Annotated in this window: 117 protein-coding genes and 5 riboswitches (2 of these 122 running past the window's edge); of the genes, 82 read left to right on the top strand and 35 right to left on the bottom strand. The window is 40.6% G+C overall.

Annotation, left to right across the window (positions count from 1 at the left end):
* Both V6B33_RS08025 and gndA read left to right on the top strand, forming a co-directional pair.
* Nucleotides 1-42, top strand: partial view of a thiolase family protein gene (locus V6B33_RS08025; protein ID WP_334217234.1) — the 3' end only. It extends 1,113 nt beyond the left edge of the window; 42 of the gene's 1,155 nt are visible here — the last part of the coding sequence; the start codon falls outside the window, past its left edge; the stop codon is at nucleotides 40-42.
* 332 nt (nucleotides 43-374) lie between these two features.
* Complete coding sequence (gndA, locus tag V6B33_RS08030; RefSeq protein ID WP_334217235.1) at nucleotides 375-1,787, top strand: NADP-dependent phosphogluconate dehydrogenase; 1,413 nt, start codon at nucleotides 375-377, stop codon at nucleotides 1,785-1,787.
* A gap of 64 nt (nucleotides 1,788-1,851) precedes the next feature.
* On the opposite strand, the gene V6B33_RS08035 is transcribed toward gndA, so the two are convergent.
* The gene (locus V6B33_RS08035) at nucleotides 1,852-2,028 is read right to left on the bottom strand and encodes a hypothetical protein (RefSeq protein ID WP_334217236.1); all 177 of its coding nucleotides are present in this window, start codon (nucleotides 2,026-2,028) and stop codon (nucleotides 1,852-1,854) included.
* A gap of 120 nt (nucleotides 2,029-2,148) precedes the next feature.
* Entirely contained in the window at nucleotides 2,149-2,913 is a 765-nt protein-coding gene (locus V6B33_RS08040; RefSeq protein ID WP_334217237.1) for a SurA N-terminal domain-containing protein, read from the bottom strand.
* 558 nt (nucleotides 2,914-3,471) lie between these two features.
* Nucleotides 3,472-3,654: riboswitch (cobalamin riboswitch) on the top strand.
* Nucleotides 3,655-3,841: 187 nt separating this feature from the next.
* Here V6B33_RS08040 and V6B33_RS08045 point away from each other — a divergent pair.
* The 3 genes from V6B33_RS08045 to V6B33_RS08055 all read left to right on the top strand — a co-directional run bounded on the left by V6B33_RS08045 (nucleotide 3,842) and on the right by V6B33_RS08055 (nucleotide 7,584).
* Nucleotides 3,842-6,085 (top strand): ribonucleoside-diphosphate reductase subunit alpha, encoded by a 2,244-nt coding sequence (locus tag V6B33_RS08045; RefSeq protein ID WP_334217238.1) that lies wholly within the window; start codon nucleotides 3,842-3,844, stop codon nucleotides 6,083-6,085.
* Between the two features lie 17 nt (nucleotides 6,086-6,102).
* A complete protein-coding gene (locus V6B33_RS08050) occupies nucleotides 6,103-7,140 on the top strand; it encodes a ribonucleotide-diphosphate reductase subunit beta (protein WP_334217239.1) in 1,038 nt (345 codons plus the stop codon).
* Between the two features lie 117 nt (nucleotides 7,141-7,257).
* A complete protein-coding gene (locus V6B33_RS08055; protein WP_334217240.1) occupies nucleotides 7,258-7,584 on the top strand; it encodes a DUF3243 domain-containing protein in 327 nt (108 codons plus the stop codon).
* A gap of 114 nt (nucleotides 7,585-7,698) precedes the next feature.
* On the opposite strand, the gene V6B33_RS08060 is transcribed toward V6B33_RS08055, so the two are convergent.
* Both V6B33_RS08060 and kynA read right to left on the bottom strand, forming a co-directional pair.
* Nucleotides 7,699-8,157 (bottom strand): SACOL1771 family peroxiredoxin, encoded by a 459-nt coding sequence (locus tag V6B33_RS08060; RefSeq protein WP_334217241.1) that lies wholly within the window; start codon nucleotides 8,155-8,157, stop codon nucleotides 7,699-7,701.
* A 134-nt stretch (nucleotides 8,158-8,291) separates the two neighbouring features.
* The gene (kynA, locus tag V6B33_RS08065; protein ID WP_442915490.1) at nucleotides 8,292-9,140 is read right to left on the bottom strand and encodes a tryptophan 2,3-dioxygenase; all 849 of its coding nucleotides are present in this window, start codon (nucleotides 9,138-9,140) and stop codon (nucleotides 8,292-8,294) included.
* A 181-nt stretch (nucleotides 9,141-9,321) separates the two neighbouring features.
* On the opposite strand from kynA, the gene V6B33_RS08070 reads away from it, so the two are divergent.
* The gene (locus V6B33_RS08070; RefSeq protein WP_334217242.1) at nucleotides 9,322-10,128 is read left to right on the top strand and encodes a YihY/virulence factor BrkB family protein; all 807 of its coding nucleotides are present in this window, start codon (nucleotides 9,322-9,324) and stop codon (nucleotides 10,126-10,128) included.
* Nucleotides 10,129-10,224: 96 nt separating this feature from the next.
* Here the strand turns inward: V6B33_RS08070 and V6B33_RS08075 are convergent, their stop codons facing one another.
* Nucleotides 10,225-11,619 carry a peptide MFS transporter gene (locus V6B33_RS08075; RefSeq protein WP_334217243.1) on the bottom strand — a complete coding sequence of 465 codons (1,395 nt, stop codon included), beginning with the start codon at nucleotides 11,617-11,619 and terminating at the stop codon, nucleotides 10,225-10,227.
* Between the two features lie 169 nt (nucleotides 11,620-11,788).
* Between V6B33_RS08075 and V6B33_RS08080 the strand changes: the two genes are divergently transcribed.
* The gene (locus V6B33_RS08080) at nucleotides 11,789-12,844 is read left to right on the top strand and encodes a M42 family metallopeptidase (protein WP_334217244.1); all 1,056 of its coding nucleotides are present in this window, start codon (nucleotides 11,789-11,791) and stop codon (nucleotides 12,842-12,844) included.
* Between the two features lie 200 nt (nucleotides 12,845-13,044).
* Nucleotides 13,045-14,520 carry a UDP-N-acetylmuramoyl-L-alanyl-D-glutamate--2,6-diaminopimelate ligase gene (locus V6B33_RS08085; protein ID WP_334217245.1) on the top strand — a complete coding sequence of 492 codons (1,476 nt, stop codon included), beginning with the start codon at nucleotides 13,045-13,047 and terminating at the stop codon, nucleotides 14,518-14,520.
* 62 nt (nucleotides 14,521-14,582) lie between these two features.
* On the opposite strand, the gene V6B33_RS08090 is transcribed toward V6B33_RS08085, so the two are convergent.
* The gene (locus V6B33_RS08090; RefSeq protein ID WP_334217246.1) at nucleotides 14,583-15,800 is read right to left on the bottom strand and encodes a NupC/NupG family nucleoside CNT transporter; all 1,218 of its coding nucleotides are present in this window, start codon (nucleotides 15,798-15,800) and stop codon (nucleotides 14,583-14,585) included.
* A 182-nt stretch (nucleotides 15,801-15,982) separates the two neighbouring features.
* On the opposite strand from V6B33_RS08090, the gene V6B33_RS08095 reads away from it, so the two are divergent.
* From V6B33_RS08095 to nhaC, 3 genes are all read left to right on the top strand, one after another.
* Nucleotides 15,983-16,216 (top strand): YueH family protein, encoded by a 234-nt coding sequence (locus V6B33_RS08095; RefSeq protein WP_334217247.1) that lies wholly within the window; start codon nucleotides 15,983-15,985, stop codon nucleotides 16,214-16,216.
* 66 nt (nucleotides 16,217-16,282) lie between these two features.
* The gene (locus V6B33_RS08100; protein ID WP_334217248.1) at nucleotides 16,283-17,851 is read left to right on the top strand and encodes a peptide chain release factor 3; all 1,569 of its coding nucleotides are present in this window, start codon (nucleotides 16,283-16,285) and stop codon (nucleotides 17,849-17,851) included.
* Between the two features lie 533 nt (nucleotides 17,852-18,384).
* On the top strand, nucleotides 18,385-19,788 hold the full coding sequence (gene nhaC, locus V6B33_RS08105) for a Na+/H+ antiporter NhaC (RefSeq protein ID WP_334217249.1): 1,404 nt from the start codon (nucleotides 18,385-18,387) through the stop codon (nucleotides 19,786-19,788).
* 84 nt (nucleotides 19,789-19,872) lie between these two features.
* On the opposite strand, the gene V6B33_RS08110 is transcribed toward nhaC, so the two are convergent.
* A complete protein-coding gene (locus V6B33_RS08110; protein ID WP_334217250.1) occupies nucleotides 19,873-20,661 on the bottom strand; it encodes a hypothetical protein in 789 nt (262 codons plus the stop codon).
* A 257-nt stretch (nucleotides 20,662-20,918) separates the two neighbouring features.
* Here V6B33_RS08110 and V6B33_RS08115 point away from each other — a divergent pair, with 257 nt between their 5' ends.
* From V6B33_RS08115 to V6B33_RS08140, 6 genes are all read left to right on the top strand, one after another.
* Nucleotides 20,919-24,005 (top strand): efflux RND transporter permease subunit, encoded by a 3,087-nt coding sequence (locus tag V6B33_RS08115; protein ID WP_334217251.1) that lies wholly within the window; start codon nucleotides 20,919-20,921, stop codon nucleotides 24,003-24,005.
* Nucleotides 24,006-24,274: 269 nt separating this feature from the next.
* A complete protein-coding gene (locus V6B33_RS08120; protein WP_334217252.1) occupies nucleotides 24,275-24,736 on the top strand; it encodes a hypothetical protein in 462 nt (153 codons plus the stop codon).
* 60 nt (nucleotides 24,737-24,796) lie between these two features.
* Nucleotides 24,797-24,948: riboswitch (yybP-ykoY riboswitch) on the top strand.
* A 45-nt stretch (nucleotides 24,949-24,993) separates the two neighbouring features.
* Nucleotides 24,994-25,776 (top strand): TerC family protein, encoded by a 783-nt coding sequence (locus tag V6B33_RS08125; RefSeq protein ID WP_334217253.1) that lies wholly within the window; start codon nucleotides 24,994-24,996, stop codon nucleotides 25,774-25,776.
* Between the two features lie 201 nt (nucleotides 25,777-25,977).
* Nucleotides 25,978-27,252, top strand: a complete 1,275-nt coding sequence (locus V6B33_RS08130; protein WP_334217254.1) for a DUF5667 domain-containing protein — start codon at nucleotides 25,978-25,980, stop codon at nucleotides 27,250-27,252.
* Between the two features lie 231 nt (nucleotides 27,253-27,483).
* A complete protein-coding gene (gene sigI, locus V6B33_RS08135; protein WP_334217255.1) occupies nucleotides 27,484-28,239 on the top strand; it encodes an RNA polymerase sigma factor SigI in 756 nt (251 codons plus the stop codon).
* Nucleotides 28,240-28,283: 44 nt separating this feature from the next.
* The gene (locus V6B33_RS08140) at nucleotides 28,284-29,339 is read left to right on the top strand and encodes an anti-sigma-I factor RsgI family protein (protein ID WP_442915506.1); all 1,056 of its coding nucleotides are present in this window, start codon (nucleotides 28,284-28,286) and stop codon (nucleotides 29,337-29,339) included.
* A gap of 132 nt (nucleotides 29,340-29,471) precedes the next feature.
* On the opposite strand, the gene V6B33_RS08145 is transcribed toward V6B33_RS08140, so the two are convergent.
* Nucleotides 29,472-29,672, bottom strand: coding sequence for an alpha/beta-type small acid-soluble spore protein (locus V6B33_RS08145; RefSeq protein WP_334217257.1), 201 nt, complete (start codon nucleotides 29,670-29,672; stop codon nucleotides 29,472-29,474).
* 254 nt (nucleotides 29,673-29,926) lie between these two features.
* Here V6B33_RS08145 and V6B33_RS08150 point away from each other — a divergent pair, with 254 nt between their 5' ends.
* A complete protein-coding gene (locus V6B33_RS08150; protein WP_334217258.1) occupies nucleotides 29,927-31,279 on the top strand; it encodes a TrkH family potassium uptake protein in 1,353 nt (450 codons plus the stop codon).
* An 83-nt stretch (nucleotides 31,280-31,362) separates the two neighbouring features.
* Here V6B33_RS08150 and V6B33_RS08155 read toward each other — a convergent pair whose 3' ends face one another.
* Nucleotides 31,363-31,887, bottom strand: a complete 525-nt coding sequence (locus V6B33_RS08155; protein ID WP_334217259.1) for a CBO0543 family protein — start codon at nucleotides 31,885-31,887, stop codon at nucleotides 31,363-31,365.
* 139 nt (nucleotides 31,888-32,026) lie between these two features.
* Between V6B33_RS08155 and V6B33_RS08160 the strand changes: the two genes are divergently transcribed.
* Both V6B33_RS08160 and V6B33_RS08165 read left to right on the top strand, forming a co-directional pair.
* Nucleotides 32,027-32,188: a hypothetical protein gene (locus tag V6B33_RS08160; RefSeq protein WP_334217260.1), complete on the top strand. Its 162-nt coding sequence runs from the start codon at nucleotides 32,027-32,029 to the stop codon at nucleotides 32,186-32,188.
* Nucleotides 32,188-32,316, top strand: a complete 129-nt coding sequence (locus V6B33_RS08165; protein WP_334217261.1) for a hypothetical protein — start codon at nucleotides 32,188-32,190, stop codon at nucleotides 32,314-32,316. Before V6B33_RS08160 ends, V6B33_RS08165 begins: the two co-directional genes overlap by 1 nt.
* Nucleotides 32,317-32,340: 24 nt before the next feature.
* Here the strand turns inward: V6B33_RS08165 and V6B33_RS08170 are convergent, their stop codons facing one another.
* Nucleotides 32,341-34,074: a B12-binding domain-containing radical SAM protein gene (locus V6B33_RS08170; RefSeq protein WP_334217262.1), complete on the bottom strand. Its 1,734-nt coding sequence runs from the start codon at nucleotides 34,072-34,074 to the stop codon at nucleotides 32,341-32,343.
* Between the two features lie 290 nt (nucleotides 34,075-34,364).
* Nucleotides 34,365-35,396 carry an acyltransferase family protein gene (locus V6B33_RS08175; RefSeq protein ID WP_334217263.1) on the bottom strand — a complete coding sequence of 344 codons (1,032 nt, stop codon included), beginning with the start codon at nucleotides 35,394-35,396 and terminating at the stop codon, nucleotides 34,365-34,367.
* A gap of 172 nt (nucleotides 35,397-35,568) precedes the next feature.
* Here V6B33_RS08175 and V6B33_RS08180 point away from each other — a divergent pair, with 172 nt between their 5' ends.
* The 3 genes from V6B33_RS08180 to V6B33_RS08190 all read left to right on the top strand — a co-directional run bounded on the left by V6B33_RS08180 (nucleotide 35,569) and on the right by V6B33_RS08190 (nucleotide 38,600).
* Nucleotides 35,569-37,722: a PAS domain S-box protein gene (locus tag V6B33_RS08180; protein ID WP_334217264.1), complete on the top strand. Its 2,154-nt coding sequence runs from the start codon at nucleotides 35,569-35,571 to the stop codon at nucleotides 37,720-37,722.
* A 33-nt stretch (nucleotides 37,723-37,755) separates the two neighbouring features.
* Nucleotides 37,756-38,199 (top strand): methylated-DNA--[protein]-cysteine S-methyltransferase, encoded by a 444-nt coding sequence (locus V6B33_RS08185; protein ID WP_442915508.1) that lies wholly within the window; start codon nucleotides 37,756-37,758, stop codon nucleotides 38,197-38,199.
* Nucleotides 38,200-38,291: 92 nt separating this feature from the next.
* A complete protein-coding gene (locus tag V6B33_RS08190; protein ID WP_334217266.1) occupies nucleotides 38,292-38,600 on the top strand; it encodes a DUF2087 domain-containing protein in 309 nt (102 codons plus the stop codon).
* A 41-nt stretch (nucleotides 38,601-38,641) separates the two neighbouring features.
* On the opposite strand, the gene mtnA is transcribed toward V6B33_RS08190, so the two are convergent.
* The 3 genes from mtnA to V6B33_RS08205 form a co-directional block, all read right to left on the bottom strand.
* The gene (mtnA, locus tag V6B33_RS08195; protein ID WP_334217267.1) at nucleotides 38,642-39,694 is read right to left on the bottom strand and encodes an S-methyl-5-thioribose-1-phosphate isomerase; all 1,053 of its coding nucleotides are present in this window, start codon (nucleotides 39,692-39,694) and stop codon (nucleotides 38,642-38,644) included.
* A gap of 10 nt (nucleotides 39,695-39,704) precedes the next feature.
* Nucleotides 39,705-40,892 carry an S-methyl-5-thioribose kinase gene (mtnK, locus tag V6B33_RS08200; protein ID WP_334217268.1) on the bottom strand — a complete coding sequence of 396 codons (1,188 nt, stop codon included), beginning with the start codon at nucleotides 40,890-40,892 and terminating at the stop codon, nucleotides 39,705-39,707.
* 108 nt (nucleotides 40,893-41,000) lie between these two features.
* Nucleotides 41,001-41,152, bottom strand: a riboswitch (SAM riboswitch).
* Nucleotides 41,153-41,246: 94 nt separating this feature from the next.
* Nucleotides 41,247-42,029, bottom strand: a complete 783-nt coding sequence (locus tag V6B33_RS08205) for a carbon-nitrogen family hydrolase (RefSeq protein ID WP_334217269.1) — start codon at nucleotides 42,027-42,029, stop codon at nucleotides 41,247-41,249.
* Between the two features lie 119 nt (nucleotides 42,030-42,148).
* Between V6B33_RS08205 and V6B33_RS08210 the strand changes: the two genes are divergently transcribed.
* From V6B33_RS08210 to V6B33_RS08255, 10 genes are all read left to right on the top strand, one after another.
* A complete protein-coding gene (locus V6B33_RS08210; protein ID WP_334217704.1) occupies nucleotides 42,149-43,327 on the top strand; it encodes a pyridoxal phosphate-dependent aminotransferase in 1,179 nt (392 codons plus the stop codon).
* 60 nt (nucleotides 43,328-43,387) lie between these two features.
* Nucleotides 43,388-43,494: riboswitch (SAM riboswitch) on the top strand.
* An 87-nt stretch (nucleotides 43,495-43,581) separates the two neighbouring features.
* Nucleotides 43,582-44,796: a 2,3-diketo-5-methylthiopentyl-1-phosphate enolase gene (locus V6B33_RS08215; RefSeq protein WP_334217270.1), complete on the top strand. Its 1,215-nt coding sequence runs from the start codon at nucleotides 43,582-43,584 to the stop codon at nucleotides 44,794-44,796.
* Between the two features lie 93 nt (nucleotides 44,797-44,889).
* Nucleotides 44,890-45,519 (top strand): methylthioribulose 1-phosphate dehydratase, encoded by a 630-nt coding sequence (locus tag V6B33_RS08220; RefSeq protein ID WP_334217271.1) that lies wholly within the window; start codon nucleotides 44,890-44,892, stop codon nucleotides 45,517-45,519.
* Nucleotides 45,520-45,536: 17 nt separating this feature from the next.
* Nucleotides 45,537-46,049, top strand: a complete 513-nt coding sequence (locus tag V6B33_RS08225) for a 1,2-dihydroxy-3-keto-5-methylthiopentene dioxygenase (RefSeq protein WP_334217272.1) — start codon at nucleotides 45,537-45,539, stop codon at nucleotides 46,047-46,049.
* A gap of 197 nt (nucleotides 46,050-46,246) precedes the next feature.
* Nucleotides 46,247-46,768, top strand: a complete 522-nt coding sequence (locus tag V6B33_RS08230; RefSeq protein ID WP_334217273.1) for a GNAT family N-acetyltransferase — start codon at nucleotides 46,247-46,249, stop codon at nucleotides 46,766-46,768.
* Nucleotides 46,769-47,012: 244 nt separating this feature from the next.
* The gene (locus V6B33_RS08235) at nucleotides 47,013-47,258 is read left to right on the top strand and encodes an aspartyl-phosphate phosphatase Spo0E family protein (protein ID WP_334217274.1); all 246 of its coding nucleotides are present in this window, start codon (nucleotides 47,013-47,015) and stop codon (nucleotides 47,256-47,258) included.
* 226 nt (nucleotides 47,259-47,484) lie between these two features.
* A complete protein-coding gene (locus V6B33_RS08240; RefSeq protein ID WP_334217275.1) occupies nucleotides 47,485-47,943 on the top strand; it encodes a MarR family winged helix-turn-helix transcriptional regulator in 459 nt (152 codons plus the stop codon).
* 130 nt (nucleotides 47,944-48,073) lie between these two features.
* Nucleotides 48,074-49,768, top strand: coding sequence for a M3 family oligoendopeptidase (locus V6B33_RS08245; protein ID WP_334217276.1), 1,695 nt, complete (start codon nucleotides 48,074-48,076; stop codon nucleotides 49,766-49,768).
* A gap of 120 nt (nucleotides 49,769-49,888) precedes the next feature.
* The gene (locus tag V6B33_RS08250) at nucleotides 49,889-50,938 is read left to right on the top strand and encodes a YkvI family membrane protein (RefSeq protein ID WP_334217277.1); all 1,050 of its coding nucleotides are present in this window, start codon (nucleotides 49,889-49,891) and stop codon (nucleotides 50,936-50,938) included.
* 91 nt (nucleotides 50,939-51,029) lie between these two features.
* The gene (locus V6B33_RS08255; RefSeq protein WP_442915491.1) at nucleotides 51,030-51,149 is read left to right on the top strand and encodes a DUF6254 family protein; all 120 of its coding nucleotides are present in this window, start codon (nucleotides 51,030-51,032) and stop codon (nucleotides 51,147-51,149) included.
* Between the two features lie 38 nt (nucleotides 51,150-51,187).
* On the opposite strand, the gene V6B33_RS08260 is transcribed toward V6B33_RS08255, so the two are convergent.
* Complete coding sequence (locus V6B33_RS08260; protein WP_334217278.1) at nucleotides 51,188-52,585, bottom strand: DUF2254 domain-containing protein; 1,398 nt, start codon at nucleotides 52,583-52,585, stop codon at nucleotides 51,188-51,190.
* A 178-nt stretch (nucleotides 52,586-52,763) separates the two neighbouring features.
* Entirely contained in the window at nucleotides 52,764-52,943 is a 180-nt protein-coding gene (locus tag V6B33_RS08265; protein ID WP_334217279.1) for a YkvS family protein, read from the bottom strand.
* A 168-nt stretch (nucleotides 52,944-53,111) separates the two neighbouring features.
* On the opposite strand from V6B33_RS08265, the gene V6B33_RS08270 reads away from it, so the two are divergent.
* The 10 genes from V6B33_RS08270 (at nucleotide 53,112) to ptsP (ending at nucleotide 62,035) form a co-directional block, all read left to right on the top strand.
* A complete protein-coding gene (locus tag V6B33_RS08270) occupies nucleotides 53,112-53,306 on the top strand; it encodes a hypothetical protein (protein WP_334217280.1) in 195 nt (64 codons plus the stop codon).
* 65 nt (nucleotides 53,307-53,371) lie between these two features.
* On the top strand, nucleotides 53,372-54,109 hold the full coding sequence (locus tag V6B33_RS08275) for an SDR family NAD(P)-dependent oxidoreductase (protein ID WP_334217281.1): 738 nt from the start codon (nucleotides 53,372-53,374) through the stop codon (nucleotides 54,107-54,109).
* Between the two features lie 310 nt (nucleotides 54,110-54,419).
* Entirely contained in the window at nucleotides 54,420-55,352 is a 933-nt protein-coding gene (locus V6B33_RS08280) for an AAA family ATPase (protein ID WP_334217282.1), read from the top strand.
* Between the two features lie 5 nt (nucleotides 55,353-55,357).
* A complete protein-coding gene (locus V6B33_RS08285; protein ID WP_334217283.1) occupies nucleotides 55,358-56,551 on the top strand; it encodes a DUF58 domain-containing protein in 1,194 nt (397 codons plus the stop codon).
* A complete protein-coding gene (locus V6B33_RS08290; RefSeq protein WP_334217284.1) occupies nucleotides 56,521-57,828 on the top strand; it encodes a hypothetical protein in 1,308 nt (435 codons plus the stop codon). Before V6B33_RS08285 ends, V6B33_RS08290 begins: the two co-directional genes overlap by 31 nt.
* 79 nt (nucleotides 57,829-57,907) lie before the next feature.
* Nucleotides 57,908-58,525: an ABC transporter ATP-binding protein gene (locus V6B33_RS08295; RefSeq protein WP_334217285.1), complete on the top strand. Its 618-nt coding sequence runs from the start codon at nucleotides 57,908-57,910 to the stop codon at nucleotides 58,523-58,525.
* A 13-nt stretch (nucleotides 58,526-58,538) separates the two neighbouring features.
* Complete coding sequence (locus V6B33_RS08300) at nucleotides 58,539-59,321, top strand: ABC transporter permease (RefSeq protein ID WP_334217286.1); 783 nt, start codon at nucleotides 58,539-58,541, stop codon at nucleotides 59,319-59,321.
* Nucleotides 59,322-59,448: 127 nt separating this feature from the next.
* Nucleotides 59,449-59,709 carry a hypothetical protein gene (locus V6B33_RS08305; RefSeq protein ID WP_334217287.1) on the top strand — a complete coding sequence of 87 codons (261 nt, stop codon included), beginning with the start codon at nucleotides 59,449-59,451 and terminating at the stop codon, nucleotides 59,707-59,709.
* 338 nt (nucleotides 59,710-60,047) lie between these two features.
* A complete protein-coding gene (locus V6B33_RS08310) occupies nucleotides 60,048-60,314 on the top strand; it encodes a phosphocarrier protein HPr (protein WP_032089054.1) in 267 nt (88 codons plus the stop codon).
* Entirely contained in the window at nucleotides 60,314-62,035 is a 1,722-nt protein-coding gene (gene ptsP, locus V6B33_RS08315; RefSeq protein ID WP_334217288.1) for a phosphoenolpyruvate--protein phosphotransferase, read from the top strand. Before V6B33_RS08310 ends, ptsP begins: the two co-directional genes overlap by 1 nt.
* Before the next feature lie 130 nt (nucleotides 62,036-62,165).
* Here ptsP and V6B33_RS08320 read toward each other — a convergent pair whose 3' ends face one another.
* Complete coding sequence (locus tag V6B33_RS08320) at nucleotides 62,166-62,837, bottom strand: GNAT family N-acetyltransferase (protein WP_334217289.1); 672 nt, start codon at nucleotides 62,835-62,837, stop codon at nucleotides 62,166-62,168.
* Between the two features lie 399 nt (nucleotides 62,838-63,236).
* Between V6B33_RS08320 and V6B33_RS08325 the strand changes: the two genes are divergently transcribed.
* Complete coding sequence (locus tag V6B33_RS08325; protein WP_334217290.1) at nucleotides 63,237-63,413, top strand: hypothetical protein; 177 nt, start codon at nucleotides 63,237-63,239, stop codon at nucleotides 63,411-63,413.
* 37 nt (nucleotides 63,414-63,450) lie between these two features.
* On the opposite strand, the gene V6B33_RS08330 is transcribed toward V6B33_RS08325, so the two are convergent.
* Nucleotides 63,451-64,608 (bottom strand): aminotransferase A, encoded by a 1,158-nt coding sequence (locus tag V6B33_RS08330; protein ID WP_334217291.1) that lies wholly within the window; start codon nucleotides 64,606-64,608, stop codon nucleotides 63,451-63,453.
* 134 nt (nucleotides 64,609-64,742) lie between these two features.
* Between V6B33_RS08330 and corA the strand changes: the two genes are divergently transcribed.
* From corA to queE, 4 genes are all read left to right on the top strand, one after another.
* Entirely contained in the window at nucleotides 64,743-65,738 is a 996-nt protein-coding gene (gene corA, locus V6B33_RS08335) for a magnesium/cobalt transporter CorA (RefSeq protein ID WP_334217292.1), read from the top strand.
* Nucleotides 65,739-65,841: 103 nt separating this feature from the next.
* Nucleotides 65,842-65,886, top strand: a riboswitch (PreQ1 riboswitch).
* A gap of 169 nt (nucleotides 65,887-66,055) precedes the next feature.
* Nucleotides 66,056-66,718, top strand: a complete 663-nt coding sequence (queC, locus tag V6B33_RS08340) for a 7-cyano-7-deazaguanine synthase QueC (RefSeq protein WP_334217293.1) — start codon at nucleotides 66,056-66,058, stop codon at nucleotides 66,716-66,718.
* Complete coding sequence (gene queD / locus V6B33_RS08345) at nucleotides 66,718-67,155, top strand: 6-carboxytetrahydropterin synthase QueD (protein ID WP_334217294.1); 438 nt, start codon at nucleotides 66,718-66,720, stop codon at nucleotides 67,153-67,155. The genes queC and queD overlap by 1 nt, the downstream gene beginning before the upstream one ends.
* Nucleotides 67,149-67,874, top strand: coding sequence for a 7-carboxy-7-deazaguanine synthase QueE (gene queE, locus V6B33_RS08350; protein ID WP_334217706.1), 726 nt, complete (start codon nucleotides 67,149-67,151; stop codon nucleotides 67,872-67,874). Before queD ends, queE begins: the two co-directional genes overlap by 7 nt.
* Nucleotides 67,875-67,938: 64 nt before the next feature.
* Here the strand turns inward: queE and V6B33_RS08355 are convergent, their stop codons facing one another.
* Entirely contained in the window at nucleotides 67,939-68,139 is a 201-nt protein-coding gene (locus V6B33_RS08355; protein ID WP_334217295.1) for a hypothetical protein, read from the bottom strand.
* A gap of 162 nt (nucleotides 68,140-68,301) precedes the next feature.
* On the opposite strand from V6B33_RS08355, the gene V6B33_RS08360 reads away from it, so the two are divergent.
* On the top strand, nucleotides 68,302-69,204 hold the full coding sequence (locus V6B33_RS08360) for a chemotaxis protein (RefSeq protein ID WP_334217296.1): 903 nt from the start codon (nucleotides 68,302-68,304) through the stop codon (nucleotides 69,202-69,204).
* A 93-nt stretch (nucleotides 69,205-69,297) separates the two neighbouring features.
* Here the strand turns inward: V6B33_RS08360 and V6B33_RS08365 are convergent, their stop codons facing one another.
* Nucleotides 69,298-69,762, bottom strand: coding sequence for a YkyB family protein (locus V6B33_RS08365; protein ID WP_334217297.1), 465 nt, complete (start codon nucleotides 69,760-69,762; stop codon nucleotides 69,298-69,300).
* A gap of 271 nt (nucleotides 69,763-70,033) precedes the next feature.
* Nucleotides 70,034-70,276, bottom strand: a complete 243-nt coding sequence (locus V6B33_RS08370; protein WP_442915509.1) for a hypothetical protein — start codon at nucleotides 70,274-70,276, stop codon at nucleotides 70,034-70,036.
* A 265-nt stretch (nucleotides 70,277-70,541) separates the two neighbouring features.
* Here V6B33_RS08370 and V6B33_RS08375 point away from each other — a divergent pair, with 265 nt between their 5' ends.
* The 6 genes from V6B33_RS08375 (at nucleotide 70,542) to V6B33_RS08400 (ending at nucleotide 76,447) form a co-directional block, all read left to right on the top strand.
* Entirely contained in the window at nucleotides 70,542-72,617 is a 2,076-nt protein-coding gene (locus V6B33_RS08375; RefSeq protein ID WP_334217299.1) for a sensor domain-containing protein, read from the top strand.
* Nucleotides 72,618-72,752: 135 nt separating this feature from the next.
* Complete coding sequence (locus tag V6B33_RS08380; RefSeq protein WP_334217300.1) at nucleotides 72,753-72,968, top strand: hypothetical protein; 216 nt, start codon at nucleotides 72,753-72,755, stop codon at nucleotides 72,966-72,968.
* Between the two features lie 128 nt (nucleotides 72,969-73,096).
* Complete coding sequence (gene fadH / locus V6B33_RS08385; RefSeq protein WP_334217301.1) at nucleotides 73,097-73,864, top strand: 2,4-dienoyl-CoA reductase; 768 nt, start codon at nucleotides 73,097-73,099, stop codon at nucleotides 73,862-73,864.
* A gap of 218 nt (nucleotides 73,865-74,082) precedes the next feature.
* Nucleotides 74,083-75,306: an EAL domain-containing protein gene (locus V6B33_RS08390; RefSeq protein ID WP_334217302.1), complete on the top strand. Its 1,224-nt coding sequence runs from the start codon at nucleotides 74,083-74,085 to the stop codon at nucleotides 75,304-75,306.
* A gap of 183 nt (nucleotides 75,307-75,489) precedes the next feature.
* Complete coding sequence (locus tag V6B33_RS08395; protein ID WP_334217303.1) at nucleotides 75,490-75,729, top strand: hypothetical protein; 240 nt, start codon at nucleotides 75,490-75,492, stop codon at nucleotides 75,727-75,729.
* Between the two features lie 211 nt (nucleotides 75,730-75,940).
* On the top strand, nucleotides 75,941-76,447 hold the full coding sequence (locus tag V6B33_RS08400) for a DUF3993 domain-containing protein (RefSeq protein WP_334217304.1): 507 nt from the start codon (nucleotides 75,941-75,943) through the stop codon (nucleotides 76,445-76,447).
* 52 nt (nucleotides 76,448-76,499) lie between these two features.
* On the opposite strand, the gene V6B33_RS08405 is transcribed toward V6B33_RS08400, so the two are convergent.
* Both V6B33_RS08405 and V6B33_RS08410 read right to left on the bottom strand, forming a co-directional pair.
* Nucleotides 76,500-76,733 (bottom strand): glutaredoxin family protein, encoded by a 234-nt coding sequence (locus V6B33_RS08405; RefSeq protein WP_334217305.1) that lies wholly within the window; start codon nucleotides 76,731-76,733, stop codon nucleotides 76,500-76,502.
* Nucleotides 76,730-77,686, bottom strand: coding sequence for an MBL fold metallo-hydrolase (locus tag V6B33_RS08410; RefSeq protein WP_334217306.1), 957 nt, complete (start codon nucleotides 77,684-77,686; stop codon nucleotides 76,730-76,732). The genes V6B33_RS08405 and V6B33_RS08410 overlap by 4 nt, the downstream gene beginning before the upstream one ends.
* A gap of 154 nt (nucleotides 77,687-77,840) precedes the next feature.
* Here V6B33_RS08410 and V6B33_RS08415 point away from each other — a divergent pair, with 154 nt between their 5' ends.
* Together V6B33_RS08415 and cbpB are read left to right on the top strand one after the other, a co-directional pair.
* Nucleotides 77,841-78,086 (top strand): YkuJ family protein, encoded by a 246-nt coding sequence (locus tag V6B33_RS08415; protein WP_334217307.1) that lies wholly within the window; start codon nucleotides 77,841-77,843, stop codon nucleotides 78,084-78,086.
* A gap of 232 nt (nucleotides 78,087-78,318) precedes the next feature.
* Nucleotides 78,319-78,756 (top strand): cyclic-di-AMP-binding protein CbpB, encoded by a 438-nt coding sequence (cbpB, locus tag V6B33_RS08420; RefSeq protein WP_334217308.1) that lies wholly within the window; start codon nucleotides 78,319-78,321, stop codon nucleotides 78,754-78,756.
* A 105-nt stretch (nucleotides 78,757-78,861) separates the two neighbouring features.
* Here cbpB and V6B33_RS08425 read toward each other — a convergent pair whose 3' ends face one another.
* Entirely contained in the window at nucleotides 78,862-79,587 is a 726-nt protein-coding gene (locus V6B33_RS08425; RefSeq protein ID WP_334217309.1) for a sulfite exporter TauE/SafE family protein, read from the bottom strand.
* Nucleotides 79,588-79,698: 111 nt separating this feature from the next.
* Between V6B33_RS08425 and V6B33_RS08430 the strand changes: the two genes are divergently transcribed.
* The 3 genes from V6B33_RS08430 (at nucleotide 79,699) to V6B33_RS08440 (ending at nucleotide 82,600) form a co-directional block, all read left to right on the top strand.
* Nucleotides 79,699-80,580, top strand: a complete 882-nt coding sequence (locus V6B33_RS08430) for a LysR family transcriptional regulator (protein ID WP_334217310.1) — start codon at nucleotides 79,699-79,701, stop codon at nucleotides 80,578-80,580.
* Between the two features lie 91 nt (nucleotides 80,581-80,671).
* A complete protein-coding gene (dapD, locus tag V6B33_RS08435) occupies nucleotides 80,672-81,382 on the top strand; it encodes a 2,3,4,5-tetrahydropyridine-2,6-dicarboxylate N-acetyltransferase (RefSeq protein WP_334217311.1) in 711 nt (236 codons plus the stop codon).
* A 99-nt stretch (nucleotides 81,383-81,481) separates the two neighbouring features.
* Nucleotides 81,482-82,600, top strand: a complete 1,119-nt coding sequence (locus V6B33_RS08440) for an N-acetyldiaminopimelate deacetylase (RefSeq protein WP_334217312.1) — start codon at nucleotides 81,482-81,484, stop codon at nucleotides 82,598-82,600.
* A 70-nt stretch (nucleotides 82,601-82,670) separates the two neighbouring features.
* Here V6B33_RS08440 and V6B33_RS08445 read toward each other — a convergent pair whose 3' ends face one another.
* The gene (locus V6B33_RS08445; protein WP_334217313.1) at nucleotides 82,671-83,540 is read right to left on the bottom strand and encodes a mechanosensitive ion channel family protein; all 870 of its coding nucleotides are present in this window, start codon (nucleotides 83,538-83,540) and stop codon (nucleotides 82,671-82,673) included.
* 359 nt (nucleotides 83,541-83,899) lie between these two features.
* On the opposite strand from V6B33_RS08445, the gene V6B33_RS08450 reads away from it, so the two are divergent.
* The 7 genes from V6B33_RS08450 to V6B33_RS08480 all read left to right on the top strand — a co-directional run bounded on the left by V6B33_RS08450 (nucleotide 83,900) and on the right by V6B33_RS08480 (nucleotide 92,239).
* Entirely contained in the window at nucleotides 83,900-84,442 is a 543-nt protein-coding gene (locus V6B33_RS08450; protein WP_334217314.1) for a peroxiredoxin, read from the top strand.
* A 108-nt stretch (nucleotides 84,443-84,550) separates the two neighbouring features.
* Nucleotides 84,551-85,006 (top strand): TlpA family protein disulfide reductase, encoded by a 456-nt coding sequence (locus tag V6B33_RS08455; protein ID WP_334217315.1) that lies wholly within the window; start codon nucleotides 84,551-84,553, stop codon nucleotides 85,004-85,006.
* Between the two features lie 200 nt (nucleotides 85,007-85,206).
* On the top strand, nucleotides 85,207-86,961 hold the full coding sequence (locus tag V6B33_RS08460; protein ID WP_334217316.1) for an ABC transporter ATP-binding protein: 1,755 nt from the start codon (nucleotides 85,207-85,209) through the stop codon (nucleotides 86,959-86,961).
* Between the two features lie 9 nt (nucleotides 86,962-86,970).
* Nucleotides 86,971-88,794: an ABC transporter ATP-binding protein gene (locus V6B33_RS08465; RefSeq protein ID WP_334217317.1), complete on the top strand. Its 1,824-nt coding sequence runs from the start codon at nucleotides 86,971-86,973 to the stop codon at nucleotides 88,792-88,794.
* A gap of 197 nt (nucleotides 88,795-88,991) precedes the next feature.
* Nucleotides 88,992-90,329 (top strand): cytochrome ubiquinol oxidase subunit I, encoded by a 1,338-nt coding sequence (locus V6B33_RS08470; RefSeq protein ID WP_334217318.1) that lies wholly within the window; start codon nucleotides 88,992-88,994, stop codon nucleotides 90,327-90,329.
* 77 nt (nucleotides 90,330-90,406) lie between these two features.
* A complete protein-coding gene (locus tag V6B33_RS08475; RefSeq protein ID WP_334217319.1) occupies nucleotides 90,407-91,420 on the top strand; it encodes a cytochrome d ubiquinol oxidase subunit II in 1,014 nt (337 codons plus the stop codon).
* A gap of 156 nt (nucleotides 91,421-91,576) precedes the next feature.
* The gene (locus V6B33_RS08480; protein ID WP_334217320.1) at nucleotides 91,577-92,239 is read left to right on the top strand and encodes a potassium channel family protein; all 663 of its coding nucleotides are present in this window, start codon (nucleotides 91,577-91,579) and stop codon (nucleotides 92,237-92,239) included.
* 50 nt (nucleotides 92,240-92,289) lie between these two features.
* Here V6B33_RS08480 and rnjA read toward each other — a convergent pair whose 3' ends face one another.
* The gene (rnjA, locus tag V6B33_RS08485) at nucleotides 92,290-93,957 is read right to left on the bottom strand and encodes a ribonuclease J1 (RefSeq protein WP_334217321.1); all 1,668 of its coding nucleotides are present in this window, start codon (nucleotides 93,955-93,957) and stop codon (nucleotides 92,290-92,292) included.
* 4 nt (nucleotides 93,958-93,961) lie between these two features.
* Complete coding sequence (locus V6B33_RS08490; protein WP_334217322.1) at nucleotides 93,962-94,168, bottom strand: DNA-dependent RNA polymerase subunit epsilon; 207 nt, start codon at nucleotides 94,166-94,168, stop codon at nucleotides 93,962-93,964.
* A 679-nt stretch (nucleotides 94,169-94,847) separates the two neighbouring features.
* On the opposite strand from V6B33_RS08490, the gene V6B33_RS08495 reads away from it, so the two are divergent.
* Entirely contained in the window at nucleotides 94,848-95,618 is a 771-nt protein-coding gene (locus tag V6B33_RS08495; protein ID WP_334217323.1) for a Cof-type HAD-IIB family hydrolase, read from the top strand.
* 79 nt (nucleotides 95,619-95,697) lie between these two features.
* Here the strand turns inward: V6B33_RS08495 and def are convergent, their stop codons facing one another.
* A complete protein-coding gene (gene def, locus V6B33_RS08500; protein WP_334217324.1) occupies nucleotides 95,698-96,252 on the bottom strand; it encodes a peptide deformylase in 555 nt (184 codons plus the stop codon).
* Nucleotides 96,253-96,558: 306 nt separating this feature from the next.
* On the opposite strand from def, the gene V6B33_RS08505 reads away from it, so the two are divergent.
* The 5 genes from V6B33_RS08505 (at nucleotide 96,559) to lpdA (ending at nucleotide 103,289) form a co-directional block, all read left to right on the top strand.
* Nucleotides 96,559-97,218: a YkyA family protein gene (locus V6B33_RS08505; RefSeq protein ID WP_334217325.1), complete on the top strand. Its 660-nt coding sequence runs from the start codon at nucleotides 96,559-96,561 to the stop codon at nucleotides 97,216-97,218.
* A 1,079-nt stretch (nucleotides 97,219-98,297) separates the two neighbouring features.
* The gene (gene pdhA / locus V6B33_RS08510; protein WP_334217326.1) at nucleotides 98,298-99,413 is read left to right on the top strand and encodes a pyruvate dehydrogenase (acetyl-transferring) E1 component subunit alpha; all 1,116 of its coding nucleotides are present in this window, start codon (nucleotides 98,298-98,300) and stop codon (nucleotides 99,411-99,413) included.
* Between the two features lie 3 nt (nucleotides 99,414-99,416).
* A complete protein-coding gene (locus V6B33_RS08515; protein ID WP_334217327.1) occupies nucleotides 99,417-100,394 on the top strand; it encodes an alpha-ketoacid dehydrogenase subunit beta in 978 nt (325 codons plus the stop codon).
* Nucleotides 100,395-100,516: 122 nt separating this feature from the next.
* Nucleotides 100,517-101,875 (top strand): dihydrolipoamide acetyltransferase family protein, encoded by a 1,359-nt coding sequence (locus V6B33_RS08520; protein WP_334217328.1) that lies wholly within the window; start codon nucleotides 100,517-100,519, stop codon nucleotides 101,873-101,875.
* Nucleotides 101,876-101,879: 4 nt separating this feature from the next.
* Nucleotides 101,880-103,289, top strand: coding sequence for a dihydrolipoyl dehydrogenase (gene lpdA, locus V6B33_RS08525; RefSeq protein ID WP_334217329.1), 1,410 nt, complete (start codon nucleotides 101,880-101,882; stop codon nucleotides 103,287-103,289).
* Between the two features lie 121 nt (nucleotides 103,290-103,410).
* Here lpdA and V6B33_RS08530 read toward each other — a convergent pair whose 3' ends face one another.
* The gene (locus V6B33_RS08530) at nucleotides 103,411-103,794 is read right to left on the bottom strand and encodes a hypothetical protein (RefSeq protein WP_334217330.1); all 384 of its coding nucleotides are present in this window, start codon (nucleotides 103,792-103,794) and stop codon (nucleotides 103,411-103,413) included.
* A 534-nt stretch (nucleotides 103,795-104,328) separates the two neighbouring features.
* Here V6B33_RS08530 and V6B33_RS08535 point away from each other — a divergent pair.
* Both V6B33_RS08535 and V6B33_RS08540 read left to right on the top strand, forming a co-directional pair.
* Nucleotides 104,329-105,156, top strand: coding sequence for a polysaccharide deacetylase family protein (locus V6B33_RS08535; RefSeq protein ID WP_334217331.1), 828 nt, complete (start codon nucleotides 104,329-104,331; stop codon nucleotides 105,154-105,156).
* A gap of 226 nt (nucleotides 105,157-105,382) precedes the next feature.
* A complete protein-coding gene (locus tag V6B33_RS08540) occupies nucleotides 105,383-105,502 on the top strand; it encodes a GapA-binding peptide SR1P (protein WP_074439988.1) in 120 nt (39 codons plus the stop codon).
* Nucleotides 105,503-105,644: 142 nt separating this feature from the next.
* Here V6B33_RS08540 and V6B33_RS08545 read toward each other — a convergent pair whose 3' ends face one another.
* Complete coding sequence (locus V6B33_RS08545) at nucleotides 105,645-107,114, bottom strand: aminotransferase class I/II-fold pyridoxal phosphate-dependent enzyme (RefSeq protein ID WP_334217332.1); 1,470 nt, start codon at nucleotides 107,112-107,114, stop codon at nucleotides 105,645-105,647.
* Between the two features lie 210 nt (nucleotides 107,115-107,324).
* Between V6B33_RS08545 and V6B33_RS08550 the strand changes: the two genes are divergently transcribed.
* Together V6B33_RS08550 and V6B33_RS08555 are read left to right on the top strand one after the other, a co-directional pair.
* Nucleotides 107,325-108,281, top strand: coding sequence for an NAD(P)H-dependent flavin oxidoreductase (locus V6B33_RS08550; RefSeq protein WP_334217333.1), 957 nt, complete (start codon nucleotides 107,325-107,327; stop codon nucleotides 108,279-108,281).
* Nucleotides 108,282-108,300: 19 nt separating this feature from the next.
* Entirely contained in the window at nucleotides 108,301-108,573 is a 273-nt protein-coding gene (locus V6B33_RS08555) for a UPF0223 family protein (protein ID WP_334217334.1), read from the top strand.
* A gap of 45 nt (nucleotides 108,574-108,618) precedes the next feature.
* On the opposite strand, the gene V6B33_RS08560 is transcribed toward V6B33_RS08555, so the two are convergent.
* Nucleotides 108,619-109,239 (bottom strand): YktB family protein, encoded by a 621-nt coding sequence (locus tag V6B33_RS08560; RefSeq protein ID WP_334217335.1) that lies wholly within the window; start codon nucleotides 109,237-109,239, stop codon nucleotides 108,619-108,621.
* A 181-nt stretch (nucleotides 109,240-109,420) separates the two neighbouring features.
* On the opposite strand from V6B33_RS08560, the gene V6B33_RS08565 reads away from it, so the two are divergent.
* Together V6B33_RS08565 and V6B33_RS08570 are read left to right on the top strand one after the other, a co-directional pair.
* Nucleotides 109,421-109,615, top strand: coding sequence for a hypothetical protein (locus V6B33_RS08565; protein ID WP_334217336.1), 195 nt, complete (start codon nucleotides 109,421-109,423; stop codon nucleotides 109,613-109,615).
* A 252-nt stretch (nucleotides 109,616-109,867) separates the two neighbouring features.
* Nucleotides 109,868-110,659, top strand: a complete 792-nt coding sequence (locus V6B33_RS08570; protein WP_334217337.1) for an inositol monophosphatase family protein — start codon at nucleotides 109,868-109,870, stop codon at nucleotides 110,657-110,659.
* A 98-nt stretch (nucleotides 110,660-110,757) separates the two neighbouring features.
* Here the strand turns inward: V6B33_RS08570 and V6B33_RS08575 are convergent, their stop codons facing one another.
* Entirely contained in the window at nucleotides 110,758-110,943 is a 186-nt protein-coding gene (locus tag V6B33_RS08575) for a YlaF family protein (RefSeq protein WP_334217338.1), read from the bottom strand.
* A 357-nt stretch (nucleotides 110,944-111,300) separates the two neighbouring features.
* Here V6B33_RS08575 and typA point away from each other — a divergent pair, with 357 nt between their 5' ends.
* Together typA and V6B33_RS08585 are read left to right on the top strand one after the other, a co-directional pair.
* Complete coding sequence (gene typA, locus V6B33_RS08580) at nucleotides 111,301-113,139, top strand: translational GTPase TypA (RefSeq protein ID WP_334217339.1); 1,839 nt, start codon at nucleotides 111,301-111,303, stop codon at nucleotides 113,137-113,139.
* Between the two features lie 23 nt (nucleotides 113,140-113,162).
* Entirely contained in the window at nucleotides 113,163-113,471 is a 309-nt protein-coding gene (locus tag V6B33_RS08585) for a YlaH-like family protein (RefSeq protein ID WP_334217340.1), read from the top strand.
* A gap of 52 nt (nucleotides 113,472-113,523) precedes the next feature.
* Here V6B33_RS08585 and V6B33_RS08590 read toward each other — a convergent pair whose 3' ends face one another.
* Together V6B33_RS08590 and V6B33_RS08595 are read right to left on the bottom strand one after the other, a co-directional pair.
* Nucleotides 113,524-113,970, bottom strand: a complete 447-nt coding sequence (locus tag V6B33_RS08590; protein WP_334217341.1) for a hypothetical protein — start codon at nucleotides 113,968-113,970, stop codon at nucleotides 113,524-113,526.
* Nucleotides 113,960-114,160, bottom strand: coding sequence for a YlaI family protein (locus tag V6B33_RS08595; RefSeq protein WP_334217342.1), 201 nt, complete (start codon nucleotides 114,158-114,160; stop codon nucleotides 113,960-113,962). Before V6B33_RS08595 ends, V6B33_RS08590 begins: the two co-directional genes overlap by 11 nt.
* 249 nt (nucleotides 114,161-114,409) lie before the next feature.
* Between V6B33_RS08595 and V6B33_RS08600 the strand changes: the two genes are divergently transcribed.
* Nucleotides 114,410-114,865: a pyridoxamine 5'-phosphate oxidase family protein gene (locus tag V6B33_RS08600; RefSeq protein ID WP_334217343.1), complete on the top strand. Its 456-nt coding sequence runs from the start codon at nucleotides 114,410-114,412 to the stop codon at nucleotides 114,863-114,865.
* 36 nt (nucleotides 114,866-114,901) lie between these two features.
* On the opposite strand, the gene V6B33_RS08605 is transcribed toward V6B33_RS08600, so the two are convergent.
* Nucleotides 114,902-115,343, bottom strand: the 3' portion of a protein-coding gene (locus V6B33_RS08605) for a YhcN/YlaJ family sporulation lipoprotein (RefSeq protein WP_334217344.1). The gene runs 161 nt beyond the window's last position; only the last 442 of its 603 coding nucleotides appear in the window; its start codon lies beyond the right edge, outside the window — the gene reads right to left on this strand; it ends in the stop codon at nucleotides 114,902-114,904.

A 115,343-nucleotide genomic window follows, 5' to 3' on the forward strand; every position in this document is an offset into this window, starting at 1 on the left:
GGAATGGCAAATGCCACTATCATTGAACGGCTGGGATCATAGGTTTTATAGAATATTAAGCAGAAATAAAGAAGAAAGCACGATAACAATGTACCAATTAACAGATATAAAACAGGGGCGGGCCGGCTTTCCGGGCCGCTCTTCCTTATGCAGACTTGGCGTTGATTACTTTGAATGGGATAATATTCACTAGGAAAGAATGAATACTATCGACTAATTGAAAGAATGTTAATGAAATTTTGCTTTTGATAATCAAAAACAAATGAATAACCCCTTGAAAAAAAGTTTTTTTGTGAAAGTTCTGCAAGAAAAATTATTTCGTATTATAATGAATACGGTGAAAATTGTTTATAAGCAAGGAAAGGAAGGATCGTATGTCTAAACAACAAATTGGCGTTGTCGGTGTAGGGGTGATGGGTAAAAGCCTGGCTCTGAATTTCGAGAGCAGAGGATACTCTGTCGCAATTTATGATGTCACTGATGAAAAGGTAAATGAAATCCTAAGGGAACACAGTGAAAAACAGCTTATCGGAACAAGTAATATAGAATCATTTATAGAAGCTTTAGAAAAACCAAGAAAAATTATGATGATGGTACCTGCAGGTGAAATCACTGATAAAGCTATTGATTCCCTGCTGCCTCACTTAGATAAAGGGGATATCCTTATTGACGGTGGTAACGCCTTTTTTGAAGACACAATCAGGCGCAATAAAGCATTGGAGGAAAAAGGGATCAATTTCATCGGGGCTGGTGTTTCCGGGGGAGAAGAAGGAGCACTATACGGACCCGCCATCATGCCTAGTGGACAAAAGGAAGCCTATGATCTGGTCGAACCATTCCTGACAGCCATTTCAGCCAAGGTTAACGGGGATGCATGCAGTACATATATCGGACCTGATGGTTCCGGGCATTATGTAAAGATGGTCCATAATGGAATTGAATACAGTGATATGCAGCTGATCTGTGAAGCATATTATTTAATGAAGAATGTACTCGGTTTAGAGGCAGAAGAACTGCATGAAATCTTCAATGAGTGGAATGAAGGGGAGCTTGACAGCTATTTAATCGAAATTACTGCTGATATTTTCACCAAGGTCGATGAAGAAACAGGTAAACCGCTGGTGGAAGTTATCCTTGATACGGCTGGTCAAAAAGGCACCGGTAAATGGACCAGCATCTCTGCATTAGAGCTTGGCGTGCCATTGTCGATCATCACTGAATCTGTTTTTGCCAGATTTATTTCTGCTATGAAAGAAGAAAGGGTGAAGGCAAGCAAAATCCTGAGAGGACCTAAGAACGTTGAATTCAACGAGAATAAAGAAGAGTTTATCGAAATGATTCGTAAAGCCCTATATCTCAGTAAAATCTGTTCCTATGCTCAAGGGTTTGCTCAATTACAATCATCATCCAGAGAATATAACTGGAATCTTAAGCCGGGTGAAATCTCTATGATTTTCAGGGGGGGATGTATAATCCGCGCTGGCTTCCTCCAGGAAATCAAGACAGCTTATGATCGAAATCCTGAATTGACGAATTTACTTCTTGATCCCTACTTTAAAGATATAGTGGAGAATTATCAGGATGAAGCAAGGGAAGTAGTTGCAACAGCAATCAAATTGGGAATACCGGTTCCGGGGCTGGCGAGTGCACTAGCTTATTACGACAGCTACCGTTCGGAATCGCTTCCAGCAAACCTCCTTCAAGCTCAGCGGGATTATTTTGGAGCTCACACGTATCAGAGGAAGGACAAGGAAGGAATATTCCATACAGATTGGTTAAATAAATAAACTCACAATAGGAAACCCCGGATCACTTATTCGTGTCCGGGGTTTTTTAAAGAATGGAAACAGGTTATTCATCACTGGAAGAATCATCCTTGGTATGATGCTTCTTCTTTTCTTCACGCAGTTCTTTTTTTAAGTCTTCCAATGGAATCGGGTCCACGTTTTGTTCGCTTTCATGTTTATCCAGTATTCCTTCATGGTCATTATCAAGCTGTTCCGGATGATCGTTTGAACGTTTATTCATGCAGGACACTCCTTTGCTTATGAAGTAATGGTATGATGGACTTTACCCCTTTTCCTAAAGGACAAACATTAGGTACAAAAAAACAAGTCCCGACACTGGGACTTGTTCTAAAAAGTTGATTTATATTTTAATATCTACTTTAGCATTTTTCTTTAATTCTTCAACGTGCTGTACAAGTTTTTCTTGTTTCTTTTGCTGTTCCAATTGGGTCTTAATTTGAGGTTTGACCTCTTCATACTTCGGAGCTTTTTGATCTTTACCCTGCTGGCTGGCAAATTGATCATAGAACTTCTTCATTTCGTCTTCCGTGACTTCGTCCACTTTTATTTCTTTTTCTACATAATTTGTATATTTAACGTTCTCAGCGATTTGAGTTTTTAATTCGTCCATGGAGAAACCTGCATCTTTCATTGCCTTCTCAAACTCTTCATCGGTCTTATATTGCTTCTTCACTTCTTCAAGCTGTTTGTTGATCTCTTCGTCTGTGGCTTTGTATCCTTTCTCGTCTGCTTGCTGCATGAGAAGGGTCTGGCCGACAAGACTGTCGATCGTTTGTTTTTTGATTTGTTCAGAAGCTTTTTCACTTGTAGGGTCTTGTCCCATTTGCTGGTATTGCATTTGGGAAGTTGTAAGCATGTTGTTGTACTCTTCACCCTTCAGCTCTTCATCATTTACGACTGCAACGATTTTTTCCTTGTCCACTTTTTGTTTATCCATTTTCTTTTGCATTTCTTCCATTTGTTTAGCCTGTTCTTCTTGTTGTTTACTGTTTTCTTCTGTTTTTGGTTTATCTTCAGATTGCTTTTTTGCCTCCTCTCCATCCCCGCAGGCAGCTAAGGCAATCGCCATGATTGTTATCAGTAAAGCACTCAATAGTTTTTTCATGTATCATTGTCTCCTTTCAAAGAGGTGATTAAAAAATCACTTAATGCGCATTTTATATGATTCTGATTTAAAAATAAACCTTTTTGCTTTATTTAATCACTTTGTAATCCCACTGAAATACAAGATTCTGTCATTTTCCCCGGTGATGCAATATTTTATGCAAATAAACGCCGCTGATGGATTTCATGCATACAAAAAATAGGCTGTTTACAACGGGTTAACCGTGTAAACAGCCCGTCAAAAATATTGGGGACCAAAGAATACTGTCAAACAACCTTCTATTTGAATTATATGTGTTCAAGATGCCGTTCACAAACTAGAAATACTTATGTAATTTCCTTTTAGAGGTGTTTGAGACTCTCAAAACAGAGATGTTCTTGGATTTTTGCAGAAAAAGATAATTATAGGCATATTTGTTTGCAGGAGAGAAGTTCATTCAAAATATCTTTCTCGAAAAGACACAGATTCTATGCTTGATAAATCATTTGAATTATCTTATGATGGATAAGAGCACAATAGATTGTGTTTGTGGGAAATAAAATAACTATATATTGATTTAGTTTAATCTGTAAATGCGGTGTCTATGAAGACTTAAAAGGGAATCCGGTGAAATTCCGGAGCTGTCCCCGCAACTGTAAGTGATGACGAAATAAGGTATTGCCACTATCTTTTTAAAGATGGGAAGGCCTTAAAGTAGGATGAAGCACGAGTCAGGAGACCTGCCGCGTTTATAACGTATGATCTTCTTCGGGAATTGGGAGGATATGCGAGGATAGAATAATAGATACCTTTACTTACATACGTCTGTTATATCATATCATCGTTATTCAAAAAAGCCCGTCCATATCATGAGGATGGGCTTTTTTGTATCCTCTTCCGCAGTTAGTATCGTACAACTGGATTGAACTGATACAGGAGGAATAAAGAAATGACACTGATTGAAACAGTAAATACTTCAACACTTGCCAGGCAGCTTTGCCGGAAGTTAAGGTCGAATTTTCCTGAGTTGACAATGGAAGAGTTTGAAGAAAAAGTGGACAGGCTCATTCAAGTGAAAACGCAGCTTACCGAGGATCAGCTTTATCACCAAATGATCCTATCCGCAGTTGAAAGAATCTCGACAGAAGAACCGCGTTGGACATATGCAGCTGCATTCCTGTATTTAGAAAAACTATATCGTTACAGCAGTCACTCAAGGAGGCTTGATCCTGGAAAGCCTTATGATTCGTTTTTCCACTTAGTAAATGAACTTGTCGGGAAAAAACTGTATGATCCACGATTGCTGGAGAAGTACAGCCGGGAAGAAATACAACTGTTGGAATCAGTCCTGGACCCTTCAAAAGACAAATTGTTCACCTATATTGGAATAGTCACCCTGGCAGAGAGGTATTTAACGAAATCACATGAAGGCAGCGTATTCGAACTTCCACAGGAGAGGTTTATGATCATCGCGATGACCCTGATGATGGATGAAGAAGAGGATCAAAGGATGGCATTGATTAAAGAAGCCTATTGGGCACTGTCAAACCTGTATATGACCGTTGCAACTCCTACTTTAGCCAATGCTGGAAAGAGCTACGGTCAGCTCTCCAGTTGTTTTATCGACACAGTAGGGGATGATCTGAGAAGTATTTTTGACAGTAATACGGATGTATCGACTCTTAGCAAAAATGGCGGAGGGCTTGGCATATATTTAGGGAAGGTCCGGAGCAGGGGTAGTGACATCAAAGGCTTTAAAGGGGTCGGTTCAGGAGTCATTCCATGGATGAAGCAATTAAATAATACGGCTGTTTCTGTTGATCAGCTCGGACAGCGCCAAGGCGCAATTGCCGTTTATCTGGATGTGTGGCATAAAGATATTCACTCCTTTCTTGACGTTCGATTGAACAATGGGGATGAAAGGCAGCGGACTCATGACTTGTTTACCGGTGTCTGCATTCCTGATTTATTCATGGAAGCCGTGGAGAGAAGGGATGACTGGTATCTGTTCGATCCGCATGAAGTAAGGAAAGTGATGGGTTTTTCCCTGGAAGACTATTTTGATGAGGAGAAAGGTACTGGATCGTTCAGGGAAAAGTATTGGCAGTGTGTGGAAAATCCCGGACTTTCGAGGAAAACTGTGCCGGCCATTGACATCTTCAAACGAATCATGATTTCCCAACTGGAAACGGGTACGCCCTTTATGTTTTACAGAGATAGTGTCAATCGTCAGAATGCCAACGTTCATAAAGGCATGATATACTGCAGCAATCTTTGTACAGAGATCGCTCAGAACATGAGTCCGACATTTATAGAAGAAGAAAAGATTGAAGACGGAAGAATCATTACGTATAAACACCCAGGAGACTTCGTAGTGTGTAATCTTGCTTCCATTTCTCTGGCAAAGGCTGTGCAGAACAATGTATTGCCCCGGGTGATCGAAATTGCAGTCAGGCTGTTGGATAATGTTATCGACCTTAACAATATACCGGTCCTTCAAGCACAACTGACGAATGAAAGGTACAGGGGAATCGGTCTGGGTACGTTTGGCTGGCATCACTTGCTTGCAGTAAAAGGAATGAAATGGGAAAGTGAAGAAGCAGAAGATTATTGTGATTCACTTTACGAGGAAATTGCTTATTATACGATCCAGGCAAGTAATAAATTGGCGAAGGAGAAAGGCGCATATCCATATTTTCAAGGATCTGACTGGGAATCTGGCAGCTATTTTGTGAAAAAGGGCTATGACGGTCCGCTTTGGGACGAAGTAAAGAAGGAAGTGTCATTGAATGGAATGCGTAATGGATATCTCATGGCCGTTGCGCCGAATTCTTCCACCTCCCTCATAGCAGGATCTACCGCGAGTATAGATCCACTCTTCAGATTGTTATACTCTGAAGAAAAAAAGGATTATAAAATTCCTGTAACAGCACCGGATCTCACAAGCGAGACGCTATGGTACTACAAAACGGCATACCATATCGATCAACACTGGAGCATCAGACAGAACAGCAGAAGACAACGGCATATAGACCAGGGTATTTCGTTCAATCTATATGTCAGTAATGATATAAAAGCGAAAGATCTGCTCCTTCTTCATCTCGACGCCTGGAAATCCGGTCTGAAAACAACGTATTATGTGAGGTCCACCTCAGATTCCGTGATTGAAGAATGTGAGAACTGTCATAGCTGATAAGGGGGAAGTTAACGATGATTACACTGAAAAATAGAGAGCTGTTAGACGCTTCTGCACCCAATAAATCGACATCCATCATCAATGGGAAAAGCTCAAATGTATTAAACTGGGATGATGTTCGTTTCACTTGGGCATACCCGAAATATAAAAGGATGCTGGGGAATTTCTGGACACCGTTTGAAATAAATATGTCCAAAGATATCAATCAATTTGAATCGCTTACACAGAAGGAGCAGGACACGTTCTTGAAAGTGATAGGCTTATTGGCTCTCTTGGATAGTGTCCAGACTGATTATGCAGGAAAGGTCGCGGACTTCTTGACGGATTCAAGCCTGAACGCCCTGATGATCATACTGGCTCAGCAGGAAGTGATTCATAATCATTCCTATAGCTATGTGCTTTCTAGTATTGTGCCTAAGCAAAAGCAGGATGAAGTGTTTAATTATTGGAAAACAGAACCGATTCTAATGAAACGAAATGATTTCGTGGTGAAAGGCTACCGCGATTTTGCAGAATCCCCGACAGTCGAGAATCTATTAAAATCGATTGTTTACGATATTATTTTAGAGGGATTATTTTTTTACAGCGGATTTGCATTCTTCTACAACCTTGCCAGAAATCAGAAGATGGTGGCAACCAGTACAATGATAAATTATATTAACAGGGATGAACAGCTCCACGTCGGCTTGTTTGAGAAGATTTTCAAGGAAATACTGAAGGAATATCCATCGTATCAAACGAAAGAGTTATGGGAATTCGGTCAATCAACATTCACTAAAGCTGCAAATCTGGAAATTGAATGGGCGAGGGAAATCATCGGAAATGAAATTGATGGTCTATTGATGTCCGAACTTGAAAACTATATCAAATTCATGGCTAATAAAAGAGCGAAGCAGCTTGGATTCCATCTTCCTTTCGAAGGTTATCAAAACAACCCTTTAAAATGGATCATTGCCTATCAGGAAGTGGACTTGGGCAAAACCGATTTCTTCGAACAGAAATCAAGGCAGTATACGAAAACGACGGATGCCAACGGCTTTGATGACTTGTGAGTCAGAGTGGTATACTATTCTTAGATCTGATTGATTTCAATCCGGCTCTCTCTGTAGTTTAAATATTTCGTTATCGGGAATATAGAAACTAAAGTTAAGAGAGGAGAGATTTTACAGATGGCAAATCAATCAACAGACAAAATGGAAAGTAAAGTGGACGACACATTATCGCGAATGTCAGAGGATAAGAAAGAGGATATTCTATCAAACTTCGGCCATTTCAAAGAATACTTGGGAAACAAAGTGTCACTCGCGGATAAACTGGGGATGAGCGAAGAGCAGCAGGCGAGAGCTGCACAAAAAGTAGGGGACTATCTGGCGGCACACGAAGAACCGAAAAACAGAGAAGAAAAGCTACTTCACGAATTGTGGAAAGCGGGAAGCAAAGAAGAACAGCATATGCTTTCTCACATGCTGGTGAAACTCGTACACTCAGAATCTTAATAAATTCAAATGAAAAAAGGCGCTTCTCTACTATAAAGAGACGCCTTTTTTCATTTGATTCTGGGGAAAGGATAACGAGTATCTTACTCGATTGTGAGAGGATTGAAAAGACAATTATTCTCCAGAGTCCACGATAAGAACCGTTTCTTCCAGTTCAATGATGACGTTTCCCTTCACGGCCCGGGAAATCATGCATGATCTCTCAGCTTTACCTATTAATTTCTTCGCTGTATTGAATTCTTTTTCCGTGCATCCTTTTGAAAGGGTCAGGATTGGCCAATGAATGATTTTCTTATAGCTGATGATGCCTCTCTCGATTTCAACGATCCCCTCGGACTCCATTGTTAATGAGGTTTTTGAAACATTGCTTCTCTCAAGCATTGCAGCAAGTGTAATGATATAGCAGGTTGATGCTGCACCGAGAAGCATTTCATCCGGGTTTGTGCCGATCCCGGGGCCATCCATTTCAAGAGGTATGGAGATGTTGGTGTCCAGGGTTGAGGAATTCAGCGTCCCCACATCATTGCGCATCCCCGGCCAATCTGTCTTTATAAAGAATGAGTGTTCTGGCATTTAAAAAACCCCTTTTGAATGAATGATATATTCAGGATATCCCACCAGCTGAAAACGGGTAAATAATAAATGCAGTCCTGTCAGTTTCCGTTCTGCATGCAGTACCTTGGATTCAATGCAGTCAGGTTTTCACTTTATAAGCTCGTCCTTACATTCCAGAGTTCAGGGAAGAATTGATGATCAAGCACTTTCTTGAGATAACTTACTCCGCTTGAGCCGCCAGTGCCTTTTTTATGTCCGATGATACGTTCCACTGTCTTCATATGACGGAACCTCCATTGCTGAAGCCAATCTTCGAGATCGATCAGCTTTTCTGCGAGTTCATACAAATCCCAGTATTGGTTTGTGTTCCGGTACACTTCTGTCCATGCTGACAAAACAGAACCATTTTCTTTATATGGGGTTGTAAAGTCCCGATTCAAAACGGTTTCATCGATCCTGAATCCCGCTTTTGACAGGGCGTGGATCGATACGTCATATAATGATGGTGCCTTGTAAGCCTCCTGTAGTTGAGATAATAATTCGGGGTCTTTTTGATAAATTTTCAAGACATGGGTGGTCTTATATCCCAATGCAAATTCGATCATTCGATATTGGTACGATTGGAATCCGGATGCCTGTCCCAGGTCATCCCGGAATTGAATGTATTCTGCCGGGGTGAGGGTGGACAATACATCCCAGGCATGAATAATTTGAGATTGAATTTTAGAAACACGGGAAAGCATTTTGAAAGCAGGCGAAAATTCCCCGGCTTCTATGGAAGCGATGCTTGTCCTCAATTCATGAAGAATGAGCTTCATCCATAATTCACTGACCTGGTGTATGATAATGAATAACATTTCGTCATGGTGCCCGGATAATCTCTTCTGGCTGGATAATAGTGTGTCCAGATGCAGATAGTCACCATAGGTCATGTTGTTGATGAAATCGGTATGAACACGTTCATTACCTATAGTATGGTTCTGTTCTTCCTTCTCCGACACGTTCATCTTCCTTTCTGTCATGCTCCAATATGCAAGTGTGGAAACGCTTACTATAAGTACTTCTAGATAGTATAGTCAAATCCTTTTTATTCTCCACAACAAACAATCCCCTCTCAGAAATGATTGATTTCTGTAAGTTGGGGAAAATAGTAGTATCCTTGTTGAATGAGGAGAAAACGACATGAAACTAATTGCTTATCCGAAAGATGTCATAATCAGGTTCTTCAAAGAACGGTTTTTTGATCAGTCAGCACAATTAGCATACTACTTGTTATTATCCATTTTCCCCTTTTTATTGTTCGTGTTTTCTTTATTGAGTTATCTGCCCATTTCAGAGACGAATGTTTTACTTCTGATCAAGCCCTTTGCACCAGAAAAATCGTATGCCATCATCCATGAGAATATTGAAACCATTCTATATAATCAGAGGGGGGATGTATTATCGATTTCAATCTTCTTCACATTCTGGTTATCGTCCATGGCTGTGCAGTCGATGGTCAGGTCCTTGAACCAGGCATACAAAATTGAAAGAAAAAAGCCAATTTTAATCGCTTTATTTTACGATTTATTACTAACGATGGGATTTATGTTCTTGATTGCTTTTTCCCTGGTTGTTCCGGTTGTGGAAGAATACATAAGGCAAGCCAGGTTTGCCAGCGGGAAACTGCAGGGAGACTGGAGTGCGGCGTGGGTGATTGGGAAATGGGGTTTAAGTTCTATTTTCATGCTTCTATTGTTCATTTTTCTTTATATGGTGGTTCCGAGCAGGAGAATTCCCTTTCTCCATGTCCTTCCTGGTGCCCTGCTCGCCACATTCGGCTGGCAGGGGGTTTCATGGTTATATGGAACGTATGTGAAAATCAATGATTATACACAGTTTTATGGTCAGTTGGGAAGTGTCATCACCCTCGTCGTGTGGTTTTACATTTCTTCCACCATTCTGCTGATCGGTGGATTGCTGAACGGCAGTGTGGCTGAGAGGAATTGAGGTGATGTTTCAACCGCTTCGTTTATTTAATAGTGGTCAGATATGTTATATGGACTTTTTACAAAAACCTGGAGATACCCTCTCCAGGTTTTAATTTTACCTCGATGCATTTTCTTCTTTCATCATGGTTACGAGTTTCTTCGAGATGGCGAGAAGGATCAATCCTAATAGTATCGCCACCGCACCAATAGTCGCAAATATCTCAAGGTACCCCAAAGTAGCTGTTAGTGATGCCAGTTGACCGGCGAGGAGACTCGCGACACCGATAGCGGCCATCCATACCCCCATTAATAGAGAGGCGATTTTCACCGGTGCGACTTTACTGACGAGGGAAAGACCTACCGGAGATAAGAATAATTCACCTAATGTATGGAATAGATAGGTGAATATGATGAACATAATATTTGCCCGGGAGACAATGTTTTGTTCGTCGGAACCTGTCTGCATGACGGCAGGTATCAAAATCATGAACCCCAGTCCAAGAAGGATCATCCCGAATGCCATCTTCGTGGTCATGTTTAAATCTCCACGTTTTGATTGGGAAAGTTTCAACCATACACCTGACAGGATGGGGGCAAGTATGATGATAAATAATGGATTGACCGACTGAAACCAGGCAACCGGAATTGTATAGCCGAATACCTCCCGGTCGATGAAGTTCTTAGTATATAATGTGAAAGAACTACCCGCTTGCTCAAAACCCGCCCAGAAGAATACTACAAAACAAGCGAGTATCAATATTGCACGAGTACGCTGTTTTTCTTTAGGAGATAAAGGCACATTTTGATTCTCGTTGGATTCTTGTACCAATCGATTATTTGGTTTCAATCCGACATTCCCTAAATATCTTTTGCTGAATGCACTAAATATCAATTGTCCCGTAATCATGCCCAATGAAGAAGCGAGAAATGCCCATTTAAATCCATAGTGCATCGTTCCATCATTAAGGGGTCTTAAAAAAAGATCTTCAGCAAGGAATCCTGCGATTAATGGTGCAAAGAAAGCCCCTAAGTTTATTCCCATATAAAAAATGGTAAAGGCAGCATCCTTACGTTTATCATTTCTTGGATACAGTTCACCTACGAGGGTCGAGATATTCGGCTTAAAGAAGCCATTGCCTATGACCAATAATGCCAAGCCGATGTAAAGGCCGGTTTGCGAATGGGTAAGAAAAATAGTGAAGTCACCGCACGCCATTGTCAAGCCGCCGATCGTGATGGCTTTTCTTAATCCAATATACTTGTCGGTTAACCAACCGCCAAATATCGGGGTGAAATAAACGGCTCCTGTATAAATGCCGTAAATCGATAACGCTTGGGCAGGCTCGACACCAAGACCTCCGCTCACAAATGCAGTCGTTAAATAAAGGACCAGCAGAGCCCTCATTCCGTAATAGCTGTACCTCTCCCATAGCTCAGTAAAGAATAAGAGATAGAGCCCTTTTGGATGTTTCTTACCTTGAGGTAATGAATCCAGCATTGAAGAATCCATTTTTGAATCACTCCCACTCATTGTTATTCCAAGTCATACCTATATCGTTTGTTTATTGAGACAAAAATATGTTGAATGAGAAAAGGATGTTCTTCATCCGTTGTTGAAAAGCTTCATTTGTAGAACGGTGACGTATAACGATATAATAATGTAAAGGGAGGGAGTCATTATGAGTACATATCCAGATACATCGAAAACGATTCAATTAATTAAAGAGCTTGTAGAAATTCCAAGTCCATCCGGTAATACAGATCAAATCATGGGTTTCGTCGAAGAACATCTTTCAGATCTTGATGTTGAGATGAAAAGGAACCGTAAAGGTGCTCTTATTATTACAATCCAGGGGGAAAATACGCTAAGCCACCGTATGCTCACAGCTCATGTGGATGCTTTAGGCGCAATGGTCAAAGAAATTAAAGCAGACGGTCGCCTCAGGCTATCAATGATCGGAGGATTCAGATGGAATGCAGTGGAAGGTGAATATTGCCAAATTGAAACGTCCAGCGGCAAAACATACAGCGGGACAATCCTCATGCATCAAACATCCGTGCATGTTTATAAAAATGCGGGAGAGGCAAAGCGTGACGAAACAAATATCGAAGTCCGAATCGATGAAAAAGTAACAAACGCAACGGAAGTAAGGGAACTCGGAATTGAAGTGGGAGACTTTGTTTCTTTCGATCCCCGCGCTGAAATCACAGAAAGCGGATTCATCAAGTCCCGCCATCTGGATGACAAAGCAAGTGTAGGAATGCTGCTTGAATTGATCAGGCAAATAAAGACAAAAGGTATTGTGCTTCCATATACGACACATTTCCTTATTTCCAATAATGAAGAGATAGGTTATGGGGGGAATTCAAATATCCCTCCGGAAACAGTAGAATACCTGGCGGTGGATATGGGAGCGATCGGCGATGGCCAGTGCACAGATGAATATACGGTCTCAATATGTGCGAAAGATTCGAGCGGGCCATATCACTACGGATTAAGAAAACACCTGGTTCAACTGGCAGAAGATAATGGGATAGACTATAAAGTGGACATCTACCCTTATTATGGTTCTGACGCATCCGCTGCCATCAAGGCAGGATTTGATATCGTACACGGTTTGATCGGTGCCGGAATCGATGCTTCACATGCCTATGAAAGAACGCACGAATCGTCTATTCTTCACACCGAAAACCTGCTATGGCACTATGTACAATCTAAAATGGTAAAAGAATAATCAATATGGAAGTCTTCCCTGCGGCTTAATTTTGCTGAATAGGGGAGGCTTTTTGTTTTAACATGGCCGCTAACGGGAAGAACTGAGGTAGGTGGAAGATGAATTTAGTCAATTTAGGAGGTATTTCTCTTATCAAAGTCAAATTCATAAGGTAAAATAGAAACAATATCATACTAAGAATTAATGTGAGGGTACGAAAGATGAATACATACAACCTTTTAGAAAGTATTAAATTAAAAACTGTATATGGAGAATTACCATCCAATGTGAAAGACATCTATGTCGATTCAAGAAAAGTAACCGAAGGAAGCGTATTTGTCTGCACGAGGGGCTACACGGTGGATGGTCATGATTATGCCGGTAAAGCAGTTGAAAGTGGAGCAACTCTGGTCATAGCAGAAAAACAACTGGATATTGATCTGGAGAAAACTGCTTTGGTAGTGGTGAAAGATACCTTTAAGGCGTTGGCACAGCTTTCGAACAAATATTATGATTATCCTTCAAAAAAGCTTAATGTGTTCGGTGTCACAGGTACCAATGGAAAAACCACTGTAACGAATTTGATTCATTCAATGCTGAAAAAGGATCATCAAAAAGCAGCACTTTCAGGAACAATCGGTTTCAACTTGGACGGGGAACTCCTCCCGAGTGAAAATACCACATGTGATAATCTGACCAATCAGCAAATGCTGAACCTGGCAGTCGATAAAGACATCCAGAATTTCATTCTTGAGGTATCATCACATGGGCTGAGCCTCGGAAGGTTATGGGGAATAGATTTTGACGTTGTCGCATTTACGAATCTTAGCCATGATCATTTGGATTACCATGAAACGATGGAACATTACGGGTATGCTAAAGGATTATTGTTTTCACAATTAGGTCAGGATCTGGAGGCACCTAAGTACGTGGTATTGAATGCGGATGATGAATGGTACGATCGATATCATTATATGACGCCGCATGAAGTAATCAGCTATGGATTGGAAGCAAATGCAGATTTTAGAGCAGACCGGATTCAATACGATAACGATAAAACTACATTCACCCTGCATTCCCCAGAAGGTTCATTCGATGTAGAAATGAAGCTTCTTGGAAAATTCAATGTATATAACATCCTCACTGCGATGGCTTGTTTATATGCCCGGGGGATGGAAGTGGAGAAACTTGTCGGGATTGTCAGGGAGCTTCCTCCTGTCAGTGGCAGAATGGAAAAAGTGGAGATGGACGCCCCATTATCCGTGTATATCGACTACGCTCATACACCAGATGCAATTGAGAAAGCAATTGAGTCGGTGCTTCCGTTCAAACAAAACAAGATTATCTTCCTCGTGGGGACAGGGGGGAACCGGGATAAATCAAAGCGGCCGACAATGGCTGAAAAAGCTTCATTGGCAGACTATGTCATTCTGACGACTGATGATCCTCGCTATGAGGATTATGACAGCATTCTGCACGATCTTGAAAAAGGGATGAAGCATGACCAGTATTCCCTGATCGGCGATCGTGCAGAAGCCGTCAAGCACGCCATCGGAGTAAGTGAACCAGGTGATATCATTATATTTGCTGGTAAAGGGCATGAAGATTACCAAATTGTCGAAAACACAAAATATCCTCACAGCGATAAACATATTGCAATAGAGCAAAGCAAAATAAAATATATATCAACAAAGTAAGTCTGCATAACAAAAGGAGATGGCCGCCGGCCATCTCCTTTTAACTAATTTATTTTTGAGAATTAAATAAACATACCCGCAATTGCAGCACTCAGTAATGATGCCAAAGCTCCGGCAATAACTGCTTTAAGTCCGAGTCGGGCAATGTCCCCTCTGCGGTTAGGTGCCAGATTCCCAAGACCCCCGAGCAAAATACCCAGTGATGAAATATTGGCAAATCCGCAAAGAGCAAATGAAATGATGGCAACTGTCTTATCCGACAGATTTCCGATTTCAGGTGCGAAGGCTGAGTAAGCAACAAATTCATTGATTACCAGCTTTTGACCGATAAAGTTACCAGCCATCACCGCTTCACTCCAAGGTACACCGATTGCAAATGCAAGTGGAGCGAATGCGTATCCTAAAATAAGCTCAAGTGATAAATTCTCTGCACCGAATAATCCGCCGATGCCTCCTAAAATTCCATTGATCAATGCAACCAATGCAATGAAAGCCAGCAGCATTGCACCAATATTCAAAGCTAGTTGCAGACCGACGCTTGCCCCGTTGGCTGCTGCATCTATTACGTTTGTTGATTCAGAATCCGCTTCCATTTCGAATTCTTTAGGTTCAGGTGTGTTGTCTGTTTCAGGAACGAATAATTTTGCAATAACAAGGCCGGCAGGTGCTGCCATGAAACTTGCAGCAAGCAGGAACTCAAGAGGAACTCCAAGCAATGAATAACCGATTAATACAGATCCTGCCACAGAAGCAAGTCCACCGGTCATAACAGCAAATAATTCTGATTCAGTCATTCTTGAAAGATATGGACGAACAACTAATGGCGCTTCAGTTTGACCGACGAAAATATTTGCAGCTGCTGACATTGATTCTGCTTTTCTTGTACCGAGTAACTTCGATAGCCCTCCGCCAAGGATTTTAATGAAAAACTGCATAACTTTTAAATAATATAGTACCGAAATTAAAGCCGAGAAGAAGATAACAACAGGCAGAACATTCAATGCAAAGACAAATGCTATATTCGACTCTTTTGTATATAATCCCCCGAACAGGAACTGAATTCCTTCGTTTGAGTAGTTAATAATCTGATTAACTCCCATTGTCAGAGCTTCTAATCCATTTTGACCCCAAGGAGTCTTAAGAACTAGAAAAGCAAATAATAATTGGATAGCAAGGCCGCCCAGAACCGTTCTGAAATTAATACTCTTTTTACTGGAAGAGAATAGGAAAGCAATTCCAAGAACAACCAATATACCCACAATACCCCATAAATACTGCATTCTTTTCACCTCATAAATAGTAAAGTAACAAACTTGATGCTTTCGGTTTTTTATTTTACAATTCTTTCAGAAGTCTGACAACCTACAATTACACGTTTATGACATGTTTTTTACAAAGTTGTACGGACAAGTTCGTCATTAGTATGCTCTAATACAGCGTTTTCATGAAAGGGGATTCAAAAATGAAAATCAGAAAAAATTTTATGGAAGGTTTGGAACAAAAAGTATATATTCACGAAAATAAAAAGGAAGAGCTGATTTTAGTGGCGATTCCTGACATTGAATGGTCCTATTCATTTATGTATGAAGATGATCAAATTCAAACGAATCTGTTACATTCTTTGAAGAGAAGAGTTTCACCAGAGGAAGCTGATGTGATTAGCAGCAGGATTTTGCAGTGGACCAGAGAAATGTAATGATTGATTTCTCATTTCACAAAGAATATGATGGGAAGGGAAGACTGACGAGAAAGGAATTTATGAATGAAAAAAGACTTTAGAGAAGAGGTTCAGTCACGAAGAACCTTTGCCATTATATCTCACCCTGATGCAGGGAAAACGACGTTAACAGAGCAGCTGCTGTTGTTTGGCGGGGCAATCCGGGCGGCTGGAACGGTAAAAGGTAAGAAGACGGGGAAGTTTGCGACTTCCGACTGGATGGAAATTGAAAAGCAGAGAGGTATTTCGGTGACATCTTCAGTGATGGCATTCGATTACGATGATTATCGTGTGAACATATTGGATACACCCGGTCACCAGGATTTCTCTGAAGATACGTATCGGACCTTGATGGCTGTTGACAGTGCCGTCATGATCATCGATTCTGCAAAAGGGATTGAAGCTCAAACATTGAAGCTGTTCAAGGTCTGCCGCATGAGAGGGATTCCTATATTCACTTTCATCAACAAGCTGGACCGCCAGGGTCGTGAGCCGCTTGAATTGCTGGAAGAACTGGAAGAAGTCCTTGGGATTCAATCGTATCCAATGAATTGGCCAATCGGAATGGGAAAAGAATTCCTTGGGATCTATGATCGATTTCATAACCGGGTGGAACAATTCCGTGTGGAAGACGACGAACGATTCATTCCCCTTAATGAAGAAGGAGAAATCGACGGGAATCATTCTATGAAGGAAAATAATCTATACAATCAAACATTGGAAGATGTTCTTCTTCTAAATGAGGCAGGAAATGAATTCTCAAAGGAGAGGATTGCGAACGGGGAGCTTTCACCAGTATTTTTCGGAAGTGCTTTAACCAATTTTGGTGTACAGACATTCCTTGAGACTTACTTGCAATTTGCACCGTCACCGCAGCCGAGGAATTCTGATGTTGGTGAAATAGATCCTACAAGTGACGAGTTCTCAGGTTTCATCTTTAAGATTCAGGCGAATATGAATCCGGCACACCGTGATCGCATCGCTTTCCTCAGAATCTGTTCAGGACAGTTTGAAAGAGGGATGTCGGTTAATCTCCCGCGAATAGGGAAGAACATTAAGCTTGCTCAGTCGACTCAATTCCTTGCAGATGACCGGAGTACAGTTAATGAAGCCGTCAGCGGGGACATTATCGGTATTTACGATACAGGAACGTATCAGATCGGTGATACTCTAACTGAAGGGAAAAAAGCATTTCAATATGAAAAGCTGCCTCAGTTCACCCCAGAACTATTTGTAAGAGTAACAGCTAAAAACGTGATGAAGCAGAAGCATTTTCAAAAAGGGATCCTTCAGCTGGTGCAAGAAGGTGCAATCCAATATTACAAGACCCGGACGGAAGATATAATCCTTGGGGCGGTTGGGCAACTTCAATTCGAAGTGTTCGAACACCGGATGAAGAATGAATATAATGTCGATGTACGAATGGAGCCTGTCGGTTCTAAAATTGCCAGATGGATCGAGAATGAAGAAGAAGTAAAAGAGTCGATGTCAAGCTCCCGGAGTATGCTCGTGAAAGATCGCCATGAGAACCTCGTCTTCTTATTCGAAAATGATTTTGCAATGAGATGGTTCGCCGATAAACATCCTGACATCAAATTGTACAGCTTGATGTAAATACAAATAGAGCGATTCTTAACCCCTTCAGTAATGAAGGGGTTTTGGTATGCAGGTAATTATCCTTAGTTTTTATATTTTATAATATTGACAAAGTGCATCATCATGTTAAAATGAATCTATAAAATATTTACTTTAGTGCATAAAAGCTGAAAAGCGTTTAAGTGTGAAAATGAATACATTGTCTTGGACAAAACACTAGGATTTCTATACGACAGCAGCCAGAGACTAAGCGGCAGGTGGAAGCTTAGGTCAGAGAAGATCTGAATTACATTGTTCATTGAATGGATTTCGACTAGATGAGAGACGGATGACATTCTTTAAAGACAAACCTTTATGAAGCGGGAGCAGTCTTTCTTTATATTCAATACTCATGTATTGGTGAGGAGGAATGAAAGAAGTGAGGCTCCAATTAGGGTGGTACCGCGGAGAAGCTCTTCGTCCCTATACGGGATGGAAGGGTTTTTTTATGTGCAAAATTCCTTTCTCCCATCCATCGAGATGTAATCAATATTTAAAGGAAGTGTCCTCTTATGTTAAATATTAGTAAAGTTCAACAACCTAAACTGATTGAAGCAGTTGCGGTGCTGCTGGTTGTTCTTGCCACGATCAGCATCAGCATTATACGTTTTGAAGCGGTTCCCCATATGCCGATTATCACTTCACTATTTATCCTGATGATTTACGGTTTTATTCGTAAAGTCAAATACAAAGATATAGAAGATGGAATGATCATGGGTGCTCAAGGTGGACTTGGGGCAGTCCTGTTGTTTATCTTTATCGGTCTTCTTATCAGCAGCTGGTTAATCAGCGGTACGATTCCGACTTTGATGTTTTATGGATTTGAAGTTGTGTCTCCGCATTACTTTTATGCAATTGCTTTTCTCCTGACCTCTTTGAGCGGGGTGATGGTCGGCAGTTCATTGACTACGGCTGCTACGATCGGTGTAGCTTTAATCGGGATAGGGGAAGCAATGGGGCTGTCAATGGCAATCACGGCAGGGGCAATCGTTTCAGGTGCTTTTTTTGGAGATAAAATGTCACCATTATCAGACACAACGAATCTTGCATCTTCGATTGTGAAGGTGGATCTGTTTACACATATCCGCAATATGGCCTGGACAACGATCCCGGCTTTCATTATTACGATAATCGTCTTCCTTCTTTTTTCTCCAGGGGAACAAGATGTAAATCTAACTGAGCTTGAAGCGCTTCAGCAAGGGTTGATTCAGACAGGCTTGGTACATTGGTACAGCATCATCCCGGTCATCGCACTCCTGCTGGTGATTACACTCAGAGTGCCAGCATTGCTTGCTCTTGCCATCAATGTTGCAGTATCAATCGGGATTTCGATGTTCCATTTTTCCTGGAATGTGAAAGAGCTTTTAAGCATATTGTTCTCTGGATATACTTCCAAAACAGGGATGGAAGCTGTCGATTCACTTCTAAGCCGAGGTGGTGTTGAAAGTATGATGTTTACAATCTCCTTAGTCATCCTTTCTCTAAGTTTGGGAGGTTTGCTTTTTAAACTTGGGATCATACCTGCAATCCTTGAACGTTTATCTGTTATCATCGGTTCGGCAAAAAGATCCATATTAACCGCGGCTCTTTCTGCGATCGGGATAAACGTAGTGGTAGGTGAGCAGTATTTATCCATCCTTTTGACAGGCGAGGCATTTCAAGCTCAATTCAAGAAAATGGGTCTGCATCCAAAGAATCTGTCTAGAACCCTTGAGGATGCAGGGACGGTAGTAAACCCGCTGGTGCCTTGGAGTGTTTGCGGTATATTCCTGACAGATGTACTGGGAGTATCAACTATGGATTATCTTCCTTTTGCCGTCTTTTGTATTGTATCTCCTCTAATTACGATATTGTATGGATTTACGGGCTGGACGATCAAAAAAGAAAAAAGTGAAGTGAAACCGGCAATCAATTAATAACATGTCTTAATAAAAGACTGCTCCGCTGTGAATAGGACTATCCCTGTAAGGATAAATGCCTATTAATTGCTGGAGCAGTCTTTATTGTGCTGATGTCTGAAAAGCTTTAAAACGGCGGTGATAAAAATGCTTCCCTGTCTGGATCATCGTGATATGCACTGCAGGCAAAATAAAAATATAATAGGATTCCTTTAACTGTAAAATCCCCTGATTAACCATCAAAATCTCAATCGTGAGTAAAAACACAACCGTCATGATTGTAAAAGGTAATTCGGTACTTCGAAAGTAAATAACAAGTGAATAAAGATAAGTTGCAAATAATAAGTAGATACCATTCCCGCTAATGTTGTTTTTCATTTCTACACTTGATAAAGGGATGGGCAGTGAATATAAGCCTAATAACCCTGAAAAAAGCCAGCCTGCCGTTTCAGTAAGTGTTATTAACGCAAAAAATAATGTGGCAAAATTGACGTATTGATAGTTTTGTTCATCCAGGAATCTCCACCAAATCCGAGAGAGTATGACGGTTAAAACTAAAAATAGGATCGTGTAAAATGAGCTCCACCAATTATGTTCGTAAATATTTAAATGCAGGAAAATGGATTCAATCACATAGAACAGACCAATAATAAAGATGATCCATCTGGTTTTTAAATGAAAGACCACCAGGAAAGTGACTGCAATAGGCACCGCCAGAGCTTGTGAACTGATCGATCCAAGAACGCTGTCATTATACTCATTAGTCAAGAGATCAGGGTTATATTCATAGCTTTCTAAAAGGATGAAGATGACAAATTCAAAAAAGTAGGCAAGTCCGCTTATAAATAGCCAAAATATAATGATTTGAGGGGATTTCTCCCTGTTTTTCATAATTGTATATCCCAACAGGCATATACTTATGAAACTTATTGACAAAAACGGAACCCAGTTCGGCATTTTTTTTTACTCCTTGCTAAAAGAATAAATATTAGTTTGCGCAAGAAAATAACGTTTTATTAATTTGGTGACCAATGTGTGAACTTTTGAGAAGCGGAATGGTTTATTATTGAAGGTTAATGTGGAAGGACTTATAGTTAAGCTAACTGCATTTGTTTACATACAAAGAGATTGAGAAAGGGGAGCAATCATTGAAAATCAGTGATTTTTCGATACGTCGTCCTGTTTTTACGATTGTGACGATGTTGTTAATATTGATACTGGGAGGAGTGTCTCTCCTCAGAATTCCTTTAAAACTTATTCCTGATTTGAATCCTCCCGTCGGTGTAGTTGTGACAAATTACCCCGGGGCAAGTCCGGAAGAGGTAGTGGAGAAAGTGACGAAGCCTCTGGAAGAGAGTCTTTCTACATTACCAGGAATGAAGAATATCCAGTCCACATCCAGAGAAGGCTCCAATTTTATCCTGCTTGAATTTTCATGGGCAACTTCGATTGATGATATAGAAAACGATGTCCTTCAGAGAATGGATCAAGCTCCATTGCCAGACGGTGCACAAGAACCAAGGTTTTTAAAATTTGATCCTGCTCAATTCCCAATCATTCAAGTGTCATTAAGAGAAGAAGGGAAAGGGGATAATCTAAAAACTCTTTCTGAGAAATTGAAATTGGAGCTCACTCGTGTAGAGGGAGTTGCGAATGTAAATGTATCCGGATCTTTCAATGATGAGGTTGTCATCGAATTGGATCAGCAGGCATTAAAAAAGAATAAGCTGAAGCAAACAGATATTGTCAATTCCATCAGGGCCAATAACGTGACGTCTCCGGGTGATACCATTGAAACAGATGGACAGACATTGACGACCCGTGTCATAAGCCAATTGGAAAATGTAGATGAAATGAAAGAACTGGTAGTAGGTACAAATCCTCAGACAGGCAAACAAATCACATTGGAGGAGGTATCCAGCGTGGAGCGGAAGGAAGAGAGTACAAACACTTCCACTCGTGCAAACAAGGAACCTGCCGTACTATTCAGTGTACTCCAGCAATCAGATGCTAATACGGCATCCGTTTCAAAAGCATTTCAAAATGAATTGGACAGATTGCTGGAACAAGAACAATATAAATCGATCAAGGCCAATATTCTTTTTGATCAGGGAGATTATATTTCGAAAGCGATAGGTAATATAACCAACTCATTATTGATTGGCGGAGCATTTGCCATGCTGGTACTTTTCATGTTCCTGAAAAACGTGAAGAGTCCGTTGATTATAGGGGTGGCGATTCCTTATTCGGTCATAGTCACTTTCGTCCTGATGTTCTTTGCGGACTTTACATTGAACATCATGACGCTCGGTGCCCTGGCACTTGGAATCGGGATGCTTGTCGATAATGCCATTGTTGTAATCGAAAATATCTATAGACATCTTTCTTTGGGAAAGGATGCAAGAACGGCTGCGAGTGAAGGGGCCAGAGAAGTTGGCGGAGCCATTACAGCATCCACATTAACCACTGTGGCAGTCTTTCTTCCAGTTGTGTTTATCTCAGGATTACTGGGAGAATTATTTACCGAATTTGCACTGACCATTTCATTCAGTTTGATTGCTTCATTAGTCGTTGCGTTAACTGTTATACCAATGCTTGCAAGCAGACTCTTAAAGAAGCCTAAAGGGAATCTCGAAGCAAAGCGGCGGCGTTCAAAGACCCGCAAACGTTTTGTTCAGAGCATTAAATGGTCATTGCGTCACCGGGGCGTTGTATTGTTTATTACAACAATCACTCTAGTGGCAGGAGGATATGGACTGACGACTGTGGGCACTCAATTTTTACCTCCCACTGATGAGGGATTCTTCAATATGAGGGTGGAGTTGGAGAATGGTTCCTCCAAGGCAGAAACGGATAAAGTGGTAAAAGCGATCGAACAGAATTTAGAGACTCAGAAAGATGTAGCTGTTTTTGTCAGCCTTGTCGGAACTACCCAGGAGGAGTCTTTCAGAGGTTCAGAGAAAGGCAATGTAGCTGAAGTCTATGTCAAAATGAAACCGCTTGAAGACAGAGAGCGCTCGATCTTCCAATTTGCCGATGATATCAAACCGGAAATCGAAAAAGCGGCTCAAAAAGTAAATCACTCAGCTGAAGTGTCTTTCAATCTGCAGTCTACTTCAGGGACGAGTCCTCAAACATTAACGTTTAATGTAAGGGATACCGATAAGGGGCGACTGGATCATTCAGTTGACCGTATATTCGAAACACTGAAAGATATGGATGATGTAACGGAGCTCAGTACAGATAAGATGGAAACAGTTAAAGAAGTACAAATGGAAGTTAACAAAGACGAGGCCATAAAGCAGGGACTTGCCCCTGCACAAATCGGAACTGCCGTGCAAGACATCACGAGAGGAGTCCTGGCCACACAGATTGTAACAAAAAAATCTGATGTACTGAGTGTCTATGTACAGTACGACAGGAATATTACAGAGAATCTCGATTCGCTTAAAAAGCTTCTCATCCCTAATGGCAGAGGTGAGTATATAGCATTGGCTTCAGTGGTGGACTTCAGTATTGAAGATGGACCGGTCAGTATCCAACGAATTGATCAGCAGCATGCTGTACAATTCGATTTGACTTATTCATCCTCAACTAATTTGGGAACCATTTCAAATGCAGTGGATGAAAAGATAGCGGGGCTGGATCTGCCAGATGCAACGCAGGTGTCATTCAGCGGTGACAGAGAGCTGTTGGAGGATTCCATTGATGATATGGCGATGGCACTTGGACTTGCGATCATCCTCGTATACTTGGTAATGGCTGCACAATTTGAGTCATTCAAATATCCATTCGTAATCATGTTCACTGTACCACTGATGGTGATAGGGGTAGCTGTTTCCCTTACGATTACCAGGACACCAATCAGTATTTCTGCAATCATTGGGGTGATTGTACTGGCTGGTATCGTTGTTAATAATGCCATTGTCATCGTAGACTATATCAATCAGCGCAAAGCAACGGCCGAGAACAGTTTCGAAGCAATAGTCGAAGCAGTTCAGGACCGTACGCGCCCGATTCTGATGACTGCTCTTACTACCATCCTGGGTCTGCTTCCATTGGCTATGGGAATTGGCGAGGGTACGGAAATAAACCAGCCTATGGGTATCGCTGTTATCGGAGGGCTTGTCAGCAGTACCTTATTGACCATCTATGTAATACCTGTCGTATATAGTTTCTTTGATAAAGAAACGAGGCGGATGAAAAAGAAAAAAAAATATACCTATAAATTTTAGAGAAAGGTTATCCGGGGCAGTCACTCTGCTCAGGGTAACTTTTCTCATTTCTTATTATTGGCAGAGGCAGAATAGTGTCGAAAGAACCTTTAATAAAGAAACATTCGTAATAATTAGGAGGGTAATGGTAAAAATAAGCGGAGATACATCTCTAGGAGGACTTTCAAGATGTCACTTTCCCTTAATCTACATATCAGTCGGACGACAGGTTCGTATAAATATCTTTCACTTAGGAAGCGTAATCCATTTCTCTTCAAAAGAGGATATCTATGAAGAAATCCATAACGAAAACAGAAGGAATTCTTTGGAGTATTGCACTGCCTGGATTTCCTCAACTACTGGCTGGCCTTTGGTTTAAGGGAACATTGTTTGTATTACTGGAAATCATCATCAATGTCCAGAGTAATTTCAATCAGGCAATTATGTATAGCTTTCTTGGAGAAACACATAAAGCTGCATCTGTGATCGACTATCAGTGGCTGATGTTTTATCCGTGTCTTTATATGTTTGCAATGTGGGATGCGTATAAACTTGCTCTCGAAAAGGCAGAAGAATATGCTTATCTGCCATTTGTGCTGTCGGCTTACTTAGTCACGGTGGGGCTCATGTATTCTCCAAAAGTATATGTATTCGGAACATTCATTGGTCCCATTTTTTTTCCGATGATGTGTGTGATACCAGGTGTTCTTTTTGGACTGGCCATACGATCAATCCTGTTGAGATATCGGTAAGGCTGATTTCTTTACGGACTCCCTTTAATAAGATAAAATTATATTAAACAATATACGTTTTCCTTTGACAAAGGGGAGTAGCTATGGGCTTCGGCCTAAACAAAGTCGTCATTTCATGGACATTTCCATCGGCTTTGTTGGCATATGTTGGATGTTAAGCAAGACCTTTGCCTATATATAGGCGAGGGTCTTTTTATTTTTATTAAATCCCTTGCCTATTGGAAAACTAATAGAGAATACAGGAGGGGCTATAATATATGGATGCATCAATGTTATTGGAGTACGGGTGGGTCCTTCTCATCCTTGTTGGTCTCGAGGGGATCTTAGCGGCAGATAATGCAGTGGTCATGGCAGTAATGGTTAAGCATTTACCAGTGGAGAAAAGAAAAAAAGCTCTGTTTTATGGGTTATTTGGAGCATTTTTATTCAGATTCCTTGCTCTATTCATGATTTCATTTTTGGTCGATGTATGGCAGGTGCAGGCAATTGGCGCACTTTACCTTTTCTACGTTGCCACTCATCATTTTATTAAAAAGAAAAAAGATGAAGGAGCAGTGGAAGGAGAACCGGCCGTTGCAAAAGGGGCGGGATTCTGGACAACGGTGGTGAAAGTGGAGCTGGCCGATATAGCGTTTGCTGTAGACTCAATGTTGGCAGCAGTTGCCCTTGCAGTCACTCTGCAGCCCACCGGATGGTTCCATATAGGAGGAATAGACGGGGGTCAATTTATCGTTATGTTCCTTGGCGGAGTGATTGGACTCGTTATCATGCGGTTTGCTGCAACTTGGTTCGTTAAATTGCTAGAGAAATATCCTACACTTGAGTCCACCGCATTCTTGATTGTTGGGTGGGTAGGGGTAAAGTTGGCAGTGTTCACTTTAGCCCATCCCGAAGTAGCAATCCTGGATCACCATTTTCCAGAATCAAAAGGCTGGAAAGCCGTGTTTTGGACCATTCTTATACTCCTGGCAGCGGGGGGATATGTAATATCAAAAATGAAGGCAAAGAATTCAAAACAAAAAGAAGTGGAAACAGAATAATGTCTTAGTCCAGAAAGCTGATGGTGCGTTTATTCGTATCATCAGCTTTTTTTATTCTCACTGGATAATGAGAGACCTTCTCTCTCGATTCAGCAAGAAATTTTCATCTTTATTTTTAGATACCCCCTCAAAAAAAAACTCACGAACGTAATTCCTTTAATAGAGCGATCGCTTACAATAAAAAAATCAGAGGTGCTACATATGACAAAACAAAAACAATTAAAAATCATGAAATCTACACTTGCTGTACTACTTGCAGGATCGGTTACGTTTTCAGGAACTTCTGCTTTTGCTAATTCGGATAGTGAAAGTTTTGAAACTGTAAATATCGATCAGAAAGAAACAGATTCAACTACAAACGTGCAAGTGAATGATGAGGCGAATATCGACTCAGTAAAAGAAGAAATCGAAAAACTAGAAGACTCTTCTGAAGCTCCATCTTTATTGCCAGGTGATTTCTTTTACTTCGCAAAGCTTGCATTAGAAAAAGTGAAGCTTGCATTCACAATGGATGAAAGCAAGGAAGCAAAGTTACTTGCTGAATACGCGGCCGAGCGTTTAGCAGAAGCAGAAGCTTTATTCCAAGCAGGACAAGAGGACGAAGCAATCGAAGCAATCAACAAAGCAATTGAAATGATGAATTCTTTCGGAGATAAATGGTCTGACGACGAAGTAACAGAAGAAGATTCGTCCATTGATGAGAACAAAGAAGGTACAGAAAAAGATTCTGCAACTGAAGAAGAAAAAACTGAAGAAGATACAACGACTGAAGAAGATACTGATACGGATGTAGACACGGATGAAACTACAGAAACAGAAGAAGATGCAACTGAAGAACCTGCTGATACAGAAGAAACCACTGATGAAACAACCAGCGAAGACAAAGAAACAGAAGAAATGAAAGAGCTTATGTCTCAAAATATTGTTGCTTTAAGCGCTGCATTAGAAAAAGTGAAAAACCCTAAAGCTAAAGCAGCTTTACAAAAAAACATTGAGAAGAGTTATGCAAAATTAGCTGAAAAGCTTGCTAAATTTGAAGAGAAATGGGCAAAAGAAGAGGAAGAAAAAGAGGAAGAAGTAACTGAAACTCCTGAAAAAGAAACAACAGAAACCCCAACTGAAGAATCAACAGAAGCGCCAACTGAAGAAACCCCAACTGAAGAAATTGCTGAAGAAGGCCAGCCAGTTGAAGATAAGGAAGGAACTGAAGCGGCACCGTCACCAGCTAAGTCTCAAGAGAAAAAACAGGAAGTAAAAGCAGAGCGTAAAGCAAATCAACAGAGAGTAAAAGAACAGCGTGAAGAAAGAAAGCAGGAAGCGAAAGAACAACGCGATGCTGTGAAAGAAGAAAGAAAACAAGCTAAAGAGGATCGCAAAGAAAATAGAAGCCAAACAGAAAAGCTTGGCAAAAATGGTCATGGAAATGGGAACGGTCAACAAAAAGGGAATGGTCATAAAGGGAACGGAAATAACTAATTTTGAGAGATGAAAAGAAAAGGATGAATCATCTTGCAGGATGAACACGATTAAACCATCAGTCTGAAGGGGAAAACTAAAGCGCTTTTTACCATCTTGTAGTAAACTAAGGGTTACTTAGTGGAAGCTATCGAGGGTGTAAAAGCTGTTTTAAGTGGCCCCTTCCTCTCTATTTTCCATTGAAAAATGGCAGCTTATTAGTATAATAGTTTGCAGAATGGGGTGAGACTGATGCTAAATTTATTACTATTTTTACTAACGGAAAAAAAGAAGAAGCCATCACTCGAGGAGTTGGCTGTAGGCATTCAACAAGGTGACGAGCAGCTGCTTAATATGGTAATCAATGATTATAAACCATTCATCAAGAAAACTGTTTCTTCTGTTTGCAAGCGGTATATATATGAAAGCGATGATGAATTTAGCATCGGTCTTATAGCATTTCATGATGCCATTTTTAAATATAATAATGAGCGTGGTTCTTCCATTATCAGTTTTGCAGAAGTGATCATCAAGCGCAAGGTAATTGATTACATCCGGAAGAATGGGAAGTTCCAGGATATTAGTATAGATCGGAACCTAATTGATGATGAGGAAGACTCACCCCGCTTAACTATCGAACAGGTCGTCTCTGTCGAGGAGTATGAAAAGCAGGAAGACAGTTTGAAAAGAAGAGAAGAGATCGTTGATTTTCAAGCTCAGCTCTCTAACTATAATCTGGCATTTATCGATCTTGTCGAGCAATCTCCAAAACACGAAGACGCCAGACTTAATGCAATCGAAATAGCAAGGACAGTCGTCACGTCAAATGACTTAATGAATTACCTGATGGAAAAGAAACGTTTACCTATAAAAAAACTAGAAAAACAGGTGAATGTGAGCAGAAAGACAATCGAGAGAAACAGAAAATACATAATTGCCATTTCTCTAATCATGGTTGGAGATTATGTGTACTTAAAGGATTACTTAAAAGGGCGGTTAGATATATGAAAAAAGGGATCATTATGGAAATAAGACGTGATGTACTCATTTTGATGACGCCGGATGGACAGTTCATGAATGGTATGAAAACGCCAAATCAGCGCTATACGATTGGTGAAGAAATCCCCATCTTTCCTGTAAAGGGTGGCAGTCAGTTAAAGGTGAAGAGGAATTGGAAGACAGCTGCCTCAATACTGACAGCAGCGGTCCTTATCCTTACTCTTTTTTCAGTTTCTTTATTACAGAGCAATAAAGCGTATGCCTACGTTTCAGTGGACATTAATCCGAGTCTTGAACTTTCACTCAACAAGGAACAGCAAGTTATTGACATAGCCCCGTATAATGAAGATGGGGAAGTCATGATCGAGAAATTAGGGGATTGGGAAAGAGAAGATGTAAGTGTAGTTGCGGAAGAAATTCTCCGTATAAGCGAAAAACTTGGATATTTGAAAAAGGATCAAAATGTATGGATTACTTCCACTTTTACAGATTTGTCCGAAAGTCAAACACATTCAGCTTTTCTTAAGGAGTTAAATGAGTTTGTTAAGCAATATAACGATCAGCATAGTGCTGAAATCATCATGAAGGAAACAACAGAAGATATTAGAGAAGAGGCAATAAAGAAAGGTGTAACTGCAGGTACTCTCTTAAAAGAAACGGTGAATAAAGAAAATGAGGTAATGGCCAATCCAGACAAGGATAAAGAAGAAATACCTTTAAAAGCCCCGGATGAAGGGAAAAAGGCAACAGTTCCAGCAGCATCCAATGGTGGAAAACAACAAGCAAAACAAGAAGAAAAAGATAAGAATACACCTAACGGTCTGCAACAAGATAAAAAAGCAGGCTACAATGAAAATAGCAATAGCAAGAAAGATCAGAATCGTCCAGCCAATAGAGGCAAAGAAAACAACAAACAAAATGATGAATCACACAAGGATAGAAATCAATCTGATAATCGCTCAAATCCAAACGAAACCAGATCAGATGATCGTGGGAATAATTCCAACGGACACGAAGGCAAATCAAACCATTATAAAAATAATGGGAACCATCAACAAAAGGATGGAAGTGAACACAAAGGTAATGGCGAAAAGGGAAGAAATCACTGATAAAGCTCTTTGCTGAGTGTTACTGAATAATTGCTATTAGATGAAAAGGCTCATTCATATTCGAATGAGCCTTTCGTTATCGGGGTTATATGTAAATAGTCAGCCGGCAGCTGCCGGCCGATCTTATCCATATTATTTAGTTTGTCCGCCTGAAAGCTGTGATTGAGCTTGCTTTACAAGTCGCTTCGTAATTTCTCCTCCAACTGAACCGTTAGAACGGGAAACTGTGTCAGATCCAAGTGTCACACCGAACTCCTGAGCAATCTCATATTTCACTTGATCAAGATATTGTTCAACACCAGGTACTAGCAATTTATTGCTGCTTCTAGTCATATTGAGTATCCTCCTTTTCTAATGAAACGTGAAGCGTAAATGCTTCCGTAACAGTAGTATTTGTCATTTGCACAGCATCATAAGTGGAAATATTTTATTCTGTTTTTTGCTAATCGGGAACAAAACAGTTTAAGCTTTCAGAATGAAAGAAAGAATAAAAATAAGGGGAATCCTCCTTTTTTCCTTTCTTTCCATGTCCATTTTATTTAAGATAGATAAGGTAAATGATTATTGTCTTTGAAAGGGAAGTACATATGTGGTTAACATTTCGCTCTAAATTAAATAAGTTAACGCCTGCACAGGTGATCGTCTCCTATTATTTGCTCGCCGTAACGGTGGCAACGATACTATTAAGTCTGCCGGTTGCCCATAAGCCTGAAGTGAATTGGAATTTTATAGATGCCTTGTTTACTTCTGTTAGTGCCGTTAGTGTTACTGGACTGACTGTGGTGAGTACAGCTGATACGTTCAGCACTACGGGAATTTTCCTTTTGATATTTGTCCTTCAGTTTGGGGGCATTGGTGTCATGGCAGTAGGAACGTTTTTTTGGCTGCTTGTTGGAAAGAAAATCGGATTAAAGGAACGACAACTGATCATGACAGATCAAAATCAAACCAATTTATCCGGGCTGGTGAATTTACTGAAGCAAATATTGCTTCTGATCATTATTATTGAAATTATCGGGGGACTTACCCTCGGGGTGTATTTCTTAAGTTATTATTCAACGTGGCAAGAAGCATTTATTCATGGATTATTTGCATCTGTAAGTGCGACAACCAACGCAGGGTTCGATATTACGGGACAGTCGCTTATTCCATTTAAACATGATTATTTTGTTCAATTTATAACGATCATACTCATTACAATGGGAGCTATCGGATTTCCTGTCCTCATTGAGACTAAGGACTACCTGATGAATAGTAAAAGAAGCAAGCATCATTTCTCTCTCTTTACGAAAATAACGACACTGACATTCGGATGTTTGTTAGTGTTTGGAACATTGATGATTATCATCCTCGAATATCATCATTTTTTCAGCGGTATGGTCTGGCATGAATCTTTCTTTTATGCTTTGTTTCAATCGGCGTCAACTAGAAGTGGAGGTCTTGCTACGATGAATGTCGCGGAGTTCTCAACATCAACTTTATTGGTGTTGAGCGGCCTGATGTTCATCGGCGCATCCCCGAGTTCGGTGGGAGGCGGTATCAGGACAACAACATTCGCCCTTAACCTATTATTCCTCTTCCATTTTGCAAGAGGGAATCAAACCATAAAGATATTCAGAAGAGAGATTCACGAACAAGATATCATTAAATCGCTTGTCGTGACGATTGTAGCAACCCTTATATGTTTTACATCCGTGATCATTCTGACATTGTCAGAAAGCCACTCATTAATAGAAATCATCTTTGAAGTTACTTCGGCGTTTGGAACGACAGGATTATCTTTGGGGATTACATCAGAACTTTCCACAATCGGAAAGTGTGTGATCATGATTTTGATGTTTATCGGACGGGTTGGCATCCTTTCCTTCTTGTTTATGATCGGAGGCAAAGAGAAAACGGCAAATTATCATTATCCAAAAGAGCGGGTAATCATCGGATAACAAAAAGCGGTGCTGGATTACAGGCACCGCTTTTTTTGTTTTAGCGTCTTAAAGTTGTCGGTGGTGTAATGAACCATGAAAAACTATTTCAAAACGGAATAAGGGACGTCAAATACGATCCACAGCCCGATAATGATGGGGATAGTGGCAATCCACGCGAAGATTGGCCGTTTATAGTGAATGATGAGCATTGAAAACATCATGATGTTGAAAACGATATCCCAACCGAAATGCCACCCATTATGGTAGGTCATGATCCCGGCTTGGTGTGTCAAGCCCTCTGTTGTGCCAAAAATGGCCGTCCAGAATAAGACCCACAGTATTTTTCCTCGAAGGGTATCCGGGAGCCTCCCAATGAATATGGCTACAGTGGCTGGATATTGAACCATCATTTTTAATAATGCAATGGTTGTATGATTTAAGTTTAAGCTCTTGGCAAGGGTACCAACTGGCTGGAATTCCCACATCGAATAATCATAGAGCAGGAATTGGGAAAGTAAATCCCCAATGATGAAAAAGAGTAAGGTTGGATAAAAGCGTTGAAACTCCTTCCAAATGCCAAACCTCCACCCGGCTGCAGCGAATAAGAGTAAAAAAATAATGGTCATTTTATTTCCTCATTTAATTTTTTTATAGTTTTTGGTAAATGCCCTCATTTATTCACAATAAAGCGTTTTAATGTAAAATGATTTTCAGTATGAGCTTAAACAGAAGTGGGGAAAGTAAATGCTAAAGGAGTTGATAGTCATGGCAAAACGCAAAGCACAGCATGATGCAGCTGAAAAAAACAATAAAACCCCACTGAAAAATAGACAAGAAACTGAATTTGCTGCTGAATACACCCATGGTGAGGATGCAAGTAAGGGTAAAAACAGAAATTCTGCAAAAGGCATGAAAGGAAGAAGCTGATGAAGAAAAAAGAACAAACAGTTCGAGAAGAATTCGGACAAGAGTTTGGGGATGTAAATGCAGCGAAGCTCATAGAAGCTTCACTTAAAGAAACTAAAAAGCAAAAAGAAAACAAGAAAAAGTGCTGAGCGGAATTCGCTCAAGCACTTTCTTTAATTGACCGCATACTCTTTATCAAAAAAGAATAGGGTGGATTGGCCATTGGAAGGTTCAAAGTAGGCCAGTACGTATTCATGGCTCCCATCTTTTGAAACGATTGTTTCGAGTAACGTATGTTTGTAAATCTCTTTTTCTGAAAGGTTTAACTCCGTGAACTCATTCCCGGCAATTTGAGGGGAGTATAAAAGATCCTGATAGATGCCAGAGCGCTCTTCCTTCGTCATTTCATGTCCCCACCAAGGTTTTCTAGGTTTATATCGCTGATTACTCAAGTAGTCAAGCTTCATGAGACCTTCAATGACATTCATCTCGTGTCTGTCCTGCGAAGAGAGGAACTCATTCAGTCTTTTAAATAGATCTTCCAATTGGTGCCCGATTCTTGACCATCCGCGTTCTTCCCAATAAGATCCGAACTGTTGAAAGAAGTCAAAAGGAGTTTCGAAACAATTGGTTACAAGATGTTCAACCGTTCGGTCCATCCTGTGATCATTCCAATATTTTTCCAGAACATCCTCAACCTGCTTAATTCTTACGATATCATCGAACGATAATACGTTATTTCCTAATATCTCATAAGGAGAATGGTCCATGTACGTGTATTGATGGTCGTTTGCACGTATTCTCAAGCCGGTCCCCCTTAACATTTTTAAGAACCCTAATTGAAGTTCTTCAGGGCGGAGTTCAAATACGTCGTTGAATGTTTTGCGGAAAGAATGGTAATCTTCTTCAGGCAGTCCTGCAATCAGGTCCAGATGCTGATCAATCTTTCCGCCGTCCTTCACCATTGTGACCGTACGTGTAAGTTTTTTATAATTCTGTTTCCTCATCACGAGATCATTGGTTTCATCATTGGTTGACTGCACCCCGATTTCAAATCTGAATAGACCTGCAGGGGCTTCTTTGTTCAAAAATTCAATGACTTCAGGTCTCATAATATCTGCAGTAATTTCGAATTGAAATACTGTACCCGGCAAATGTTCATCAATCAGGAATTGAAACATTTCCATGGCATAGCTTCTGCTGATATTAAACGTGCGATCAACAAACTTTATCGTTTTCGCTCCGTTATTCATTAAGAATCGGATATCTTCTTTCACCTTTTCGCGGTCAAAATAACGAACGCCTACTTCGATGGATGAAAGACAGAACTGACAACGGAATGGACAGCCTCTGCTCGTTTCGATGTATGTCACTCTCTTTGATAGATAAGGAAGGTCATCTTCAAATCTGAATGGAGAAGGAACTTCACGTAAATCGATTTTATTCTGCTGCGGTTTAATGACCGGCTTTTCATTATCTAAATAGGCAATACCATGTACTTTTGACCAATCTTCCTCACCGTGAGCCTGTTCGAGGAGCTGCTTGAAGGTTTCTTCACCTTCTCCAATGACAATGAAATCCACTTCTCCTTTTAACCGTTCAAGCCAGTAAGGAACATCGTATGTTACTTCGGGTCCGCCAAGTACGATCTTCACATCAGGAAGGATTTTTCTCAGTACTTGGATGACTTTGATCGTTTCTTCAATGTTCCAGATATAACAGCTGAACCCGATAATATCTGGTTTCTTCGAAAACAGGTCAGTAGCTATGTTAAGAATCGGATCTTTTATTGTATATTCAGCCATTTCAGCTTCAAATTCAGGTTCAATATAAGATTTGAGGCAGCGTATGGCAAGGTTGGTGTGGATATATTTTGCATTTAATGTACTTAATACGACTTTCTTCATTTAAGAATAACTCCTTCTTTTACCTCGTGGATCCACCTGTTGGGATGCAGAATATTGTAGACTGCTCTACCCATTTTAACGAAGGTGGAGAAAAAGCTCAATATTTGTCTAAAAGTAATTCGAAATTAATGTTTGAATAAGAAGGATTTCAGGGAAAAACTGCGAATTATATAAAGTATATTCAATAGTATCTGAACAAAATTATTTTCCTCATATAAGAAAAAAAGGGACTGACCCATATTCTATGTGGTCAGCCCTTTATCGGTATTTAGATAGTAAGTTATTGGGAATCAATTTTCCCTCGTTTTCATCTGTCGTTTAGAGATGATTTTCTGAAGTTTTGTCGATTTCAGCTCGATGATCGGCTGAGTAATGGAAGTGAAAAACTTCGTAGAAAACAGAATCGTCAGTATTAGCGAAACGGCCAGAAGCAGTAATAGACTGGAAGTAGGTTCGATGGCATCTTTAATCTCGCTTTCCCTGAATAAACGGATGATAAAGCCGTGAAGCAAGTAGACGTAAAGTGTATTTCTTCCCCAATTTGTAAAGAATTGTTCTTTAGTCGGTACAAACGTGTAAAAGCCGAATATCATCACGATATTGAGGAAATAAACGATTGCCCTTACTCCTAAGCTCACAACATCATTCCATTCGAAATCTCCATAAGGCTTGGAACCGAGAAGCCATTTGTCTGAAAACTCCGGAACGAAGTACATCCCTAAGAATACGAGCACAAATAATATTCCTGCAGATACGCGGGCTTTGTGTGTTTTGAAGTATTCAAAATGCTCCTTTTTCATATAGTAGCCCAACAAGAAGAATGGAAAGAATACAAATGTTCTCGATAAACTTAGGTACGTAGAGATTTCATCTACGAAACCGATCAACAGACCGATGGAGAACGCCACAGATAATCCCATTGCCGGTTTAAACTTAAACCATTTGATGAATACATACAGCAGTGCGTTCCAACAAAACAGGCTGATCAGAAACCATAAAGACCAATGAGGATCCAGCGGGTGAAGCTCAAAGGTTGCTTTATCATACAGGAAATGGTAGTAAATGGTGTAAATGAGCTGGAAAACGATATAGGGCAGAATCAGCCTCTTGGCAAGTTTCCCTATATAGCCTTGTTTGTAAAACCCTTTTGCAAACAGTCCTGCTACCAAGATGAATGCAGGCATATGAAATGTGTAAATCGTTTTATAAAGCGAGAGTATAAAGGGATCGCTTTCAATATATGACCGGATAATATGACCAAAAACGACCAAAAAGATCAGAATGAATTTGGCATTGTCGAAATAAGAATCACGTTGTTTCATTACCATCACCGTCTTTTTATTAATGATTTGCGCTAATTTAATTTCTACCCTAGGATACAACGTGCAAAACCGAAATTTCACTGTTAATTATCACCAATAACCTGATGTGCTATTCGAACAAAATAATAGTTAAGCCGAAAGTCGTCTTTTTAATAAATAGGGGGATGTAGAAATGACTAAAAGCAGCAAGTTGGGAAATCCAATTTATAAGGAAGAATGTCATCCTATTGATAGGGAAATTTGCTTAGCATCACCGATGGCTATGGTTGTCATAAATGATGAAATGAAAATTATTTATGCAAATGATCAAGCGTGCAGGTGCATGCAGATTGAACTCGAGTCAGTGACCGGACAGCTGTTCAGCAGCTTTTTTTCCTCTGTACCATCCCCGATCGTCGCTCATTATCAAGACGTGATGGAGTCGGGCAATTCACTGGAAGATGAAACATTGATGAATACCAAAAAGGATAATATCATTCATATCGAGTTGATTCTAAAAAAATCGGCCGTTTCTACCAATGCTTACTTGTACTTTAAAGATGTGACCAAATCCAAGGAGAACGAACGGAAAGACCATCTCAATGTCCACCTGCTTTCGAATATCTTCCAGAATGCCTCTGAAGGCATCATCCTATTCGATCTTAAAGGAAACATTAATGATGTGAACCAGGCTTTCTCTAAACAGGTGGGTATAAGCAAAAAGGAGATTCTTACACGTAATATCCGCTCATTTATACCTGAGAACTCACACTATAAAATTGATAAAATTAAAGATTTGCTTTCTCAGAATAGAAAAGCAAGAGGTGAAATACCGATAAAGAAAGGCAACGGGATTTCGATTGTGGAATTTACAACAAGCCCCTTTGTACACCATAAACTCCATATGGCAATTCTTCGTGATGTCACCGAGAAAAGGCAGATGGAGATTCAGGTAAAGAGGAATGAAGATCTCTTCAAGGGGTTATTCGAGGAAGCGATCGATGCAATCGTCCTGTGGGATCAGGATGGAAGAGTATTAAAAGCGAATGCCTCCGCACTAAAGATATTTGAATGTTCCCTTTCCGAACTCTTATCAAAGAAAATCAAAGATTTCGTCTATCCTTTGGAGAGCCAGAAGTTTGAGCTTGTGATGGAAGAGCTGTATAAGAGCGGTGCGGTTAGAGATGAAGTCCTGTTCCTCATGCCTAATAATCAATTAAAGCATTTGGAATTCACATCAAAGCTTCATTCGGTAGATGGTTACAACATGACAATCTTCAGAAATGTAAGTGAACGTTATCAAATGGAAAAGGAACTGAGAGAAAGTGAAGAGAGGTTCCGGAAAATATTTGAAGGATCATTGGATGGCTTATTCCTGACTAATCATAATTATGTAGTGGTTGATGCGAATCCTGAAGCAAGTAAAATATTGAATCTCGACAAAGATCACCTAATCGGCAAAGATGTCCGGGAAATCTTAAACATTAAAGCTGAAGACGAAACGTATCATGATTATTTGGTACAATTAAAAGAAGAGGGACAATCAAGTTTCCTGAAAACATTTCAATCCTTTGATGATAAGCAGCAGTATATAGAATTATCATCTAAATATAATTTGCTTTCTAATCTTAATTTAACGATTATACGCGATATCACGGAACAAATTGAGATGCAGGAACAATTGAGGAAATCCGATACGTTAAGCGTGGTAGGGGAGCTTGCAGCAGGCATAGCACATGAGATACGAAATCCAATGACTGCTTTAAAGGGCTTCATTCAATTATTGGAAAGCAGCGTAGGCATTGATCATGAAATGTATTTTAATGTCATAACGTCCGAACTGCAAAGGATTGAATCGATCATAACAGAATTCCTCGTCCTGGCTAAACCACAGGCAGTACAGTATCAGGAAACGAATCTGATTAAAATCATGAAAGATACAGTGGAATTGCTAAGTGCGCAGGCAACCATGCATAATGTCCAGTATCATGAGCTGTATCAGGAGGACCTGCCACCAATCTTTGCAGAACCCAATCAGTTAAAACAGGTATTTATCAATATCATCAAGAATGCCATTGAAGTCATGACGCAGGGCGGACTGATCACAATAGGCATTCACGAAACACGGGATGGATTCATTCATATCGAAATAAGAGATCAAGGAAACGGAATCTCAAGAGATAAGATTAAAAAACTCGGAGAACCGTTCTACACGACGAAAGAACGTGGAACCGGACTTGGACTGATGGTAAGCTTCAATATAATAAAAGAACATAATGGCCGGATTGAAGTAGATAGTAAAATAGGCGAAGGCACTGTTTTTCATATCTATATACCAAAGATGTAAGGAGATGAGTTCGTGGCTGTATCAACGCTTTATATGGAAAGTCCGATAGGAATATTGGAGTTGCAAGGTGATGGTGAAAAGTTATTTTCATTGCGATTTGCACCTGAGGCACAACCTTCCCCGGTGACAGCACAGCCCCTGTTACTTGAAGCTAAACGCCAATTGGAAGAATACTTCAAAGGAGAAAGGGATGAGTTCACTCTTCCTCTTAAAATAGAAGGTACGGTTTTTCAGCGGGAAGTCTGGAAAGCATTGAGTGAAATTCCATACGGATCGACCTGCTCATATGGAGATGTAGCTAAACGTATTAACAGACCAAAAGCTGTCAGGGCAATCGGGCAGGCAAACAAAGCGAATAGGTTTCCGATCATCATCCCATGTCACAGAGTGATCGGCAAGAACAATTCACTAACCGGCTATGCCGGCAAACAAGTAGATAAAAAAGAAATTTTACTGTCACTTGAATATGCAAAGTGACAATAAAAAGTATCTTTCACTTATGGAATGTTCTGGCGCATTACGCTGGTGTTCTTAATCACTTGACGAATAATAGGGAAGGGGAATCCGAAATGAGCGAGAGAATGGTTAAAGAGAAACAAAAGGTATTGAATAACTTTATGGAGAAAAACGGGAAAGTGAAAACGATACCTGCTCAACAGAAAAAGAAACTATTCCTGCTTGAGCACATGGCAGAAGGATTGAAGGTTGGAACAAAATACAGTGAAAAGGAAATTAATGAATACATCAAGCATTTTCATGATGACTTTGCCACTTTAAGAAGAGAATTTATCATCCATCAGTTCATGTACAGAGAAAATAGTGTCTATGAAGTGAATCCAAAGGAAATGTGGGGATCTACACCATTATATAAGCAGTAAGAAAAACAGAGATACCTTCATATTGACGAAGGTATCTCTGTTTAACTTTTTCTGATCACTTTCTCGATATTATCTTGAAAAGAAGGATAAATGATGCCTTTCTCAGTTATGATTCCCGTGATCAATTCCTTAGAGGTGACATCAAAGGCAGGATTGTAAACAAGCGTGTCTTGAGGAGCAATCCTATTCCCATAGATTTCGGTCAGTTCTTCAGGAGCGCGCACTTCTATGGGGATTCCACTTCCAGAAGAGAGTGATAAATCAAAAGTGGAGGATGGTGCTGCCACGTAAAATGGGATGCTGTAATGCTTACAGAGAATGGCAAGCATGGATGTTCCGATTTTGTTAGCCGTATCCCCATTAGCAGCGATCCTGTCTGCTCCTACTATGACTGCTTCCACATTTTTTTCTTTAATCGTATGTGCCGCCATGCTGTCTGTTATAAGTGTCACTTCCACACCAGACTGCTGTAACTCCCAGGTGGTCAATCGTGAACCCTGCAATATTGGACGCGTCTCACATGCATAAACATGAAACGTTCTCCCTCGTTCACTTCCTAAATGAAAAGGTGCTAAAGCAGTCCCGTATTTGCTTGTAGCAATGGAACCTGCATTGCAGATTGTCATGATGGTTGTCATATCGCTGAGTAATTCGAGACCAAATTCTCCGATTTGCCTGCAAGTGGCTTCATCTTCGGTATGTAGCTGTATGGCAGTGTGAAGCAGGGTGGTTTTCGCTTCATTGACCGTCCGTACATTTACAATGACCTGTTCAAGGGAAGTCAATGCCCAGCCCAAGTTCACTGCAGTAGGCCTTGAGCTATACAAATATTGCTTATCTTCTTGGAACTTCTCCCGGAACTCTGCAAGGCATCCCGTATCATATTGATTTGAACACAGGGCAAGGCCGTAAGCAGCAGTTATTCCGATTGCAGGTGCTCCGCGGACTTTCAATGTGACAATTGCGTCATGAAAATCGTCAATTGAAGACAGCCTCAGGTATTCGATTATTTCAGGCAGCTTTTGCTGATTTAATATAACTAAATGATCATCTTCGAAATATAAAGATACAGGTATAGCTGATGTTTGAGTCATGATAATCTCCTTAAGATGTATGTCTGCGTACCAAATCGGTTAGATCTTCAATAGATGAGACATGTTGTCTGTGCAGAATCAATTCTCTCCCTAATGAAAGGCTGCGTCGTTTTGCCAGCAGTCTATTATCTTTATCTGAAATGCCATCAAGATCAGCAACATGTGCCAGGCCTATCGTTCTTCTGATGAGTTCACAACCGCTGAAACCAACACTGTCCTGAAATGCTTTCTTCAACACAAATTCCAAGTATCCATTTACCTTGGTGTATGCGTCTCCGCTTTCCTGCCAGTGTTTCGAAAAGGTTTCAGCGAAAGTATTCCACGTATTGATGATATGATAGATGATCTCATCTTTCCCTTCAACATCTTCCCGGGCAATGACCTGAAATGTCAGATTCGCTATGAATTGACCAATATCGAAACCGATAGGACCATAGAAAGCAAATTCAGGATCGATAACTTTTGTTTGAGTCTTATCAGCAAAGATGCTTCCGGTGTGGAGATCACCATGTAATAGGGCTTCGCTCTCTGTAATAAAACATTTCTTCAACTTGGCCACTTCCAGCTTCAGAATGAAATCATCCCAGAGTTCCTGGATATATGGCAGTAATTCCACTTCGTAATCATTTGTATCACTATTGAAAAAAGGATCAGTAAATACAAGATCCTCTGTAATCTTGCAAAGTTCAGGGTTGGAAAAGGTCTTCACATATTCTTTTTTCTTAAACGGATGAAGTGCATAGTCAGAAGTGAAATACAGGGTGTTGGCCAGGAAAGTTCCGATATGCTCTGATAAAAGTGGATACGAATCTCTTTTTATCAGCCCTGAACGTACGATCGTCGACGAACTGAGATCCTCCATCACCGTGACAGCCAGACTGTCATCACTGTAATACACCTGAGGAACAAGATTCCGTGCATGGATGTATTGTAATTTCAGTGCGCTGGCTTCAATTCTGGCCCGGTCGATCGTAAGCGGCCAGCTTTCCCCTACTACTTTTGCATAAGGCAGAGCCTGCTTGATTATGATTCCTTTCTTGCCTGTTTCTGTAACTTGAAAAACGAGATTTAAGTTTCCATCCCCAATTTCACAACATGTCAATTCCGTATTCTTATCAAAAAAATTTAATCTGATTGCCAAATCCTTTGCACTTTGTTCGTTCAACGATAGATACTTATCTACAGGACTGATGGACATTGTTCTTTCCTCCTAAATCGTTTCTTGTTTTGGAGGCTTTTCAATCGAAAAACATGAAAAGCCTCTTTCGTGGTATGAAAGAGGCTTAAAAGATCAAATCTTATTCGCCTCTTATCTCTCAGAAAGGGTTCTTTCTGTTGGAATTAGCACCGTGCCTTAAGGAATCATCCGGCGCATGAATGCGCCCCGTTTCACAACGGTATTACGGTCGGTTGCTGGGCTTCACAGGGCCATATCCCTCAGCCAGCTCTTGATAAGAGTTAGATTAAATTAGTGGTCAAATGTAAACTATTTGCTTTGAATAGTACCACCGATGCAATTAATGAGTCAACAACTTTTTTTGGAAAATTTAAATTAATAAAATTCAGGTCTGCGATCTTGAAAGATGGGTATTTTCTTTCTTACTTCTTCCACCTCATCTAAATCAATCTCTGCAGTGATCAAATCTTCATCAAGATCTCCCTCAGCAATGACGTCCCCCCATGGGCTTATGATCATCGAATGGCCGCCAAATTCATTTTTCGGATCATTGCCTGCACGGTTGCAGGCGATGACAAAACACTGATTTTCAATGGCCCTGGCCAATAAAAGTGTTCTCCAGTGGGAAATTCTTACTGCGGGCCATTGTGCCACTACAAAAACCACTTTTGCGCCGTCGATGACATGCTTTCTGAACCATTCAGGAAAGCGGATGTCATAACAGATCATGCCAGCCATCTGAGTATCCATGAGCTTGAACAAACCATCTTCCTTACCCGGAATCAAGTAATGATGTTCATCCATGAGTTTAAATAAATGCAGTTTTGTATATTCTTTGACGATACTGCCATTTTTGTCAGCCACAAGTAGATTATTCCCTATCCCTTCACTCGTTTTACTTGCAATGGAACCCCCAACGATATGAATGGAATGGCGGGAAGCAAGGTCTGTCAGGAAAGCGGTACTGTCCCGTGCATCTTCATCTGCAATTTCTTCGATTCTGGTCAAATCATAGCCTGTAGTCCATAGCTCTGGGAAAACGACAATATCACAACCGGCTTCGCTTGCTTTATTCACCCAATGACGAACCCGTTTTTTGTTCTCGTCAGGATCTCCGAATGCAATATCTATTTGTGCAATACCAATTTTTTTAATCAAATGAACACCTCTTCTGACAGAAATATGAATTTTCGCTTTACAATCATTACTTTACGTTATATCATTTGTGACTAGAATTTGAAAGTAAAAAATTTTCAAAAAATGTAGTGGGTGATATGATGAAAACCTTTAAACAAGCAGAAAGAGTCCAAACACTGCCGAAGCAGTTTTTTGCATCGTTGACGGAAAAAGTTCAAAAAGTGGTAAATGAAGGGCATGACGTCATAAATTTGGGGCAGGGAAATCCGGATCAGCCTACCCCGCCGCATATTGTAGAGGCGATGAGGGAAGCAGTGAAATCACCAGGAAACCATAAATATTCTCCATTCAGGGGCCTTGCAACCTTTAAGGAAGCCGCAGCTGAATTTTATAAACGGGAGTATGGCGTGGATATTAACCCGGCAGATGAAGTGGCTGTATTATTCGGGGGGAAGGCAGGTCTTGTGGAAATCCCACAAGTGCTTTTGAATTCAGGGGATACCGTATTGGTACCGGATCCGGGATATCCGGATTACTTATCAGGAGTGTCGCTTTCGGGGGCGAGGATGGCGAAGATGCCGCTGAAGGAAGAGAACCATTTCCTGCCGGATTATGGAACGATTCCAGAAGAAGATTTACAGAAGGCAAAACTCATGTTCTTGAACTACCCGAATAATCCTACGGGGGCTGTTGCTACACCTGCATTCTTCAGGGATACGGTATCGCTTGCAAGCAAACATGATATCTGTGTCGTACATGATTTTGCATATGGAGCGATTGGGTTCGAAGGTCAAAAGCCAGTCAGTTTCCTTGAAACGGATGGAGCAAAGGATGTAGGCATTGAAATATACACATTGTCCAAAACCTATAATATGGCAGGGTGGAGAGTGGGGTTTGCTGTTGGAAACAAAAGTGTGATCGAAGCCCTTAATATTCTCCAGGATCATTTGTATGTAAGTTTATTCGGTGCCATTCAGGAAGCTGCGGAGACTGCATTACTCGGTCCGCAAAAGTGCGTGGATGAATTGGTTGCGACATATGAAAAAAGAAGAAAAACATTGATAGACGGTCTGCAAAGGATTGGCTGGGATGTTTCTGCACCTGCTGGCTCATTCTTTGCATGGCTAAAAGTTCCAGCTGGTTTTTCATCAGTTGAATTTGCAGACTTATTGCTTAATGAGATCAAAGTTGCAGTAGCACCTGGCGTAGGATTTGGTGAGCATGGGGAGGGCTATGTACGTGTGGGGTTATTGACCAGTTTAGAGAGACTAGAAGAAGTCGTGAAACGAATTGAAAATTTGAAATTATTCGATAAATAGATTGACAGAACTGAAAAATGATGACATAATCCAACTGAAATTACATTCATATTTAAGAAATTCTTATCAAGAGCAGGCGGAGGGACCAGCCCTATGAAGCCCGGCAACCGACTTAATTTAAGCACGGTGCTAATTCTTGCAGCATGGTAAATGCTGACAGATAAGATAGAGTGATAGCCAACCTCTTCTTATCGAAGGGGTTTTTTGTATTTTTATTGATTTTCTAACTTTATACCAGCCAGGAGGTATCTCAAGTGGGAGAAGTAATTGCTACATACGAAATAACAGGGAAGAGTCGATCATTTCAAGAAAAAGCGGAAGGGATTGCTCTCGGACTGACAGTCGGTTCATGGACCGATCTTCCATTACTTGAAAAGGACCAATTAAGAAAATACAAGGGAACAGTTGTGGCAGTGAAAGAAAAAGAGGGTGAGATTCCTGCGGCAGAAATTCAAATAGCGTACCCATCAGGGAATTATTCGAATGATATACCTGCGATCTTGACAACCGTGTTCGGCAAACTATCGCTTGACGGCCAGGTTAAGTTAAGAAATATTCATTTTTCCAATGATTTGAAAAAAGGTTATCCGGGACCTCGATTTGGTATTGAAGGAATTAGAGAACTTGTGAAAGTTTCTAACAGACCACTTGTAATGAGCATTTTCAAAGGAGTAATCGGGAGGGACAAGGATTATCTTAAGAACCAGTTGAGGGCCCAGGCACTAGGGGGGATAGACCTGGTAAAAGATGATGAAATTCTTTTTGACAATGAACTGACACCTTTTGAAGAAAGAGTCAGGCAGGGTAAAAACGTTCTGAAGGAGGTAAATGAAGTAACTGGAAAGAGGACCCTTTATGCCGTTAATCTGAGTGGAAGAACGTCAGGCTTAAGGGAAAAAGCGAGAAAGGCAAGAGAGCTTGGAGCAGATGCATTGTTATTCAATGTGTTTTCTTACGGTCTGGATGTTCTTCAGGAACTGCGTGAAGATAATGAAATCGGACTGCCGATCATGGCTCATCCTTCTTTTGCAGGAGCTGCAGCGGCCTCACCTCAATACGGTGTTGATTATTCTTTATGGCTTGGAAAGCTATTAAGAATGACCGGTGCTGATTTCTCCTTATTCCCTTCGCCTTACGGCAGTGTGGCATTAGAAAAAAGACAAGTACTGTCCATCAGCAAAGAGCTGACGAACTCTGATCTGTTTAAAAGGACTTTTCCTGTTCCTTCAGCAGGCATCCATCCCGCACTGGTTCCTCAATTGATTGAAGACTTCGGGAGAGATTGTGTCATCAATGCCGGAGGAGGTGTGCACGGGCATCCCGATGGTGCTTCAGCCGGAGGATCAGCCTTTCTGCAGGCTATCGATGCGGTACTGAAAGGAATTCCCCTCACAGATGCTGCAACAAGACATACCGACCTGGATAAAGCGTTGAGGCTTTGGGGAGGGGAGATTAGTGCCCGTGGATAAACCTGATGTATACTTTTGTGCTATACCGATCCATTTAAACATTATTAACGCATTCAACGATTGTAGATTAGTTCCGGAGAAGGAGGCAGCTGCATGAAATGCGAGCAATCAATATGGGAAGATCTTGCCGGGGTAAAAGAAGAACTTGCCGCACGTGACTGGTTCATGGGGACGAGTGGAAATCTTGCTATCAGAGTCAGTTCTTCCCCGATCACGTTTCTGGTAACGGCAAGCGGTAAAGATAAGCGAAAGAAATCGGATGAAGACTTTCTGCTGGTGGATGGAATGGGTGAACCGGTGGAAAAAACGAAAGTACGTCCCTCGGCCGAAACCATGCTGCACAGCAGAATCTTTCTGAACAGCGGGGCTGGGTGCAGTCTTCATGTACATACTGTGCCAAATAATGTAGTGAGTGAGTTGTATGGGGACGCCGGGGAGATTACATTCAGAAATCAGGAATTGATCAAAGCCTTTGATAAATGGGGAGAAGATGACGAATTAACGATTCCGATCATCTTCAATCATGCACACATCCCCGATCTGGCTGAGGAGTTTTCACAGCACGTCCGGGACGATAAAGGTGCAGTTTTGATACGAAATCATGGAATTACTGTATGGGGCAGGAACTCATTTGAAGCCAAAAAGCTTCTTGAAGCCTGCGAGTTTTTATTTCAATATCAACTGAAGATAGTATCTTTACAGAATCTGAATTTATATACGTGAAGAGGAGGATTTAAATAATGGCAACTATTAAGATCCAGGGTTCGGAGGGAATTGTGGAAAATCAAAATGAGGTAATTTCTTTTTTACATGAGCAAGGTGTAATCTATGAAAATTGGAATATAACAAAATTGGATCCCGGACTTGTGGAGCAATATGATTTAACAGAAGATGAGAAAAACACGATCATCGAATCGTTCAGAGAAGAAATAAAAGATATTTCAGAGAGAAGAGGGTATAAATCCTGGGATGTCATTTCATTATCCTCAAGTACTCCGAACCTGGAGGACCTGTTGAGAAATTTCCAGCAGGAGCACCATCATACCGATGATGAAGTCAGATTCATCGTAAGTGGTCATGGTGTATTCATCATTCAAGGGAGAGACGGAAACTTTTTTGAAGTCCACCTCAACCCGGGTGATTTAATTTCAGTACCGGAAAACATTCGCCACTATTTTACATTGAGTAATGATAAACAAGTGGTGGCAATCCGTATCTTTGTTACAAAAGATGGGTGGGTGCCGATCTATTGATAAGAAGAGGAGAAAAAGCCACAGGTCTTTTTCTCCTTTATTGTTGTATAATGTCGTTGCCCCGGTGCGACATGTGGTTTCAGGGCTTTCATATTCGGCAGAGAACATAGAATGGTGTTCATACTCAGATTGAATGCATAAAATAAGGTAATACCCTTTAGGTCGGTCCAACCATTCCCCTCGAAAGGTGTGAAGCGATGGAACTGATTCCCATCACAATCAGAAGCGAGTATTTTATTAAAATGCTCAATTTGTATCAAATCCTATATGGTGCAGACCCGTTGCAGATGCAAAAACAATTTAATCGCCATTTTCAATATCCGGATTTTGAAGGATATTTCGCCGTTATTGAACAAAGGCTGGCAGGATTTATTTACGGTTATTCTTCCAAAAAAGGCCAATACTATCATGAATTATTGTCAAAGCATTTACATGGGGATCCCAGCTGGATGGAAGACTGTATGGAACTGGCGGAATTAGGCGTCCACCCTAAATACAGGCGATGTGGTATCGCTAAGGAATTAGTGAAGACATTGCTTGAAAACAGAACGGAAACAAAAGCATTGCTGACCACGAGAAAGGACAATGAAGCTGCGGTTCACTTTTATAAAAAAATGGGATGGAAGGAACTAAGAGACGGATTCTACCCAAATGTCCCCCATGAATATATCATTTTCGGAAGGGGAATATCAGCTTATGATCTGAACGGGGACGTTTGACGATTTTTGTCAAAAAAGCAGGCAATACTAGTTATTTTGTCTTGTTTTGCGAATCTATTTACTTTTCTAGTAATAGTTGCGATACTATCTAAGTAACATTCATAGTAATAGATTCAAATCAAGAGAGACAGGTGTTTCAGTATCATCAGGGACAAGTATCTGCGTCAATATGCGCGGTTTATTTATTGGTCTCAGTTGTATTTACAGACTGAACGAGACAAAATAAAAAGGAGCTAGTTAGAAAATGGGTCAATATCTTAAGAAAAAGTGGTTAATCGTAAAAATCAATCAAAAACGTGCTGAAATGATTTCTTTGGGGGAAAGCCTGGGATTGAGTGCAAATGAAACCATTGAATGCAGTCAGCATCTAGATCGGTTATTAAATCAATACCAGGAATGTGATAAGCGAATGAATCAAAGGAATATTCAAGAAATTCCATATGAGTTTAGCCAGGTAATAAAAAGTTTATTAAAGAAGACAGCTTCATAATCATTAAGTTTCTCCTCAAACTTCATTGACCTCATAGAACCACCACTTAATCATACAATCATCGATGTGTCACTTTAAATTAAATACACCCAATCGTAAACCTCTGTCAAGCCTAATCGGTTGACGGAGGTTTTTAAAATGAGCTATATGAATCTTGGTAAGATTGACTTCAGTCCATAATTCTAGTATAATATTTTGAAACTGAGATATTAGTTTAATTAAAGGAATGAAGAATATGAAGGAAAACCAGGACACCAAGCAATCATTAAAGCTTTTCATCGTACTTTCCCGTGCTTTTAAAGCATTAAATGAAGAGATTAATAAAAATATACAGGAAAACGGATTGAATCCCACTGAGTTTGCTGTTTTAGAGCTTCTTTATCACAAAGGTGATCAGCCTCTTCAGCAAATCGGCGGAAAGATATTGTTAGCATCAGGAAGTATAACATATGTGGTGGATAAACTCGAACAAAAAGGATATCTGAAACGGGTTGCCTGCCCAAAAGACAGACGTGTCACCTATGCACAGATATCAGAATCCGGCAGAAGCCTGATTGACAGTATTTTTCCTAATCATGAAGAGAGAATCCATGAATTGATGTCGGCTCTTTCACCGGATGAAAAAGATGACGCCATTAATCTTGTGAAGAAGCTGGGATTATCAATCAAGGATTTATCATATTGATTTCGTGAAAGAGCCTTTATACATGAAGGTTCTTTTTTCTGTTTTCAAAGATGAAAATTTTCAGAAACACAGGAGAATCAGGTTGATGAGTCGAATAGTATAAATGGATTTTGAAAAAGGGGGAACTCAGATGAAATTTGGACAGTTTACATATGAACGACCGGTATTGAAAGAGATAAAGAAAGGGTTTACCGTTGCTTTGGCTGAATTCAAGCAAGCAGCTTCAATTGATGATCAAATTTCTGCAATGGATCAAATAAATAGAATACGCCTCGATTTTGATACAATGCAGAACATCTGCTATATCCGCCATTCCATTGATACGAATGATGACTTTTATAAAGAGGAACAGGATTATTTGGATGATATATTACCTGAGGTTCAGGGGCTGGTCACCGGTTACTATAAAGAACTCCTTAATTCAGCGTTTCGGAAAGAATTGGAACAGCGTTGGGGCAAACAACTATTCTCATTGGCTGAAAGTGAAATCAAAACTTTTTCACCGGAAGTGGTCGAGCTGCTTCAACAGGAAAATAAACTATCATCTCAATACACGAAGTTAATGGCTTCAGCAAAAATTGCCTTTCAAGGAGAAGAAAGAACACTTGCCCAAATGGGGCCATTCACACAATCGGTAAACCGGGAGACACGGAAGGAAGCAACGTTTGCCACTGTTTCTTTCTTCGAAGAGGCTCAAGATGAGTTAGATCGTATTTATGATGAACTTGTCAAGCTCCGTCATAAGATTGCTGTTACCTTGGGTTATGAGAATTTCGTGGAACTCGGCTATTACCGCATGACCAGAACCGATTACACCCCTGAGATGGTTAAAGTGTTTCGGGAGGGTGTCAAAAAACATGTAGTACCATTAGTGAAAAAGCTGAAAAAAAGACAATCAGATAGGATTGGCATGGAAAGCATGAAGTTTTATGATGAAGGATTTAAATTCACTTCAGGAAATGCAACGCCCAAAGGAAATCCACAATTCATCATTGATAATGGGAAAAAGATGTACGAAGAACTGTCGACGGAAACGAAAGAATTTTTTCATTTTATGATAGAGCGTGACTTAATGGATCTAGAGGCGAAGCAAGGAAAAGCAGGAGGGGGGTATTGCACATATATCGCACATCATGAATCTCCGTTTATCTTTTCCAACTTCAACGGGACTTCTGGAGATATAGATGTCCTCACACATGAGGCGGGTCATGCTTTCCAGGTCTACAGCAGCAGGGGATTTGATATTCCTGAATATCATTGGCCGACTTACGAAGCGTGTGAAATACATTCAATGAGCATGGAGTTTTTCACATGGCCATGGATGGACCTCTTCTTCAAAGAAGACACGGATAAATATAAGTTTTCACACTTAAGTGATGCATTGCAATTCCTGCCATATGGAGTCGCTGTGGATGAATTTCAGCATTTTGTATATGAGAATCCGGAAATAACACCTGCCGAAAGGAACGAAGCGTGGAGAAGAATTGAGAAAGAATATATGCCTCACAGGGATTACGAAGGAATAGATTATCTGGAAACGGGCGGATTCTGGCAGCGTCAATCCCATATCTATAACTCACCATTTTATTATATTGATTATACACTCGCTCAAATCTGTGCTTTCCAGTTCTGGGTGAAAATGAATGAAAATCAAGATGAAGCCTGGTCTGATTACGTGGATCTGTGTAAATTGGGTGGAAGTCTTTCGTTTACAGAACTTGTATCCTCAGCCGGTCTGGAATCCCCATTCAAGAAAGGTGCAGTCGAAAAGGTGATTGAACCGATTGAACAATGGTTGAACGGTGTTGATGATAAGAATTTATAGAAAAAAAGCAGCCGCTCTATTGGCTGCTTTTTACCGGTGAAAAAGGTAATTTATTGTCATTTGCTTCTGAATTCTTTTGCTTGTACATAAAGTGAAGTAGAAGAGGTAAGAGGTGAGTGGATGAAGAAAGTATCAGGGGCATTTCAAATCGCAGCAGTGTATGTCGGCACGGTGATCGGTGCAGGATTTGCCACCGGAAGAGAGATAGTGGAATTTTTCACCCGATTTGGGTTTATAGGCTTTATAGCTATTTTATTTAGTGGCTATCTTTTCATAACGATGGGGACGAAAATCATGTTGAAGTCACATGATTTGAGAGCGAAATCCTTTGAACAGTTTAACGAGTATTTATTCGGGAAATGGTTTTCCAAATTCATGAATATCACCATGATGATCATGTTGATCGGTGTTTCGGCAGTCATGCTTTCCGGGGCAGGGGCAGTGTTCCAGGAACAACTGTTGATGCCGAAACAGCTTGGTGTTTTATTGACGATTCTGCTCGGTTTCATTACCATGATGGTCGGAATGAAGGGCCTGTTTGCAGTGAACACGTTTGTTGTGCCGATCATGATTGTGTTTAACCTATTTTTAATGACCTATTCTGTAACGGACGCGCGGTTTTTAGAGGCTTTCCTGACCATACCTCCAGTTGACGACGGTTGGAAGTCGGTTGTTGCCCCTTTTTCCTATGTTGCATTTAATTTAGCCATGGCCCAAGCAGTTCTTGTTCCGGTCGCCAGCGAAATGAACGATCGTCAGGTAATTAAATACGGGGGATATCTCGGGGGATTCTTTCTGACTCTGATTCTGATTTCAAGTCATATGACCCTAATCATGATACCGGAAGTGACCTTGTATGAAATTCCGATGGCTGTCGTCATGAAATCCTTCGTCGCAGGATTTTATTATCTCTACATTTTGATCATTTACGGTGAAATATTCACATCAGTCATCGGCGGGGTATTCGGATTGGAGAAACAGCTTGCGGGTTATTGGAGAGGACCGTCTATCGCTACATTCTCCGGGATATTCATGATCATCTATTCCCTGAGCTTTTTTGAATACAGTGAATTGCTATCCTATTTGTACCCATTGTTTGGGTATTTGAGTTTATTATTTTTAGTGCTCCTTTGGATGAAGAAAGACAAAAAGGATGGCCGGGTTAAATAAGTTAAAGAAAGATTTGTTCCCGGTTATTCTTCCATGATTAATTATCCTTTTTTTGCTCATTATAAAAAGTGTAGCTGATAAAGGAGGATGTATGATGACAAAGTCGAAGCATGAAAAAGAACGGCAATGGGATGTAAGGAAAGAAAATCAGAAACCACATGGTAAGGTATCTTCTTTCAAGGAATTATCACAAGAGGATAAACAAAAGTAAACATCAAGAAGGATGGCTGACTGCCATCCTTCTTGATATTAGGGATAATTTTCATGTCTGGATTCAGGGACTGATGCGTCTGCTGTTTTGTATTTTTCGGGGAAAAAGGAATTTCGGATTCCATCCCTGTCCCAATCGGGATGGTCACAACTTGCTGCAAGTTCATCCAGGAATTTCATCAAATACTGCATGTCCAGATTCTGAAGGCTACCATAGTCGATACCTTCCAAGATATAGTCCTTAAATGTCCAGATCGTACCTTTGACATCTTTCTTATTATTTTCGGCAATCATCCGGAGAGACCTGAGTATTTCCGTAGACACTGATATATCCTGTGCTCCGTAATGACGAAGCTGGTAAAAGCTCTGATAGAGATAATCCGAGAATGTTGGCTGTTCCAAAATGATTCGGACCTTGTCTTCCTGGTCAGTAATATAGGCACCGGGAAGCTTATGCCTCGCCAATTTAGAAAGGATGATTCCGATCTCTTCAATGCAATTCTTCGCTGTGTTAGGATCATTGATTGCCGGGGAGATCGCCCTGAGTGCAATCTCAACCAATTTTCTGATACCGAGATCAATGTCTTCGATCGGTTCTTTATCAGGACCTAGATTGATGTACTTTAAGAATTCCTCTGTTTTGATGTCATCTTTGTCCGACCATATCGTCATGGCACCGGTTCCTTCCAGGAGATATTCCCCTGGAGTCTTTAACATTCGGACAATGCAATCCCCGCTTACTGCTTTATGGATCAGGCCTTCAATATCAATATACTGCAGATATCCTGATTCCTGACTGTATACATAGCAGGGTTTTGTATCCTCAAAGGAGAGTGGATCTACTCCGCTCTGTGACTCAAGTTTATCCTTTTTTCTGTATAGGGGGCTGTTTTCAATTTTATTATTGGTCTTAATCGTTATATTGTGAATTAACTTGCTGACCTTTACCCAATTGGATACATGGTGGACAAAATAAACAAATACAAAGAGACAGACGATTGCCACCAATGCTGCAAAAGCTGCAGATATAAATAGCTTTTGTCCGGACTCGTCTTTCAAAAGGATAAGGAGGGTGATACAATACACAACCCCTGCAACGAAAATGGCAAGTACACGTTGTGTTGGCCGGTCATTGATGAAGTTTTGAAGCGTCCGGGGTGAGTACTGCGATAAAAATGTTGTGAGGACAACCATGATGGTGGAGAACGTGATGGTCGTCATGGTCATGATCGAGGAAGCGATCGTACTGATGATCATCATGCTCAAATCAAAGTTAGCAAATAAAACCTTAGGAAGCAGGGGATAATCGTGCTTGCTCAGCCACCAATCAAAATAAAATGTAGCGAGTGCGAGTGCAAGCGAAATAAGAGAGAATATCAGGGGCACGAACCAAAAGCTTTTTTGAGCTTTTTTGAAGATATGGACATTCAGATGCATCGTCAATGAGCCACCTTAAAATTAATATGCTATAAGAATATCCTGAACGAAAATAAAGAAACTATTCAATCACTTTTTTAAATGACATGTTACTATCGTCTGGTAAGCATCGGCCGGGTAAACTCTTTCATCAGCAATGAATAAAATGGCTTTCCCGACCGTTATGATATGTATGAATTTATTGATCAATAATTTTATAGTTTTTGTGGTTGACGACTGTTTTTTCTTCTAACTCAAGCTCCCTGTAATTTTTCATATAAGTGAGATCGACAATGACAGAGTTCTCATTCACTTTTTCTACAACTCCTTTGAGTCCTTCTTTGAATTCAATTACATTTCCGATTTCTGCTTTTTTCATCCGAGGTCTCTCCTTTTTGCCAAAATTCTACAATCGATTACTAATATTTTGACTTAAACAAAGGAAAAGGTAAAGAGTTTTCTAAAAATTTAATAAAAAAACAAAAGCTTGTAGTTTTTACATAGTCAAATAAAATGGGAATAGACACGATTACAGGAGGCAGATTATATGGTGGAAAGTGAATTTGTACAATTAATCAATGCATTAAGGAATAAAGAAATGGAAGAAATTCAAGTCGAGAAAGAGGATTTCCTGACATTCAGGGCAGTTTTAGTCAAACAACCGGACTTCAGGCATTTCCGGGGGATTGCGGATCACGGAGGAAATATACGTTATCAGTACCTTGACACTCCGAGAAGCTAGTCTTTTTATGAATCAGGTTGAATTGTAAAGGGAGTCTATTTATCACTTGAAGGGAGAAATGGTATATGTCAAAACGAGTCGTATGTATCACGGGCGGTGCAAATGGAATTGGAAAATCGATTGTGGAACAGTTCGCCAATCAAGGAGACTTCGTGCACTTCTTTGACAAAGACAGTGAAAGCGGGACGAAATTGGAGAACGAATTAAACGGAAAAGGATATCATTCCAAATTCCATAATATAAACGTTGGATCCTTCGAAGAAGTGAAAGAGGGATTCAGGGAAATCCGAACGCATCATTCATCACTTGATATACTCGTTAATAATGCGGGCGTCTCTACATTCATCTCTTTTTGGGAAATGGGAGCTGAAGAATGGGAGAAGGTCATTTCAACTAACCTAAGCAGTGTATTTTACTGTTGCAGGGAAGCTGCGGAACTCATGAAGGATAAAGGTGGTTCGATTATAAATATGGCCTCTACAAGAGCTCAGATGTCAGAGCAGGATACGGAAGCATATTCAGCATCTAAAGGAGGCATCGCGAGCTTAACGCATTCACTCGCGATTACATTGGGAGAATACAAAATCCGGGTCAATTCAATCAGCCCAGGGTGGATTGATACTGGAGATTATTCATCCTTGCGCGAAGTGGATCACAGCCAGCATCCTTCGCAGAGGGTTGGAAAACCGGAGGATATAGCAAGAGTTTGCTGGTTCCTGGCTGATACTCATAACGACTTCATCACAGGTGAAAACATTGTCGTGGACGGCGGCATGACAAGAAAAATGATTTACGAGCATTAATAAAGTTTTGCAAGTGTCTAGTCTTTTCTTAAGATGACGATACTGGCTGTCGCAACAATCAGTACAAACATTAAGGATGTCAACAAATTGTTCACCCTCTGCTATTTTTGTTCAGTATACGGAAGGAATATAAAAGCAGGTTAAGATTATTATGAATTTATTGTAAAAAAAGGTAAGGCGGCTCCTTTCGGGGAACCGCCTTATTGAATTTCCCCTTTCCCCTGCTGGTTTGAAAACTATTTATGAGAAAATTTGCTAAATTTTAACTTTTTTAATATTATGTAAGAATAGAAAAGAATGGGGGATCACGATGTCACGTTTAATAGAGATAAAAAGAGAAATGAATAAGGTGCTGGTCGGGAAAGACAAAGAAATCGATTTACTTCTGATTGCATTGCTGCAGGAAGGCCATGTCTTATTGGAAAGTGTTCCGGGGACCGGTAAAACGCTGCTTGCAAAGACGTTCTCGCAGTGTATAGAGGGAGTATTCAAACGGATCCAATTCACTCCGGATGTATTGCCGAGTGATGTGACCGGCATCCAATTCTTCAACCCTAAAAGTCAGGAATTCGAACTGCGCACAGGACCTGTCGTTTCAAATGTTTTACTGGCAGACGAAATCAATCGTGCAACTCCCCGTACGCAAGCGAGTTTACTGGAAGTGATGGAAGAAAAACAAATAACCATTGACGGAGAAACGGTTCCATTGAGCCCGCCTTTTATCGTGGTTGCAACACAGAACCCGATCGAATCACAGCAAGGAACATTTCCGCTGCCTGCAGCCCAGCTTGACCGCTTTTTATTGAAAGTGCCCTTTACATATCCAGACTTTGAAGAAGAAAGACTGATCTTAAACCGCTTTAAATCGGAACAGCCATTGAATGAAGTAAACGCAGTGATGAGTTTATCCGAGGTTCAATCCCTTTCCAAGCTGGTAAAGGAGGTTCATGTTTCATCGGATATTGAAGCATATATCCTGCAAATGACGAGGGGGACGAGAGAACATGAATGGATTGAAGTGGGGGCAAGCCCCAGAGCCAGTCTTGCATTGCTGAAAGCCTCACAGGGACAGGCGTTTATCGAGGGAAGAGATTTTGTCCGTCCTGAAGATGTCTTGCAAGTTGCCTCTTATGTCCTTCAGCATAGAATCCAGCTGACCGCAGAGGCATCATTGACCAAGTCGGAAGAAGAAGTCATCACGAGCTTGATAGATTCAATCTTTCTTCCAGTTGAAACGAGGTAGCGGAAGTGAATTGGAAACGCGAAGTGATCGAGGATCCATATAACTCATTAAGTGAAATTCTTTTGATCATTCTGGCCGGAGTCAGTCTGTTCTTTCAATTTTATGGAGGACTGGGGATTTTTCTGCTCTGTTTTCTCTATTTCAGGGTTCACAAGTGGTATCTTGAAAATATCGGTAAAGGGATGAAACTGAATCAATCTCTTCAACGTGTAAAGATCCACTGTGAAGAGCAAGGAAACTGGGATGTTGATTTCACGAATGATGGGCTTCCGGTTTGGGGGGCCACCCTGAAACTCCAATTTAAAGATATTGTCGAACCTGTCGGACACCCATTCGAATCATATCATGGCGGTAATCTGGAGGTGTCTGTACCCTTTTCGATGAGAAAAGGGGAAAACGCTAGAGTCTCCTTGCCGGTGATAGGCAAGAGAAGGGGGCTGTGCCGTTTAACGAGCATCCAGCTCGTCATTCCTCATTTATTCGGAAGCGGGAAGGTTATATTGGATTTGGTCGATCCGGTAAAGTCCACCATGATGGTGTTTCCGACTCCGGAGGCAGTTTTGGTTGATAACATTCATCATTCAAGTGAACCCGGTGAAGTTTCTGCCATGCATTCACTATTTACCGACGTGTTTCAACCGATCGGTACAAGGGAGTATGTAAACGGGGACAGGTTTCAGGATATTCATTGGAAGGCATCTGCAAGATCGCAGAAGTTGCAGACAAAAGTCTTTGCTCCGGCGGTGAAGAAAGAATGGATGATAGTGGTCAACCTATCTGAAAAATATTCCATCACTAGGGACTTGGAAACGATCATTAAGCATGCAGCCTATTTAATGCATCTTGCCGTTAAACAGAATTTCACCTTTTCCCTTGTACTGAATATCAGGAGTCTGGGTGTCACCCCGTTTTATTATCTGCCTTCAGGGACGGGAAGGAAGCATCAACAGAAAGCGCTGGAGCTGTTATCGACCTTATCAACAGATGATGCAACCATACCGTTTCACATCGTTCTACAGCATTTGGCCATTCGTCAGCTTGTTCCTTCCGTTCTGATCGCTGCAGGTACTCTTACTGATGTTGACGAAGAGCGATTAAGAAAAATAGGAACTAGAGGGCGGGAAATTTATCTGTTACACACAGAGGATAAACAAGGAGTCGTCTCACTATGGAATCAAAGATCGAAAATGCCCTCTTAACGAACCAGCAGCAGATGCTTCTTTTAAAAATGGGTTTATACTTAGGTATTGATGCTCTATTTGCATTATTGGGGACTACAATCCTCTCAAGTGTAGAGATGATTTTATTCCAATATGTTCCTTTTATGCTGATTGCATATATTTCTTTACTTACAGTAATGGCGGTGTGGATAAAGAAGAAAAATACAAATTCAATGATGCTGTTAGGGGTCCTTTTATTCTTGCTCTTCGCAGGGCTATATGCCTTTACAGTCTCCTGGTGGATTGTATCAATCACCTTACTATACCTTCATTGGAGAATATCCTCATATTTTCAAAGTGAAGATGAGCAGATTGAGCTCCGCAGCGGGGTACTGTTATTTTTTCTATTTTTATCTTCATTGTCGCTGGTAATTGGGAATGCAAGGGATATAGAAAATAAGTTCTTGGTGATTGGTCTTGTAGTGGTGTTGTTTTCACTCGTTGCAACTGTTACGAGTTTTCAAAGAATGGTAAAGGCGGAGCGGGTGAGGGACACTGAAAGCAAAGGATACATGATGAAACCCTTCTTTATATTGCTGATCGTTATTAGTTTCGGCGGTGTTTTGGCCTATTTCAGTTCATATGTAAGAAGCATATTATATTGGATGCTGGAAAAGATTTTCTGGTTGTTTTCATTTCTCGTAAATCCCATCTTTGGATTCCTTGTGAAGATAAGAGACTGGATATTGAGTTTGATTTCTAAAGAGACGCTTACCGGGATGGGGTTGAAATTGAATAATCAGGAAATCGACGAGACTCAGCAGAAAGCTTTTTATGATGGCCTTTCATTACCATGGCTCAACGAATTATTATTAGGGATCTTTCTTTTGGCTGTAGTCGTCTATCTACTGAGAAAAAGGAAAGTAACCTACGAGGTGGAAAACGATGTGGTTTCATCGTCACTATTAACCAAGTTTAAGAAGAACGGGAAGAAGAAAGAGAAGAATGACTCTTACACCATATTATACTCTGATGCTGAAAATGCTATCCGTCAGGCAATGAAAGAGCTTGAAAGTGAAGCTGCTGCCGTTCAGAAGGGCAGAGGAAAAAATGAAAAAATCAGGTTTTGGTTCTTAAAGTTAGGCATACAGGAGGAAGAAGATTTCTTTCAACTTTATGAATCGGTGAGATATGGGAAGAGAACTCCTTCAAACCAAGAAGTAAATTTCTTTAGGAATCAAGTGAACAGACATATATCTCATTTGAAAGAACAAAAAAACAGTCATAATAAAGCTGATGTATGCAGAGAGCATTAATACTGCAAGCATCAGCTTTATTATTTCATTTCTTCATAGGTTAGAATATCATTGGATAGCGACATGGGAGGAGAAGTAAATGCCATTCACATTAAGAAATCTCGTCTATAAAGATATTTTGAAAATAGGTCATATGGATATTCCTGAAAACAAGACCACCTGCTTCATAGGGGAGAGCGGTGCAGGGAAATCGACTCTCCTTAAATTGCTGAATAAAATGTATATACCCGATAAAGGAAGCATTCATTATAAAGGAACATCACTGGGTGAAATGGATGCCGTCACGCTGAGGAGGAAAATTGTTATGATCCCCCAGACTCCGTTGCTGTTTGGAGAGTCTATAGAGGAGAATCTGCAAAAAGGACTTCTTTTCTCCGAGAAATCTCCTGCAAGCAGGGGGGATCTTGAGCGGGTCCTCGAAATAGTCCGGCTTGACAAGAACCTGCAGGATCAATCAGAAAAATTATCCGGCGGGGAGCGCCAGCGTTTGTCTCTCGGAAGAGTTCTGCTGATGAGACCGGAAGTCTATTTACTTGACGAACCGACCTCTGCCTTGGATGAAGAGACTGAATTAACCGTCATGAAGAAATTCGTGGAAGCTGCTAAGTCACATGATGGAACTGTGATCATCGTGACCCATTCAATGAAGGTGGCAGAACAGTACGGTGAAGAAGTAATAAAGATATCGAAACAATAAGGAGGGGAGAACGGTGGATAAAGGAATCATCGATATCGGCCTGTGGAGATTTATAGCTGCCTATGCATTTATTTTGATATTGTTGTTTATTGTAAAACTGAGAGGTATTTCGAGAGAAAAGCAGATTGTCATAGCTTCATTGAGAATGACAATCCAATTGATCATTGCAGGTTATATCCTGACGTTCATCTTTGATAACCCGAGTCCCTGGCTGTCACTACTGATCATTTTCATCATGGAACTCTTTGCGATTTTTAATATTTACAAACAGGTAAGATATAAGCTGAGTAAACAGCTGAAATGCACCGTGGCAGTTTCAATGGTGATCGGTACTATCTCCTGCCTGTTTTATTTCAACATCATTGTCATCCATTTCACACCCTGGTATGAACCGCGTTATTTCATCCCGATTGCTGGTATGATCGTAGGTAATTCTATGACAGGCATCACTCTTGGGCTCAATACGCTGCTGGGAGGGTTAAAAGAACAAAGAGAAGTAGTGGAAGGGGCACTGATGCTTGGTGCAACCCCTAAAGCTGCTTCAAAAAAATATGTGGATGATGCGTTCGACTCAGCCATTCTTCCAACGCTCAATAATATGATAGGAATGGGTATCATCTTCCTCCCCGGAATGATGACCGGCCAGATTCTATCAGGAGTGAGCCCGCTTGTCGCAATTGAATATCAAATAGCCATACTGCTTGGGATAGTGGGCAGTGTAGCTTTAACAGTCATCTTGTTCATCTATTTGGGTTATAAGTTCCTGTTTACAGATCATGCTCAGTTGAATATTTAAATGTATTCCTGCTCTATGTAAATCCGTGATCTGGCCGTGATCATAGGGTCAGATGCTCTTCACGTTCTTTTCCCTATCCGCCATGCATATACTTGATAGCACTAGATTAGGTGGGAGGAGAATATCAATGCGGTATGAAACAGAGCAAGCCCTTTATATAAAAAGTCTGGCCATGGATGTAATAGAAGAATTGATGAAAGATCATTCCAACTATGACCCGAAAGATTTGAAGCAAGTGACAGAAATGTTTGCCCGGTGCATGTGTGATCTGGTAAATGTATATACGAATATTTCAGAACATCACGAAATGACCCTGCGTGGAACAGTGATCAAAGCCAAAATTGGCTATAATGCACTAAAAAAGAAATCGACTATGATTAAAAAGTAATCTATGAAATTGCCTGCGGACAAAAAGGAGCCGCCATTACTCAACGAAATATCAATTAAAAAGAAAGCTTTAAAAAACAGGTGACAGTTCCTAAATGGGCCGTCTCCTGTTTTTTTAAGGACTTCTTTGGAAATTACAAACATAATAGTGGCAAATATATGAAATACTAAAAAAATAAAGCTTTACAATTGTGTATATCCTAATTGCATGCTATTCTTTTTTATTGAGCAGGCTTATAGGAATAATGGATTAATTACTAGAAACAGTTGACGTTTTTATAATTATCCATTACTTTTATGAAGCAACCAAATACAATGATGAATAAGGAGTCGATTTACATGGCACAAAAAACATTTACAGTTACAGCTGAAACAGGAATCCATGCTCGCCCGGCAACACTTTTGGTTCAAACGGCAAGCAAATTCGACAGCGATGTACATCTTGAATACAAGGAAAAGAAAGTCAACTTAAAATCAATCATGGGTGTCATGTCTCTAGGCGTCGGTAAAGATGCACAAATCACGATCATTACTGAAGGCAGCGACGAAGAAGAAGCATTAAAGAGCTTGGAAGAGACGTTAAACAAAGAAGGTTTAGCTGAGTAATGTCAAGTATTTTGAAAGGCATTGCGGCATCTAACGGGATTGCCATCGCAAAAGCTTATCGTTTAGTCGAACCTGATTTAAGCTTCGAGAAGAAGTCCGTTGAAAGTGCAGAGGAAGAAGTAGCTCGTTTTCAGGCTGCCATTTCAACTTCTAAATCAGAGCTAGAAGCAATCCGGGATAAAGCAAGGGAAGACTTAGGTGAAGACAAAGCACAAATCTTTGAAGCGCATCTTCTTGTATTAAGCGATCCTGAATTACTGGCACCTATTGAAGATAAAGTGAAAACTGAAAATGTAAACGCTGAATTTGCACTTAAAGAAACGGCAGATATGTTCGTTTCCATGTTCGAATCGATGGATAATGAGTATATGAAAGAACGCGCAGCAGATATCAGAGACGTAACGAAACGTGTCCTTTCACATTTGCTGGGAGTTCAGATTTCCAATCCAAGTATGGTGACTGAAGAAGTAATTGTCATTGCGGAGGATTTAACTCCATCTGATACTGCACAATTAAATCGTCAGTACGTAAAAGGTTTTACAACTGACATCGGAGGGAGAACATCCCATTCGGCCATTATGGCCCGCTCGATGGAAATACCTGCAGTGGTAGGTACGAAATCGATTACTTCTTCTGTTGAAAATGGTGACATGATTATCGTTGACGGCCTAAATGGGGAAGTACATATCAACCCGACACCGGAGGTCATTGAAGAGTATAAGAGGGAGCATGCCCGTTATGAAGATCAAAAAGCGGAATGGGCAAAGCTTGTAAATGAGCCTACTGTTTCCAAAGATGGACAGCATGTAGAACTCGCAGCAAACATCGGAACGCCTAAAGATTTAGAAGGTGTGAAGAATAACGGCGGTGAAGGTGTAGGTCTTTATCGTACAGAATTCCTTTACATGGGACGTGACGAGCTTCCGACTGAGGAAGAGCAATACGAAGCCTATAAAGCTGTTCTTGAAGGCATGGAGGGTAAACCTGTCGTAGTGCGTACATTGGATATCGGAGGAGATAAGGAACTTCCTTATTTAAATCTTCCGAAGGAAATGAACCCTTTCCTCGGTTATCGCGCGATTCGTCTTTGTCTGGACGAGCAGGAAATTTTCCGCACCCAGCTTAGAGCTTTATTGAAAGCGAGTCCTTATGGAAATCTGAAAATCATGTTCCCGATGATCTCAAATCTTCAAGAATTCAGGGAAGCAAAAGCAATACTTGAAGAAGAGAAAAAAGGGCTTCAAGAGAACGGTACAAATGTTGCCGGGAAAATTGAAGTGGGGATCATGGTTGAAATCCCATCGACCGCAGTAATGGCAGACGTATTTGCCAAGGAAGTCGATTTCTTCTCAATCGGGACAAATGACCTGATTCAATATACAATGGCAGCCGACCGTATGAATGAACGTGTTTCTTACCTGTATCAGCCGTATAACCCAGCGATCCTTCGACTTGTTAAGATGGTTATCGATGCCGCTCACAATGAAGGCAAATGGGCAGGCATGTGCGGTGAGATGGCCGGTGATGAAATTGCCGTGCCAATCCTGCTGGGATTAGGATTGGATGAGTTCTCAATGAGTGCCAGTTCCATTCTGAGAGCACGTTCCCAAATTCACGACCTTAACCAAAGTGACATGAAAAAGCTTGCTGTAGAAGTATTACAGCTAGACACGAATGATGAAGTCATCAAAGCTGTCGAAAAAGCTGTTACTCAATCTTAAAAAATGTTTATCATCTGAATATGGGGGTAATGTAATAAAGAATAAGAAGTTGAGGCACATCCAAATGGCCTTTTCATTCTCATTTCCCCCTTTTCTTAGGATTGGAAGAGTATTCTTTCAATCCTTTTTTTTATGTCTTTTGACGAAAGGGGTTTGCCCACTCCATTAATAATCCATAATCAGAGGATTCCTTATCTTCAAGATAGCCTTTTACCGCTTTTACCGGCGTTCTTCCGCATTGAAGTAAGAATGAGATGACAGGATCCTTAAATTGGCCGGCCGTTAATTTATGTACATATTCCTCAATGGAATATGTACGTGAGAATTTATGGTATGTTGGAATGCGTCCTCCGCCTAAAAGACGTTCAAGATGCAAATGCACGACGATCTCATACATTGCATTCATCAATTCTTTTCCGAGTTTGAAGCCTCTGAACTCCGGATCGATACAGAGGTCGACCACGTAAAGTGTATTGCCTAGCTCATCATGGGTGCGAATATAACCACCATCCGTTATCTCTTTCCAAGTGTGATCAGGATCTGAGGAATCAAAATCAACGATGAGACCTGTCATGCTGCCTGCTATTCTGCCATCGATTTCGACACAAAGTGCACCCAATGGGAAATGCTTGATATGATTCTCCAATTGATCTTTATTCCACCATAATTCTGAAGGAAATGGCGGGGGAAAGGCGCGTTTCTGGATACCGATGAGTCCTTGGAAATCTGCTTCTGTATAATTGCGGATAATTGCTTGATACACTTGATTTTTTCTGAAAACATACTGTTCTTTTCTATACATGACAGAACCTCATTTATCAGAATTTACTTGTTCATTATACGTTATGTAAGCGCTTTTTTAAAGTATTTTACAAAAATATTCTTCTAACACATTTTCCAACTCCTCTTTTAATAAAAAAGCATAAGAAAAAAATAAAAAAATATTTTAAAAGAAATGTTTAGTTATTCTGAAAGGGGGGTAATCTATAACCAAGCATGAAATTGGAGATTAATTTCTCACTAACACCCCCTTTTCCTTTTTTTTGACTGACTCAGTTTATTCTGGGCAGTCTTTTTTTTGAACTTTTTAATGGCAGGATTTGCCCCTGGCTTCTTTTGGATACTTCCTATACCTAAGATAAATAATAAGTGTAGTGTTTCTGTAAAGGAATACAAAAAGAGAAGGTGGTGTGTGAGAGAAATGGCTAAACGTACGAAAAAGAATGATCCGCAGCAAAAAAATAAAAAAGGATTTGATTCTTCCCGTTTGAATCAAGAATTCGCACACGAAATTGGCAGCGCAGCAACGAATAAGATTCACAAAGATAAAGCCAAAAAAGAAAAAGCACCTAAAAATAACGGTGAATACAAGGACTAATCGAAAGGACAGACCAATAAGAAGGTCTGTCCCTTTTTTAAGTATGTTTGGAGATGAATGATTTAATGCGTGCAAGCCCTTCTTCCAATTGTTCTATCGAGCATGCAAATGAGAGGCGGATATAACCTTCTCCGTATTTTGAAAATGCGTCCCCCGGCACTACGGCCACTTTTTCTTCTTGTGCGAGTGAAAGTGCAAATTGGAAGGATGTCATGTCAATCGATTCAGGGATTTTAATAAAGAAATAAAATGCGCCGTCCGGTTTGATCACGTTTTGAAAACCGATTTCAAGTAAACGTTGATACACGTAATCTCTTCTTGTCTTATATTCCTTCCTCATAACAACGGCATCATTTGCCCCGGCTGTTAGTGCTTCATATGCAGCTTTCTGCGAGATGGAAGAAGCACAGGATACATTATATTGATGCACTTTCAATAAATGCTGGCTGATGCATTCAGGAGCGAATACCAATCCAATTCTCCATCCTGTCATGCTGTGGGATTTCGAGAGACCATTTATCATAACAGTTTGTTCTTTTAGGAATTCGGCTATTGAGCGATGGTTTCCTTCAAATGTCAATTCACTGTATATCTCGTCTGCAATAACGAAAATGTTCCGTCCTTTGAGAACGTAGGCGATTTCTTTCAATTCTTCGGCTTTTAAACTGACTCCTGTAGGATTTGAAGGGTATGGCAGGATGATGCATTTAGTTGAATCCGTCAAATGTTCCTTAATTAATTCTGCGCTGACTTTAAACGAATTATGTGTTGTATCGATATGGACTGCCCTGGCTCCCGACAGGCGGATGATCGGTTCATAACCCGGATACACGGGTCCCGGAAGTATGCATTCATCTCCAGGTTCTAATAGCGAACGAAGCACCACATCTATCCCCTGTGAGGCACCACTTGTCACAAGAACCTCTGATTCAGCATCATAATGCACGTTATATTTTGTTTCAATGAATGAAGATGCCGCTTCCCTTAATTGAAGAAATCCTGCATTATGCGTGTATGATGTGAAGTTTTCGTCGATCGATTTCTTTGCTGCATCCTTAATATGCTGAGGTGTCGGGAAGTCAGGCTGCCCGATTGTGAGCGAAATCATTCCTTCTATGTCAGCTACCATGTTGAAGAACTTCCGGATGCCGGAGATTTTAATGTCCCGTACATTACTGTTTAAGTATTGTTCCAAGATGCACACCTACTTTTATAATTTGATACATATTTTATCATCTTTTACAGCTGTAATGGAATGATTTTGTTTTAATACAAGTGAAATCGGGAATGGATAGAAAAGAACAATTGACATAGAAGGTGAACGCGACAATGATTCGAACGAGTGCAATTTTAAATAATGGAAACGTCCTTCAGGATGTCCCGGTAAGCAGAGTGAAGGAAAGTGATGTTAAGTGGTATTGGGTTGATTTCAACGAGCCTACTGACAGGGACATTCGTATGATGAAGCGATTCTTCCGTTTTCACCCGCTTGCCATTGAAGACTGTCTGGATGATTTCAGCGAGCGGCCGAAGCTGGATTTCTATGACGGGTACATATTTGTATTGATGCATGCCATCAACCGGAATTCACTTGAGTCTTATGAAGTGAATCTCTTTGTGAATTCAAGCTTTATCGTCACGTTCCATAAAAAGCATGTAAGCGAGATAGACAACTTATGGAAAGTTTTCAGCAAAGAAGGCGGGGAACTCAGTCCATTTATAATCATGCATGGAATCGTAGACAGGGTTGTCGATGAGTATTTCCCTTTGATTTATAGTATTGAGGATCGATTGAATAGTATCGAGGAAAACACGAATGAAGATACTGATTCAAATCTGATGGATGAATTATTTGATATTCGTCACGAAATGTCTAAATTGCGGAGAACCCTCGTGCCGATGAGGGACTTGTTATACAGGATCAGTAATTCCAGCCGGCTGAATTCATTGAAAGAAGAGCAATTATACTTTAATGATGTGTACGATCATCTGATCAAGCAGGTTGAAATGCTGGAATCGTATCGTGATTTCTCAGCTGATATAAGGGATAATTACCTTTCCATCAACTCTGACAAAATGAATAACATCATGATGACATTAACGGTCATCACGACGATTTTTATGCCGCTTACCTTTATAGCCGGACTTTATGGCATGAACTTTGTATACATGCCTGAACTTAATGAACATAGCGGGTATTTCATTGTTCTGGGGGTAATGGCGGTTATTGCACTTATTATGTTTGGATTCTTTGTGAAGATTGGTTGGCTGAAATTCGGCACAAGAAGAAGAAGACGAAAAAGAAGGCATCTAAAGTTAAAATAGACATCATCTTCCAGATAATAAAAAATCCTCCCAAACGGTAGATTTTTTATGAGAAAAGCGGTATATTGATTGATGACAAAAGAAGAATTGGGATACGATACGTTCCCGAGAGGTTCTAGAACAACCCTCTATAAAAAACTAAGGGAAACGGCATCCTTAGGTGTCGTTTGTTTTTGTTTAAGCTTGTTTATAAGCTGTTGATTACAGCTGTCCTCTGGAAGAATTCCGGCAGGCAGTGTCATTATAGAGTTAGTAAGAATCTTTATTCTTCTTTTCGGGCAAGAATGCAGGCCCGCAGAAAGAGAGGAGAATGGGCAATGAATCAAGAAAAAGCATTAGTAGTATTCAGCGGTGGTCAGGACAGCACAACCTGTCTGTTCTGGGCAAAAAAAGAATTTAAAGAAGTGGAAGCTGTTACGTTTAATTATGGACAGCGGCATGCTGCAGAACTGGATTGTGCTAAAGAAATAGCTGAAGATTTACAAGTGACACATCATGTATTGGATATGAGTTTATTAAACCAGCTTGCTCCGAGTGCATTGACAAGGAATGAACAAGCAATCACTCATGAGGAAGGTGAATTACCTTCTACATTTGTTCCGGGAAGAAACTTATTGTTCCTGTCTTTTGCCGGGGTATTGGCGAAGCAGATTGGAGCAAAGCACATCATAACAGGGGTGTGTGAAACAGACTTCAGCGGCTATCCTGATTGCAGGGATATTTTTGTCAAGTCATTGAATGTATCTCTGAACCTCTCAATGGATGAACAATTTGTGATTCATACGCCATTGATGTGGATAAATAAAGCCGAGACTTGGGAAATGGCCGATCGTCTCGATGCACTGCATTATATCAGGGAAAACACATTAACATGCTACAACGGTGTGAAAGGTGATGGATGCGGCGAATGTCCTGCATGTGAGTTGAGACAAAGAGGTTTAAACGAATATTTACAAAGTAATAAAGGAGGAAGGGAATAATGCTTCAGCAAATTTATCCGACTCCTCATCATGAGTATGAATTTGAACTGAATAAAGACATGCATTTCGCTGCTGCACATTATATACCGCACGAAGAAGCAGGAGATTGTCAGAATGTGCATGGCCATACCTACTTTGCCAATATAACGATTGCTGGAAATGAATTGGACGACTCCGGTTTCCTTATAAACTTTCAACATATCAAGAAGTTGATTCATAAGCGGTTTGATCATCGTCTACTAAATGAGGACAGCATGTTTTCGAATGAAGATTCATTGAGGTTTCCCACTACAGAAGCGGTAGCGAAAGCAGTTTGGGAAATTATTCAGGAGCACCTGGAAACGTTGAAGCACCGACCACAGTGCTTGCAGGTATTCCTAAGGGAAACTCCCACATCCTATGTGATTTACAGACCTAAAAGGGGGAGGGAATCATGAAGAAAATCCCTGTTTTAGAAATATTCGGACCGACGATTCAAGGTGAAGGAATGGTCATCGGTCAAAAAACGATGTTTGTTAGAACCGCAGGGTGTGATTATAGTTGTGCATGGTGTGATTCTGCTTTCACCTGGGATGGATCTGCGAAAGAAGATATCAGGCTTTTAACTGCACGAGAAATTTGGAATGAGTTAAAAGAAATAGGAGGGGAGCGATTTTCTCATGTTACGATTTCAGGAGGGAATCCTGCGCTCTTATCCAATTTAGATGAACTGCTGCGCATCTTTGAGGAAAATGACATTCAGTCAGCCCTTGAAACACAAGGAAGCAGATGGCAGGAATGGTTTTACGACATCGATGATTTAACCATCTCACCCAAACCACCCAGTTCCAATATGAACACGGATTTTGAGAAGTTGGACTTTATCATACAGAATTTACTGGAGAATGAGTCTAAATTCAGTTTGAAAGTGGTTGTCTTCGATGACGAAGATCTGCAGTACGCAAAGATGGTTCATCATCGTTATCACAATGTTCCTTTTTACATTCAGACCGGAAATCCTGAAGTAATGGAAGAAAACACAAACAAATTGGTCTCGGATCTGCTGAATGATTATGAAACATTGATTGAAAAGGTATCACTTGATCAAGAATTAAATCATGTCCGCGTTCTCCCGCAGCTGCATACGATTGTATGGGGAAATAAGCGGGGCGTGTAAAATAAATGTCAAAGAAAGCGATTGGATACCATTCCCAACCGCTTTTTTTGATCCATCCTTTATTTTATTTTCTTGGATTTTCATCTGAATCATGGTCAATGCCGCTTTTTCCTTCGACATAATATATATCATCAAAATCATCTTTTCCCTCTTTGTTTTTGCCGATAGCAATAAGCGGGGCTGGATTCTGAGCTGGTAGTATGTGTCCATTAATTTCTTCAAAATCCAGAATCCTTCTATTCTCTGCATCTCGTCTTTCAGGCATGAATGACACCTCCTGATTTTAATTTGCTGACTCTCTACAGGTCTATGTTTTGGATTTTGCATTATTTTTATGTAAACAAGTATAAGAATTGTTCGATATAAAATATGTAAGGTAATAATGAACGCATGTAAAATGCATTATTGAATGGAAGGGCGTATTGAAATGATTGATTCAAAAGGGATATTGCTTGAAAGCGGTACAAATGAATTGGAAATGGTTGAGTTCGAAGTTCAAAATAATAGATTTGGTATAAATGTTATCAAGGTCAAAGAAATCATCCAACCAACTAAGGTCATACCAATCCCACATTCACATCCCAATGTAAAGGGACTGATTCAATTAAGGGGGGAAGTACTTCCAGTGGTGGATATGGCGAAGGTCCTTGGCCTTGAAGAAAGAGAGACGCCACAGTCGAAATTTATCGTTTCTGAGTTCAACCAGCAAAAAGTCGTCTTTCATGTACATAATGTCACACAGATCCACCGCATTTCATGGGACCAAATCGAAAAGCCATCTGAAATGTACTCAGGTATAAAGTCCGGTATCATCGGAGTGGTAAAGCATGAAGATTCGATGATTTTATTGGTGGACTTCGAAAGCATCATGGTTGAAATCAACCCCGACTCAGGAATAAATGTCGATCAAGTGAAAAAGCTTGGCCCAAGGGAAAGAAGTAACAAGAAAATAGTGGCCGCCGAAGATTCCCCGCTGCTTCGAAAGCTTCTCAATGACACATTATCCGAGGCAGGTTACGAGTCGGTAGAATTTTTTGAAAATGGGATGGATGCGTTGAAATATCTTGAATCACAGATCAGTAAATCCGGGCAGATGGAAGAAGCAGTCGGTCTCGTCATTACAGATATTGAAATGCCACAAATGGATGGTCATCATCTGACTAAAAGAATTAAAAACCACCCGGTCCTGAAAAAGCTTCCTGTCATTATTTTTTCTTCCCTAATTACAAATGATTTGCGACATAAAGGTGAGATGGTTGGAGCAGAAGCACAAGTCAGCAAGCCTGAAATAGCCGAGTTAATAAAGAATATTGATCGATACATTTTGTAGTTTAAATAGAAATGGCCGTATGATATTGGAATCATACAGCCATTTTCTATCCTTTAAAGGGAATGTGCGTTAATGCGCTAAATTAGCAAGGTATTAAAAGAAGCTGTCTCCCAGCTTTTTAAATACAGGCTTCTGATATCCTTGTTTTCCCTGTTTATTTTGATCATCAGAATCAGACATTCCGGTATAGTCCTCTAAAATGCCTTTTGCCTGTTGAAGTCCCATTTTACATCTCGGGTTTCTCAGAGATTGATCGAGACTGCCCAGGTGGGGCAATAGTTTGAAATCTTCCTTAGTAGGCGGTATGTGGAATGTATATTCTCCACAATTAATCAGGACATCTGATTGCTGCTGGCTGAACTTAGGGTTCTTTGAAAAGTGTAATCCTACTTTTTTTGCTTTGCCTTCGCGGATCATCTTCATCAATGCCCGTTTTTTTAAAGCATATAAGTATTTTGGGTTACCTGCAGTCTTCGCATGTCGATTAACAGTGAAAATCGCTTGAGAGAGGGTAATTACAGATGTGGAAGAAGGGGTGTTTTTACTAGTATTTCTCAAGTTTTTAGCTCCTTTCTACTATATTCACTACTATTATACATTCTTTTAATATCGTTGGAAAGGTTATGAAATCTTTCATAGGTAGAAATCTCATATTTTTAACTGAATTGAAAATGAATGGAAGGACCATTCTATTTAGATCTTACTTACACCAAAAAAAGAACTGAATCAAGTGGATTGATCAGTTCTTCTAAATAGGGATGTTCAATGATGGTTTATCATTACATGCAAGACGATCGGTCTTTTATGTTCATCCATTGGTCTGTGGGATTCAACGTGGATAGATATTGATATTTTCCGTTAGATTGTTGTAAGGGGAAGGGGCGTACGCGTTGTTTCCATAAGGTGATCCGCCATAAGGTCCGTAAGCCGGGTATGGTGGATACGGCGGATAATACGGCCCGCAGCATGGTCTGTTGAACAAAAATGGGCTGATGGCAAGGCCGGCCAACCCACCGGCTAAGAATGGGAGACCAAAAAAAGGGAAGAAGCGCTGATCGCGATACCCTCTCATGGCCGGGTAATGGTAATAATTATGAGGAATGAACGACTGTCGATACATGAGTAACCTCCTCTCTATTCTTTTTATTGTATGGCCGGGACCATCACTCTGAGCCTGTCTAATCAGGAAAAGGCACAGCGGTTTAATAGGAAAATAGTACCTAAAATGCAGTAAATATAGAATTTTCACACATGTATATGGGAAAAACCTTCAATTACTAGTACAATGTAAACAGGAAAATATAATCAACCAAGTTTACTCGATAAGGATGAAATTGATGCAGGCACTGAATAAGAATCATGATATTGATAAGTTGGACGTTGTCTTACAAGAAGTTGTTCTTGAAAATATAAACGACATGATTTTTATCATGAAGGTCGAAAAAGGACCTTCTTTTCGTTATATTTATATAAATGAATCCGCCCGTAAAAACACGGAAATTAATAAAGAAGATATGGGACTGCTCCTGGAAGAAGTCCTATCAGATGAGCTTGCAATAAGACTGAAAGAAAAATATGTTCAATTGGTAGAAAATGAGGAAAAAATAATCTTCCGAGACACCATCAGGCTTTCCGGCGGAGAACAAATGGTCAATGAATCGATCTTGACCCCGATCAAAAATGATGCCGGAATAATAGAGTACGTCGTGTCAATCACGAGAGATGTTACTCCGTTGATAAAAGAAAAAATAAGGCTTACGAATGCCAAAAACCGGTACAAATCCATTATTGAACATAATTTGGATGCCATCTTTATATTGGATTCGAATGGAGTCATTAGAGAATCAAATATAGCCAGCGGACAATTGACCGGCTTTCAAAAGGACCAACTGGTTAGCTCTTCGATTTATGAACTGTTTCACTCATCTCTGGCGGATGATCTTCAAAGGACATTGCACAAGGCTCTGAGCGGTACGCCTGCTACTTTGGATCACTGTTTAATGAAAACCGATAGCAGAAAAGATAAAATCACAAGCCTTAAAGCGGTTCCGATTGTAGTAAAGGAGAAGTGTGAAGGTTGTTATATCATAGTCAAGGATAATACAATCTCATATGAGCAAAATGAAATGATCCATTATATGGCGCTGCATGATCAGTTGACCGGCATGTGGAACAGGAAAGCCTTAGATGAACATCTTCCTTTGTTCGTTCAGTCCATGGAAGATACGGAACAAGAGCTTGCTGTCTTGTATCTGGATTTAGACCGATTTAAATTTGTGAATGATACCCTCGGATTAAAAGGAGGGGACCGTTTTCTGAAAAAGATAACCGAGCGTTTGGTGACGTTAACGAATGAACATTGTTTGCTTTACCGGCAGGGTGGAGATGAATTCATCTATTTATTGAAGAATAGCAGCTTGGAGGAAACAAAGAAAAAAGCTTCTGAGGTACTATCTTTATTTCATCGGTCCTATTCGATAGACGGGCAGGAATTCTATATCAGTCCATCCATTGGTGTTAGCAGATATCCCGCAGATGGGTATGATGCCAACACACTTATCCAGAAAGCAGCGCAGGCACTGTATCAGGTGAAAGAAAAAGGCAGGGCTCATTACAGGTTTTATCAGACACATATGGAATCAAGCTTTCCGAACTATATCATTATGGAATCTCATCTAAGAAAAGCAATCGAGAAAGAAGAACTCTATATTCATTATCAACCTCAGATAAATCTTTCGACCGGGAATGTTGACAGTTTCGAAGCTTTGATCCGTTGGAATAACCGCAAATTCGGCTTTGTAACCCCTGGACAATTTATCCCGCTGGCAGAAGAAACGGGGCTCATCCATAGAATTGGAGAGTGGGTACTGGAACAAGTATGTCTGCAGTTAAAGAACTGGAGAGTAAAGGGGTATAGAAATGTACGGATCGCAATCAATATATCACCTAAGCAATTTCTTCAGGAACAATTAGTGGATACGATCAGGTGCTACATAGCGAAATATGATATTCCTGCAGCCTGCCTAGAAATAGAAATAACGGAAGGAGCCATGCAGGATACTCAGCAAACATTGAAAGTACTGAAGAAACTGAAAGAATTGGGTGTATTTATATCCGTTGATGATTTTGGTACAGGTTACTCTTCCTTAAACTACTTAAGAAGGTTTCCTATCGATATTTTGAAAATAGATCAATCCTTTGTAAGGGAAATCGGATCCAATCAAAAGGATTCGGCCATCACAACGACCATCATTCATCTTGCCCACAGCCTGGGATTGGAAGTAATCGCTGAAGGAGTTGAACAAGAAGGGCAGGTCCATTTTCTTAAAGAAGCAAATTGCCAAAAAGCACAGGGCTTTTATTTCAGCAAACCCAAATGTCCAGAAGAATTAGAACACTATGTCCTTGCGTAAAGATGAAATCCTAAGCAACTAAAGTATTTGACAGGTGTGCATGTATGACTTATGTTAAAAAGAGGGTCGCGTTTGTTAAAAGCTCGGCATACTTTTTATTATAGAAGTACATGTTTATAAAGGAGAGGGATTAAGATGAAGAACAAACAAATGGAAATCCTATTTCTCCCTACCGAAAGAGGGACGGTTAAAGTCTACGTTTACGGCTTTAAAACTCCTCGATCTTTAGGTAAAGTCGTGGTTACATTCAATCATGTTTCAGTAGAAGCAAAAGGATATAGAAGAAACAAGACGATTATCAAAGCGTTGGCTCAACTTCATGAAACAATTGTAAATAATCAGGATAGTTAAAGATTCAGTCCGGCTCAGGCAGAAACAATGGAGCCGGGCTTTTTTATTGTATAAAACTGGCTGTTTACAATTGATTTATGATAAAATAATGAGTGAATATTCATTCATTTTATGAGGGGGAGTAACAGATGGGAAATAAACAAGCAGTGATCATCACAGGGGGATCAAGCGGCATGGGGAAGTATATGGCAAAGTACTTCCTGGAAAAAGGTTCTGATGTCATCATTACGGGAAGAAATAAAGAGCGTCTGCATGCAGTAAAAGAAGAATTTGCTTCACTTACGGGCGAAATTGAAGTTTTTCAAATGGATGTGAGGGAACAGGAGCATGCAGAAGGGATGGTTAAATTTGCAGTAGAAAAGTTCGGGAAAATTGATGTATTGATTAATAATGCTGCCGGAAACTTTATTTGTCCAGTTGAAAAAATGACTCCGAATGGCTGGAAATCAGTCATTGACATTGTTCTGAATGGAACGTTCCTCTGTTCTCACACAGTGGGGAATCATTGGATTGCACAAAAGCAGAAAGGCTCGATCATCAATATGGTTGCAACTTACGCTTGGAATGCTGGTGCAGGGGTTGCACACTCAGCTGCAGCAAAAGCGGGAGTATTGTCCCTGACTAGAACGCTTGCTGTCGAATGGGGACATAAATACGACATTCGTACAAATGCCATTGCTCCCGGCCCGATTGAAAGAACAGGAGGGGCAGAGAAATTATGGGTTTCAGAGGAAGCTGCCAAACGAACGATTGATAGCGTACCTTTGAAAAGGCTGGGGACACCTGAAGAGATTGCAGGACTTGCCTATTTCATGTCATCCGAACAGGCGGCTTACCTTAATGGCGAGTGCATAACATTGGATGGAGGGCAATGGCTGAATCAATTTCCATTTTAATATCGCCTTCATTTAACTGAATTCTCATTTAAAGCGTGATGAGTTAGAATGCTGATCCTTAAAGTCATGAATTTCTACAGAGCGGCCCGCTTCCCGGGGTTAAAGTGGAATGCTTTAAAGTTTCTGCATTCTTTTTTTGCCATTTAGCTTGAACTTAAGAAATGTTGGCTGCATATGCTATAATAATGCAAAAAATGTTTTGGGTTGGAGGAGTGCAGATGGATCCGTTAGATGTCATTTCGAATATCGAACAAGTCATTCCTAATTTTCAACCGGTTTTCAGCGCGGATGAACATAAAATAATCGGCTATGAAGTGTTAGGCAGGATTGTCCATGATAATGGAGAGGCAGAGAGTCTAGGTCCGTTTTTTACAGGTACAGATATTCCAGATGAATTTAAGATTGAAGTGGATGAGAGAGTGACGAGAAGGGCACTCGATCAATTCATCGAGGCAGATCAAGAAGGATTGATCTTCATTAATCGGGATGCAAGACTTATCATGGCTGATCACGGGGAATCCTTCCTCGATCTCCTTCTCGAATATCAAGAGAAAGGAATTCAGCTGAACCGGATTGTATTGGAACTTTCGGAAAAGACATTTCTGGGAGACTTCGAACAACTGGTACATGTTCTCCTGTATTACAAAACATATGGAGTTAAAATAGCCATTGATAATGTGGGGAGCAGCATGGGCGAACTTGACAGGCTGTCGCAATTCTCTCCGGATATTCTGAAGGTCGATCTATCTCAATTGCGAAATGATGCGGGGAATAAATTGTATAAAGATATCTTATTCAGTCTTTCCATGCTTGCGAGAAAAATTGGGGCATCCCTGCTGTTTGAAAATATTGAAATCAATTATCAACTGCAGTTTGCGTGGTTGAATGGAGGCAGGTATTACCAAGGATATTATTTAAAACACCCATCTTCCGGGTTTTTGGAAAGTGATATTCTGAAAGAGAAACTGAAGGAAAAGTGCCAGGATTATATCCGATATGAGAAGAAACATTTGGAAGCAGGATATCGATTCGCAGATTCATTACATAAAGAAATGACTCAGAAAATTTCGCAGATGAAAAAACAATCAGAAGACTTTGATTACCTGCTGAATGAAATTGCGATTGCCTTTACTGATAAATGCTTTCGTTTGTATATATGTGATGAAAATGGATTCCAGGTCTCTAGCAACATTCTGAAAGTAAATGGGAACTGGGAGATCCATCAGCGGTTCAAGGGAAAGAATTGGAGCTGGCGTCCCTACTTCCTGGAAAATATATTCAGGATGAGAATAAATAAAAAAGGATTACTTTCGGATATTTACAGCGACATTGATTCTGGTGAACCCCTTCGCACATATTCATACCCTTTCGGAAATGGATTATACCTTTTCATGGATTTATCTTATGAATTTTTATTTGAAGAAGAGAGCCTGCTCTATTAATTGATTTGCCTATAATTTCGGTCTTTTCAATTTGCAGTATTTGTAAATCTTCAACTCAGTAAACCTCGATGCCGACTCTTTATTTAAGACGTGATGGTTGCAATGATCTTTGGGCATTTCTTTGAATAGGGTTTTCCCATTAGGGGAAATTATCTATAAAGGATCTTTGAAGGAGGTGCTTGGATGAGTATTTTTATCATACTGCTCTCATTAATAGCTATAGGAGTAGCCGGGTATTCAGTATACTATACGTTTAAAGTTGCCGGGCAGGAGAAACGTTTGGAGGGGGAATTTGATACAGACATTCCGGAAGCTGTTAAGCAGCATCCCTTTATACGGAATCCGGTGTTCCTCGCCATTATAGTGTTCACGGTGTTCGTTGCAGGCTTCATTTTGTATTTGTCCATTAAATTCTTAAATTAAGTATGGAAGCTTGGAAACATCATGTTTCCAAGCTTTTTTTGGGTATAAATTCCAGCATTTATCGTGTTTAACTTCCAAAAACAGCGGGAATTTTACAATTAAGTGAAAAAGATGTCAAGGAATGTTGGGATTTCACGAACAGTACTTAGCCATTCGACAATTTTCAATTGCTACAATAGATTCACCTAATTATTTTAAGGAGGGGACTAAAATGGCAAAAAGAAGATTATTGCTGTTATTTATGATGATCGGATTAGTTACGGCTGCTTGTGGACAAGTTACCCAGACCCAGGCTTCCACCTTTAATGGGAAGCAGGCATTGACTTTAGTGAAGGAAGCGTTTCAGACACAAGTTTCTATAAGTGAACAGCCTCAATCCCTCGAAGCCATCGAGAAACAATTGGAAAGGTCCTTTACAAGTGAACTGTCGGATGCATTTATTGAAGAGAACGTTGTGAAGGTAGAGGAAGGATACCAAACATTTGGTTCTGACTTTGCCCAATATTATATCCCATTCTTTAAATACGATGAATCCACTAAAGTAGAATATGCAGATGGAAAGTGGTACATATGGGAAGAACGGTCAGGTGATGAAGAAGGTCCAGTCTCAACAGTACCAGGAGTGGAAGTTGTTGTATTAACCAAAGATAAAGGAGATTGGAAGGTGTCTTCCATAACGAATGAATTGCCGGCAATCGTTCAGGAAAAGAATGAATAGGGAATACTAAGAAGATACCTCAAGTTTAACGAGGTATCTTCTTTTATCTGTTTTAGAAGTCCAATGCTTCTTTAAGTGCTTCCAAATTAAATCCGGAGATAACCTTGTCATCCACAGTGATTGTGGGAGTGGAATAGGATTTCAGTTCTTCAATTAAATGTTTTCTTGCTCCATTGTCTTCTTTAATGTTTCTTTCTATGTAGTTTATTTTATATTCCTTGAGGAACAGCTTCACCACTTCACAAGGTGGGCATTCGGGCTGGGTATATACTGTAACGACTTTCAAGATTTCTGCTCTCCCCTTCTTTTCTTATTTAAATAATCGACGATTCCCATAGAGGAAACTTTCAGATCGAGTTTCAATAGATGGAAAACGGGGTGCTGAGGATTGATTCCTTCTTCTACGACAGAAGACTTCACGAGGGTGAATAATTCCTTTGTGAGACTTTCAACGTTTTCATCCATAGCGGCACCCGCATCGAATATATCTGTCGCCTTGTCCATGAAAATGTCCAGCCACTTCTCAACCTCCGAAAGGGCATGCTCTACTTCGCCTGTCATTCCGTAATGGCCGAAATAAATGCGGTTCAACTTCTTTTTTCTGAAAAAATTGATTGCTTCTCTCATCGAATCCGGGTTGAACTGATTTGGCGATGTGGAAGGGAGATAAAAGCGTGCTGTATCTGCACGATATTGAATTCCGCAAGTATCGCCGGTGAACATGCCGTCCGACACTGAATCGTAAATACTCAAGTGGTGATTGGCATGTCCAGGGGTATCGTAAAACGTAAGTGTGCAAGTTTCACTCAGCTGAAGGATTTCCCCATGATTCTTGACGATCATTCGGTCCTCGGGAATCGGTTTAATCGGGTCAAATAATGCATTAAAATCTTTCCCATATACCATCTGTGCTCCGGCGATCAATCTTGAAGGGTCTTTCATGTGCCTGTAGCCCTTCGGATGGACGATCACTGTGGCTTCAGGGCACTCCTCCAGCAGAAGCCCTGCGCCCCCGGCATGATCTAAATGGATATGGGTCAGAATTATGTATTGAATATCTTCTAAATTAATGTTTAACTTAGAGAGACCTTTTTTTAGATGCGGGATTGAAGGACTGGCAGATGTTTCTATGATCGTAAGAGATTCTTCGTGAATGATATAGCTTCCCGTCCGTTCCTTTATAGACAAATCCATCAGGTCGACCAACGATATCCTTGAATCTATATAATCAATACTCATCCTAACAAATCCTTTCTTCATTCAAATTATGCTTCTTTCATTATATAGGATTTTTATGAAGATTTGGGGCAAAACATTAGATTTAACAGGATATAATCTGGTACAATGCAAAAGCTATGAAAAAAGAAATAGAACAGGAAAGGAGAGACTGCTTATGTCTCAGCTTCTTGGAATCATACAAAGATTAAAGACATTGCAAGAACAAGGTGAACAAGGGGAAACTCAGCAGCGTTTTTTTGAATACAACGGAAAGAAGGTATGTGAGGTAAAATATTTACCAAAACAGGATACTTTCGAGATTGAAGTAATGAATGAAAAAGGAAGCAGTTTTCCTTTTGATAACATCGACATCACGGCAATTGAAATATACGAACTGCTTCAGGAAGTAAATCAGGAATAGTACCCAGGTAACCAGATGAGAATCTTTTCTTGTTTGGTTATTTTTGTGTACAAAGCAGATCCATTTTTTGTTAATTTGTATACGGATTATTACTGCTTTTTTCTTAGGCTGTGTTAGAATTAATGGTGGCACTTCATGGACATAGATATAAAAATGTTGTTGAAATGAAAAGTGATCGGCACTCCAGAAACATGCTAAATGAAACATTTATATTAAAAATGAGGGGTTTTACATGATTTCATTAAGTAGTAAGGAATTTTTACAGACGAAGATTAAAGATTATATCATTTCATCAGAGAAAGTCGCTCATGTGCAAATGGGGAATTCCCTTGAGCATGCTTTACTGTTGTTGACGAAAAGCGGCTACTCTTCCATTCCGGTATTGGATTCGGGGTTTCGTTTTCAAGGACTCATTAGCTCATCTCTGATCACGGATGCTGTGCTCGGTCTGGAGCGGTTTGAATTTGAAAAGCTTGAATCAATGAAAGTAGAGGAAGTCATGACCAGGGAGTTTCCTACAATACTATTCGAAGCGAATTTCAAAAAAGCGATTGAGCTGTTAATTGATCACCCCTTCTTGTGTGTGGTCTCTGAAGATGATTACTTTGAAGGGATCATGACAAGAAGAGTGATACTGAAACAACTTAAACGAAACATCTACCAAACTTAACGTTGAACATATCAATATCCGAAACGCAAGATGAATAAAACGAATACATTGACTGAGGTGGCATGAAATGTCATCCTCTTTTTTTGATTACTAACTTGAGGAACATTATAGGAATAATCGCAGTCCTACTTGTATGATTAGAATGAATGTAATAATATTCAATAATTTACCTGCTTGTTTGATCGATACTTTAGCAGCCAGTCTGACAGACAGCTGAGCTCCGACCAGTGCACCAAGGGCAAAGGGGATTGCAGTCACCCAATCGACATGACCATTGATGAAGTACATGATGAATGCCCCGAGACAGCTGACAAAGGTTTGGAATCTTGTCAGGGCTACAGTCTTTAAATAGGTGAGACCGTGCATCAGATGAGTATACATTATGAGGGTTGCCTGACCTGGACCGAATAAACCGTCATAGGCACTGATCAAGAATAACTTTCCAACCGGCAAAGTATACACCTCTTTCTTACCAGCAGGCTTGATTCCTTTTAAAAGGCTCAGGAGAAGAGCGAATAATAAAAAGAAAAAGGCCATCCATTCAAGGACTGAAGGATTTATCTGGTCCGAAAGGTATGAACCAATCATGCCTCCTGCCGCTGCTAAAGGTATGATTGGGAGGCACTCCCTAAAGGTTACCTTCCTGTCTTTCAGCAGATAGACAAAACTAGAAGATGAACTGAAAATATTCGAGAATTTAGCAGTTGCTATACTTGTATGGACGGGGATGCCCAAAAGAAGCATCATCGGCATCCCGATCAATCCCCCGCTGCCCGCCAGAGTACCCACAAATGCAACGATCATACCCGTAAAAAATAATAGGACTTCCATCTTTTTCTCACCCCTGAAACTTTGATACTTTCAGTGTATTCGATTTCTTTCGATAATGAAATTTTATTTATTTTAAGATACAATATAAGAAAAACTTATGAGGTTACGACTATGGCATTTTCTGAATATCAGTTATTACAGGTTTTGGCACAAGAAATGAATATGCGCAAGGCAGCGGAAAGGCTATTTGTCTCACAGCCAGCATTATCACAGCGCCTCCAAAATATAGAAAAGGAATGGGGAACCAAGCTTTTTCTCCGTTCGCAAAAAGGATTATCGCTTACACCTGCAGGGGAACTTGTTGTCAATTTGGCAGATGAGATGCTCGGGAAGCAAGAAGTGGTGAGGGAACAAATTCAGTCATTGGAAAATGAGGTGCACGGTACTTTGAAAATTGCCTGTGCGTCCATTGTGGGACAAAATTGGCTGCCTAAAGTGCTCAAGCGCTTTGTCGAGGCATACCCCCACGCAAAGATTTCCCTCATGACCGGATGGAGCAGCGAAATTCTGAAAGCCATTTATGAAGATGAAGTCCATGTGGGCATTATACGCGGGACACCGGACTGGAAAGGACCGAAACATCATTTATTTCAAGATACGCTATATTTAGTCGACCGTGAAATTCAATCAATCGATGAAGTGATGAAAACAGACAGGCCGTTTATTCAATTTAGAAGTGACTCCAATTATTATCAGGAAATTCAGGATTGGTGGCACCGTCAATTCCAAACGACGCCAAAACGTACAATAATCGTAGATCAAATCGAAACGTGCAAACAGATGACATTGAATGGGATCGGATATGCCATCCTGCCGGCAATCACGCTGAGTGGGATGGAAGAAAACATCTATAAGCTTCCTTTGATCGATGAACATGACACTCTCATTCATCGCGATACCTGGCTGCTTGGATATGAATCTGCTTTTCAACTTAGACAAGTCGGGGCTTTTGTTGAAGTGGTACAGGAATTCCTTGATGGGAATTCTGGATAATCAGTATTTTTGGGTTGTCTTCTTCCCTTTAATTTGATAAAGTAATTCAAGAAAGAATCTGAATATATACATAATTTTTGGAGGGAAACGCATGAAAATGATGGATGCAAACGAGATTATCTCTTTTATTCAAAATAGTACTAAATCAACACCTGTGAAGGTTTATGTAAAAGGAAACTTGGAAGGAATCGACTTTGGTCCTTCTTCCCAAACCTTCATTGAAGGTAACTCCGGAGTCGTATTTGGGGAATGGAATGAATTATCCAAGGTACTTGAAGATAATCGTTCTAAAATTGAGGACTTTGTGCTGGAAAATGACCGCAGGAACTCTGCCATTCCATTACTGGATCTTAAAGGTGTCAAAGCCCGTATTGAACCGGGTGCCATCATCAGGGATCAGGTGGAAATCGGAGAAAACTGTGTCATCATGATGGGATCTGTCATAAATATCGGTTCGGTCGTCGGCACAGGCACCATGATTGACATGAATGTAGTTCTTGGCGGACGGGCAACTGTCGGGAAGAACTGTCACATCGGCGCAGGTGCAGTGTTGGCTGGGGTCATCGAGCCCCCTTCCGCAAAGCCGGTCATCATCGAAGACGACGTTGTGATCGGTGCAAACGCTGTGGTCCTGGAGGGCGTAACAGTCGGAAAGGGTTCTGTTGTGGCAGCAGGAGCGGTTGTTGTTGATGACGTCCCTTCATATACAGTAGTGGCAGGTACACCTGCCAAAAAGCTTAAAGACATTGATGAAAAAACCAAGTCTAAAACTGAAATCAAGCAGGAACTCCGCCAGCTTTAATTAAGATCAATCATTTGAAAGAACGGACGGAAAGAAGACCCTTTCGTCTGTTCTTTTTCTATACCGGAAAAAATTTTGCAGAGAAAAGGAGGAACGGGAATGTCAGTGACAGACTTCAAAAAAATCAGGAGAGATCTTCATAAGATTCCAGAGCTCGGATTTCAGGAGTATAAGACACAGAAGTATTTGATGGATTACATATCTGGACTGCCTTCGGATAGATATATCATGAAAAAGTGGAAAACAGGATTGTTTGTGAAAGTTCAAGGAACAGCTTCCTCGAAAATCATAGGGTTCCGGGCAGACATAGACGGCCTGCCAATAAAAGAGGAAACAGGGCTGGATTTCAATTCCGTCCATCCTGGTAAAATGCATGCATGCGGTCACGACTTTCATATGTCAATCGCTTTGGGAGTGTTGACTCATTTTGTTCAGAATCCTATTATGGATGATCTGCTGTTTATTTTTCAGCCGGCTGAAGAAGGTCCTGGCGGGGCATTGCCCATGCTCGAAAGTGAAGATATGAAAGAATGGATGCCCGATGCTGTATTTGCCCTGCATATTGCCCCTGAATATGAAGTCGGAACTGTAGCGGTCAAAGAAGGTCTTCTGTTTGCCAACACGTCTGAACTGTTCATCAAGTTTAAAGGCAAGGGAGGACATGCAGCCTACCCCCACCAGACAAAAGATATGATTGTCACAGCTTCATACTTTGTGACCCAGCTTCAGACCATTGTTTCAAGGAATGTGGATCCTCTGGACAGCGCAGTCGTTACAATCGGGAAGATGGAAAGCGGTACGGTACAAAACATCATCGCAGAGACCGCCACCCTTGAAGGGACAATCCGCACACTCTCACCTGAATCGATGAAAAGAGTGAAGAAAAGGTTGGAATCACTGGTTCGGGGGATGGAAATCGGATACGACTGCGACATAGAAGTGGATTATGGGAGTATGTATCAGCAGGTATATAATGATCCGGAATGGACAAGCGATTTCATATCGTTTGTACGGTCAAGTGATAACCGGAATCTTGTCATATGCAAAGAGGCAATGACGGGAGAGGATTTTGGGTATATGCTGGAGAGGATACCCGGATTCATGTTCTGGCTTGGGGTGAATTCCCCATACGGGCTGCATCATTCTAAGTTGAACCCTGAGGAAGAAGCAATAGACTTTGCAATAGCCCTTCTCACTGATTACATAGAGCGTCTATAGAAAAAATGAATGACCTGATATAAAAATGACCGGCACCACATTGTTGTGAAGCCGGTCATTTTTATATCATTTACTGTCCTTCTTTTTTCTCGATATACACTTGGTGAGGATATGGAATTTCAATCCCGTTTTGATCGAGAGCTTCTTTCATAGCTTTCCGAAGTTTCCTTTCAATTCCCCACTGTTCCATATTCTTTGTCTTGCCGATGATGCGCAGAACCACGTCAGATGCACCGAGGGTCTGTACCCCGATCACATTGGGACCTTCGATGATGTTCTCATCTTCCTGAGCCATACGGTCGCACACCTGTTGAAGAACGACGATGGCTTTATCAACATCATCATCATAGGAGATTCCGATGTCTACCAGCGCACGCATATTTCCTCTTGAGTGATTGCTTACGCTTGTAATTTCTCTATTCGGTACATAGTGAAGCGTACCGTCGAATCCGCGAATATGAGTAGTTCGAAGGCCAACCTCTTCTACAATCCCCGAGAAATTTCCGGTAGACACATAATCACCGACATCCACCTGTTTTTCCAGCAGAATGAAAAACCCTGTCACTACATCACTGACAAGACCTTGAGCACCAAAACCAACTGCAAGGCCGACGATTCCTGCACCTGCCAGAATGGCTGTTACCTGAATGCCGAAAATCTGTAAAATCGTAACGAAAAAGATAAAAATCAGGACATACCCGACAATATTCTTACTAAGGCTTTGCAGTGTTTGAGCCCTTCCAGCTGAAACATCATTTCTTTTACTGTACTTATCAAAAATTCGTTCAAGAACTTTGTTGGCTGCACCTTTTACTATTATAAAGACAATCCAGATCGCTACTATCTGTAATGCGCCTATACCGAGGGTAACAAGCAAGCCGCCCCAATTAAAATTGGCAATTTTATCACCCAATACGTTCAGTCCTACTATGTATTCCATCCAAACATCCTCCCTAAAAAGTAATGAACCTTTATAGTATATACATTGCCATAAGGGGTAAGTCAAAGAGGACACCCAGAAAGCATATTGTTTTATTCCCCAGTTGAGAAATGATAAACTAAAATAAGATGAAAAGAATTATTAATTTATCAAATGTGGAGAGTAAACTTCTTTATTAAAGGGAAAAACAATAAGGGACATAATTTTTAAATAATAATTATTTCAATTTAAAAATTATTATAAGCTAATATTGACCTGAAATAACTAATCCTTTATAATGACATTTGTGAGCCAGGAAGGACATGCCAGACATGTACCTTTCTCAATAATATATAAACACTCTTTGGAGGGATTTATCAATGGCAGAACGCATGGTAGGTAAACAAGCTCCACGTTTTGAAATGGACGCAGTAATGCCAAACAAAGAATTTGGCAAGGTTTCATTGGAAGAGAATATGAAAAATGGTAAATGGACAGTATTGTTCTTCTACCCGATGGATTTCACTTTCGTTTGTCCAACTGAAATTACAGCAATGTCAGATCGTTACGATGAGTTCGAAGATTTAGATGCAGAAGTAATCGGTGTTTCTACAGACACTATCCATACACATTTGGCTTGGATCAACACTGACCGTAAAGAAAACGGTCTTGGTGAGCTAAGATATCCGCTAGCTGCAGATACTAACCACAGTGTATCCAGCGAATACGGGGTATTAATTGAAGATGAAGGTGTAGCTCTTCGTGGACTATACATCATCAACCCTGAAGGCGAACTTCAATATCAAGTAGTATTCCATAACAACATTGGCCGTGACGTCGAAGAAACCTTACGTGTTCTTCAAGCTCTTCAAACAGGCGGACTTTGCCCGGCTAACTGGAAACCAGGTCAAAAAACTTTATAAATTTCCAAATGAATAAAGGCCTAACTGTTTGTTAGGCCTTTTCCTTATCCTGATGAATCAACTGACTATTTCTGAACGACATTACATTAAAATACTGGAGGTTTAATCATGAAACTTCGTGAACCAATGCCGGAACTGAACGGTGCGACTGAGTGGTTAAATGGTGAAGTATCCAAACAGGATCTGATCGGTGAAAAGCCTACTCTTATTCATTTCTGGTCTGTAAGCTGCCATCTTTGTAAGGAAGCCATGCCACAAGTCAATGAGTTCCGGGATAAATATAACGACAAGCTGAATGTTTTGGCTGTTCATATGCCCCGTTCAGAAGATGACTTGAACCTGGAAGATATCAAAAAGATTGCAGGCGAACATGACATTTCACAGCCTATCTTTGTAGACAGTGAGCATAAGCTAACAGATGCTTTCGAGAATCAATATGTACCTGCCTATTATGTATTCGACAAAGAAGGGAACCTTCGTCATTTCCAAGCAGGCGGAAGCGGAATGAAGATGCTTGAAAAGCGCGTCAACAGAGTTCTTGATGAAATGGAGAATAGTGAATAACCCTTCAAATTATGCAGAAAGGATCGGTCCAATGACCGATCTTTTTTTAATGGTTTCCTCTTAAAATAGGGATGGACATAAAATGTAAAAACAATTCATAAAAAAATAAAAAATTCTAAAAAAAGGTAGATAAATATTTCGAAACCCGATATATTTAATAATACGTCGTTTTTTATGCAACAAGGGAAGGGAGAAAAATTATGGAAACATTCAAAAAATTAAAAGCCTATTATTGGCCCTATAAGAACTATTTTTTCATTTCAATGTTTTTTCTTTTATTTGTAACCGGTATCACTGTTGTGTACCCTATCATTCTTCAAAAAACGATTGATGATGTCATACTGAAAGGTAACTACGCATGGATCCCGTATCTGGCTTTCGGATTTGTAGGCATCATGATACTCAAAGGGATTACAACATTCATTCAGCAGTATTTCGGCGATCTGTTCGGTATCACATCCGTATACAGACTCCGAAACGAGTTGTATGAAAAGTTGCAGTTCCTGCCATTCAGTTATTACGATAACGCGAAGACAGGGGATCTTATGTCAAGATTGACAGCCGACGTTGAAGCATTCCGCTTTTTCTTGTCATTCGGTTTTACGGAACTTTTACGTTTCTTCTTATTAATTACCGTCAGTTTTGGCGTCATGTTTTACTATTCACCTTCATTAACTTTTGTGACACTGTTTTCCCTGCCGTTCCTGGCGGTTGCCGTCTTTAAGTTTGATAAGGCCGTCCACCCTGCATTCAGGGGCATCCGTAAATCATTCGGAAAGTTGAATACGAATGTGCAGGAGAATATCAGCGGAATCAATACAGTTAAATCTTTATCACGTGAAGAGTTCCAAATCAGCAAATTCAACAATTCCAATGGGGACTATAAGGATAAGTACCTTTTCACATCAGACATCTGGGCGAAGTACTTCCCTTTAATGGAGTTCCTGGGAAATATCAGTGTTGTCACCCTCCTGGCATACGGAGGTTACCTGGTCATGAATGGGAATCTTCAGCCGGGTGAACTGGTCGCGTTCTACAGTCTGGTCTGGTATATCATCTGGCCGATCATGAACCTGGGATTCACCATCAATTTATTTTCCCAATCGAAAGCTTCAGGAGAACGATTGATAGAGATACTCGAAGTTGATGAAAAAATCAAAGATCATGAGGAAGTCCTTCAAGTAGAACGAATGAAAGGGGAAGTAGTATTTCAACACGTATCTCTTAACTACACGGAGCAAGATGAAGCAGCATTGGAAGAAATATCATTCAAAGCAGAAAGCGGAAAGATCATTGGTCTGATCGGAGGTACAGGTTCTGGTAAAACGAGCATCACTCAGTTGATGACACGTTTCTACGAACCAACCCAAGGTGAGATTCTTATCGACGGCAAAAAGATAAATGATTATTCATTAAAATCCCTTCGCAAGAATATCGGGGTCGTTCTCCAAGAATCATTCCTGTTTTCTTCTACAATCAAAGCCAATATCTCTTACGGACGTCCTGAAGCAGCAATGGATGAGATCATTGAAGCGGCCAAGATGGCGCAGGCACATGAGTTTATTTCCGAGCTGCCTGACGGGTATGATACGAAGCTGGGCGAGAGGGGACTGGGACTTTCAGGAGGACAGAAGCAGCGTATAGCGATTGCGCGTGCCCTTTGTACCGATCCGTCAATCCTGATCCTCGACGATGCTACAAGCGCCGTTGATATGGAAACAGAATTCAGAATCCAGAAAGCCCTTAAGAATGTAATGTCTGACCGGACGACATTTATCATTGCACATCGAATCTCTTCATTAAAACATGCTGACGAGATTCTCGTTCTCGAAAACGGAAAAATTGTTGAGCGAGGTGTCCATGACTTCCTTCTCAAAAATAATGGACCTTATCAGCGAATATACGATATTCAATACAAAGATCAAAAAAAAATACTCCAAGCACAAGGAAGGTAGGTGAGGGGATTGAGCAAGAACTCTAAAGTAAATAAGAATGTCTTAAGCAGGTTTCACTATTCAACCGATCAGGTGATCGACAAGCCTTTTAACTGGGAACAGCTATGGCGTTTACTAACCTATTTAAAGCCATATTCAAAAAAACTGCTCCCCCTTTCGATTATAACCGTACTAATCACAACCGCCATTCGGCTGATTATCCCTATTTTGATCGGGGTCTATACGCTTGACAAAGCGATTCGACAGAAAGATGGAACCCTGCTGTTTACACTGGTGGGCATTATCGCAGGACTCTACGTCATTAATTATATAGCCAACGTACTTCGGATACGCTGGATGAACCAGTTGGGGCAGGGAGTCATTTATGATTTGCGGAAGCATTTATTCAGTCATGTTCAGTGGCTCTCTCATCGCTTCTTCGACCAGCGCTCAGCCGGTTCGATTCTTGTCCGGATCATGAATGATATCAACTCCCTTCAGGAACTATTCACCAATGGTGTCATTAACCTGCTGATGGACATCATTCTTCTGGCCGGGATCATTGTCATCTTATTCACATTGAGTCCGGAACTTACGCTGGCTGTTATGGTCATTCTGCCGATCATGTTCTTTATCTCAACGAGCCTGAGGAAAAATATTCGCAGATCCTGGCAGGATGTACGGATAAAGCAGGCAAAACTCAATTCTCACTTGAATGAGAGCATACAGGGTATTCGCGTGACTCAATCGTTTACCCAGGAAAAAGAAAATATGGCTTTTTTCGATGGCGTAAATACCGAAACCTTCGACAGCTGGAAAACCGCTACAAAGAAAAATGCCATGTTCAGACCGCTTGTGGAGCTGACTAATGCAGTCGGTACAGCAGTCTTGATCTGGTATGGTGCTCACCTCATCCAAGGAGGATCTCTGGAGCTCGGGGAATTTGTCTCCTTCGCCTTCTATCTCGGCATGTTCTGGGAACCGATTTCGAGACTCGGTCAAGTTTATAATCAACTGCTGATCGGTATGGCTTCTTCAGAGCGTATCTTTGAATTTCTTGATGAACAGCCGATTGTCAACGAAAAGCGTGATGCTATCGAGTTGAACGATATCAAGGGAAGAATTCAATTTGAAAATGTTGAATTTTCCTACGATGATAAGAGAAAAGCACTGCAGAACATCAAACTGGAAATGAAAGCGGGGCAGACCGTTGCCCTGGTTGGCCACACGGGCTCAGGAAAAACGACGATTGCGAACTTAATCAGCCGTTTCTACGATCCGACAAATGGCGAGGTGAAGATTGACGGTGTCGATTTGCGTGACGTAACAGTCACCAGCTTGAGAAGTCAAATCAGCATCGTACTGCAGGATACCTTCATTTTCTCCGGAACGATAAAAGATAACATCCGATTCGGACGCCCTGATGCTTCAGATGAAGAAGTACGTAAAGCAGCCGAAGCCATTGGAGCAAACGAATTTATTGAAAAACTTTCGAGCGGGTACGAAACCGAGGTCGAAGAAAGAGGGAATGTCTTATCCGTTGGGGAAAGACAACTACTTTCCTTCGCGCGCGCGCTGCTTGCCAATCCGCGCATCATCATTCTGGATGAAGCCACGGCTTCCATCGACACAGAAACAGAAGTCAAAATACAAAATGCATTGAAAAAACTGCTATCCGGAAGAACAGCTATCATCATTGCCCACCGTTTGTCCACCATACGTGAATCAGATAATATCTTCGTATTGGAGAACGGAAACATCAAAGAATCAGGTAATCATGATGAACTGATGGACCAAGAGGGACATTACTATGAACTTGTGAAGTCGCAGTTTAAGATGCTGGATGCAATGTGATTTGATTTGATAAAGGGACCCTGCACTTTTGGTGCGGGGTTTTATTTTTATTTCAAAAAGATACCCAAACCAAAGTTTGTGAAAAACGTCACAAAATATTCATGTTCAATACTTCACAATCTGTTAAATAGGTTTTATAATAGCCATGGAGTGATATACAGTAACTATTGGCTAATAATTGGTAGGGGGAAAAGCGAATGGAACTAGATAGTGTAATATTAAGTAGAATGCTGACATCCACAACCCTCGCGTTTCATATTATTTTTGCGACGATTGGTGTAGGTGTGCCGATTATGATTTCGATTGCTGAGTTTGTGGGGATCAAACGCAATGATCCTCATTATATTTTGTTGGCGAGAAGATGGGCGAGAGGGTTTACGATCACTGTCGCTGTAGGGGTAGTTACGGGTACGGCGATCGGGCTTCAACTTTCCATGTTGTGGCCGGCATTCATGCAGGTAGCCGGGCAGGTTATAGCGCTGCCACTTTTTATGGAAACATTTGCGTTTTTCTTTGAAGCTATCTTTCTTGGAATCTATTTATATACGTGGGACCGCTTTAAGAATAAGTGGATTCATTGGTTATTGACGATTCCTGTCATGATCGGGTCTTCGGCTTCAGCACTATTCATTACGACTGTGAATGCCTTTATGAATACGCCTCAAGGCTTTGAGCTGAGTGACGGGAAAGCTATCAATATTGATCCGATTGCAGCGATGCTGAATCCGGCGACACCTACGAAGGTGTTACACGTATTGACAACTGCTTATTTAACGTCTGCTTTAATCCTGGCGGGTATCACCGCTTTTGCGATTTTAAAGAAGAAGGGAAGCGAATATCATCGCAAGGCCCTGCGGTTAACGATGGTCTCGGCTCTTATATTTGCGTTTGCAACAGCTTTGGCAGGCGATTTGTCGGCCAAGTTCCTTGCTGAATACCAGCCTGAGAAATTGGCTGCAGCTGAGTGGCATTTTGAAACGGAGAAGAATGCCGATCTTATTGTGTTCGGTACGCTGGATGACAACAATGAAGTACACAATGAGATAAGGATTCCCGGGTTCCTCAGCTTTTTAGCCGGGAGTTCGTTTGATACTGAAGTGATTGGTTTGAATGAGACTCCAGAGGATGAGAGACCTCCATTGTGGATTCACTATTTATTTGATCTGATGGTATCAATCGGATTTTACAGTATGTTCATTTCAGCATTGTTCATCTTGTGCTGGAGATGGAAGAAAGGGAATGAGTGGAATAAACCTCTTTTATGGGGAATCGTGGCAAGCGGCCCGCTGGCCATGCTAGCAATCGAGTTCGGATGGATATATGCAGAAGTAGGGCGCCAACCATGGATTCTCAGAGGATATATGAAGGTCGCGGATGCGGCGACCAAAGCTGATGGAGTCGGTCTGACGTTTATGATGTTTGTCGCCTTATACATTCTGTTAGGAGTTTTATGTGTGATTGTACTGATCAAGATGTTTAAGAATAAACCGGCTGAAGCTGAATTGGAACAACGGTTTCCAAATCGCACCGAATAATCTGGTGAGCCTTTTTACGAAAAGTTTTAAAGAGGGGCTCTCAGCTTTAAAGAAAGATTAATGAGGGAGGAATGGCTATGAGTCTGGAAATTTTGGGGATCACTGTGTTGTGGGTTTTCCTTTATGGTTATCTAATTGTGGCGTCCATCGATTTCGGTGCCGGATTCTTTGCCTTTTATGGAAGGTTGAAGAATAAAGAGCATACGCTGAATGTCTTGATCAGCCGATATTTGTCACCTGTATGGGAAGTGACTAATGTCTTTTTTGTTTTCTTTTTCGTGGGGTTGGTCGGATTTTTCCCCGATGCCGCATACTATTATGGAACAGCCCTGTTGATACCGGGGAGTTTAGCCATTATATTGCTCGCAATCCGAGGGAGTTTCTATGCATTCAATAATTACGGCTCAAAAGAGAATATTGTATATCTATTTCTTTATGGAGCGACAGGGTTGTTGATTCCCGCTTCGTTATCAACAGCCATGACGATTTCTGAAGGAGGATTTCTCGAAGTCACCGACGGCACTGTTAAATTTTTGGCAGGTGAATTGTTTACAAGTCCTTATTCCTGGAGCGTAGTTGTTCTGTCCATTGTGTCAGTCTTGTTTATAAGTGCTGCGTTTTTGACGTATTATGCAGACCGTGCCGGAGATATGGATTCGAGAGAAGTGTTGAGGAAATTTTCACTGTTTTGGAGCCCTCCTGCGATTATAGCGAGTTTATTGGTATTTGTCGGACTAATGGAGCATAATAATGAACATTTCATGAATGCGCTTGATATCTGGTGGATGTTCGGCCTATCATTAGTCAGTTTTTTTGCAGCAATATATCTGATTTACAAACGGAAGAAATTCGGTACTGCTTTTGTTTTCGTCATGCTGCAGTTCTTCTTTGCTTTCTTTGGGTACGGTGCTTCCCATTTACCTTATATTTTGAAGCCGTTCATTACGATTGAATCGAGTGTAACCAACCCTGCAATGGGGATGGCTCTTGTCATTGCCTTTATCGCGGGCCTGTTGTTATTGATACCGTCATTGATCCTGCTGATGAGACTGTTCTTATTTGATGCAGAATACGTTAAAGGAAAGAAATAGATCTTTTACTGTCAGCGAAATGACTTGTGACCCGTGGAAAACGGTTCTTTCGGTTAGACTTAATTTTCGCTTTTTCATCTCATATAACTATATAATTCAGAACTTCATGCTAAAATATAGATTATAATGTCATTGGGAGATTTGGGGGAATGTATCGTGAAAAAAGAATTTGTAGTGATAGGATTGGGACGGTTCGGCGGAAGCATCGTGCGATCTTTGGCTGAACAGGGGATGGAAGTGATGGCAATCGACCAGGATGAAGACAAAGTGAATGAATTCTCATCGATTGCATCTCATGCAGTTGTGGCCGATTCGACTGATGAATCCGTTTTAAAGAGCCTTGGTATAAGAAACTTCGATCACGTGATTGTGGCGATTGGGGACGATATTCAATCAAGTGTTCTGACAACGCTCATGCTGAAGGAAATAGGTGTGAAAAAGATAACTGTCAAAGCGCAGAATGATTACCATGAGAAAGTATTGAGGAAAATCGGGGCAAACCAGGTCGTACATCCAGAACGGGATATGGGACGGAGGATTGCTCATAATATCGTATCTAATAACGTACTGGACTACCTTGAACTTTCTGATGAACACTCAATCATGGAAATTGTAGCAAATGATCAGTTAGTCGGGAATACGTTAATTGATCTTGATATCCGTGCTAAGTATGGAATTAATATTGTAGCCATTAAAAGGGACCGGGATATTATCGTTTCTCCTCAAGCAGACGAACAAATAAGAGTGGGGGATATCCTGATCGTCATTGGTGCGGATACAGACATTAATCGTTTTGAAAAGAAGCTGTTTTCCCTGTAAGACGAAAGAAAGGCTGAGCGTAAATTAAAATTTACGCTCAGCCTTTTTTATTAAACTTCCATGATGATCGGTAAAATCATCGGACGTCTTTTGGTTTTCTCATATAAGAATGGTGCCAATGTGTCTGTGATTTCATTCTTGATTTCGGACCATTGTGAAGTCCTTCTTTCGAGAACTTTGTTTAAGTGTTTGGAAATCAGGTTTTGAGCCTCGTTGATAAGATCTCCTGATTCACGCATATACACGAATCCTCTGGAAATAAGGTCAGGACCTGAAGCAATCTTGAATTCTTTCATATCAATGCTGACGACAACAATGACAAGTCCTTCTTCAGATAGAATGCGGCGGTCACGCAATACGATATTTCCGATATCTCCAATTCCGCTTCCATCGATGTACACATTGCCAGAAGGTATCTTACCTGCCACCTGTGCAGAATCATTGCTCAATGCAAGTACTTCGCCGTTGTCCATGATGAAGCAGTTACCTGCTTCGACTCCGCAATCAACACCCAGTTGAGCATGCATCTTCTGCATCCGGAATTCACCGTGGATCGGCATGAAGAATGTCGGATTCATTAATCGGAGCATCAGCTTCATTTCTTCTTGTCCGCCGTGTCCTGAAGTATGGATATCATTTAACGGTCCATGGATGACTTCAGCGCCTGCACGATACAGCAGATTGATCGTGCGGTTTACGCTGATCGTGTTCCCTGGGATAGGGGAAGAAGAGAATACGACTGTATCTCCTGGCTGTATCTGAATCTGACGGTGAGTACCATTTGCGATTCTTGACAATGCCGCCATTGGTTCACCTTGTGAACCAGTACAAAGAATGGCAACTTCATTCGCTGGCAGGCGATTGATTTGGTTATGCTCGATAAAGGTATCTTTAGGAGCACTGATATAACCTAATTCCTGTCCGATCGTAATCGCAGCTTCCATACTGCGTCCGAAAACTGCCACTTTACGATTATGGTAAACAGCAGCTTCAACTACTTGCTGAAGACGGTGAATGTTCGAAGCGAAGGTCGCGAATATGACCCGTCCGTCTACTTTACGGAAAATATCGTTAATGCTTTCTCCAACTTTACGTTCAGACATTGTAAAGTTAGGAACTTCTGCATTTGTACTGTCTGACAGCAGACAGAGAACTCCTTCTTTTCCGATTTCAGCCATTTTGGCAAGGTTCGCGGGCTCGCCGACAGGTGTGAAATCGAATTTAAAGTCTCCGGTATGAACGACATTTCCTGGTGGTGTTTTAACCACAATCCCGTATGAGTCAGGGATACTGTGAGTAGTCCGGAAGAAAGTGACCGAAGTTTTACGGAACTTGATCACATCATCTTCCTGGATGACATTCAGCTTGGCGTTTCTCAATAAACCGTGTTCTTCCAGTTTATTTTTTATAAGACCAAGAGCGAGCTTCCCTCCATAAATGGGGATGTTCAATTCGCGGAGCAAGTAAGGGATCCCGCCGATATGATCTTCGTGACCATGTGTAACGAAAAGACCTTTAATTTTATCCGCATTCTTCACAAGGTATGTGTAATCAGGGATTACATAATCAATACCGAGCAGTTCGTCTTCCGGGAATTTAATACCCGCATCGATTAAAATGATTTCATCTTGAAATTGTACGCCGTATGTGTTTTTTCCGATTTCACCTAAACCGCCAAGGGCAAATACTGCGGTCTGGTCATTCTTTACAAATTTCATCTGATCAGTTCTCCAGCCCGAAAGAATGGTGATTCTGTTCATACTCTAAGAAAGCGCCCTCTAGCTTCTGTACGAATTCGATGTTATAAGGTTTGTCTTTAAGTTTTTGGCGTACTTCTCGTTCTGTTTCTGCTTTCAAGTAAAGTGAGTTAGTGCATTCGCGAACAGGCACTTCAGCTTTACTTTCTTGATAAAATACTTTGAAAATCATGTTTTTTCTCTCTCCTTATCCGTTTTCAAAAAATCTAACTTTCATCTATGATAAAAAAGTTATCAACTGAGTCATTTGCGCAGGGAACACCCTGCAATAAAAGGATGATATCCACATTAGTTAAGTGAATAATCCTATTAATAAACAATAATAAAATGTAAGCAACAATGTTAATATTGAATATGTATGTTTTGATTATAAAGGATTCCTTCTAGTAAATAAAGTTTTACGAGGAATCCATCTTGAAAATGCTGAGTTAAATAAGAAGGACCAAAACCAAAGGAGACGAAAAAATGCTCACAAATGGCTTCGGTCCCAAAACGTATAACATTCTTTCTCTTCTGCAAAAAAACTAGTGTGAAAGGGAGTCAGTCTAAGCAATCGTTTTTCTTTTGAGAATATCTTTCCATTGTTTTAAAAGCTTCTTTCTTAGCTTCTTTAACATATGGCTCACTCCTTATCATTAGTTTACCGAGAATACTCTTTGAAGTAAAGGTGCAATCATCCTAACGTCTCAGGTTATCTTATTTATAGTGTACGGAATTTTTAAATTCTCTTACATGGATAAGTATGGTAAAAGGGTATGAAGTCAGCCTGTTTGACAATTGAAATTGAAAGGTTTACGTTATAAAACGAATCATTCAGAAATTTTTAAAAGAATTGTAAAAGGAGATCAGCTATGAAGAAAATAGTCTTTTTTGATATAGATGGGACTTTGCTGGATCATGATAAAAAACTGCCTGATGCAACAAAAGAAGCAATTAAGATGCTGCAGGCTAATGGGACATATGTTGCCATTGCAACTGGGAGAGCTCCTTTTATGTATGAGGGATTAAGAGAAGAGCTTGGTGTCGAATCGTTTGTCTCTTTTAACGGTCAATATGTCGTCTTTGAGAACCAGGTCATTTACACGAATCCTCTTAATGAGGAAAAACTTGAAGAACTTCTGGCGGACAGCAGCAGACATGAACATCCTGTAGTTCACCTCAATCATGAGACGATGAAAGCCAACCATAAGCATCACGACTATATCGAAGCAAGTATGGGCAGTTTGAAGTTCCCCCATCCAGGATACTCCCCGGATTTCTATAAAGACCATGAAATATACCAGTCTCTGCTGTTCTGCACGGCAGATGAGGAAGATTTCTATAGGGAAAAATACAAGGAGTTCACTTTCATCCGCTGGCATCAATATTCGATGGATATCCTTCCGGGCGGCGGCTCAAAGGCTGAAGGGATCAAAAAGATGATTGATCGTTTAGGCTTTAGTATGGAAGATGTGTACGCTTTTGGAGATGGTTTGAATGATATTGAAATGCTTCAATCCGTCGGAACCGGGGTTGCGATGGGCAATGCAGTCGGTGAAGTGCAGAAACACGCTGACATGATTACAAAACCTGTTGATGAAGACGGGATCTATTACGGTCTGAAAGAGCTTCAATTAATCTAATTATTTGTTCCAATCAAAGGACGCATTCACTTTTAGGTGGATGCGTCCTTTTGATTGCGGGATTCATTTACTTCCTGTACTAACGTTCAATGGCTAAAGCACCGGGGATCGGTTCAAATGGATTCTCTTGATTAATATGATCATAAAACATAATGCCGTTCAAGTGGTCGATCTCATGCTGAAATACGATAGCGGCAAGCCCTTTTAATCTGAGTTTCACTTCTTCACCATCGATATTCCTGCCTTTTACCGTTACGCGCGCATAGCGGGGAACGAAACCTGGTACTTGCCTATCCACGGATAAACATCCTTCACCTGCAGTCAAATAAGCTTTTTCTACTGAATGGCTGATGATCTTAGGGTTGAATAAAGCGTGGCTGTATAGAGTTCCTTTCTCATCTATCACGTTTACAGCCAGCATTTTCCTGGAGACATTTATTTGGGGTGCTGCAAGGCCTATACCTGGTCTAAGTCCGTATTCCGCTGCAGTTTCAGGGTTCTGGCTGTTAACCACATATTCCAGCAGGCTCTTTAGTATTTCCTTATCTTCATCTGAAGGCGGCATGGGTACTTCTTCTGCCACTTGACGAAGTGCAGGGTGTCCTTCGCGGATGATGTCTTTCATCGTGATCATAATTTTTCCTCCTTACAACAATCAGCGGCACTGTTTATTTTTGACAGTGTTCGTTCTAATTAAGAATATATGTATTTACTTCTAATAAGATATACCAATATGTATAAAATAAGTCTAGCATTTTCTTAATGAAAAGTTAACAACACCGCTTTCGGATGGAGGAATACTTTACTGTCCTTGTACATATTTATGGTTATAGGAAAATAGTCTAATCGACAATATTTTCCACAGTTGTAAATCCCTATTGTCAAATGTTGTAGCCGAAGATATAGTAGAAGATGGTATATAGTTAAGGGGGATCAAGTTGTGTTGAAATTTCGTTTTGCTTTCGTTTTAGCAGTGGCTGTCTTTGTTCTTATGGGATGCGTAGGGGGGAATTCGCCCCAGGAAAATATCTATAAGGTACTTGAAGAAACAGTTGCCAAGGAAAAAAATTATGTCGAGGTACAGAAACCTCTCCAAGGCCTGGAAGAAAAAGAAAAAGAAATCTATGGCAAGATCATGAATCTTGGAATGAAAGAATTCAATAAAATCGTAAAGCTTTCTGATGATGCTCTCAAAAATATTTCAGAACGGAAGGAATATATCGAAAAAGAGCGTAAAGCCATGAAGGAAGCAAAAGAAAAGTTCTCTGATTTGGACGATTATATTTCAAAGTTAGAAGATGAAAAGCTAAAAGATGAAGCCGGAAAATTGGAAAAGACAATGAAAGATCGTTACCAGATCCATGAGGAATTGACCAACTCATACTTGGATGCACTTTCACTGGATAAGGAACTCTATGAATTGTTTAAAAAGAAAGAATTGACGATGGAAGAATTAGAAGAACAGATTACCTCCATCAATGAAGCGTATGAAAAAACAATTACACTTAACAAGGAATACAATACCAGAACTGAACAATTCAACGAACTTAAACAAGGCTTTTATTCCAACGCCGGAATAGAAACTGAAGATAAAGAATAAGAAAATACAAGAAGAAGAGGCTGAGACAAAAGTGTTTTAGTCTGAATAAAAACCAAACTAATTTGAACTCTAAGTTCAAATTAGTTTGGTTTTTTTATCAGCTTTATTCAAATCGTCATTTAGTATATAGTTTGTTCGAGCGGTTGATTGGAGTGAAAGACGAAGACTCCTGAGGGAGAAGTAGCTTATGTGAGACCTGTCCAGCTCCGGCGGCTAGAGGCTCGAGGTCATAAGTCAATCAAGCCAAAAAGACAAAAAGCGCCTTTCCGGCTTGCTCGTCTTATGCTTGTCGCCTCTGAGCAAGCCGCCTCCGCTTTTCTAATTATCCAGCCCCGGGGCTTAGAGGCACATTTCATAAGTCAACTCGTCCAAGAAGGCAAAGAATGCCTTCTTGGCCAATTCGCCTTATGCCTCACGCCTCTGAGCAAAGCCCCTCCGGTTTTCTAACCCGCAGGAGCGAACGCAGCGAGGAGGCTCACTGACTACCCGCGGAAAGCGAAGTCTTGCACTGAAATCATTAGCGATATTCAGGGCCAACACTGATAATGTTCGCCTTTAGAGAGTTATTTATTGTCCCAGCCTCTTTTTTTTTACGCTTTAATCCAAAAGCTGGACGTTTATAGAGTTTGTACCTTAGGAAAATAAAGATTTCTGTATGACTTGAATCTATATTTTATTAAGATGCAAAAAATAAAGATTACTCTATAACAGATTGTCATGATTGATTGGTTTATATATAACAGTTGTTCATGGCTAATTGATACAGATATATTTCAGGCGATTTCAAACACAATTGTAAAAGAAGAAATATCTTGAAATTATAATACTTTGTCGTTGACGAGACGTTTTTTTTTATTGTAAACTATGAAAGGTAGTAAAAGTTGTATTAGTTGATGTGGAAGACAGACTAATACAGATAACCTAATATGCAAATATGGGTTTTCTTTCTTCTTATTTGTGGAAAACTATCTATAATGTTTATCCGCAAGTATAGTGGTAGGTCATACTGAATTTGGGTAATCTAAACTTTGTATGTAAAAAACCAAAATAAATGTATACAGAAAGGATAGGTGACTTCGATGGCTTCTAAATCAAAGAAGGCACAATTCGATGCAGTAAAGACGCTCGAGCAGATTGAAGATAAGTTTGAAATGTTTCAAATTTTAAACGAAGAAGGCGAAGTAATAAACGAAGACGCAATGCCGGAAATATCGGATGAGGATCTTCAGGAATTAATGCGCCGCATGGTTTACACTCGTATTCTTGATCAACGATCAATTTCACTTAATCGGCAGGGACGTTTAGGTTTCTATGCACCAACAGCAGGACAGGAAGCATCACAAATTGCTTCTCACTTTGCTTTGGAGAAAGAGGACTGGATCCTTCCTGGATACCGTGATGTTCCTCAAATTGTATGGCACGGGCTTCCTTTATACCAGGCATTCTTATTCTCCCGTGGACATTTTAAAGGGAACCAGCCACCTGAAGGAGTGAATGTATTATCTCCACAAATCATTATCGGAGCACAATACATCCAGACAGCAGGAGTTGCTTTAGGTCTTAAAAAGCGCGGTAAAAAAGCAGTTGCAATCACATACACCGGTGATGGCGGTTCTTCACAAGGTGATTTCTATGAAGGAATCAACTTTGCAGGTGCTTATTCAGCTCCGGCAATCTTCGTTGTTCAAAACAACCAGTTTGCAATCTCTACACCACGTGATAAGCAAACTGCCGGTAAAACAATTGCCCAAAAAGCTGTTGCCGCCGGTATCCCAGGAATCCTTGTAGATGGAATGGATCCATTGGCGGTTTACGTTGTTACACGTGAAGCAAGAGAACGTGCGGTTAACGGAGAAGGCCCTTCATTAATCGAAACAATGTGTTACCGTTATGGCCCGCATACAATGGCCGGAGATGATCCTACTCGCTACCGTACTTCTGAAATGGATACTGACTGGGAAAAGAAAGATCCATTAGTTCGCTTCCGTAAATTCCTTGAAGGGAAAAAATTATGGAGCGAAGAGAAAGAAAATGAAGTAATCGAAGAAGCGAAAGAAGATATTAAAGCAGCAATCAAAAAAGCAGATGGAGAGCCAAAACAAAAAGTTTCTGACTTCATCAATAACATGTATGAGGAACTTCCATATAACTTAAAAGAACAATTGGAAATTTACAAAGAAAAGGAGTCGAAATAAGCCATGGCGCAAATGACAATGATTCAAGCAATCACTGATGCACTGCGCACAGAACTGCGTAACAACGAAGACGTACTGGTTTTTGGTGAAGACGTAGGTCTGAACGGTGGTGTATTCCGTGCAACGGAAGGACTTCAAAAAGAATTCGGTGAAGACCGTGTATTTGACACACCACTTGCAGAATCCGGAATCGGCGGTTTAGCGATCGGACTAGCATTAGAAGGATTCCGTCCAGTTCCAGAAATCCAATTCTTCGGTTTCGTATACGAAGTGATGGATTCAATCTCTGGACAAATGGCACGTATGCGTTACCGTTCCGGCGGAACTTATACTGCACCAATCACAGTTCGCTCACCATTTGGCGGCGGGGTACATACTCCGGAACTTCATGCTGACAGCTTAGAAGGCTTAATGGCACAGCAGCCTGGCCTGAAAGTAGTTATCCCATCAACACCTTATGATGCAAAAGGATTATTAATATCATCGATCCGAGACAACGATCCGGTTATCTTCCTAGAGCATATGAAATTATACCGTTCATTCCGTCAGGAGGTTCCTGAAGAGGAATATACAATTGAACTTGGTAAAGCCGAAGTGAAGCGTGAAGGTAAAGACCTGTCCATCATCACATACGGTGCAATGGTACATGAATCTATCAAAGCTGCTGAAGAGCTTGAAAAAGACGGGTATTCAGTAGAGGTTGTTGATCTCCGAACTGTGAGTCCGCTGGATATCGATACAATCATGGCTTCTGTAGAGAAAACGAACCGTGCAATCGTCGTTCAAGAAGCTCAAAAGCAAGCGGGTATCTCTGCTAATGTCGTTGCTGAAATCAATGACCGTGCAATCCTTAGCCTGGAAGCTCCTGTTCTTCGCGTAACGGCACCAGATACTGTATACTCTTTCTCTCAAGCAGAGCCTGTTTGGCTTCCTAACCATAAGGATGTTATTGAAACTGCGAAGAAAGTACTTGAATTTTAATTGATTCATCCGAGAAAACAGAAGGGTTCACACCCTTCTCTTTTCCCATTTAAATAGAGATAACAGACAAAGAAAAAATTAAACATTCATCTATATATTATTCAATACAGGAGGTAGAATCCATGTCTTTCGAATTCAAATTACCGGACATTGGTGAAGGTATCCATGAAGGTGAAATCGTAAAGTGGTTTGTTAAACCTGGCGATAAAGTAGAAGAAGACGATGTACTATGTGAAGTCCAAAATGATAAAGCAGTAGTTGAAATTCCATCTCCAGTAGCTGGTACAGTTGAAGAGCTTCTAGTAGATGAAGGGACTGTAGCAGTTGTAGGTGATACATTGATTAAGTTCGATGCACCAGGCTATGAAGACCTTCAGTTTAAAGGAAGCGATAGCGACAGTGCTAAGAAAGAAGACGCTAAAGCAGAAGAAAAAACAGAAGGCCAAGTTCAAGGAACAGCTGAACAAGGTCAGAATGTTGACAAAGCTGCTTCTCCAGAAGCTGAAGAAGAAAAAGCTGAAGGTGCTCCAGTTGCGGATGTTGAAGTTGATCCAAACAAACGGGTAATTGCGATGCCTTCTGTACGTAAATATGCTAGAGAAAAAGGAGTGGAAATCCGTCAAGTTTCCGGTTCCGGTAAAAACGGCCGCGTAATGAAAGAAGATGTCGATTCATTCGTAAGCGGCGGATCAAAAGCTGAAGCTCCTGCTGCAGAGGCAAAAGCAGAAGATGCTAAGGAAGAAACTAAAGCGGCAGCTCCTAAAGCTCCTGAAGGTGAATTCCCAGAAACACGCGAGAAGATGAGCGGAATGCGTAAAGCAATCGCTAAAGCGATGGTTAACTCTAAACACACTGCTCCACACGTGACATTGATGGACGAAATTGATGTTACAAAGCTTTGGGCACATCGTAAAAAGTTCAAGGAAGTTGCAGCTGAGAAGGGTGTTAAATTGACATTCTTACCATACATCGTCAAAGCATTGACAAGTGCACTTCGTGAATTCCCGGCATTGAACACATCCATTGACGATTCAACAAGTGAAATCGTACAAAAGCATTACTACAACATTGGGATCGCAGCTGATACTGATAAAGGGTTATTAGTGCCTGTTGTGAAAAATGCCGATCGTAAATCAATGTTCTCGATTTCAAATGAAATCAATGAATTGGCGGGTAAAGCACGTGACGGTAAACTGTCAGGCGATGAAATGAAAGGTGCTTCATGCACAATCACGAATATCGGTTCTGCCGGCGGACAATGGTTCACTCCTGTAATCAACCACCCAGAGGTTGCGATTCTTGGAGTCGGACGAATTGCAGAAAAACCTGTAGTTAAAAATGGTGAAATTGTAGCAGCACCTGTGTTAGCATTATCATTGAGCTTCGATCACCGTATGATTGATGGAGCTACTGCTCAACATGCACTTAACCACATCAAGCGTTTGTTGAACGATCCAGAATTATTATTAATGGAGGCGTAATGCGATGGTAGTAGGAGATTTCCCAATCGAAACAGATACGATAGTAGTTGGTTCAGGTCCTGGTGGATATGTTGCAGCGATCCGTGCAGCACAACTTGGACAAAAAGTAACGATCATTGAAAAAGAAAATATGGGCGGCGTTTGCTTAAACGTTGGCTGTATCCCATCAAAAGCACTTATCACTGCTGGACACCGTTTTCATCAAGCACAGCATTCCGATGATATGGGGATCGTGGCAGAAAACGTTAAAGTGAACTTTGATAAAGTACAGGAATGGAAATCCGGCGTAGTCAAAAAGCTTACCGGCGGTGTAGAAGGACTGCTTAAAGGAAACAAAGCAGAAATCGTTCGCGGTGAAGCTTACCTTGTAGACCAAAACACTTTGCGTGTAATGGATGATAACTCTGCACAAACATATAAGTTCAATAACTTGATTCTTGCCACTGGTTCACGTCCGATTGAAATTCCGAGCTTCAAGTTCTCTAAGCGTGTTCTTGATTCAACAGGTGCATTGGCACTTGAAGAAATCCCAGGCAAGCTCGTTGTAATCGGCGGAGGATATATTGGCACTGAGCTTGGAACTGCATATGCAAACTTAGGTTCAGAAGTAACAATTCTTGAAGGTGCTGATGATATTCTAAGCGGATTCGAAAAGCAGATGACAACGATTGTGAAAAAAGGATTAAAGAAAAAAGGTGTTGAAGTTGTCACAAAAGCAATGGCTAAAGGCGTTGAAGAAAGTGACAGCGGAGTCGTAGTTAAATACGAAGTAAAAGGCGAAGAGAAAACAGTTGAAGCAGATTATGTACTGGTTACAGTGGGACGTCGTCCTAATACGGATGAAATCGGTCTTGAAGAAGTGGGAATTGAAATGACAGACCGCGGTGTTATCAAAATTGATAAGCAATGCCGTACGAACATTCCTAATATCTTTGCGATTGGTGATATCGTTGATGGACCGCCACTAGCTCACAAGGCATCTTATGAAGGAAAAATCGCTGCTGAGGTAATTGCCGGTGAACCTGCTGAAATTGATTACCTTGGAATTCCTGCGGTATGCTTCACAGATCCTGAATTGGCAACTGTAGGGTACTCGGAAGCAGAAGCAAAAGAAGAAGGAATTGAAGTGGTGGCTGCCAAGTTCCCATTTGCTGCGAATGGCCGTGCACTCGCTCTTAATTCTTCCGAAGGTTTCATGAAGCTTGTAACCCGTAAAGAAGATGGTCTTATCATCGGAGCTCAAATCGTTGGTTCCGGTGCATCTGATATGATCGCTGAACTTGGACTTGCGATTGAATCCGGAATGACTGCTGAAGATGTCGCGATGACCATTCATGCTCACCCGACACTTGGTGAGATCTCCATGGAAGCAGCAGAAGTTGCGATGGGAAGCCCAATCCACATCGTTAAGTAATAGAATATAGAAATGACCCTTCCGAATGAAGGGTCATTTTTTTATTCTATAAAAGGAAATTAGTCATTGGGGTATGAAAACATGAAATCTGTTGCTTTGGTTTCATACCATAATATGGATCTCACCAATTTTCAACTGCATCGGAAACAGATTTTATAATCTCATCTTTATGTGAATTTCCTGTAATCTTAGTGACAACCTGATTATTATCTACAACGACGATGGCTGGATAAACGGGGGATTGGACGTTTGGATTGGATTCATCTGAACTGTAATCGACTACTTCCAAGTGTTTAAGATCTTCTGGATACTTATTCTTAAGTTCAATGATGGCATCATAGTATGCAACTTCTTTTGATATATTTCTTTCATCTGTGAAAAAGATGACCTGTCTTTCTATGAATCGATCCTCTGCCAACACTACCCTATCTGCAGCTATATCATTACATGAAGTGAGAAGTAACGCTGTTGATGCTAACATAATCAAGGTAAGTAAATGTTTCATACATCATCCTCTTTTCTTAGCGATGCCCATGAACTTAAGTGATTAATGCGTATAAAGACCTATCTGTTGGTCACATTTTATCATACGAAAAAATGAAAAAGGGATAAGTCATTGAAATGTTACAGAAATGAAAAGACATCAATAATGAAAGTAACATTCCAGGAATATACTATGTTAATCAATTCATTAATAGAAATAATGGAGAACAAAGGATGTTTAACATGAAATTTTATGTTGCTTTTCTCATTCAGATGATGTTGTGGAGCATTTTCTATATTGCAGAATGGATCTCAGTCAAAGATCAGGTGGAGTATAAATGGATCATGTTCATACTGTTTTTTTACCTGGCGTTTACAGCGGCTAAAAAAATCGTTCAATCCAGGAAATTGACCCTATTTGTAACCTCATTCAGTTTATCGTGCTTTTTTGCCTTTAAAATAGTATTTGAAAATATTATGGAAATTTTTTAAATACAATCCAGATTCACGCAGATTATGTTAAAATATTCAAAGTGATTGTTGAAAGGTGAGAAGGATGAAAAAGATTATCGCATCAGGTACGACTTTGTTAATGTTAACCGCGTGTACAGTTGGACCGGTCAACGTTTCTAAAGAGATTGAACCGGTAGAGGAAACGAAAGAACAAAAGGAAAAACCAGAAATAATGGAACCTGAACAAGAAGCGAAAGATGAAAAAGCAGCTCCAGAGCATCAGGAAGAAGCTGTTCAGGAGCCACAGTACAAAATAAACGAAGCAAATTGGAGCGTCCAGCCGATTGCTGATCAAAATGAGAAAGTCGTTTTGTTGACGATTGATGATGCGCCAGATGAACATGCGTTAAAAATGGCTGAAGATTTGAATGCCCTGGAAGCTCCTGCAATCTTTTTCGTGAATGGACATTTCCTGGATACTCCCAAAGAAAAGGAAACATTAAAAAAGATTCATGAAATGGGATTTGCCATTGGGAATCATACTTATGGTCATAGTTCTTTACCGGATCTGACTCCGGAACAGCAAAAAGAAGAGATACTTTCACTAAATGATCTTGTCGAGTCGATTACAGGAGAACGCCCTAAATTTTTCAGGGCACCATTCGGCTTGAATACGGAATACAGCAGACAAATAGCTGCGGAAGAAAAGATGGCTCTGATGAATTGGACATACGGATATGATTGGGTGAAGCAGTATCAAACAAAAGAAGCCATTACAGATATAATGGTTAACAGTCCGTATCTTAATAATGGTGCAAACCTCCTGATGCATGACCGAACATGGACCAGCGAAGGTTTGACTGACATTGTAAAAGGTCTCAGGGATAAAGGCTACGAAACCCTCGATCCAAGCAAAATTCAAACCCCATGACTCAAAAAACCTGAATTCGTTCAGGTTTTTTTGTTCTGAAAATCTTGATTGCCGCAGGTATTTTACAGCCAATAAACGCATATTATTCATAAATGTGATAATTTAAAAGAAAAATATCTTAAATATGTTATACAATTAAAGGTTGATTTTTTTAATGTGTTATATTATTATAGAGTCAGTTAAGATAAAGCGCTTACAAAACATCATTAAAGGAGAGGAAAAAAAGATGGGAACAATTGTTTGTCAATCATGCCTAAACACAATTGAACATTACGAAGATGAGAAGGTTTCTGTTTTATTCTCTAATTGCTGCGAATGTAATGATGATGTAGAAATAGACGATTAATTTTACGGGGGAGAACGGAGAAGTTCTTACTAAAGGGGTCTCATATAGTGAAGGTGAAGAAGCTCAGACTTCTTCACCTTTTTATTTTTGACGAATCACACCTGAAGACCCCATCTGCAGATGGGGTCTTCAGGAAGTGAGTTTACCGTATCGCCCGATGTTCTTTAATCACTCGCAAGTGACGCAGGTCATAATCTTCAGGTCCTTGAACAGGCAGGCCGGCTTCGATGTTTGTCTTGATATAATTGATGTTTTCTTTAGTGATGATTTCTCCAGGTATGAATATCGGGATCCCCGGAGGATATACCATGATAAACTCTGCAATCGTTCTGCCGGCAGATTCATCGATGGGAATGACTTCTGTTTCTGCGTAAAAGGCATCACGCGGTGTGATGGCCAAAACAGGGATATCAGGCAGCATGACCGTTACTGGAGTGATGTCCCCGTGTTTTTTCAATTGAGCCGAGAGCTCTCTTAGTGCTGTGACTAATTGACTGCCTTCGATATCCGTGTCGCCAGGCGTGATGATACAGAGAATGTTATAAAGATCCGACATTTCGACCTCGATATTGTAAGCTTCACGCAGCCATTTTTCAGCATCAAACCCACTGATCCCCAATTCTTTCACCGATACGATTAATTTCGTAGGGTCATAATCATGTGTTGCTTTCGAACCGAGTATTTCCTTACCGACACAGTATAGACCATCGATGGCATTGATTTCATCCCTGATTTTTTCAGCAAGCTTAATGGTAGTGCTGATTAAATCATGGCCTTCAGTTGCAAGACGTTTTCTCGCAACGTCCAGTGAAGCGAGGAGCAGATATGAAGTGGAAGTTGTTGTCAACATGCTTAATATAGTCTGAACTCTCTTTGCTGAAACCAAACCTTCTTTCATATTCAACACTGAACTTTGTGTCATTGAGCCTCCAAGCTTGTGAACACTTGTTGCCGCAAGGTCTGCTCCTGCCTGCATGGCTGATAAGGGGAGATCATCATGAAAATGGATATGGACTCCATGAGCCTCATCTACCAGTACCGGAACATTATAGGAATGGGCAATTTCAACTATTTTTTTTAAGTCAGCCGAAATTCCAAAGTATGTTGGATTGATGACAAGTACTCCTTTAGCATCTGGATTCTGTTCCAATGCTCTCGAAACTGCATCTGTGGTGATTCCATGAGAGATTCCCAATTCTGCATCGATGTCCGGATGAATGAAAATAGGAGTTGCGCCGGAGAAAACAATCGCGGACATGACGGACTTGTGTACATTCCTTGGGACAATGATTTTATCCCCAGGTCCGCAAACGCTCATCACCATAGTCATGATGGCTCCGCTTGTACCTTGAACCGAGAAAAACGTATGATCTGCACCAAATGCTACTGCGGCAAGGTCCTGCGCTTTCTTGATCATTCCTTTTGGCTGATGCAGGTCATCTAAAGGTCCGATATTGATCAGATCGATACTCAAGGCATTTTCACCGATGAATTTTTTGAATTCGGGGTCCATCCCTGCACCTTTCTTATGTCCGGGTATGTGAAACTGGACGGGATTCTTTTTACTATGTTCAATTAAGCCGGTAAATAACGGCGTTTCATTTTGAGACAATTCATTCAACACCTCTTTGATATGTTTGTATATAGTCAGTAGGATGACATATTTGTAAACTACTTGCGATAATAGTCTTTTCAAACAAAAGAATTATAGCATTTAGGCATTTCTTTGCATAGTGGTATTTGCCCGTTCTATAACATTTTAATCAACTTGAAGGAAAATATTTATCATTTAGAGAATACGTGGGTAGTGGGAGGGATTTAATTGAACTGGACGACAAGAGTAACAGAATTATTGAACATCAAGTACCCCATTATCCAGGGAGGACTTGCACATTTGGCCTATGCTGAATTGGCAGCTGCAGTATCCAATGCAGGGGGGCTCGGGCAAATAACGGCAATGTCACTTGATCACCCCGATGAGTTAAGGGATGAAATCAGGAAAGTGAAGAACCTGACGGATAAACCTTTTGGCGTCAACTTTGCAATCGGACAGCATGGAAGACCATTTGAGAAATTTGTGGATGCTGCTATTGAGGAAGATGTCCCGGTTGTTTCTATTACAGGGGGAAATCCTGCCCCTTTATTTAAACAGCTTGAAGGAACAGATATCATCAAGCTTGTATTGGTAGCATCAAAAAGGCAGGCGGTGAAGGCAGAACAATTGGGTGCGGATGCTGTGATGGCAGTCGGCCATGAGGGTGGCGGACATTTAGGTAAAGACGATATCGGAACGTTTGTATTGATTCCCGGAGTAGTAGATGCAGTCGGAATTCCTGTCATCGCTTCAGGTGGGATTGGTGACGGAAGAGGTTTGATGGCTTCTTTAAGTTTTGGGGCTGAAGGAGTGGAGATGGGCACCAGGTTTATTGCAACTGAGGAATGTGTACATGCTTCGGAAGAATATAAACAAGCGTTGCTTGAGGGAGGCGAGAATGATACAGTAGTGATCAAACGCTCTCTTGGTGCACCGGCCAGGGCCATTTCTAATGAATGGACTGAAAGGATCCTGCATGCTGAGAAAGAAGAAGCTGGTTATGATGGATTAAAAACATTCATCAGCGGGGAGGCTAATAAGCGGTATATATATCAAGGTAATAAAGCAGAAGGTTTCGGGTGGGCAGGTCAAGTCATGGGACTGATCACAGATATCCCTACTGTTGAGAAGCTGATTCAGAGAATGATCGGCGAGGCTGAAAAAATACGAAGCAGTTGGAACTAGCAAGGAGTTGTTGAACATAATGGAATATCAATATCCTTTCTCTATGGATTGGACAACTGAGGAAGTAATCGATGTCATTGCTTTTTTTGAAACGATTGAAAACGCATATGAAAAAAAGATAAAAAAAGAAGACTTGATGGCCCGCTATCGAAGATTCAAGGAGATCGTACCGAGTAAGTCAGAGGAGAAGAAAATCTGCGGTGAATTCGAACAATCGAGCGGGTATTCGTCTTATCAAGTGGTACAAAAAATGAAAGAGTCCGAGGACCAGGACTGGATAAGCATGAAGTAAGAAACGACAGCCGGCCAGGCTGTCGTTTTTTTATATGCACATGGTTTAGTTCATTTTATAAAGGGGTAAAAGTGTTTCAAAGACAGATTCAATCTTGTGAATCAACTCATCACCGCTAAGTTCAGCAACTGTTTTACGATCCATGTGAAGCCCGCATAAGATTTCAGCTTTCTTGACTTTTTGAACTCGTTCACTTAATGCAAGGAATTCGTCCCGGGACAATGAAGAAAATGATACAGCTTCGGGCTTTGTATGATCTCCAGACCAGACAAAGTGCGGGGGGATGATTGATCTGATGTCATCGACATTTTTTTCAACTTTTTTACCGAATTCTGCTTTATGAGGTGCTTCATAAATCATCGCGAACCAAATGAAGAGATGGGTTTTCCATAAGCCGATCTGAAAGTGGGGATGTTTCTTATACCCGCGCTTATTGTTGGCAAATGCTACCCATGTATCGTCAGGAGGGTTTACAGAGCGGCGTGCATGTTTAGCCACATGATAAAACATTTCGTCTCCTGTCATCGTGCTGAGAGCTGGTGAAAAATACTCACCTAAATATTCAAGTTTAGGGCGTATATGTTGTTGGATGGCTTCCATTCTATTTTCTAGTCCATCAATTGTGAATACTTGAAAGTCATCATCATTAAATCCATTGAATTTCATATTGCAGCCTCCTTATTTAACACCGTTATTTTAACACATAGTTTCGCATGCCATGTACTAAAGAACCTTCAAATAGGTGTCTGCACATTTTAGTTACAAGATGAGATGGAATTTCATAATATGTATTAAATATTATCAGAACAATCAGATAAATCGAAAAACTCGGAAGGGGTGCAGGACCTTGAAACAAGTAATGAATACGTCAAAAAAACGTGATGTCCAGCAACAGCGTTTAAATGTATTAAGACTCGAGATGGATTATGAACTAGCTGTATTGTTCGAAGCTATCCAAACAAAAAACAATGAGAATCAAACAAAATCCAAAGAAAAACTAATGAATATTCGAGAAGAATTAATAAAAATGAAGGCTTTATAAAGCTTTGATCCCTGGGAAGGTATAAAGTATATGATGAGAAAAATAAAGACTGGTTAAAGCGGACTCCCGATCTGAAAAGATGAGTTCGCTTTTTTGTATAGTAAATGCCCCAGGGTGTTTAACTTGAAACAGCCACATTTTTCTATTAAGCTAAATAGCTAAAGGAGTAGTGGAGAATTGGTTAAACTCTGTAAATAAGTTGATATTAAAAGTATCGTTAATTGTTTTGACTTTGTATTGGAGGTTAATGTTTTGACAAATTGGGTTGAATTAGACGGTCAAGTGAAAGAGTGGATTACGGAAGCCGGTAAGCGCATCAGGGAGTCCTTTCATGCTGAATTGAATATCAAGACTAAATCAAATCGGAACGATTTAGTAACGGATATGGATGAAGCAACTGAGAGGTTCTTCATTGAAAAAATAAGGACCAATTACCCGGATCATCAAATCTTGGGGGAAGAAGGGTTTGGTGATGAATTCAAGGAATTATCCGGTGTCACCTGGATCATTGATCCGATCGACGGTACGATGAACTTCGTACACCAACAGAGGAATTTTGCCATTTCCATAGGAATCTATGAAGAAAATGCAGGGAAGCTCGGTTACATATACGATGTTGTACATGATGAGCTGTACCACGCACAAAAAGGAAGCGGCGCTTATATGGATGATGTGAAACTCCCTGTGCTGCAAGATGTGTCAGTGGAGGATTCAGTGATTGCTTTGAATGCGCAATCGGTGACATCCAACAATCAAATTGATCCGTCACTCTTGACGCCCCTTGTACAAACGGTGAGAGGGACACGTTCGTATGGTTCAGCTGCCATCGAAATGGCTTATATCGCGTCAGGAAGACTGGATGCATATATCAGCATGCGTTTAGCTCCCTGGGATTTTGCGGCTGGTAAAATCCTTATTGAAGAAGTTGGGGGAGTCGTGTCAGATCTCGATGGAAAGGATCTTGATCCACTTCATAAAAGTTCATTATTCGCTGCGAAGCCGGGATTGCATAGAACCATTCTAAAAAAGTATCTTAAGAAGTAGCTGCGTCAGCATTGGAAACGCACAAAAAGCTGAATGGATTTTGTCCATTCAGCTTTTTGTGCGTTCATTTACTATTCAGGTCAGTGATACCGTGAGCTCTATAACTTGCCTTCTTCCCGATATCTTTTCTTGGTGGTGAATCCGAAACCCATAATGATTACTAGTGCCAATAAACTTCCCAGAGCCAGAAGGGGACTCTTTAAACTTATTGAAATGGCTATCCCCATCAACGATACGGCAGCAAGAATTGAAAATAATACAAAAATCCATTTGATATTTCCCAAGTTAAACCCTCCAGAGTATATTTCTTCCATTGGTCTTTTAATACTGCATTTTGTAAATGATAAAAACAAGACGATGCAAATGTTCACTATTTAAATTCTACCTACTTAGTGGAGATAGTGCAACGGCTTATTCAATCTATGCTATATTGTTGACCTCTGCTTCTTGCAGGAGGATTTTTCATCTATGTTGAAAAGACGGATACAAGAGGATCATGTACAAATTCAGCACCTTCATCCACATCTTTTTATAATTATTTATGCATTTATATGGTGCTGTGCTATAATGGTCTAGTTGAACAAATATATTTTATCTTTAGCCTTTTAGGAAAGAAATCCAATATATTCAGGAGTGGAAATATGAACTTAAGAAATGATCTTAGAAATATTGCTATCATCGCTCACGTTGACCATGGTAAAACGACATTGGTGGATGAGCTGTTAAAGCAATCTGGAATCTTCCGCGAAAATGAACAAGTTTCAGAACGCGCGATGGATTCGAATGACTTGGAAAGAGAACGCGGTATTACAATCTTGGCGAAAAATACGGCGATTCAATATAAAGATTCACGTATCAACATTCTTGATACTCCAGGGCATGCTGACTTCGGAGGCGAAGTGGAACGTATCATGAAAATGGTAGATGGTGTTTTACTCGTAGTTGACGCGTATGAAGGCTGTATGCCTCAGACCCGTTTTGTTCTTAAGAAAGCACTTGAACAAAACCTTACACCAATCGTGGTTGTGAATAAGATTGACAAGCCTTCAGCCCGTCCGGAAGAAGTTATTGATGAAGTATTGGAATTATTCATCGAGCTGGATGCGAATGATGAACAACTTGAATTCCCGGTTGTTTATGCATCAGCCATCAATGGGACTGCAAGCACAGATCCTGATCCGGAAAAACAAGATGAGAATATGCAGTGTTTATATGAGTCAATCATTGAACACATTCCTGCTCCAGTCGATAACTCTGAAGATCCTTTACAATTCCAGGTTGCCCTGCTTGACTACAACGATTATGTAGGCCGTATCGGAATTGGACGAGTGTTCAGAGGGACGATGAAAGTTGGTCAGCAGGTAGCACTGATGAAGCTTGACGGCTCTGTTAAACAATTCCGTGTAACAAAGATTTTTGGTTTCTTTGGACTGAAGCGTGAAGAAATCCAAGAAGCAAAAGCTGGTGATTTGATCGCTGTTTCAGGAATGGAAGATATTAACGTTGGTGAAACGGTTTGTCCGGTTGAACATCAAGATCAACTACCGGTTCTGCGTATTGACGAGCCAACACTACAAATGACATTCCTTGTGAATAACAGCCCATTTGCAGGCAGGGAAGGTAAATACGTTACTTCAAGAAAAATTGAAGAACGTTTATTGGCTCAGCTTCAAACCGATGTAAGTTTACGTGTTGAGCCAACAGAGTCACCCGATGCGTGGACGGTTTCCGGCCGTGGAGAGCTGCACCTTTCTATCCTGATTGAGAACATGCGCCGTGAAGGATACGAATTACAGGTATCTAAACCACAAGTAATCATCAAAGAAGTTGATGGTGTGAAGAGTGAGCCTGTAGAACGTGTTCAAATTGATATCCCTGAAGAATATATGGGAGGAGTCATTGAATCACTTGGCCAGCGTAAAGGTGAAATGCTTGATATGGTGAACAATGGTAATGGTCAAGTCCGTTTGGTATTTATGGTCCCTGCACGTGGGTTAATCGGTTATTCAACCGAGTTTATGACCCTTACACGTGGATATGGTATCATCAACCACACATTTGACAGCTATCAGCCGCTCCAAAAAGGGCGTGTAGGCGGACGTCGTCAAGGTGTATTGGTTTCAATGGAAACAGGTAAAACATCACAATACGGGATTATGCAGGTGGAAGACCGTGGAATTATCTTCGTTGAAGCAGGGACAGAAATCTATGGCGGTATGATCGTTGGGGAACATACGAGAGAAAATGATATTACTGTTAATATCACGAAGGTTAAACAAGCAACAAACGTTCGTTCTGCAAATAAGGACCAAACTGTTACGATTAAAAAGGCGAGAATCATGACGCTGGAAGAATCCCTTGAATATTTGAACGATGACGAGTATTGTGAAGTAACACCTGAATCAATCCGTCTCCGTAAAAAAATTCTTGATAAGAATGAACGTGAAAGAGCGGAGAAAAAGAGCAAGGTTTCTCAATAAACTGAGTGAAGGGGGAGCAGGAAATGGATGTAACTGAGCGTTTATCCTTTTTCGCATCCCTTTACCGTGTTGATCAAAATGCGGAAATGGGTATGTGGCTTCTTTACTTAACCATTGTTGGCCTCTCGATTTTAGTGTATAAGCTTGGTTTTGCCAAAAAACTGCCTGTATTGAAATCGATTGTAATCTATCTCTTCTTGATTGTCGGCTGCACCGTGCTGACATTCCTGGGGATATTCTTACCGGTTGCAGAGGGTCTCGTGGTAGCGGCGCTTATATTGATCATCTATAAGATCCGTTTGAACAATGAAAAGAAAAAAGGAAATGTATGATGAAAAGCGGCAGTCTGTTGAGGACTGCCGCTTTTTACATTGTTTAAGCTTTCTATCTCTTGGGCTTATGCATTGCCTGATAAAGAAGTGGAAGAGATACACCGTATACCAGATGTCCGGTCAGCCAGAGGGTAATCCCTACAGAGTCATAGGGTACAGGGACTTCTTTGATGGCCATGGATGAAAGTGGGAAATATAGCAACAAAGCTGGAAGGGTTAATCCAAATGCCAACATCCACAACGTCAGCCCGGAAAGATTAAAGTAATGGATTGAGAAAGTGAAAAGAATTCCGATCATACAGGAAATGATTAAATGAAACAGAAATTCTGTCAACTCGGACCATCGGATTTCCCCCAAAAAGGGTATGAAATCAATATTCAGAAGCAGCACATATACTTTTATACCTGTCTGAGACTGAAGGGATTTAAATAACAACCCCAGGAGGATTCCTGAAATTATCCCGATTCCGCCACCTTTGATGATCCACTTAGAAGTCATCTTCCACTTTAGGTGAACGATATAAATTAAAGTTACCTGTAGCGGCTCGATCTTCTGTTTTTTGTGTGATTCGTTTGTGACACGGATCACACATATAAGTGTGGATTGGTCTGTTTCGAAGTCTTTTCGCTTGCAGAGAATAATCTTCAATGTTCTCTATTACTTCACACAAAGCACATTTTACACGCATTCTTAACACCTCATTGCTTTTTCTCTCATATGATATCTTTTTTCAGTATATCATGTAGTATGAGCAAACGCTTTAATAACTTATTTCTCAGTTTATTAACGCTTTTTACTTGCTGTATAATGGAAAAGAAGAAATAAAAAAAGAAGGATAATTAAATTATCTTCACGAATTGTCATAAGTATACAGGCAACTTGTTAAGTATCGTTTGCCTGAGGGAAGATTCAGAGAAGTACTTGAAGGAGGGAATGTATGGCTAATCAAGTGGAACCCGGCTTAACACCGGTATTATTCGAAGAACTTCAATCTGAACGCTTTGTAACTTTGTCGACAGTTGATCATGAGACCGGCGGACCAAATGTCAATGCAGTTTCATGGATTTTGGCAAGGGATGAGGGGACAGTGCTTTTCACTGTGAATCATAAATCTAAAATCGTGGAAAATATAAAAAAAAACCCTCTTGCAGTCATAAACTTGATTGCAAATGAATCCACCTATTCAATCAGCGGTAAAGCGGAAGTAATACAAGCTCATCTAGAGGATGTACCGCTTAAACTAACGTTAATCAAGCTGGCAGTCAATGAGGTGAGGGATGTTATGTTTTACGGATCAAAAATTTCAACTGAGCCAACTTATGAGAAAACATACGATAAAGCGGCAGCTGACCGCCTTGACCGCCAAGTAATAGAAGCCATGAAAAAAGCTTAAGCGATAGCTTTTTCATGGCTTTTTTTCCTATTGATGTCAGTCAATATGCTTTTCACTCTGGTCTTCTTGTTCTTGATTCAATTGATTTTCTTTTTTCTGATTCATTTTCTTCCTGGGTTCTTTTGGAGCGTTCTCAGGGTCAGTCTGTTTCAAAGATCGCGGCACTTCAGGCATGAGTCTTCCTGAAATGTCAGAGAGTTCATTCATGATGCCTTGTCCGGGCTCTCCACGCTGTATGTCTTTGCTTATTTCTTTCAACCGTGCAGTGAGATCAGGATCTGCAACAACAATTGCCTGTGCACCATAAGGGTCATCCTTCAAAGCTTCAGCGACGGAATATTTTATCGATCCAACCTGGGACCGTTCGACATCTCCGTCTATGTCGATCCCAACGAAGGCATACTTACCTATTACTACAGCAGTCGCGTCTTTCACATCAGGAACACCGGTGGTCAAATTTACAAGATGCTTTGAAATC

Origin of the sequence: Mangrovibacillus sp. Mu-81 (genome assembly GCF_036867415.1) — a bacterium.
In the GTDB taxonomy this organism is placed as follows: Bacteria; Bacillota; Bacilli; order Bacillales; family Bacillaceae_B; genus Rossellomorea.

Bases quoted from the DNA above. Each gene is read 5' to 3' on its own strand.
- V6B33_RS08290 (WP_334217284.1), top strand. From the start codon at position 56,521: ATGGAATCAAAGATCGAAAATGCCCTCTTAACGAACCAGCAGCAGATG.
- mtnA (WP_334217267.1), bottom strand. From the start codon at position 39,694: ATGACTCAAACATCAGCTATACCTGTATCTTTATATTTCGAAGATGAT.
- V6B33_RS08150 (WP_334217258.1), top strand. From the start codon at position 29,927: ATGTGGTTAACATTTCGCTCTAAATTAAATAAGTTAACGCCTGCACAG.
- typA (WP_334217339.1), top strand. From the start codon at position 111,301: ATGAACTTAAGAAATGATCTTAGAAATATTGCTATCATCGCTCACGTT.
- V6B33_RS08380 (WP_334217300.1), top strand. From the start codon at position 72,753: ATGAAGAACAAACAAATGGAAATCCTATTTCTCCCTACCGAAAGAGGG.
- V6B33_RS08100 (WP_334217248.1), top strand. From the start codon at position 16,283: ATGAAAAAAGACTTTAGAGAAGAGGTTCAGTCACGAAGAACCTTTGCC.
- V6B33_RS08395 (WP_334217303.1), top strand. From the start codon at position 75,490: ATGAGTATTTTTATCATACTGCTCTCATTAATAGCTATAGGAGTAGCC.
- V6B33_RS08130 (WP_334217254.1), top strand. From the start codon at position 25,978: ATGACAAAACAAAAACAATTAAAAATCATGAAATCTACACTTGCTGTA.
- nhaC (WP_334217249.1), top strand. From the start codon at position 18,385: ATGTTAAATATTAGTAAAGTTCAACAACCTAAACTGATTGAAGCAGTT.
- V6B33_RS08515 (WP_334217327.1), top strand. From the start codon at position 99,417: ATGGCGCAAATGACAATGATTCAAGCAATCACTGATGCACTGCGCACA.
- dapD (WP_334217311.1), top strand. From the start codon at position 80,672: ATGAAAATGATGGATGCAAACGAGATTATCTCTTTTATTCAAAATAGT.
- V6B33_RS08470 (WP_334217318.1), top strand. From the start codon at position 88,992: ATGGAACTAGATAGTGTAATATTAAGTAGAATGCTGACATCCACAACC.
- V6B33_RS08600 (WP_334217343.1), top strand. From the start codon at position 114,410: ATGGCTAATCAAGTGGAACCCGGCTTAACACCGGTATTATTCGAAGAA.
- V6B33_RS08390 (WP_334217302.1), top strand. From the start codon at position 74,083: ATGGATCCGTTAGATGTCATTTCGAATATCGAACAAGTCATTCCTAAT.
- V6B33_RS08560 (WP_334217335.1), bottom strand. From the start codon at position 109,239: ATGAAATTCAATGGATTTAATGATGATGACTTTCAAGTATTCACAATT.
- V6B33_RS08055 (WP_334217240.1), top strand. From the start codon at position 7,258: ATGGCAAATCAATCAACAGACAAAATGGAAAGTAAAGTGGACGACACA.
- V6B33_RS08400 (WP_334217304.1), top strand. From the start codon at position 75,941: ATGGCAAAAAGAAGATTATTGCTGTTATTTATGATGATCGGATTAGTT.
- V6B33_RS08375 (WP_334217299.1), top strand. From the start codon at position 70,542: ATGCAGGCACTGAATAAGAATCATGATATTGATAAGTTGGACGTTGTC.
- V6B33_RS08310 (WP_032089054.1), top strand. From the start codon at position 60,048: ATGGCACAAAAAACATTTACAGTTACAGCTGAAACAGGAATCCATGCT.
- V6B33_RS08190 (WP_334217266.1), top strand. From the start codon at position 38,292: ATGAGCGAGAGAATGGTTAAAGAGAAACAAAAGGTATTGAATAACTTT.
- queC (WP_334217293.1), top strand. From the start codon at position 66,056: ATGAATCAAGAAAAAGCATTAGTAGTATTCAGCGGTGGTCAGGACAGC.
- V6B33_RS08185 (WP_442915508.1), top strand. From the start codon at position 37,756: ATGGAAAGTCCGATAGGAATATTGGAGTTGCAAGGTGATGGTGAAAAG.
- V6B33_RS08305 (WP_334217287.1), top strand. From the start codon at position 59,449: ATGCGGTATGAAACAGAGCAAGCCCTTTATATAAAAAGTCTGGCCATG.
- V6B33_RS08050 (WP_334217239.1), top strand. From the start codon at position 6,103: ATGATTACACTGAAAAATAGAGAGCTGTTAGACGCTTCTGCACCCAAT.
- V6B33_RS08040 (WP_334217237.1), bottom strand. From the start codon at position 2,913: ATGAAAAAACTATTGAGTGCTTTACTGATAACAATCATGGCGATTGCC.
- V6B33_RS08125 (WP_334217253.1), top strand. From the start codon at position 24,994: ATGGATGCATCAATGTTATTGGAGTACGGGTGGGTCCTTCTCATCCTT.
- sigI (WP_334217255.1), top strand. From the start codon at position 27,484: ATGCTAAATTTATTACTATTTTTACTAACGGAAAAAAAGAAGAAGCCA.
- def (WP_334217324.1), bottom strand. From the start codon at position 96,252: ATGATCACGATGAAAGACATCATCCGCGAAGGACACCCTGCACTTCGT.
- V6B33_RS08450 (WP_334217314.1), top strand. From the start codon at position 83,900: ATGGCAGAACGCATGGTAGGTAAACAAGCTCCACGTTTTGAAATGGAC.
- V6B33_RS08325 (WP_334217290.1), top strand. From the start codon at position 63,237: ATGGCTAAACGTACGAAAAAGAATGATCCGCAGCAAAAAAATAAAAAA.
- V6B33_RS08225 (WP_334217272.1), top strand. From the start codon at position 45,537: ATGGCAACTATTAAGATCCAGGGTTCGGAGGGAATTGTGGAAAATCAA.
- mtnK (WP_334217268.1), bottom strand. From the start codon at position 40,892: ATGTCCATCAGTCCTGTAGATAAGTATCTATCGTTGAACGAACAAAGT.
- V6B33_RS08295 (WP_334217285.1), top strand. From the start codon at position 57,908: ATGCCATTCACATTAAGAAATCTCGTCTATAAAGATATTTTGAAAATA.
- V6B33_RS08475 (WP_334217319.1), top strand. From the start codon at position 90,407: ATGAGTCTGGAAATTTTGGGGATCACTGTGTTGTGGGTTTTCCTTTAT.
- V6B33_RS08260 (WP_334217278.1), bottom strand. From the start codon at position 52,585: ATGCATCTGAATGTCCATATCTTCAAAAAAGCTCAAAAAAGCTTTTGG.
- V6B33_RS08440 (WP_334217312.1), top strand. From the start codon at position 81,482: ATGTCAGTGACAGACTTCAAAAAAATCAGGAGAGATCTTCATAAGATT.
- fadH (WP_334217301.1), top strand. From the start codon at position 73,097: ATGGGAAATAAACAAGCAGTGATCATCACAGGGGGATCAAGCGGCATG.
- V6B33_RS08170 (WP_334217262.1), bottom strand. From the start codon at position 34,074: ATGAAGAAAGTCGTATTAAGTACATTAAATGCAAAATATATCCACACC.
- V6B33_RS08585 (WP_334217340.1), top strand. From the start codon at position 113,163: ATGGATGTAACTGAGCGTTTATCCTTTTTCGCATCCCTTTACCGTGTT.
- V6B33_RS08320 (WP_334217289.1), bottom strand. From the start codon at position 62,837: ATGTATAGAAAAGAACAGTATGTTTTCAGAAAAAATCAAGTGTATCAA.
- V6B33_RS08230 (WP_334217273.1), top strand. From the start codon at position 46,247: ATGGAACTGATTCCCATCACAATCAGAAGCGAGTATTTTATTAAAATG.
- V6B33_RS08460 (WP_334217316.1), top strand. From the start codon at position 85,207: ATGGAAACATTCAAAAAATTAAAAGCCTATTATTGGCCCTATAAGAAC.
- V6B33_RS08370 (WP_442915509.1), bottom strand. From the start codon at position 70,276: ATGAGAGGGTATCGCGATCAGCGCTTCTTCCCTTTTTTTGGTCTCCCA.
- V6B33_RS08535 (WP_334217331.1), top strand. From the start codon at position 104,329: ATGAAAAAGATTATCGCATCAGGTACGACTTTGTTAATGTTAACCGCG.
- V6B33_RS08355 (WP_334217295.1), bottom strand. From the start codon at position 68,139: ATGCCTGAAAGACGAGATGCAGAGAATAGAAGGATTCTGGATTTTGAA.
- corA (WP_334217292.1), top strand. From the start codon at position 64,743: ATGATTCGAACGAGTGCAATTTTAAATAATGGAAACGTCCTTCAGGAT.
- V6B33_RS08270 (WP_334217280.1), top strand. From the start codon at position 53,112: ATGGTGGAAAGTGAATTTGTACAATTAATCAATGCATTAAGGAATAAA.
- V6B33_RS08590 (WP_334217341.1), bottom strand. From the start codon at position 113,970: ATGACTTCTAAGTGGATCATCAAAGGTGGCGGAATCGGGATAATTTCA.
- queD (WP_334217294.1), top strand. From the start codon at position 66,718: ATGCTTCAGCAAATTTATCCGACTCCTCATCATGAGTATGAATTTGAA.
- lpdA (WP_334217329.1), top strand. From the start codon at position 101,880: ATGGTAGTAGGAGATTTCCCAATCGAAACAGATACGATAGTAGTTGGT.
- V6B33_RS08235 (WP_334217274.1), top strand. From the start codon at position 47,013: ATGGGTCAATATCTTAAGAAAAAGTGGTTAATCGTAAAAATCAATCAA.
- pdhA (WP_334217326.1), top strand. From the start codon at position 98,298: ATGGCTTCTAAATCAAAGAAGGCACAATTCGATGCAGTAAAGACGCTC.
- V6B33_RS08250 (WP_334217277.1), top strand. From the start codon at position 49,889: ATGAAGAAAGTATCAGGGGCATTTCAAATCGCAGCAGTGTATGTCGGC.
- V6B33_RS08060 (WP_334217241.1), bottom strand. From the start codon at position 8,157: ATGCCAGAACACTCATTCTTTATAAAGACAGATTGGCCGGGGATGCGC.
- V6B33_RS08220 (WP_334217271.1), top strand. From the start codon at position 44,890: ATGAAATGCGAGCAATCAATATGGGAAGATCTTGCCGGGGTAAAAGAA.
- V6B33_RS08145 (WP_334217257.1), bottom strand. From the start codon at position 29,672: ATGACTAGAAGCAGCAATAAATTGCTAGTACCTGGTGTTGAACAATAT.
- V6B33_RS08275 (WP_334217281.1), top strand. From the start codon at position 53,372: ATGTCAAAACGAGTCGTATGTATCACGGGCGGTGCAAATGGAATTGGA.
- V6B33_RS08520 (WP_334217328.1), top strand. From the start codon at position 100,517: ATGTCTTTCGAATTCAAATTACCGGACATTGGTGAAGGTATCCATGAA.
- V6B33_RS08430 (WP_334217310.1), top strand. From the start codon at position 79,699: ATGGCATTTTCTGAATATCAGTTATTACAGGTTTTGGCACAAGAAATG.
- V6B33_RS08445 (WP_334217313.1), bottom strand. From the start codon at position 83,540: ATGGAATACATAGTAGGACTGAACGTATTGGGTGATAAAATTGCCAAT.
- V6B33_RS08110 (WP_334217250.1), bottom strand. From the start codon at position 20,661: ATGAAAAACAGGGAGAAATCCCCTCAAATCATTATATTTTGGCTATTT.
- V6B33_RS08415 (WP_334217307.1), top strand. From the start codon at position 77,841: ATGTCTCAGCTTCTTGGAATCATACAAAGATTAAAGACATTGCAAGAA.
- V6B33_RS08075 (WP_334217243.1), bottom strand. From the start codon at position 11,619: ATGGATTCTTCAATGCTGGATTCATTACCTCAAGGTAAGAAACATCCA.
- V6B33_RS08245 (WP_334217276.1), top strand. From the start codon at position 48,074: ATGAAATTTGGACAGTTTACATATGAACGACCGGTATTGAAAGAGATA.
- V6B33_RS08090 (WP_334217246.1), bottom strand. From the start codon at position 15,800: ATGCAGTATTTATGGGGTATTGTGGGTATATTGGTTGTTCTTGGAATT.
- V6B33_RS08490 (WP_334217322.1), bottom strand. From the start codon at position 94,168: ATGATTTTCAAAGTATTTTATCAAGAAAGTAAAGCTGAAGTGCCTGTT.
- V6B33_RS08175 (WP_334217263.1), bottom strand. From the start codon at position 35,396: ATGAAACAACGTGATTCTTATTTCGACAATGCCAAATTCATTCTGATC.
- V6B33_RS08265 (WP_334217279.1), bottom strand. From the start codon at position 52,943: ATGAAAAAAGCAGAAATCGGAAATGTAATTGAATTCAAAGAAGGACTC.
- V6B33_RS08530 (WP_334217330.1), bottom strand. From the start codon at position 103,794: ATGAAACATTTACTTACCTTGATTATGTTAGCATCAACAGCGTTACTT.
- ptsP (WP_334217288.1), top strand. From the start codon at position 60,314: ATGTCAAGTATTTTGAAAGGCATTGCGGCATCTAACGGGATTGCCATC.
- V6B33_RS08255 (WP_442915491.1), top strand. From the start codon at position 51,030: ATGATGACAAAGTCGAAGCATGAAAAAGAACGGCAATGGGATGTAAGG.
- V6B33_RS08070 (WP_334217242.1), top strand. From the start codon at position 9,322: ATGAAACTAATTGCTTATCCGAAAGATGTCATAATCAGGTTCTTCAAA.
- rnjA (WP_334217321.1), bottom strand. From the start codon at position 93,957: ATGAAATTTGTAAAGAATGACCAGACCGCAGTATTTGCCCTTGGCGGT.
- V6B33_RS08555 (WP_334217334.1), top strand. From the start codon at position 108,301: ATGGAATATCAATATCCTTTCTCTATGGATTGGACAACTGAGGAAGTA.
- V6B33_RS08455 (WP_334217315.1), top strand. From the start codon at position 84,551: ATGAAACTTCGTGAACCAATGCCGGAACTGAACGGTGCGACTGAGTGG.
- V6B33_RS08085 (WP_334217245.1), top strand. From the start codon at position 13,045: ATGAATACATACAACCTTTTAGAAAGTATTAAATTAAAAACTGTATAT.
- gndA (WP_334217235.1), top strand. From the start codon at position 375: ATGTCTAAACAACAAATTGGCGTTGTCGGTGTAGGGGTGATGGGTAAA.
- V6B33_RS08095 (WP_334217247.1), top strand. From the start codon at position 15,983: ATGAAAATCAGAAAAAATTTTATGGAAGGTTTGGAACAAAAAGTATAT.
- V6B33_RS08240 (WP_334217275.1), top strand. From the start codon at position 47,485: ATGAAGAATATGAAGGAAAACCAGGACACCAAGCAATCATTAAAGCTT.
- V6B33_RS08160 (WP_334217260.1), top strand. From the start codon at position 32,027: ATGGCAAAACGCAAAGCACAGCATGATGCAGCTGAAAAAAACAATAAA.
- V6B33_RS08045 (WP_334217238.1), top strand. From the start codon at position 3,842: ATGACACTGATTGAAACAGTAAATACTTCAACACTTGCCAGGCAGCTT.
- V6B33_RS08140 (WP_442915506.1), top strand. From the start codon at position 28,284: ATGACGCCGGATGGACAGTTCATGAATGGTATGAAAACGCCAAATCAG.
- V6B33_RS08595 (WP_334217342.1), bottom strand. From the start codon at position 114,160: ATGCGTGTAAAATGTGCTTTGTGTGAAGTAATAGAGAACATTGAAGAT.
- V6B33_RS08210 (WP_334217704.1), top strand. From the start codon at position 42,149: ATGAAAACCTTTAAACAAGCAGAAAGAGTCCAAACACTGCCGAAGCAG.
- V6B33_RS08280 (WP_334217282.1), top strand. From the start codon at position 54,420: ATGTCACGTTTAATAGAGATAAAAAGAGAAATGAATAAGGTGCTGGTC.
- V6B33_RS08410 (WP_334217306.1), bottom strand. From the start codon at position 77,686: ATGAGTATTGATTATATAGATTCAAGGATATCGTTGGTCGACCTGATG.
- V6B33_RS08360 (WP_334217296.1), top strand. From the start codon at position 68,302: ATGATTGATTCAAAAGGGATATTGCTTGAAAGCGGTACAAATGAATTG.
- V6B33_RS08165 (WP_334217261.1), top strand. From the start codon at position 32,188: ATGAAGAAAAAAGAACAAACAGTTCGAGAAGAATTCGGACAAGAGTTT.
- V6B33_RS08180 (WP_334217264.1), top strand. From the start codon at position 35,569: ATGACTAAAAGCAGCAAGTTGGGAAATCCAATTTATAAGGAAGAATGT.
- V6B33_RS08540 (WP_074439988.1), top strand. From the start codon at position 105,383: ATGGGAACAATTGTTTGTCAATCATGCCTAAACACAATTGAACATTAC.
- V6B33_RS08495 (WP_334217323.1), top strand. From the start codon at position 94,848: ATGAAGAAAATAGTCTTTTTTGATATAGATGGGACTTTGCTGGATCAT.
- cbpB (WP_334217308.1), top strand. From the start codon at position 78,319: ATGATTTCATTAAGTAGTAAGGAATTTTTACAGACGAAGATTAAAGAT.
- V6B33_RS08035 (WP_334217236.1), bottom strand. From the start codon at position 2,028: ATGAATAAACGTTCAAACGATCATCCGGAACAGCTTGATAATGACCAT.
- V6B33_RS08120 (WP_334217252.1), top strand. From the start codon at position 24,275: ATGAAGAAATCCATAACGAAAACAGAAGGAATTCTTTGGAGTATTGCA.
- V6B33_RS08080 (WP_334217244.1), top strand. From the start codon at position 11,789: ATGAGTACATATCCAGATACATCGAAAACGATTCAATTAATTAAAGAG.
- V6B33_RS08425 (WP_334217309.1), bottom strand. From the start codon at position 79,587: ATGGAAGTCCTATTATTTTTTACGGGTATGATCGTTGCATTTGTGGGT.
- V6B33_RS08155 (WP_334217259.1), bottom strand. From the start codon at position 31,887: ATGACCATTATTTTTTTACTCTTATTCGCTGCAGCCGGGTGGAGGTTT.